The sequence below is a fragment of the Thermoanaerobacter wiegelii Rt8.B1 genome (assembly GCF_000147695.2).
GTDB classification, from domain to species: Bacteria; Bacillota; Thermoanaerobacteria; order Thermoanaerobacterales; family Thermoanaerobacteraceae; genus Thermoanaerobacter; species Thermoanaerobacter ethanolicus.
In genome coordinates this window covers 1,941,373-2,056,715 of the sequence record NC_015958.1, presented here as the reverse complement: position 1 = coordinate 2,056,715, position 115,343 = coordinate 1,941,373, and the positions used below count along the sequence as shown (strand labels likewise).

At 34.3% G+C, this 115,343-nt stretch carries 94 protein-coding genes, 1 tRNA gene, 11 pseudogenes and 1 riboswitch (1 of these 107 running past the window's edge); of the genes and pseudogenes, 83 read left to right on the top strand and 23 right to left on the bottom strand.

Going from position 1 to position 115,343, the window contains the following annotated elements; translation table 11 throughout:
* The 6 genes from hisC to hisIE form a co-directional block, all read left to right on the top strand.
* On the top strand, positions 1 to 760 hold the 3' portion of the coding sequence (gene hisC / locus THEWI_RS10100; RefSeq protein ID WP_014063342.1) for a histidinol-phosphate transaminase. The gene continues 296 nt to the left of window position 1, outside the view; the window shows 760 of its 1,056 coding nt (coding positions 297-1,056); its start codon lies off the left edge, out of view; the stop codon is at positions 758 to 760.
* Positions 757 to 1,341 (top strand): imidazoleglycerol-phosphate dehydratase HisB, encoded by a 585-nt coding sequence (hisB, locus tag THEWI_RS10095; RefSeq protein ID WP_014063341.1) that lies wholly within the window; start codon positions 757 to 759, stop codon positions 1,339 to 1,341. The genes hisC and hisB overlap by 4 nt, the downstream gene beginning before the upstream one ends.
* Before the next feature lie 61 nt (positions 1,342 to 1,402).
* Positions 1,403 to 2,014, top strand: a complete 612-nt coding sequence (gene hisH / locus THEWI_RS10090; RefSeq protein ID WP_014063340.1) for an imidazole glycerol phosphate synthase subunit HisH — start codon at positions 1,403 to 1,405, stop codon at positions 2,012 to 2,014.
* Positions 2,005 to 2,712 (top strand): 1-(5-phosphoribosyl)-5-[(5-phosphoribosylamino)methylideneamino]imidazole-4-carboxamide isomerase, encoded by a 708-nt coding sequence (hisA, locus tag THEWI_RS10085; protein WP_014063339.1) that lies wholly within the window; start codon positions 2,005 to 2,007, stop codon positions 2,710 to 2,712. The genes hisH and hisA overlap by 10 nt, the downstream gene beginning before the upstream one ends.
* Complete coding sequence (gene hisF, locus THEWI_RS10080; protein WP_014063338.1) at positions 2,713 to 3,474, top strand: imidazole glycerol phosphate synthase subunit HisF; 762 nt, start codon at positions 2,713 to 2,715, stop codon at positions 3,472 to 3,474. It abuts the gene before it with no gap.
* 22 nt (positions 3,475 to 3,496) lie between these two features.
* On the top strand, positions 3,497 to 4,156 hold the full coding sequence (gene hisIE, locus THEWI_RS10075) for a bifunctional phosphoribosyl-AMP cyclohydrolase/phosphoribosyl-ATP diphosphatase HisIE (RefSeq protein WP_014063337.1): 660 nt from the start codon (positions 3,497 to 3,499) through the stop codon (positions 4,154 to 4,156).
* Between the two features lie 23 nt (positions 4,157 to 4,179).
* On the opposite strand, the gene THEWI_RS10070 is transcribed toward hisIE, so the two are convergent.
* Together THEWI_RS10070 and THEWI_RS10065 are read right to left on the bottom strand one after the other, a co-directional pair.
* On the bottom strand, positions 4,180 to 5,430 hold the full coding sequence (locus THEWI_RS10070) for a serine hydroxymethyltransferase (RefSeq protein ID WP_014063336.1): 1,251 nt from the start codon (positions 5,428 to 5,430) through the stop codon (positions 4,180 to 4,182).
* 324 nt (positions 5,431 to 5,754) lie between these two features.
* Positions 5,755 to 6,690: a dipeptidase gene (locus tag THEWI_RS10065; protein WP_014063335.1), complete on the bottom strand. Its 936-nt coding sequence runs from the start codon at positions 6,688 to 6,690 to the stop codon at positions 5,755 to 5,757.
* Positions 6,691 to 6,848: 158 nt separating this feature from the next.
* Between THEWI_RS10065 and THEWI_RS10060 the strand changes: the two genes are divergently transcribed.
* Positions 6,849 to 8,258, top strand: a complete 1,410-nt coding sequence (locus tag THEWI_RS10060; RefSeq protein WP_014063334.1) for a PIG-L deacetylase family protein — start codon at positions 6,849 to 6,851, stop codon at positions 8,256 to 8,258.
* A gap of 12 nt (positions 8,259 to 8,270) precedes the next feature.
* Here the strand turns inward: THEWI_RS10060 and THEWI_RS10055 are convergent, their stop codons facing one another.
* Both THEWI_RS10055 and THEWI_RS10050 read right to left on the bottom strand, forming a co-directional pair.
* Entirely contained in the window at positions 8,271 to 9,356 is a 1,086-nt protein-coding gene (locus THEWI_RS10055) for a GerAB/ArcD/ProY family transporter (protein ID WP_014063333.1), read from the bottom strand.
* A 54-nt stretch (positions 9,357 to 9,410) separates the two neighbouring features.
* Positions 9,411 to 10,336: pseudogene (locus THEWI_RS10050) on the bottom strand (Na/Pi cotransporter family protein).
* Positions 10,337 to 10,463: 127 nt separating this feature from the next.
* Between THEWI_RS10050 and THEWI_RS10045 the strand changes: the two are divergent.
* The 27 genes and pseudogenes from THEWI_RS10045 (at position 10,464) to THEWI_RS09925 (ending at position 40,372) form a co-directional block, all read left to right on the top strand.
* Positions 10,464 to 12,794 (top strand): sugar phosphate nucleotidyltransferase, encoded by a 2,331-nt coding sequence (locus THEWI_RS10045; protein ID WP_014063332.1) that lies wholly within the window; start codon positions 10,464 to 10,466, stop codon positions 12,792 to 12,794.
* 449 nt (positions 12,795 to 13,243) lie between these two features.
* Positions 13,244 to 13,321, top strand: coding sequence for a potassium-transporting ATPase subunit F (locus tag THEWI_RS15650; protein WP_082413696.1), 78 nt, complete (start codon positions 13,244 to 13,246; stop codon positions 13,319 to 13,321).
* Positions 13,322 to 13,334: 13 nt separating this feature from the next.
* On the top strand, positions 13,335 to 15,020 hold the full coding sequence (gene kdpA / locus THEWI_RS10040; RefSeq protein ID WP_014063331.1) for a potassium-transporting ATPase subunit KdpA: 1,686 nt from the start codon (positions 13,335 to 13,337) through the stop codon (positions 15,018 to 15,020).
* Between the two features lie 15 nt (positions 15,021 to 15,035).
* Positions 15,036 to 17,075 carry a potassium-transporting ATPase subunit KdpB gene (gene kdpB / locus THEWI_RS10035; protein WP_014063330.1) on the top strand — a complete coding sequence of 680 codons (2,040 nt, stop codon included), beginning with the start codon at positions 15,036 to 15,038 and terminating at the stop codon, positions 17,073 to 17,075.
* A gap of 15 nt (positions 17,076 to 17,090) precedes the next feature.
* A complete protein-coding gene (gene kdpC, locus THEWI_RS10030; RefSeq protein ID WP_004400565.1) occupies positions 17,091 to 17,669 on the top strand; it encodes a potassium-transporting ATPase subunit KdpC in 579 nt (192 codons plus the stop codon).
* A 6-nt stretch (positions 17,670 to 17,675) separates the two neighbouring features.
* Positions 17,676 to 18,803 carry a KdpD-like non-kinase potassium sensor gene (gene kdpDN / locus THEWI_RS10025; RefSeq protein WP_208854395.1) on the top strand — a complete coding sequence of 376 codons (1,128 nt, stop codon included), beginning with the start codon at positions 17,676 to 17,678 and terminating at the stop codon, positions 18,801 to 18,803.
* Positions 18,804 to 18,876: 73 nt separating this feature from the next.
* On the top strand, positions 18,877 to 19,155 hold the full coding sequence (locus THEWI_RS10020) for a hypothetical protein (RefSeq protein WP_014063328.1): 279 nt from the start codon (positions 18,877 to 18,879) through the stop codon (positions 19,153 to 19,155).
* Positions 19,152 to 19,712 carry a CRISPR-associated protein Cas4 gene (gene cas4 / locus THEWI_RS10015; RefSeq protein ID WP_014063327.1) on the top strand — a complete coding sequence of 187 codons (561 nt, stop codon included), beginning with the start codon at positions 19,152 to 19,154 and terminating at the stop codon, positions 19,710 to 19,712. Before THEWI_RS10020 ends, cas4 begins: the two co-directional genes overlap by 4 nt.
* A gap of 71 nt (positions 19,713 to 19,783) precedes the next feature.
* A complete protein-coding gene (gene pdaA, locus THEWI_RS10010; protein ID WP_014063326.1) occupies positions 19,784 to 20,668 on the top strand; it encodes a delta-lactam-biosynthetic de-N-acetylase in 885 nt (294 codons plus the stop codon).
* 69 nt (positions 20,669 to 20,737) lie between these two features.
* A complete protein-coding gene (locus tag THEWI_RS10005) occupies positions 20,738 to 21,772 on the top strand; it encodes a lysylphosphatidylglycerol synthase transmembrane domain-containing protein (RefSeq protein WP_014063325.1) in 1,035 nt (344 codons plus the stop codon).
* A 133-nt stretch (positions 21,773 to 21,905) separates the two neighbouring features.
* On the top strand, positions 21,906 to 22,475 hold the full coding sequence (locus THEWI_RS10000; protein ID WP_003871376.1) for a glycerol-3-phosphate responsive antiterminator: 570 nt from the start codon (positions 21,906 to 21,908) through the stop codon (positions 22,473 to 22,475).
* A gap of 77 nt (positions 22,476 to 22,552) precedes the next feature.
* Complete coding sequence (locus THEWI_RS09995; RefSeq protein WP_014063324.1) at positions 22,553 to 23,284, top strand: MIP/aquaporin family protein; 732 nt, start codon at positions 22,553 to 22,555, stop codon at positions 23,282 to 23,284.
* Positions 23,285 to 23,366: 82 nt separating this feature from the next.
* Positions 23,367 to 24,860 (top strand): glycerol kinase GlpK, encoded by a 1,494-nt coding sequence (gene glpK, locus THEWI_RS09990; RefSeq protein ID WP_014063323.1) that lies wholly within the window; start codon positions 23,367 to 23,369, stop codon positions 24,858 to 24,860.
* 167 nt (positions 24,861 to 25,027) lie between these two features.
* Positions 25,028 to 26,530 (top strand): NAD(P)/FAD-dependent oxidoreductase, encoded by a 1,503-nt coding sequence (locus THEWI_RS09985; protein WP_014063322.1) that lies wholly within the window; start codon positions 25,028 to 25,030, stop codon positions 26,528 to 26,530.
* Positions 26,523 to 27,782, top strand: coding sequence for an NAD(P)/FAD-dependent oxidoreductase (locus THEWI_RS09980; RefSeq protein ID WP_014063321.1), 1,260 nt, complete (start codon positions 26,523 to 26,525; stop codon positions 27,780 to 27,782). Before THEWI_RS09985 ends, THEWI_RS09980 begins: the two co-directional genes overlap by 8 nt.
* Position 27,783: 1 nt before the next feature.
* Complete coding sequence (locus THEWI_RS09975; RefSeq protein WP_014063320.1) at positions 27,784 to 28,149, top strand: DUF1667 domain-containing protein; 366 nt, start codon at positions 27,784 to 27,786, stop codon at positions 28,147 to 28,149.
* A 19-nt stretch (positions 28,150 to 28,168) separates the two neighbouring features.
* Positions 28,169 to 29,804, top strand: a pseudogene (locus THEWI_RS09970) (sigma 54-interacting transcriptional regulator).
* A 140-nt stretch (positions 29,805 to 29,944) separates the two neighbouring features.
* Complete coding sequence (gene dhaK / locus THEWI_RS09965) at positions 29,945 to 30,943, top strand: dihydroxyacetone kinase subunit DhaK (RefSeq protein ID WP_014063318.1); 999 nt, start codon at positions 29,945 to 29,947, stop codon at positions 30,941 to 30,943.
* Between the two features lie 18 nt (positions 30,944 to 30,961).
* On the top strand, positions 30,962 to 31,600 hold the full coding sequence (gene dhaL / locus THEWI_RS09960; RefSeq protein ID WP_004400542.1) for a dihydroxyacetone kinase subunit DhaL: 639 nt from the start codon (positions 30,962 to 30,964) through the stop codon (positions 31,598 to 31,600).
* A 14-nt stretch (positions 31,601 to 31,614) separates the two neighbouring features.
* Positions 31,615 to 32,007: a dihydroxyacetone kinase phosphoryl donor subunit DhaM gene (gene dhaM / locus THEWI_RS09955; protein WP_014063317.1), complete on the top strand. Its 393-nt coding sequence runs from the start codon at positions 31,615 to 31,617 to the stop codon at positions 32,005 to 32,007.
* A gap of 199 nt (positions 32,008 to 32,206) precedes the next feature.
* Positions 32,207 to 34,051, top strand: coding sequence for an MBL fold metallo-hydrolase (locus tag THEWI_RS09950; protein WP_014063316.1), 1,845 nt, complete (start codon positions 32,207 to 32,209; stop codon positions 34,049 to 34,051).
* A 10-nt stretch (positions 34,052 to 34,061) separates the two neighbouring features.
* Positions 34,062 to 35,642 carry an Hsp70 family protein gene (locus THEWI_RS09945; RefSeq protein ID WP_014063315.1) on the top strand — a complete coding sequence of 527 codons (1,581 nt, stop codon included), beginning with the start codon at positions 34,062 to 34,064 and terminating at the stop codon, positions 35,640 to 35,642.
* Positions 35,632 to 37,209 carry a HEAT repeat domain-containing protein gene (locus tag THEWI_RS09940; RefSeq protein WP_014063314.1) on the top strand — a complete coding sequence of 526 codons (1,578 nt, stop codon included), beginning with the start codon at positions 35,632 to 35,634 and terminating at the stop codon, positions 37,207 to 37,209. The genes THEWI_RS09945 and THEWI_RS09940 overlap by 11 nt, the downstream gene beginning before the upstream one ends.
* A 12-nt stretch (positions 37,210 to 37,221) precedes the next feature.
* Entirely contained in the window at positions 37,222 to 37,761 is a 540-nt protein-coding gene (locus tag THEWI_RS15020) for a hypothetical protein (protein WP_244262214.1), read from the top strand.
* Positions 37,761 to 38,171, top strand: a complete 411-nt coding sequence (locus THEWI_RS15015) for a hypothetical protein (protein ID WP_244262213.1) — start codon at positions 37,761 to 37,763, stop codon at positions 38,169 to 38,171. Before THEWI_RS15020 ends, THEWI_RS15015 begins: the two co-directional genes overlap by 1 nt.
* Positions 38,172 to 38,182: 11 nt before the next feature.
* A complete protein-coding gene (locus tag THEWI_RS09930) occupies positions 38,183 to 39,652 on the top strand; it encodes a hypothetical protein (protein WP_014063312.1) in 1,470 nt (489 codons plus the stop codon).
* Between the two features lie 15 nt (positions 39,653 to 39,667).
* Positions 39,668 to 40,372, top strand: a complete 705-nt coding sequence (locus THEWI_RS09925; protein ID WP_014063311.1) for a TIGR01906 family membrane protein — start codon at positions 39,668 to 39,670, stop codon at positions 40,370 to 40,372.
* Positions 40,373 to 40,381: 9 nt separating this feature from the next.
* Here THEWI_RS09925 and THEWI_RS09920 read toward each other — a convergent pair whose 3' ends face one another.
* Positions 40,382 to 41,914, bottom strand: coding sequence for an ATP-dependent metallopeptidase FtsH/Yme1/Tma family protein (locus THEWI_RS09920; protein ID WP_014063310.1), 1,533 nt, complete (start codon positions 41,912 to 41,914; stop codon positions 40,382 to 40,384).
* A 134-nt stretch (positions 41,915 to 42,048) separates the two neighbouring features.
* On the opposite strand from THEWI_RS09920, the gene THEWI_RS09915 reads away from it, so the two are divergent.
* The gene (locus tag THEWI_RS09915) at positions 42,049 to 43,032 is read left to right on the top strand and encodes an acyl-CoA dehydratase activase (RefSeq protein WP_014063309.1); all 984 of its coding nucleotides are present in this window, start codon (positions 42,049 to 42,051) and stop codon (positions 43,030 to 43,032) included.
* A gap of 37 nt (positions 43,033 to 43,069) precedes the next feature.
* Here THEWI_RS09915 and THEWI_RS09910 read toward each other — a convergent pair whose 3' ends face one another.
* Positions 43,070 to 44,728, bottom strand: a complete 1,659-nt coding sequence (locus THEWI_RS09910) for a peptide ABC transporter substrate-binding protein (protein ID WP_156786951.1) — start codon at positions 44,726 to 44,728, stop codon at positions 43,070 to 43,072.
* Positions 44,729 to 44,896: 168 nt separating this feature from the next.
* On the opposite strand from THEWI_RS09910, the gene THEWI_RS09905 reads away from it, so the two are divergent.
* The 3 genes from THEWI_RS09905 to THEWI_RS09895 all read left to right on the top strand — a co-directional run bounded on the left by THEWI_RS09905 (position 44,897) and on the right by THEWI_RS09895 (position 48,039).
* Positions 44,897 to 46,651 carry a cell division protein FtsA gene (locus tag THEWI_RS09905; protein ID WP_014063307.1) on the top strand — a complete coding sequence of 585 codons (1,755 nt, stop codon included), beginning with the start codon at positions 44,897 to 44,899 and terminating at the stop codon, positions 46,649 to 46,651.
* A gap of 118 nt (positions 46,652 to 46,769) precedes the next feature.
* Positions 46,770 to 47,276: a hypothetical protein gene (locus THEWI_RS09900; protein ID WP_014063306.1), complete on the top strand. Its 507-nt coding sequence runs from the start codon at positions 46,770 to 46,772 to the stop codon at positions 47,274 to 47,276.
* Between the two features lie 82 nt (positions 47,277 to 47,358).
* Entirely contained in the window at positions 47,359 to 48,039 is a 681-nt protein-coding gene (locus tag THEWI_RS09895) for an HAD family hydrolase (protein WP_014063305.1), read from the top strand.
* Between the two features lie 221 nt (positions 48,040 to 48,260).
* Here the strand turns inward: THEWI_RS09895 and THEWI_RS09890 are convergent, their stop codons facing one another.
* Entirely contained in the window at positions 48,261 to 48,905 is a 645-nt protein-coding gene (locus THEWI_RS09890) for a DinB/UmuC family translesion DNA polymerase (protein ID WP_083820907.1), read from the bottom strand.
* Between the two features lie 319 nt (positions 48,906 to 49,224).
* On the opposite strand from THEWI_RS09890, the gene THEWI_RS09885 reads away from it, so the two are divergent.
* From THEWI_RS09885 to THEWI_RS09875, 4 genes are all read left to right on the top strand, one after another.
* On the top strand, positions 49,225 to 50,610 hold the full coding sequence (locus THEWI_RS09885; RefSeq protein WP_014063304.1) for an AAA family ATPase: 1,386 nt from the start codon (positions 49,225 to 49,227) through the stop codon (positions 50,608 to 50,610).
* Positions 50,611 to 50,705: 95 nt separating this feature from the next.
* Positions 50,706 to 51,200 (top strand): hypothetical protein, encoded by a 495-nt coding sequence (locus tag THEWI_RS15010; protein ID WP_244262212.1) that lies wholly within the window; start codon positions 50,706 to 50,708, stop codon positions 51,198 to 51,200.
* Between the two features lie 56 nt (positions 51,201 to 51,256).
* On the top strand, positions 51,257 to 51,868 hold the full coding sequence (locus THEWI_RS15005; RefSeq protein ID WP_244262211.1) for a hypothetical protein: 612 nt from the start codon (positions 51,257 to 51,259) through the stop codon (positions 51,866 to 51,868).
* Between the two features lie 1,115 nt (positions 51,869 to 52,983).
* The gene (locus tag THEWI_RS09875) at positions 52,984 to 54,525 is read left to right on the top strand and encodes a 4Fe-4S dicluster domain-containing protein (RefSeq protein WP_014063301.1); all 1,542 of its coding nucleotides are present in this window, start codon (positions 52,984 to 52,986) and stop codon (positions 54,523 to 54,525) included.
* A 255-nt stretch (positions 54,526 to 54,780) separates the two neighbouring features.
* Here the strand turns inward: THEWI_RS09875 and THEWI_RS09870 are convergent.
* The 7 genes and pseudogenes from THEWI_RS09870 to THEWI_RS14985 form a co-directional block, all read right to left on the bottom strand.
* A pseudogene (locus THEWI_RS09870) lies at positions 54,781 to 55,967 on the bottom strand (IS256 family transposase).
* 176 nt (positions 55,968 to 56,143) lie between these two features.
* A complete protein-coding gene (locus tag THEWI_RS15645; protein WP_425274183.1) occupies positions 56,144 to 56,428 on the bottom strand; it encodes an integrase core domain-containing protein in 285 nt (94 codons plus the stop codon).
* Between the two features lie 72 nt (positions 56,429 to 56,500).
* On the bottom strand, positions 56,501 to 56,821 hold the full coding sequence (locus tag THEWI_RS15640) for an IS3 family transposase (RefSeq protein WP_425274182.1): 321 nt from the start codon (positions 56,819 to 56,821) through the stop codon (positions 56,501 to 56,503).
* A 349-nt stretch (positions 56,822 to 57,170) separates the two neighbouring features.
* Entirely contained in the window at positions 57,171 to 57,710 is a 540-nt protein-coding gene (locus THEWI_RS15855; RefSeq protein WP_244262210.1) for an ABC transporter permease, read from the bottom strand.
* A gap of 12 nt (positions 57,711 to 57,722) precedes the next feature.
* Complete coding sequence (locus tag THEWI_RS15850) at positions 57,723 to 58,073, bottom strand: hypothetical protein (protein WP_244262209.1); 351 nt, start codon at positions 58,071 to 58,073, stop codon at positions 57,723 to 57,725.
* Between the two features lie 184 nt (positions 58,074 to 58,257).
* A pseudogene (locus THEWI_RS14990) lies at positions 58,258 to 58,732 on the bottom strand (IS3 family transposase); the annotation flags it as partial.
* Positions 58,733 to 58,820: 88 nt separating this feature from the next.
* Entirely contained in the window at positions 58,821 to 59,096 is a 276-nt protein-coding gene (locus THEWI_RS14985; protein WP_014063300.1) for a transposase, read from the bottom strand.
* A gap of 233 nt (positions 59,097 to 59,329) precedes the next feature.
* Here THEWI_RS14985 and THEWI_RS09845 point away from each other — a divergent pair, with 233 nt between their 5' ends.
* Positions 59,330 to 60,007 (top strand): hypothetical protein, encoded by a 678-nt coding sequence (locus THEWI_RS09845; RefSeq protein ID WP_014063299.1) that lies wholly within the window; start codon positions 59,330 to 59,332, stop codon positions 60,005 to 60,007.
* 130 nt (positions 60,008 to 60,137) lie between these two features.
* On the opposite strand, the gene gltA is transcribed toward THEWI_RS09845, so the two are convergent.
* From gltA to THEWI_RS09830, 3 genes are all read right to left on the bottom strand, one after another.
* Complete coding sequence (gene gltA, locus THEWI_RS09840) at positions 60,138 to 61,538, bottom strand: NADPH-dependent glutamate synthase (protein ID WP_014063298.1); 1,401 nt, start codon at positions 61,536 to 61,538, stop codon at positions 60,138 to 60,140.
* Entirely contained in the window at positions 61,525 to 62,403 is an 879-nt protein-coding gene (locus THEWI_RS09835; protein ID WP_014063297.1) for a sulfide/dihydroorotate dehydrogenase-like FAD/NAD-binding protein, read from the bottom strand. The genes gltA and THEWI_RS09835 overlap by 14 nt, the downstream gene beginning before the upstream one ends.
* A gap of 193 nt (positions 62,404 to 62,596) precedes the next feature.
* Complete coding sequence (locus THEWI_RS09830) at positions 62,597 to 63,655, bottom strand: NADP-dependent isopropanol dehydrogenase (protein WP_014063296.1); 1,059 nt, start codon at positions 63,653 to 63,655, stop codon at positions 62,597 to 62,599.
* Positions 63,656 to 64,067: 412 nt separating this feature from the next.
* Between THEWI_RS09830 and THEWI_RS09825 the strand changes: the two genes are divergently transcribed.
* The 11 genes and pseudogenes from THEWI_RS09825 (at position 64,068) to trpS (ending at position 78,174) form a co-directional block, all read left to right on the top strand.
* Positions 64,068 to 65,279, top strand: coding sequence for an iron-containing alcohol dehydrogenase (locus THEWI_RS09825; protein WP_014063295.1), 1,212 nt, complete (start codon positions 64,068 to 64,070; stop codon positions 65,277 to 65,279).
* A gap of 270 nt (positions 65,280 to 65,549) precedes the next feature.
* A complete protein-coding gene (locus THEWI_RS09820) occupies positions 65,550 to 67,277 on the top strand; it encodes a [Fe-Fe] hydrogenase large subunit C-terminal domain-containing protein (protein ID WP_014063294.1) in 1,728 nt (575 codons plus the stop codon).
* Entirely contained in the window at positions 67,274 to 68,452 is a 1,179-nt protein-coding gene (locus THEWI_RS09815) for a PP2C family protein-serine/threonine phosphatase (RefSeq protein ID WP_014063293.1), read from the top strand. The genes THEWI_RS09820 and THEWI_RS09815 overlap by 4 nt, the downstream gene beginning before the upstream one ends.
* A 464-nt stretch (positions 68,453 to 68,916) precedes the next feature.
* A complete protein-coding gene (locus THEWI_RS09805) occupies positions 68,917 to 69,837 on the top strand; it encodes an alpha/beta hydrolase family protein (protein WP_052877860.1) in 921 nt (306 codons plus the stop codon).
* Between the two features lie 36 nt (positions 69,838 to 69,873).
* Positions 69,874 to 71,025: pseudogene (locus tag THEWI_RS09800) on the top strand (IS3 family transposase).
* 264 nt (positions 71,026 to 71,289) lie between these two features.
* Complete coding sequence (locus tag THEWI_RS09795; RefSeq protein WP_041589235.1) at positions 71,290 to 71,679, top strand: alpha/beta hydrolase family protein; 390 nt, start codon at positions 71,290 to 71,292, stop codon at positions 71,677 to 71,679.
* Positions 71,669 to 72,901 (top strand): MFS transporter, encoded by a 1,233-nt coding sequence (locus THEWI_RS09790; RefSeq protein ID WP_014063292.1) that lies wholly within the window; start codon positions 71,669 to 71,671, stop codon positions 72,899 to 72,901. The genes THEWI_RS09795 and THEWI_RS09790 overlap by 11 nt, the downstream gene beginning before the upstream one ends.
* An 8-nt stretch (positions 72,902 to 72,909) precedes the next feature.
* Positions 72,910 to 73,386 (top strand): GNAT family N-acetyltransferase, encoded by a 477-nt coding sequence (locus THEWI_RS09785; protein ID WP_014063291.1) that lies wholly within the window; start codon positions 72,910 to 72,912, stop codon positions 73,384 to 73,386.
* A 374-nt stretch (positions 73,387 to 73,760) separates the two neighbouring features.
* Positions 73,761 to 75,036, top strand: a pseudogene (locus THEWI_RS14265) (transposase).
* 684 nt (positions 75,037 to 75,720) lie between these two features.
* Entirely contained in the window at positions 75,721 to 77,124 is a 1,404-nt protein-coding gene (locus THEWI_RS09770) for an ISLre2 family transposase (RefSeq protein WP_041589346.1), read from the top strand.
* A 69-nt stretch (positions 77,125 to 77,193) separates the two neighbouring features.
* The gene (trpS, locus tag THEWI_RS09765) at positions 77,194 to 78,174 is read left to right on the top strand and encodes a tryptophan--tRNA ligase (protein ID WP_341853086.1); all 981 of its coding nucleotides are present in this window, start codon (positions 77,194 to 77,196) and stop codon (positions 78,172 to 78,174) included.
* A gap of 299 nt (positions 78,175 to 78,473) precedes the next feature.
* Here the strand turns inward: trpS and THEWI_RS09760 are convergent.
* Positions 78,474 to 79,448: pseudogene (locus THEWI_RS09760) on the bottom strand (IS256 family transposase).
* Positions 79,417 to 79,700, bottom strand: a pseudogene (locus tag THEWI_RS13970) (hypothetical protein); the annotation flags it as partial. The pseudogenes THEWI_RS13970 and THEWI_RS09760, both read right to left, overlap by 32 nt.
* A 139-nt stretch (positions 79,701 to 79,839) precedes the next feature.
* On the opposite strand from THEWI_RS13970, the gene THEWI_RS09755 reads away from it, so the two are divergent.
* From THEWI_RS09755 to THEWI_RS09730, 6 genes and pseudogenes are all read left to right on the top strand, one after another.
* Entirely contained in the window at positions 79,840 to 80,427 is a 588-nt protein-coding gene (locus tag THEWI_RS09755; RefSeq protein WP_014063288.1) for a hypothetical protein, read from the top strand.
* A gap of 22 nt (positions 80,428 to 80,449) precedes the next feature.
* Complete coding sequence (locus THEWI_RS15625; protein WP_083820902.1) at positions 80,450 to 80,716, top strand: winged helix-turn-helix domain-containing protein; 267 nt, start codon at positions 80,450 to 80,452, stop codon at positions 80,714 to 80,716.
* Positions 80,717 to 81,515: 799 nt separating this feature from the next.
* Positions 81,516 to 82,535 carry a GerMN domain-containing protein gene (locus THEWI_RS09745; RefSeq protein ID WP_014063287.1) on the top strand — a complete coding sequence of 340 codons (1,020 nt, stop codon included), beginning with the start codon at positions 81,516 to 81,518 and terminating at the stop codon, positions 82,533 to 82,535.
* Between the two features lie 594 nt (positions 82,536 to 83,129).
* Positions 83,130 to 83,387: a type II toxin-antitoxin system Phd/YefM family antitoxin gene (locus tag THEWI_RS09740; protein WP_014063286.1), complete on the top strand. Its 258-nt coding sequence runs from the start codon at positions 83,130 to 83,132 to the stop codon at positions 83,385 to 83,387.
* 36 nt (positions 83,388 to 83,423) lie between these two features.
* Positions 83,424 to 83,705 carry a LiaI-LiaF-like domain-containing protein gene (locus THEWI_RS09735; RefSeq protein WP_014063285.1) on the top strand — a complete coding sequence of 94 codons (282 nt, stop codon included), beginning with the start codon at positions 83,424 to 83,426 and terminating at the stop codon, positions 83,703 to 83,705.
* Between the two features lie 19 nt (positions 83,706 to 83,724).
* A pseudogene (locus THEWI_RS09730) lies at positions 83,725 to 83,916 on the top strand (PspC domain-containing protein); the annotation flags it as partial.
* Between the two features lie 65 nt (positions 83,917 to 83,981).
* Here the strand turns inward: THEWI_RS09730 and recA are convergent.
* Both recA and THEWI_RS09720 read right to left on the bottom strand, forming a co-directional pair.
* Positions 83,982 to 85,005, bottom strand: a pseudogene (gene recA, locus THEWI_RS09725) (recombinase RecA).
* A gap of 355 nt (positions 85,006 to 85,360) precedes the next feature.
* Positions 85,361 to 85,436, bottom strand: a tRNA-Arg gene (locus THEWI_RS09720).
* A gap of 117 nt (positions 85,437 to 85,553) precedes the next feature.
* Between THEWI_RS09720 and THEWI_RS09715 the strand changes: the two genes are divergently transcribed.
* The gene (locus THEWI_RS09715) at positions 85,554 to 86,162 is read left to right on the top strand and encodes a 50S ribosomal protein L25/general stress protein Ctc (protein WP_006569488.1); all 609 of its coding nucleotides are present in this window, start codon (positions 85,554 to 85,556) and stop codon (positions 86,160 to 86,162) included.
* Positions 86,163 to 86,191: 29 nt separating this feature from the next.
* Here the strand turns inward: THEWI_RS09715 and lysA are convergent, their stop codons facing one another.
* Positions 86,192 to 87,529, bottom strand: coding sequence for a diaminopimelate decarboxylase (gene lysA / locus THEWI_RS09710; protein ID WP_014063282.1), 1,338 nt, complete (start codon positions 87,527 to 87,529; stop codon positions 86,192 to 86,194).
* Between the two features lie 123 nt (positions 87,530 to 87,652).
* Positions 87,653 to 87,842, bottom strand: a riboswitch (Lysine riboswitch).
* Positions 87,843 to 87,974: 132 nt separating this feature from the next.
* Here lysA and THEWI_RS09705 point away from each other — a divergent pair.
* The 15 genes from THEWI_RS09705 to uvrC all read left to right on the top strand — a co-directional run bounded on the left by THEWI_RS09705 (position 87,975) and on the right by uvrC (position 107,410).
* On the top strand, positions 87,975 to 88,430 hold the full coding sequence (locus THEWI_RS09705; protein WP_014063281.1) for a hypothetical protein: 456 nt from the start codon (positions 87,975 to 87,977) through the stop codon (positions 88,428 to 88,430).
* A 234-nt stretch (positions 88,431 to 88,664) separates the two neighbouring features.
* Positions 88,665 to 89,789 (top strand): ABC transporter ATP-binding protein, encoded by a 1,125-nt coding sequence (locus THEWI_RS09700; protein ID WP_014063280.1) that lies wholly within the window; start codon positions 88,665 to 88,667, stop codon positions 89,787 to 89,789.
* Positions 89,790 to 90,192: 403 nt separating this feature from the next.
* Complete coding sequence (locus tag THEWI_RS09695; protein ID WP_014063279.1) at positions 90,193 to 91,245, top strand: PucR family transcriptional regulator; 1,053 nt, start codon at positions 90,193 to 90,195, stop codon at positions 91,243 to 91,245.
* 6 nt (positions 91,246 to 91,251) lie between these two features.
* Entirely contained in the window at positions 91,252 to 91,938 is a 687-nt protein-coding gene (gene ftsE / locus THEWI_RS09690) for a cell division ATP-binding protein FtsE (protein WP_003869432.1), read from the top strand.
* A complete protein-coding gene (ftsX, locus tag THEWI_RS09685; RefSeq protein WP_014063278.1) occupies positions 91,922 to 92,815 on the top strand; it encodes a permease-like cell division protein FtsX in 894 nt (297 codons plus the stop codon). The genes ftsE and ftsX overlap by 17 nt, the downstream gene beginning before the upstream one ends.
* A 22-nt stretch (positions 92,816 to 92,837) precedes the next feature.
* Positions 92,838 to 93,977: a murein hydrolase activator EnvC family protein gene (locus THEWI_RS09680; protein WP_019907921.1), complete on the top strand. Its 1,140-nt coding sequence runs from the start codon at positions 92,838 to 92,840 to the stop codon at positions 93,975 to 93,977.
* Positions 93,978 to 94,066: 89 nt separating this feature from the next.
* Positions 94,067 to 95,263, top strand: a complete 1,197-nt coding sequence (locus THEWI_RS09675) for a S41 family peptidase (protein ID WP_003869429.1) — start codon at positions 94,067 to 94,069, stop codon at positions 95,261 to 95,263.
* A 9-nt stretch (positions 95,264 to 95,272) separates the two neighbouring features.
* Complete coding sequence (locus THEWI_RS09670; protein WP_014063277.1) at positions 95,273 to 96,517, top strand: PDZ domain-containing protein; 1,245 nt, start codon at positions 95,273 to 95,275, stop codon at positions 96,515 to 96,517.
* Between the two features lie 13 nt (positions 96,518 to 96,530).
* On the top strand, positions 96,531 to 97,256 hold the full coding sequence (locus tag THEWI_RS09665) for a 2-phosphosulfolactate phosphatase family protein (RefSeq protein ID WP_014063276.1): 726 nt from the start codon (positions 96,531 to 96,533) through the stop codon (positions 97,254 to 97,256).
* Positions 97,257 to 97,641: 385 nt separating this feature from the next.
* A complete protein-coding gene (uvrB, locus tag THEWI_RS09660) occupies positions 97,642 to 99,627 on the top strand; it encodes an excinuclease ABC subunit UvrB (protein WP_014063275.1) in 1,986 nt (661 codons plus the stop codon).
* Positions 99,628 to 99,636: 9 nt separating this feature from the next.
* On the top strand, positions 99,637 to 102,420 hold the full coding sequence (gene uvrA, locus THEWI_RS09655) for an excinuclease ABC subunit UvrA (protein ID WP_014063274.1): 2,784 nt from the start codon (positions 99,637 to 99,639) through the stop codon (positions 102,418 to 102,420).
* 9 nt (positions 102,421 to 102,429) lie between these two features.
* On the top strand, positions 102,430 to 102,834 hold the full coding sequence (locus THEWI_RS09650; RefSeq protein WP_014063273.1) for an FHA domain-containing protein: 405 nt from the start codon (positions 102,430 to 102,432) through the stop codon (positions 102,832 to 102,834).
* Between the two features lie 70 nt (positions 102,835 to 102,904).
* The gene (locus tag THEWI_RS09645) at positions 102,905 to 104,149 is read left to right on the top strand and encodes an FtsW/RodA/SpoVE family cell cycle protein (RefSeq protein ID WP_014063272.1); all 1,245 of its coding nucleotides are present in this window, start codon (positions 102,905 to 102,907) and stop codon (positions 104,147 to 104,149) included.
* Positions 104,124 to 105,545: a peptidoglycan D,D-transpeptidase FtsI family protein gene (locus THEWI_RS09640; RefSeq protein WP_014063271.1), complete on the top strand. Its 1,422-nt coding sequence runs from the start codon at positions 104,124 to 104,126 to the stop codon at positions 105,543 to 105,545. The genes THEWI_RS09645 and THEWI_RS09640 overlap by 26 nt, the downstream gene beginning before the upstream one ends.
* A 17-nt stretch (positions 105,546 to 105,562) precedes the next feature.
* Positions 105,563 to 107,410 carry an excinuclease ABC subunit UvrC gene (gene uvrC / locus THEWI_RS09635; protein WP_014063270.1) on the top strand — a complete coding sequence of 616 codons (1,848 nt, stop codon included), beginning with the start codon at positions 105,563 to 105,565 and terminating at the stop codon, positions 107,408 to 107,410.
* 330 nt (positions 107,411 to 107,740) lie between these two features.
* Here uvrC and THEWI_RS09630 read toward each other — a convergent pair whose 3' ends face one another.
* Positions 107,741 to 108,721, bottom strand: coding sequence for a biotin--[acetyl-CoA-carboxylase] ligase (locus THEWI_RS09630; protein WP_014063269.1), 981 nt, complete (start codon positions 108,719 to 108,721; stop codon positions 107,741 to 107,743).
* Between the two features lie 146 nt (positions 108,722 to 108,867).
* Here THEWI_RS09630 and hprK point away from each other — a divergent pair, with 146 nt between their 5' ends.
* From hprK to amrA, 7 genes and pseudogenes are all read left to right on the top strand, one after another.
* Positions 108,868 to 109,785: an HPr(Ser) kinase/phosphatase gene (gene hprK / locus THEWI_RS09625; RefSeq protein WP_003869416.1), complete on the top strand. Its 918-nt coding sequence runs from the start codon at positions 108,868 to 108,870 to the stop codon at positions 109,783 to 109,785.
* Positions 109,786 to 109,800: 15 nt separating this feature from the next.
* Positions 109,801 to 110,538 (top strand): phosphatase, encoded by a 738-nt coding sequence (locus THEWI_RS09620; protein WP_014063268.1) that lies wholly within the window; start codon positions 109,801 to 109,803, stop codon positions 110,536 to 110,538.
* Positions 110,535 to 111,473 (top strand): ROK family protein, encoded by a 939-nt coding sequence (locus THEWI_RS09615; protein WP_003869414.1) that lies wholly within the window; start codon positions 110,535 to 110,537, stop codon positions 111,471 to 111,473. The genes THEWI_RS09620 and THEWI_RS09615 overlap by 4 nt, the downstream gene beginning before the upstream one ends.
* Before the next feature lie 12 nt (positions 111,474 to 111,485).
* Positions 111,486 to 112,958, top strand: a complete 1,473-nt coding sequence (locus tag THEWI_RS09610) for a long-chain-fatty-acid--CoA ligase (protein WP_014063267.1) — start codon at positions 111,486 to 111,488, stop codon at positions 112,956 to 112,958.
* 18 nt (positions 112,959 to 112,976) lie between these two features.
* Positions 112,977 to 113,576: a YesL family protein gene (locus tag THEWI_RS09605; RefSeq protein WP_014063266.1), complete on the top strand. Its 600-nt coding sequence runs from the start codon at positions 112,977 to 112,979 to the stop codon at positions 113,574 to 113,576.
* Between the two features lie 179 nt (positions 113,577 to 113,755).
* A pseudogene (locus THEWI_RS14980) lies at positions 113,756 to 113,803 on the top strand (hypothetical protein); the annotation flags it as partial.
* Between the two features lie 104 nt (positions 113,804 to 113,907).
* Positions 113,908 to 115,314, top strand: coding sequence for an AmmeMemoRadiSam system protein A (amrA, locus tag THEWI_RS09600; RefSeq protein ID WP_014063265.1), 1,407 nt, complete (start codon positions 113,908 to 113,910; stop codon positions 115,312 to 115,314).
* Positions 115,315 to 115,343 lie beyond the last annotated feature (29 nt).

The window sequence follows — 115,343 nt, the reverse complement described above, 5'->3', positions numbered from 1 at the left end:
AGGCGATGTGGTAGTATATCCTCATCCTTCTTTTGCGATGTACAGTGTATACAGCAAAATCGCGGGAGCAGTCGAAATACCTGTAAGGTTGAGAGAAGATTATACTTATGATGTGGGGAGTTTCACGGAAGTTATAGAAAAATATCGGCCTAAATTAGTGTTTTTGTGTAACCCTAATAATCCAACAGGAAGTGTGATAGAAAGAGAAGATATAATTAAAATAATACAAAAGAGCAATGGAATTGTAGTTGTTGACGAAGCTTATTTTGAGTTTTATGGTAATACAATTGTAGATGTTATAAATGAATTTGAAAACTTGATTGTTTTAAGGACCTTATCTAAGGCTTTTGGACTTGCCGGTTTGAGAGTAGGATATGCTGTAGCTAACGAGAATATTTTAAAGTATTTAAACCTTGTGAAATCACCTTATAACATTAACTCTTTATCTCAGGCAATAGCTTTGAAGGTTTTAAGGACTGGTGTTTTAAAAGAAAGAGTTAACTTTATTTTAAAAGAAAGAGAGCGTCTGATAAAAGAGTTAACTAAAATTCCTGGCATTAAAGTTTATCCCTCAAAAACGAATTTTATATTGGTAAAATTTAAAGATGCAGATTATGTGTATAAAGGACTTTTAGAACGAGGAATTTTGGTGAGGGATTTTTCAAAGGTAGAAGGGCTTGAAGGAGCTTTAAGGATAACAGTGAGCAGCAAAGAGGCTAATGATTATTTTATAAATGGGTTAAAGGAGTTATTGCCATGAGGAAGGCGGAAGTTAAGAGAAAAACTAAAGAGACGGATATATACGTTGAACTTAATATTGATGGAAAGGGAAATTATGACATAGCTACGGGAATAGGTTTTTTTGACCACATGCTTTCTTTATTTGCCAAGCACGGACTTTTTGATTTAAAAGTAGTGGCAAAGGGAGATTTAGAGGTAGACACTCACCACACTGTTGAAGACGTAGGTATTGTATTGGGTAATGCTTTTTTAAAGGCTTGTGGAGATAAAAAGTCTATAAAAAGGTTTAGCACTTTTTATGTACCCATGGACGAAGCCTTAGTGAGAGTTTCTGTAGACATAAGTGGAAGGCCTTTTTTATACTGTGATTTGCCTTTAAAAGCTGAAAGAGTTGGAAATTTTGAAACGGAAAATGTGGAAGAATTTTTAAGAGCCTTTGCTTACAACTTTGGCATTACGCTACATGTAGAACTTTTGCACGGCGGTAACAGTCATCACGTTATAGAGGCAACTTTTAAAGCACTGGGGAGGGCTCTTGATGAGGCATTGAGAATAGATGAAAGGACAGAGGGTATACCTTCTACTAAAGGGATTTTATAAAGATACAGTTTAAGGGAGATTGCATATACTTTACACGTAACTTAAGTGAGGCGGTGAAAAATTGATAGGGATTATTGACTATGGAATGGGAAATTTAAGGAGTGTAGAAAAGGCATTTGAATACGTAGGCTATGAAGCAAAAATTATAAAAGATGTAGATTCGGTAAAAGAGGCTCATGCATTAGTTCTTCCTGGAGTGGGCGCTTTTCCTGATGCGATGGATACTCTCATTAAAACAGGCATGTTAGAAGAGATAAAAAGACAAATTGATAAAGGTAAGTTGTTTCTTGGGATATGTTTAGGGATGCAGCTTTTATTTGAAAAGGGTTTTGAGATAGAAGAAACTGAGGGCTTTAAGATCTTTAAAGGGCAAGTAATAGAACTTCCAAAGCATAATAAAATTCCTCACATGGGATGGAATAGTCTTGAAATAAAAAGAGAAACTCCACTTTTTAAAGGAGTGGAGAATGGAGATTATGCGTATTTTGTCCATTCTTATTATGTAGCCAACAATGAAGAGAAATATGTGTATGCAGTGACTGATTATGGTGTTCAGATTCCTGCAGTTATAATTAAAGACAATGTTTTTTCTTGTCAATTCCACCCTGAGAAGAGCGGAAAAGTGGGACTTAAAATTTTAAAAAATTTTGGAGAGATGGTAAAATGGTTTTAATACCTGCAATTGATATTATGGAAGGAAAATGTGTAAGGCTTACAAAAGGAGATTTTAATACCAAAGAGGTTTATTATGAAAATCCCGTTGACGTAGCTAAAATGTGGGAGGAATTAGGAGCAAAGAGAATTCATGTGGTAGATTTAGATGGTGCAAAACGAGGTCATTTGGTAAATAGTAATATCATCGAACAGATTATAAAAAGTTGCAAAGCCGAGATAGAAGTAGGTGGAGGAATAAGGAATAGAGAAACTATCGATTATCTTTTTTCTGTGGGTGTTAAGTATGTAATTTTAGGTTCGGCGGCAATATATGACAACGACCTTCTTCTTTATTCCCTTTCCAATTATGGAGAAAGGACGATAGTAGGTATAGATTCAAAGAATGGAGAAGTTGCCGTAAGTGGATGGCTTGAAAAGACTAAAATAAAAGATATGGAGTTAGCTAAAAAAATGAAAGAAATAGGAGTAAAAACGATAATTTTCACTGATATTTCTAAAGATGGAACTCTTAATGGACCAAATTTTAAAGCTTTAGAAAATATTTTAAAAACAGGTGTTCAAGTGATAGCATCAGGAGGAATATCCTCAATTGAGGATTTAAAAAAGCTTAAAGAGATGGGAGCATATGGTGCGATAATTGGAAAAGCCTTATATATTGGAAAAATAAACTTTAAAAGTGCTTTGGAGGTAATATAAATGCTTGCAAAAAGAATAATTCCTTGTTTAGATGTGAAAGACGGCAGGGTAGTAAAAGGAGTTAACTTTTTAAATTTAAAAGATGCGGGAGACCCTGTCCAGATAGCATCAGAGTACAATGAATTAGGAGCAGATGAGCTTGTATTCTTGGACATTACTGCTTCTTATGAAAAACGAAAAATAATGATAGAAGTTGTAAAAAGGACTTCTGAAAAAGTATTTATTCCTTTGACTGTTGGTGGCGGAATTTCAGACCTTGACGATATAAAAGATATTCTAAGAGCAGGAGCTGATAAGGTTTCAATAAATACTCAAGCTGTGAAACAACCAACTCTTATTCGTCAGGCCGCTGTGCGTTTTGGAAGCCAATGTGTGGTTGTAGCAATTGATGCCAAGAGACGAAGCGATGGCTCGGGTTTTGATGTGTATATAAACGGAGGAAGGGTAAACACAGGGCTTGATGCTGTTGAGTGGGCTAAAAAAGTAGAGTCTTTAGGAGCAGGAGAAATACTTCTTACAAGTATGGATAAAGACGGTACTAAAGATGGGTATGATATAGAGCTTACAAGAATGGTAAGTGAAGCTGTCAATATCCCTGTTATAGCTTCTGGAGGTGCTGGGAATAAAGAGCATTTTAAAAAGGTTTTTACTGAAGGCAAAGCTGATGCTGCGTTAGCGGCTTCTGTGTTTCATTACCGGGAAATTGAAATAAAAGAGCTTAAAAAATATTTGAAACAAGTGGGTATACCAGTGAGAATGTAAATTTATTGAGAGGGTGTATGGAATGATTGACATAGAGGAATTAAAGTTTGATGAAAAAGGACTTATTCCTGCGATTGTGCAAGACTACAACACAAAGCAGATATTAATGCTGGCCTATATGAATAAGGAAAGTTTAAAATTAAGCTTGGAAAAGAAAGAGACATATTTTTTTAGCCGAAGTAGAAATGAAATTTGGCACAAAGGGGAAACTTCAGGTAATATCCAAAAAATAAAAAATATATTTTACGACTGCGATGGTGATGCTTTGTTAATTGAGGTGGAGCCAAAAGGACCGGCATGCCATACAGGGAATGTAAGCTGTTTTTATAGAAGCTTTTTGGGTAAAATTGAAAATTATGACATGGAAATACTTAAAATGCTATATGAACGGGTAAAAGATAGAAAGACAAACCCGGCAGAAGGGTCTTATACTAATTATTTGTTTGAAAAAGGCATAGATAAGATTTTAAAGAAAATTGGCGAAGAAACTACGGAGGTAGTGATAGCTTCCAAAAATGACTCCAAAGAAGAGATAGTGTATGAGGTTTCAGATTTACTTTATCATTTAATAGTTTTGTTAGTTGACGAAGGCATAAGGCTTGAGGATGTATACGGTGAACTTGGCAGAAGATATTATAAACCAAAGGAATTTAAAGAAGAACATAAAGAGAGAAAGAAATAGGGAAAGTCAGTAAAAGACTTTCCCTATCTTCTTTGTATGAGGTCCTCATAAAGAGGGTATTTTTTGAGAAGATTTGCTACTCTCTCTTTTGCTTTTTCTTTATAGTTTTCATCCCTTATTACATTGACTATAATGTCCGCTATTTCTACCATATCTTCAGGTTTCATTCCTCTTGTTGTGACAGCTGGAGTTCCCAGTCTCACACCGGAAGTGACATTTGGCCCTAATGGGTCAAAGGGTATAGCATTTTTGTTGCAAGTTATGTTTACTTCATCTAATCTTGTTTCTAACTCTTTGCCTGTTATTCCTGTGTTTCTTAAATCCAACAACATCAAGTGGTTATCAGTTCCACCTGACACTAAGTTTATTCCTCTTTCCATTAAAGCATTTGCTAAGGCTTTTGCATTTTCTACAATTCTTTTTTGATATTCTTTAAATTCATCGGAAAGAGCTTCTTTAAAACAAACGGCTTTTGCCGCTATTATGTGCATTAAAGGGCCACCTTGTGTGCCCGGGAAGAGTGCTTTGTCTATTGCTTTTGCGTATTCTTTTTTGCAAAGAATAGCCCCTCCTCTTGGACCTCTTAAAGTCTTATGGGTGGTAGTTGTGACAACATCAGCATAAGGAACAGGATTGGGGTGAAGACCTGCTGCTACAAGACCTGCTATGTGAGCCATGTCTACCATTAGGTAAGCTCCAACCTTGTCTGCAATTTCTCTAAATCTCTTAAAATCGATTATCCTTGGATAAGCGCTAGCACCTGCGACAATCAATTTGGGTTTGTGCTTTTTTGCGACTCTTTCTACTTCATCGTAATCTATATATCCTGTATCTTCTCTTACTCCGTAATATATAAAATTATAGATTTGGCCTGAAAAATTGACTTTACTTCCATGAGTGAGGTGCCCTCCATGGGCTAAATCCATTCCCAGCACAGTATCTCCTGGCTTTATAAGAGCAAAATAAGCAGCCATGTTTGCCTGTGCTCCTGAATGAGGTTGTACATTTGCGTGTTCAGCACCAAAAAGTTTTTTGAGCCTTTCTCTTGCTAACTCTTCAGCTATATCCACATATTCGCAACCGCCGTAATACCTTTTATTTGGATACCCTTCTGCGTATTTATTAGTAAGAGGGGACCCCATCGCTTCCATTACAGCTCTACTTACAAAATTTTCAGAAGCTATAAGCTCTATTTTATTTCTCTGCCTTATAAGCTCTTTTTCAATTGCGTCTGCAATTTCTGGATCAGTTTTTCTTATTATTTCAATATCCATGACTTTACCTCCTATGTTTCATTTATATTTCTATTATAAATTTTTTGTATACTATATTCAATAACAAATCTCTCATCGCAGTGTCACAATTAACAAAAAGTTAATATAAATTTAACAAAATTAACGAGATTTTAATTTTAAAACTCACAAATTTGGTTATAATATAAGATGAGCTCCCTTAAAAATACCCCCTATCCCTCAAAAAATTTTTTATGAGGTCTTGATTTTTTTGAAAAAGGACTGTATAATGTATACTTGGTCAAAACAATGACTCCCCCTTTAACATATGCAAGCCCTTGGAATATTCCAGGGCTCTTTTTGTTTTTATATCAAAATTTTCTTTATGAGATTTTCAAAATTTTTGTGAGTAATTTTAGCAATTTGTTCTTCACTATATCCTCTTTTTATTAGGCCTTCTACAATTTTAGGAAAGTGTGATATATCTTCTAATCCTTCTGGTGTACTGTTAATTCCATCAAAGTCAGAACCAAAACCTACATAATCTTCTCCTACTAATTCGCATATATAATCTATATGATTTAAAACATCTTCTAATGTAGCTTGACCTTCATTTCTTAAAAATTGTGGAGCAAAATTTATTCCAATTACACCGCCTTTTTGAGCTATCGCTTTTATTTGCTCATCTGTCAAATTTCTTCTGTGGGAGCATAGGGTTTTAGCATTAGAATGAGAAGCTATAATAGGTTTCTCACTAAGTTCTACTACATCCCAAAATCCTTTTTTATTAAGATGAGATACATCTACAATCATTCCTAGGCGATTCATCTCTTTTACAACTTCTTTGCCAAAGGAGGTAAGCCCCGATTCTTTAACACCGTCTACTCCGTCCCCTAAATCGTTTCTCAAACTCCATGTTAAAGTGAGAGCTCTTACTCCTAATTTGTAAAACATTCTAAGAAGAGAAATTTCACCTTCTAAAGCTTCGCCACCTTCTATAGAAAGCAATGCTCCAATTTTTCCTTTTTCTTTTGCTTTATCTATATCTTCTCCTTTTAATATTAATCTAAATTCTTTTGTTTCTTCGATTACTTCATGCATTTTGTCAATCATCTTTAAAGCCATTGTAGCAGCATTTTTTCTCATCTGTGTTGGGTCTACAAATACAGCAAAAACCTGTAAGTGAACTTTACCTTCTTTCATCCTTTGTAAATCCACATGACTTTCTCTTGACCTTTCAGTGAAATCTATTTTTTTGTCCACTAAACGATAAAGAGTATCACAGTGAAAATCTACAAACATATTCATCCTTCCCCCTTTTTATTTTTTCTTCGTAGTATGATTGTATCACAACAAAATATTTTTCAAAATTTGAGATTATTAATTAAAAATTAATTATCATGTAATAATTTGTTCATAAATGTATAGTACAATAATAGCATGAATGGAGGCAGAGTAGCATGATAAATAAACGGACTATTTACTTTTCTTTGTTTATTGCTTTATTAATAGGAATATCCTATATAATGAATTGGGAAATGGCTATTGCAAACTTCGCAGAAAAAGGTACACTGCCAACTTTTGATGACCCTGGGCAAAGAATCCTCATTATAGTTCCTCATCCTGATGATGAGACTTTAGGAATGGCAGGAATTATTCAAAGAGCTGTAGAACTTAAAAGGCCTATTAAAGTAGTAATAGTCACAAGTGGAGAGAGTTACAAGAAAGCTGCAATGTCATTTTGTGGTAAAACAAATCCTACTCCTCAAGATTTTTATCGTTTTGGACTTGCAAGACAGCAAGAAAGTATTGTTGCCATGAGAGTTTTGGGATTACCGCGACAAGATTTAATTTTTTCAGGGTTTGCTGATGGAAGCACCAGATTTTTGTGGAGCCAATATTGGGATAATGGCCGTCCAAGAGTGAGTGGCGGAATTCATGTGGCATATGCTCCTTATGATACAGTTTATAAGCCGGGTATTCCATATACAGGACAAAATTTAGTTAATGAACTTACGGAAATAATTAAAGATTTTAAACCTACTGATATATATTATCCTTTAGCAGATGATATACATCCTGACCATTGGGCAGTAAGCAATTTTGTTAGATATACCATAACAGCCATGAATATAAATGTGCGAGAGCATATGTTTTTAGTTCACCATCCTCAGTGGCCAGTGCCATGGATGGCGGAGAAAAATAGGCCCATGTTACCTCCTGTAGATATGAAAGATAGTAACACAGAATGGCAATCTTTTGATTTAACTCCAAAGGAAGTTGATTTAAAGAGGACTGCTATAAAACAATATAGAACTCAAACAGAAGTTATGGAACCGTTTTTGATGGCTTTTGTAAGAAAAACCGAATTATTTGCTACAAAACCTGTCATCACTATTCCTGTAGTTGATTCAAAACCAGATTTACAAAGTAGAGCTTTGCCTCATACTCTTTTAAAAGTGTATACTGGTGGCATGTTAAATGAGGAAATATACAGAAGTGCAGCTTTAACGCGATTAGGAGCTTTTTACTACGATAATAAATTGTACATCGGATTAGAATCGGCAAGACCAATATCTAAAAAAGTTATTTACCATATTGAAATGAGGCTATTTTATAAAGATCAAAATGATATAAAACGTATTGATTTAGGAGTTGTAGATGAAAAATTGTATCAGTATAAAAGGGTAGAAAATTCTTTGACAGATGTTATAGCGGCAAAACCTATAATCAATGGAAATAAAATGTGGGTTGAAGTAAAAATACCACAGGTGAATAATTTAAGATATATATTTATGGGAGCGGATTCTATTTATAGGAATCGTCTTATAGATAAAATACCTTGGAATATGTATAAAATAGGTGAGTAAAAGAGAAGGCTTTTAAGGTTTTCTCTTTTCTTTTATGTTTAGAAATAGAAAAGTAATCATAGGTAAAATTATTTGTAGAGGTACATGTATGTAAAAAGGAGTAAATTTAAGACCTATAAGTATGTGGGTTTGATAACTGTCGGCAATTATAAAAGAAGCAGCAAAAATCATCGACAAAACAGGGAAAAGCAGGTATTTATAACTTTTTAATTCCAACGCATTTTTTATCATGGTAAGTCCCGCATAAGTAAATACGCTAATCTTAAAAAATACCCCTATAATCATTATAAATACATACAAAGTGTCTAGGTTTTTTAAATTTCCTAAATTTATTAATCTTATAACTTGATATAATGGGAAATTTTCTCTTGAAGCTTCATCTGCTCCTAAAGAAGAAATTATAATGATATTGTTAAAGGACAATAGTAGACCAGTAAAAACAGTGGTTATCAGCATTATCTTTTTTATTTTTTCCTTTTGTTTTACTTTATCAAAAACTGTAGTAAAAGCAATAAGTTCACCAAAGGGAAAAGTCACAATTAGAGGAATTGCTGCTTTGATTACGGGAACAATTCCATTTTCTAAAATTGGTAAAAGTCTTGAAAAACTAAAATTATCTTCCATCATTATCATAGCTGTTTGAAAAGCCATAATAGCTAAAATAAGAGGGAGCAAAATTTTAGCAACGCGGGCAAGTACACATATATCAAATAGGAGGTAATACATTACTAATATAAGCATAAAAGAAGAAAAAATATATGTAGGTGTTCGAGAATATATTGTATTTACACTGAGTTCTACATAGTCTCTTACGTTTCTTGAAGCAATGTATAAAAAGTACAGAGCATAAATTAGAGATAAAGTTTTACCTATATATTTCCCATAAACAAACTCAAGTAACTGTGGAAGATTTTTTTGCGATTTTTCAAAAGAGGAGACGTACATAAGTGTAATTGGCAGAGAAATAAGCATTGCAATTAAAATAGAAAGCCAACAATCTTGTTTTGCTTCAATTCCCAAACAAAAGAGTACTGATGTTCCAATCTCAAAAGTTATCATTAAAAACAATAAATCGCTAACTTCTAATCTTTTGTTCATTGTTACCACCTTGAAAATAAACTTTAATATTAGGATTCCTATTAATTGAATTTTTTATTTATTTACTAATTTATCTATTAAAACAAAAAGTTGCTTAAGAAAAGGAATTATCAAAAGTGCAGAAAAAAGATTAAAAAATGTGTGCGCGTTTGCCACCTGTCTTAAAGGATTGTGGGGGGAGATGAGTTTCAAAAACTCTGCAAAAAAATTTGTAAAAGGCAAAAAGAGTATAGTGCCCCCTATATTAAGAAAAATGTTAAAAAGAGCTATTTTTTTCCCTCTTTGTTAGTGGCAAAGCTCAGTATGATAGCCTCTGAGCAAGTTCCAATATTTAAACCATATATTATTGGCAGTGCTTGAGATAAGGTTATTAGTTGAGAGGACACCAAAACTTGTAGAGTTGCTATACCTACATTACTTGACTGGAGGATTAACGCTGTGATTATTCCAGCAAGAATTCCCCAGAAAGGATTTGAAAGATTAGCACTAATAAGCTCAAAGTTAGAATTTTTTTTAAGAGGCATTGTAGCGAGTTCCATTATCTTAAGACCATAAAATACTAATCCAAATCCTAAGAGTACATTTCCTATAAATTTTAATTTAGTATTGCAATTTTGGAAATATAGTACAGAACCTATAAAAACTAAATAAGGGGCTATTTTAAACAGATTAAATGCGTAAAGCTGCACGGCAATAGTAGTTCCAATATTGGAACCTATAATTATACCTGCTGCGCTTTTAAGAGTTAAAAGCTCTGCTCCTGCCATTGTTACTGCGATTACAGTTACCATGCTACTGCTTTGAATAATTAAGGTTATAAAAAAACCTATTATTATTGATTTTAATAAATTGCTTGCAAAATTGTTAATAATTTGAGAAATTTTTTGGTGTGAGAAGACCTTTAATCCCCTTGTTAAAGTAAAAATTCCCCAAATAAATACTCCTATTCCTGCCGCGAAATATATTAAAGAGATTATCATTTTTACTCCCCCGCAAAGTCCTTTCCTATTTCAATTTTATGTTGCTAATGTCTTAAAATGAATAATTTTTCATTAAATAAAAAACACTAAGAATTAGGGGTTAATAATATTTTTTAGAGGTGGTTGGATGAAAGGGATAATCATGGCGGGTGGAGAAGGAAGTAGGCTAAGACCTTTAACAGCCGATATACCTAAACCTATGGTACCTGTTGTAAATAAACCTGCGATAAAGCACATAGTGGAACACTTACACAAATATGGAATCAAAGATTTAGCTGTTACGCTTTTTTACTTACCTCAAAAGATTAAAAAATATTTAGAAGAAGAATATGGGAATGAGATAAAATTTTATATAGAGGATAAACCGTTAGGTACTGCTGGAAGTGTCAAAAATGCTAGAGACTTTCTAAATGATACTTTTATTGTTATGAGCGGAGATGTAATTACTGATGTTAATATAAAAGAAGCTTATGAGTTTCACAGAAAGAAAGGGGCAAAAGTTACTCTCATTTTGACACGAGTAGATGTGCCGTTGGAATATGGTGTTGTGATTGTGGATGAGGAAGGCAAAATAAAAAAATTTTTAGAAAAGCCTTCTTGGGGAGAAGTATTTAGCGATACAGTAAATACGGGTATATACATAATAGAACCAGAAATATTGGAGTTTATACCTCAAGATAAGCCTTTTGATTTTAGTAAAGATTTATTTCCTATGTTGTTGAGAAATGATATTCCAATGTACGGTTATATTACAGGAGGATATTGGTGTGATATAGGAAATACCAATCAATACATCACTAGTCATTTTGATATTTTAGAAGGAAGAGTAGATTTAGGATATAAAGATAAGTTACTTAAAAAGGGAAAGGTAATAGGTAAAAATGTTACAATTTCTCCTGAAGCTAAAATCATCCCTCCTGTGATTATAGGAGACAATGCAATAATTGAAGCTAACGCTGTTGTAGGACCTAACGTAATAATTGGTAAAAATAACTATATAAAGAAAGGGAGCAGTTTAAAAAATGCTGTATTGTGGGATGAAATAATTGTAGATAAAAATTGTGAATTAAGGGGTTGTGTAGTTTGCAATAGAGTGAGAATCGGCAATAATGTCCGAATTTTTGAAAACAGTGTTATAGGGGAGAGCTGTAAAATAAAATCCTTTGCTGAAATAAAGCCAGAGGTAAAAATATGGCCCTATAAAATAATAGATGAGGGCTCTGTGATCACAAAAGATGTAGTGTGGGGGAATGGAAGGAAGCCTTTGACTTTTGGGTATAGGGGGATTAAAGGAGTTTTTAATGAGGATATTACTCCTCAAATTGCAGTTGAAATTGGAGAAGTTTTTGGAAATATAGTGAATAGCAGTGTGTTGGTAGGACACGATGGGGATATTGTATCTCAATTTATAAGCGATTTAATAAGTTTTGGGCTTGTATCTGGTGGTTGTGAGGTCTTAAAAGCCAATAATACTCTTTTACCCACTTTAAGATATGGAATTAAGAAAAATAAGTGTGGAGGAGGAATCTATGTAGAGGAAGAAGAAGGAAATTTAAGGATTTTGTTTCTCGATAAAGAAGGGTGTGATATCGATAGAAACTTAGAAAAGAAAATAGAGAACAAATTGAGGGTATATGATATTGAACGAGTTGATGGGAAAAATTTAAAATCTATAAGAGAAATTGATATAAACAACGATTATCTTAACTTTCTTTTTGAAAAAAGGACTGCATATAAAAGTTTTAAAATTAAACCTTACAATGAAAAAACAAAACTGCTATTAGAAGCCATAGGTAAAAATGAGTTTTTTATAGCAGAGGAGTCTTATGATGTAGGGGTACTTTTTTATAAAAATGGAGAAAAAGTTAAACTCTACGACGAAAAGGGAAGAGAATTTGATGAAGATGAACTTGAGTTTATAAGAATGTTAATTGCTAAAGAGCAAGGGGTTAAAAAATTTGTACTTCCTTTTGATAGTTCCAAATATTTGACAGAATTTGCGAAGGAATTTGCAATTGAGACTGTAAGCAGCAAAATTTCTCATAAAGATAGAATGAAAACAATAGTGTCGAAGGAAGGTATAGAAAAAGACCTACAGATTAATTTAGATTTTGACGGCTTTAGTTTTTTACTAGACCTTTTAGAATACTTACAACATACCTCTCAAAAACTTTCCTCTATAAAAGATAGTTTCCCTTTAAGATATAGAATATCCAAAAGTATAAAATGCGATTGGAGAGATAAAGGGAAAATAATAAGAATGCTTTTTGAAAAGGCTGATGAAGGGGCAGAATTTTTAGATGGTTTAAAGTTTAATAAAGAAGATTCATGGGTGTTAGTAGTACCGGATTATGAATTACCTGCTTGTAATATTTATATAGAAGCTCCTACAAAAGAGAGAGCTGAAGAGTTATTTTCAATGTATGAAAAAGAAATTAAAAGTATTATACAAAAATAAAATTTCTTTTTACGCTTTTATAAAAACAATTGGAAAGTGATGTAAAGTGATAGATTACATAGTATACAATAGTTGTAACGCTTTACATCCTATTTTTTTGCGCAAAAAAGGATTTAAAGGCATAAAAGCCTTTTTGATGTTTATTGAGTTGAATAATATAATATATATGGTACAATGAATAGTAAATAAATTAACAAAAATGATGGAAGACATGGCAATATGTAAAAGTGTTGTCATGTAGTCCGCCTCATAAAGAAAGAGTGCGGGCTTTTTATGTTTAAATTTAATATTTTTATAAAAAATCGATAATAATAATTAGAGGTGAAGGAGAATATGGATTTTATAATTCTATTAGGATTTGTAACATTGTACTATGTTGTAAAAGGAATAGTTAAATGGTGTTGTGATTTGGTAGAAGCTAATTCTTATGAAGTAGGGGTGTATTAAAGGTGGCCTTATTGTATGTGGTTTTTTTTCTTTTACTCCTTTATTTGTTTTATGCTTTAATACATCCGGAAGAATTTTAAGGGAGGAAAGTGCATGTATTCGAATATAGAACTTTTTACTATGATATTGGTTATAGTTCTTTTAACTAAACCAGTTGGGACTTATATGTACAAAATATTTGAGTATAAGCCTATGAAATTAGACAAAGTTTTTTTACCTGTTGAGAATTTTATATATAAACTTTCAGGGATCAATGCAGAAGAAGAAATGAGCTGGAAAAAATATGCATTGTCCTTTTTGCTTGTTAATACGGTAATGATGATAATTGGGTATATTATATTGCGAATACAAGGATTTTTGCCTTTAAATCCTACTGGAGTTAAAAACATGGAGTCTTCTCTTGCTTTTAACACGGCAATAAGCTTTACGACAAATACAAACCTTCAACACTATGCTGGGGAAAATGGCGTAACTTTTTTAAGCCAAATGATCGTAATAGTATTTTTGATGTTTACTTCTGCGGCTTCAGGGTTAGTAACTGCAGCAGCTATAATGAGAGGACTTAGCAGAAAAACAGATGGATTGGGAAATTTTTATGCAGATTTTGTAAGAGTAGTAGTAAGGCTTCTGCTTCCTATCTCTGCAATTGTCACTCTTATATTAGTATGGCAAGGAGTTCCTCAAACTTTTGCTGGGAAAGTAGTTGTGGATACATTAGAAGGTGGTAAGCAAACTATTATAACAGGTCCCGTAGCTGTATTAGAGTCAATTAAACACTTAGGAACAAATGGCGGTGGATTTTTTGAGGCGAATTCTTCTCACCCCTTTGAAAATCCTACTTGGCTTACCAATATGATTGAGATGCTTCTTATGATGCTTTTACCTGCATCTTTAATTTACACTTATGGGTTAATGATAAACAATAAAAAACACGCTTTGGTATTATACATTTCCTTGTTTGTGATTTTTATTCTTTTGGCTGTTGGAACAGTTTATGCGGAAAGTCATCCAAGAGTGGCTTATTCGAAATTACATATTGATGGTACGCCTTATGGAAATTATGAAGGAAAAGAAGTTCGCTTTGGAGTCTCACAATCTCCACTATTTGCGACTGTGACTACTGCTTTTACAACAGGTTCTGTTGACAGCATGCACGATTCTTATACACCTTTAGGAGGAGCAGTGCCGCTTATCCTCATGATGTTAAATACCATTTTTGGAGGAGATGGAGCAGGACTTCAGAATATAATAATGTATACAATATTGACGGTATTTTTGACAGGGCTTATGGTAGGAAGAACTCCAGAATATTTAGGAAGAAAAATTGAAACTAAAGAGATAAAACTTATAGCCCTTGCAATATTGGTTCACCCTTTTTTGATACTTTTTTCATCTGCTTTGACAGTGATGCTAAAAGTGGGAGCTTCTTCTGTAACGAATCCACTGTACCATGGACTTACACAAGTTTTGTATGAGTTTTCTTCTGCGGCGGCAAATAATGGTTCTGAGTTTGCAGGATTTATAGGAAATACCGTGTTTATGAATATAATGACAGGTTTGGTTATGTTCTTTGGGAGATATATAACCATTATTCTTATGTTAGCTGTTGCAGGTTCTATGGCGGAGAAAATTCCTGTACCGCCATCACCAGGTACTTTTAGAACAGACAATGCTTTATTTGGGGCAATTTTTATAGCGATTGTTGTAATTGTAGGAGCTCTTACTTTCTTTCCAGCGATAATATTAGGACCTATTTCTGAGTTTTTGAGCATGACGTAATGGAGGTAACGCTTTATGAAAAGAAAAAAAGAAATAAAAACGATGAGTAGAGAAATTGTATTAGGTGCTATCAAAAACTCTTTTTTGAAACTTAATCCTCTTAAAATGTATAAAAACCCTGTGATGTTTGTGGTAGAGGTAGGTATGTTTATTACACTGTTGGCCACAATATTTCCTACTTATTTTGGAAGTACTTACGACGAGGTGGGATATAACGCTTTAATCACTTTTATATTGTTTGTAACAGTGCTTTTTGCTAATTTTGCAGAAGCACTGGCAGAAGGAAGAGGGAAAGCTCAAGCAGATACCCTTAAAAAGACAAAAAAAGAGACTATGGCAAAACTCATTAAAAGTGATGGAAGTATAAAAATGGTTAAATCCTCTGAGCTTAAAAAAGGGGATATAGTGCTTTGTGAGGCAGGAGATATAATTCCGGCTGATGGAGAAATAATAGAAGGACTTGCTGCAATTGATGAGTCTGCAATAACAGGTGAATCTGCACCAGTTATAAAAGAAGCGGGTGGTGATTTTAGCTCAGTTACTGGTGGGACAAAAGTAATAAGCGATAGCATTAAAGTCCAAGTTACTGTTGACGAAGGGGAATCTTTTTTAGACAAAATGATAAAAATGGTAGAAGGAGCCAAAAGGCAGAAATCTCCTAATGAAATTGCTTTGACTACTGTTTTAGTGAGTTTGACAATAATTTTTATAATTGTTGTTATGACCCTATACCCAATGGCTAAATTTGTCCATGTAAGAATAAGTGCTACTACATTGATTGCTTTGTTAGTTTGCTTAATACCAACTACAATTGGAGGCCTTCTTTCTGCGATAGGTATTGCAGGTATGGATAGAGTTACACGCTTTAATGTAATTGCTATGTCTGGAAAAGCAGTAGAAGCTGCAGGGGATATCGACACAATGCTTTTGGATAAAACAGGCACAATCACTTTTGGAAATAGATTAGCAGCTGATTTTATACCAGTTGGCGGCCATAAAAAAGAAGAAGTTACATATTATGCCCTTGTATCCTCTTTAAAAGATTTAACTCCCGAAGGAAGGTCAATAGTAGACTTAGCTAAGAAAATGGGCGTAAAGGTACCGGAAGATATTTTAGATGGAGCGGAAGTTATAGAATTTACTGCAGAAACAAGGATGAGCGGATTAAATTTAAAAGATGGGACCATTGTGAGAAAAGGGTCTTATGATAAAGTTAAAGAATATGTAAAATCACAAGGAGGAAGCATACCCGAAGATTTAGAAAAGGAAGTTGAAAAAATTGCTTTGTTAGGTGGCACTCCTCTTATCGTAGTAAAAGACAAGGAAGTATTAGGGATAATATACCTTAAAGATACTATAAAACCTGGGATGAAAGAGCGTTTTAAACAGCTTAGAGCGATGGGAATTAAGACTATCATGGTGACGGGGGATAATCCTTTAACTGCGAAAACAATAGCAGAAGAGGCTGGTGTTGACGAATTTATTGCAGAAAGTAAACCAGAGGATAAGATAAATGTGATTAAAAGAGAACAGGCGGCAGGAAGGCTTGTTGCCATGACAGGAGATGGAACAAATGATGCACCAGCACTTGCCCAAGCAGATGTAGGACTTGCAATGAATAGCGGTACAATGGCTGCTAAAGAAGCTGCAAACATGGTGGACCTTGATTCTGACCCTACAAAGATTATTGAAGTAGTAGCAATTGGTAAGCAGCTTCTCATGACGAGAGGAGCGTTGACTACTTTTAGTATTGCCAATGACGTTGCTAAATACTTTGCGATACTTCCCGCCATTATGTCTGATACTTTGCCATCAATAAAGGTATTGGATATAATGAAACTTTCCTCACCGACTAATGCAATATTATCAGCTTTAATATTTAACGCCATTATAATACCTATTTTGATTCCTATTGCTATGAGAGGAGTAAAATATAGGCCAATGAGTGCTAATGCGTTATTGGTGAGGAATTTACTGATTTACGGACTGGGAGGATTGATTGCTCCTTTTGTGGGGATAAAACTTATTGACTTAATAATATCTTCTATCTTTTAATTTGGAGGATTTGCTATGAGCGAAGTTAAGAAAGCAATTAAATTTACACTTGTCTTGATGATATTGCTAGGGCTTATATATCCTTTTATTATGACAGCAATTGCAAATTTAATATTTCCTTATCAGGCAAAAGGTAGTATAATTAAAGTAGATGGCAAGGCAGTAGGATCCGAGCTCATTGGACAAAAATTCACTGATTCTAAGTGGTTTATGGGAAGACCTTCCGCAGTGGATTACAATGCAGAGTCTTCAGGTGGTACTAATTACGCTTTATCTAATCCTAAATTTAAAGAAGAAGTGGAAAGAAATATTGAGGAGTTTTTAAAGAAAAACCCTGGAGTAAAAAGAAGTGACATACCTGCAGATATAGTTACTTCTTCTGCATCAGGATTAGATCCTCATATTTCTCCGCAAGCCGCATATTTACAAGTTGAAAGAGTAGCTAAAGCAAACAATTTGCCAGAAAAAGTTGTAAAAAAACTTGTGGATGAAAATATTGAAGGCAGATTTTTAGGCCTTTTTGGAGAACCACGGGTAAATGTGCTTAAATTAAATTTAAGCTTATTAGAAGAAATTAAGAAAAATAAAAAGTGAGGCTTTATGATGGCGAAGAAGTCCCCTGATTATTTTTTGAGAGAAATAGAAAGAGCTAATAAGGGAAGGTTGAAGATTTATCTTGGTGCTGCTCCTGGTGTCGGCAAGACCTATCACATGTTGCAAGATGCCAATGAAATGAAGGCAAGAGGTATAGATGTGGTAATAGGCTTTGTAGAAACCTATGGGAGAAAAGACACTGAGGAGCAGATAGGGGACCTTGAAATTATTCCACCAAAGGAAATAAATTACAAAGGTGCAATTCTTAAGGAAATGGATTTGGAGGCTATTTTAAAGAGAAAACCCCAGGTTGTGGTGGTAGACGAATTAGCCCATACAAATGCTCCTGGTTCAAAAAATGAAAAGAGATATCAAGATGTTTTGGAGCTTATAGATAACGGCATAAGTGTGATGACTGCTGTCAACATACAACATTTTGAAAGTCTTAATGATTATATAAACCGCATGACTAATGTAAAGGTGAGGGAAACTATTCCTGATAAACTTTTAGAAATATGTGATGAAGTAGAAGTAGTTGATGTTTCGCCGGAGACTTTGATAGAGAGGCTTAAAAATGGAAAGATTTATAGTCCCGATAAGATTGAAACTGCTCTTAACAATTTTTTTAGAATTGGCAATCTTTCCGCGTTAAGGGAACTTACATTGAGGGAAGTAGCAAATGAGGTTGACGATAGGCTTTTGGAATATAAAAATAGAAAAAACGTTATAGGATTAAAAGGAGCACAAGAAAAGATATTGGTTTGTGTAAATTTGAGATTTAATGCAGAGTATCTGATACGAAGAGGTTATAGGTTAGCTAAAATGCTTAAAGCAGACCTCTTTGTTTTGCATGTTTACAATGATGATGACTTAAGAGACCATAAAAAACTCAAAAAATTAGATGAAATCACAATGCTGTGCAACAAATTAGAAGCAAAGTTTTACATGGTCAAATCAAATGACCCTGCTAAGGCTATAATAAAATTTGCTGAAGAAAATGCAATTACTCAAATTGTAGTAGGACAGTCTGTGAGAAGAAGAATTGATGAAATAATAAGGGGTTCTATTGTTAGAAGAATAATGAAAGGTACTAAATTTATAGATGTTCTTGTTGTAGCCGATCCACGGGGGTAAAAATGGGTTTTACCCCGTTTTTTTATATGGTATAATAAGTCTGTAAAAATATTGTTTTTAAAGGTGTTATATTATGAAAAAAGAGGATAAGTATATATCTGCCACAGAGATAAATCAATTTCTTTATTGCCCCTATCAGTGGTATTATATAAAAAAATATGGAATAGAGTATATCAATAGTTTGAGAGATCCAAAAGAGCAAGATTTGCAATTTAGTAACTTTAAGAAAGGGATAGAATATCATGAAAAATATTACAAGGATATTGTAAAATTGCGATATAAAAAATATGCGATTATTTTTGGAATTATAGCTATTTTATTAATAATTGCGATTATGAGGGTTTTAAAATGATTCTCAATATAATTTTTTTATTTTTTACTATATATTTGCTTATTCAATCAGTTATCGAACAGAGGTCTTTTTATAAAAAAATGAGAAGAAGCATAGGATTTCGAGGAGGTAAAATAATATACATAGATAAGCCACAAGAGGTAAAGGAAAAAGGAGTAGTATATGGAAAATTATTAAAATCACATAAATATGGCTTATCTGGAAAACCGGATTATATTTACCGATTAGGAGAAGAATTGATACCAATAGAACTAAAGAGCAGTGAAGCAGAGGATTCACCTTATTATAAAGATGTTATGCAGTTAGTTGCATATTTTTTGATAATAGAAGATGTATACCAAAAAAGAGTAAAAAGAGGGCGAATAGTTTATAGGAATACTATGTTTGAGGTTTATAATAGGCGACACTTAAGAAAAGAACTTTTTAATATATTAAAGCAAATGGAAAAAATGCAAGAAGGAGATTATTCTCCTGAAGTAAATTCTTCTTTTGCCTTGTGTAGATTCTGCCTTTGTAGAGATACTGTATGTGAAATATACAAAAATACTTCCAAATAAAAACAGAATATTATGTTTATATAGAGAAAAAATAAAAACGGAATATAGAAAAATTGAAATGAGGTATGACCATGGTAAGAAAAGTATTCTATATCTTAATGGGAATTTTGTTGTGTTTTTCGATTACCTCTTGTGGAATAGCAAAAAAATACATTACAAGGGCAGAAGAACAAAAAATGCAAAATGAAGCTTTACAAAAGCCTTTGGAAAAACCTAAAGAAAAAATATCTAATACGGCCAACGATGCTGTTTATACCAATACAGAAAATCTGGATAACACTTTGTATAGCTGGGGACTAAGGGTGTTGCCAAATCATCAAACTCCAGAAATTACCCCTTTGGCAATGGAGCTTATAAAAAAATACGATGCGATTTTTGTAGGAGATACGACAAAAAAGGTAGTTTATTTGACTTTTGACGAAGGATATGAAAATGGTTATACACCTAAAATATTAGATATACTCAAAGAAAACAATGTAAAAGCTGCTTTTTTTGTAACTGGGCCCTATGTAAAAGAACAGGCTGATTTAGTTAAAAGGATGGTGGAGGAAGGGCATATAGTTGGGAATCACACAGTGAATCATCCAAGCTTACCTACCTTATCTGATGAAAAAGTAAAAGAGGAAATAACTAAGTTAGGAGATATGTTTGAAGAGCTGACAGGGAAAAAGATGAAGTATTTTAGACCGCCAAAAGGTGAGTATAGTGAGAGAACCTTGTATCTTACAAAATCGTTAGGTTATAGAACAGTTTTTTGGAGTTTAGCGATGGCTGATTGGCAGCCACTTCCTGGAGGACCAGAGGAAAGCTATAATACTGTTATGAAAAGGCTTCACCCGGGAGCTGTCATACTTTTACATGCTGTTTCAAAAGACAATGCTTTAGCTCTTGATCGAATAATTAAAAGTATTAAAGCCGAGGGATATGAATTTAAAACCCTAGATGATATACCATGAAAAATGTAAAATAAAGCCTTTGTGATGTAGGTTTTTCTACATCGTAAAGGCAAAATTGGGGGAATTATTTTGGGGACAATTCTTGAGAAGAAAAATTTATATATGATGGCTTTTGCATTACTTTTAAGCATTGGTTCAATTTTAGTCTTGTTAAAAATTACAGGCGTTAAAGAAATTGAAATGGCTTTTCACATACCCCTTTTTTATCTTGGGGCGATTTTTGGCTTGATAATATTGAGCTTGATAGTGGATACTTTGCGAATAAGGGATTTATTGAGAGAATTAGGAGAAAACTTGCCTTTTGATTATCTTTTTAAATTTAACCTTGCGACTTTTTTTATAAGCTACATAACACCTTTTGGCTCAGGAGCTTTACCTCTCATTGTATATTTACTTAGTAAAAAAGGAGTTTCACCAAATAAAAGCTTAATGATTTTTACTGCCAAGCTTCTGTTCTCAGGGATTTTTTTTGGGACTGTGCCTCCTATATTACTTATTTTTTTTAGAAATCAATTAGAATTAGGAACTGTTCTTTCTTATTTTGCAGTGTTAGTAAGTATATTTTTGATGTTTTTGTTATTTATATTAATTTATATCATATTAAAACCCCGCTTTGTCATTGAGATTGTTAATAAAATAAGCAATATCTCGTTTTTTAAAAAGCCTAAACTGGAAAAGTATTTTGAAAAAATAAAAGAAGAAATCATACTTTATCATAAAAATTTTAATGACCTTTTTATAGGGCCTTCCAGTTATAAGCTGTTTTTTTCTCAATTATTTTATGCAGTAGCTTATTGGTTGCTTTTTTACAGCATTGCTCCAGTTTTATTATTAGCTATGAATGTACCTTTTAATTTGTTAGCAGTAATTGGAAGACAACTCATATTTTATGACATTTTGGCGTATAGTTTTATTCCAAGTGGTTCTGGTGTAGTAGAAATAGGTTTTGCAACAATTTTTTCAAATATACTTCCTCCCAGTAAATTAGGAATTTTTGTGGGCATGTGGAGGTTTTTTACTTATTATGTTTACTTGGGAATTTCGGCTATAGGATTTTTTATGGCAATAAAAAATCAAGATGCAAAGAGAATGTTAATTAAATAACAGTTTGGTACTAATTATCATACAGGAATAATAACCTTTGATATTTTGTATCAAAGGGGTATTTTTTTATATGTATTTTTCAGGTTTATTTTTTGGCATATTACTTGCATAAAGAAAAGATGGGGGTATAAAAATGAGAGAAAAGATTCTGGATGCAATGAGAGACTTCCCGATAATAGCTGCAGTGCGAGAGGCAAAAGATTTAAATACGGCTCTTTCTTCAAATGCACAGGTGATATTTTTACTTACTGGTGACATAATGAACATTTCTGAAATAGTTCAAGAGGTCAAAAGACATGATAAAATTGTTTTTGTGCATTTTGATTTGCTTGAAGGTTTAGGAAAGGACAACAAAGCAGTAGAGTATTTGGCTGAAAAAATAAAGCCCCATGGTATAATCTCTACCCGCAATAATATTTTGATACACGCTAAACAATTTGATCTTTTCTGCATCCAGAGACTTTTCATTTTAGATTCCCAGGCATTAAAAACAGGGTTTGCTTCAGCAAAACAAATAGTTCCAGATGCAATAGAAGTAATGCCTGGGATAATTCCCTCAGTGATAAGTGAAATATCGGTAGATGTGCATCAACCAGTCATCGCAGGAGGTTTAGTCAAGACAAAAGAAGAAGTTATAAATGCACTTAAATCTGGAGCTATTGCCGTATCAACGAGTGAAAAAAATCTGTGGTTTATTGAGTGAAAGGAGGGCGAGAGACATAAAAATTGAGTTTTAAAAAATAAAACTTAATAAATTTTGGAATCATGGAGGGATATTTTATGAGTGACCTTGCAAAATATGTTGCTGAATTTTTTGGTACGATGATACTTATATGGTTAGGTGATGGCGTTGTTGCAAACGTTGTCTTAAATAAATCTAAGGGTCAAAACAGTGGCTGGATTGTAATCACTGCAGGATGGGGATTTGCAGTAATGGTGGCTGTTTATGTAGTTGGATGGATAAGTGGTGCTCATTTAAATCCGGCTGTGACTATTGGTTTAGCAACGATAGGCAAGTTTTCATGGAGTTTAGTGCCAGGCTATATTATAGCACAAGTTTTAGGAGCTTTTGTGGGAGCCATAATTGTTTATTTGATGTACATGGATCATTTTGCTGCAACAGATGATCCTGATAGCAAATTGGGAGTTTTCTCAACAATTCCAGCTATAAGAAATTTAAGCAAGAATTTTATAACTGAGGCATTTGGTACTGCCATGCTTTTAATAGGAATACTAGGTATAACAAATGGCAACAATCAATTAGTTGGAGGACTAGGACCGCTTCTAATTGGTTTACTTATTTGGGCAATAGGGTTAAGCTTAGGTGGACCTACAGGTTATGCAATTAATCCAGCAAGAGACTTTGGACCAAGGCTTGCTCATGCTATTCTTCCTATCCCAGGGAAAGGAGATTCTGATTGGGGATATGGTTTGATAGTTCCAATATTTGGGCCAATAGTTGGAGGAATACTTGGAGCTGTAGTTTACCAGCTTATTATGAGTATACACTAATACAAAAGTTTAAAGAGTTTAAATCGGCGAGAATTTATCTCTCGCCGATATGATATTATAAAAATTGTAAGGAGGAAAAAAGATGGCAAAGTACATTATGGCTTTCGACCAAGGGACAACAAGTTCCCGTGCAATAATTTTTGACCATAGCGGCAAAATTGTTGCCGCATTGAATAAGGAATTTAAACAAATTTACCCTAAGCCTGGGTGGGTAGAACATGACCCAATGGAAATATGGGAATCCCAAATAGAAGTTGCAAAAGGTGTTATAGAAAAAGCGGGTATTAATCCGGAGGATATTGCAGCTATTGGCATTACAAATCAGAGAGAGACAACTGTTGTATGGGATAAAAATACAGGAAAACCTATTTACAATGCAATAGTGTGGCAATGCAGAAGAACAGCTCCTATATGCGATGAACTAAAAAACAAGGGTTTTGACAAGAAAATTAGAGAAAAGACAGGACTTGTAGTAGATGCATATTTTTCAGGAACTAAAGTAAAATGGATTTTGGATAATGTAGAAGGGGCCCGTGAAAAAGCAGAAAAAGGAGAATTGCTTTTTGGAAATATTGATACCTGGCTTATTTGGAATTTGACAAGGGGTAATGTACACGTAACTGACTATTCCAATGCTTCAAGGACGATGCTTTTTAATATACATGAGCTTAAATGGGATAAAGAGATATTGGCTGAACTTAACATACCAGAGCAAATGCTTCCGGAAGTTAAGCCTTCCAGTTATGTATATGGCTATACTGATAAAAGTATATTTGGAGTAGAGATACCTATTGCCGGAGATGCGGGAGACCAGCAGGCAGCTTTGTTTGGTCAAGCCTGTTTCAAACCTGGGATGGCAAAAAACACCTATGGAACAGGCTGCTTTATGCTCATGAATACTGGTGAAAAGGCTGTACCTTCCAATACTGGACTTCTCACTACAATCGCTTGGGGAATTGATGGCAAAGTAGAATATGCCTTAGAGGGTAGTATATTTATAGCAGGTGCTGCGATACAGTGGCTGAGAGACGAGCTTAGAATAATTGACAATTCACCTCAAAGTGAGGAATATGCGTTGAAAGTTGAAGACACAAATGGTGTATATGTTGTTCCTGCTTTTGTAGGATTAGGAGCCCCTTATTGGGATATGTATGCGAGAGGCACTATTGTAGGACTTACAAGAGGCGCAAAGAGAGAACATATAATAAGGGCAACACTTGAGTCTATTGCTTATCAGACAAGAGATGTATTAGAGGCTATGCAAGAGGATTCAGGAATCAAATTACAAGCTTTAAAAGTTGACGGTGGAGCAAGTGCTAATAACTTCTTGATGCAATTCCAATCTGACATTTTAGGTGTTCCAGTTGACAGGCCTCAAGTAATTGAAACTACTGCTCTTGGCGCTTCTTATCTTGCGGGATTGGCAGTAGGATTCTGGAACAGCAAAGAAGAAATAGAGAAGAATTGGAATGTTGATAAACATTTTGAACCAGCTATGGATAATGAAAAGAGAGAAAAATTGTATAAAGGTTGGAAAAAGGCTGTAGAAAGGGCTATGAAATGGGCTGAAGAATAAAATAAAAAATTGATAAAAAGTAGCAGGAATTTTAAGATGTTTGTAGAATATATTTATTAAAGAGAAGAAAAAATAAATATGAGTATGGTGGAGATTTGGAGAACCATATATAGCCGACAGGGTCGGTTATATATGGTTTTTTTATCTTTTAAGGAGGTTTTATGACTATGAAAGAAATGTACGATGTTTTGATAATAGGTGCTGGAGTGGTTGGATGTTCAATTGCGAGAGAACTTTCAAAATACAAATTAAAAATATTAGTTGTAGAAAAAGGTGAAGATGTGGCTTCGGAAGGAGCTTCTAAAGCTAATAGTGCAATACTACATGCGGGTTATGACCCTGTACCTGGTACTTTAAAAGCTATGCTGAATGTCAGAGGAAATGAAATGTACGATGAGTTGTGTAAAGATTTGGATGTTCCAATAAAGAGAACAGGTTCTTTAGTTGTGGCTTTTTCTGAAGAAGAGGTAAAAGAGCTCTATGAATTGTTTGATAGAGGAATAAAAAATGGTGTCAAAGGGTTGTCTCTCATTACAAAAGATATGGTCAAAGAGATAGAACCACACATAAATGACGCTGTAGTTGCTGCTTTGTATGCCAAAACAGCAGGAATAATATGTCCTTATGGATATACTATTGCAGTGGCAGAAAATGCTGCACAAAATGGAGCAGAATTTGTTTTTAATTCAGAAGTAATTGATGTCAAAAAAAATGGTGACTTCTTTATAGTAAAAACTCACAAAGAAGAATTTTACAGTAAATATGTTGTCAATGCTGCAGGACTTTATTCAGATGTCATAAATAACATGGTAGGGGCGAAGCCATTTTCTGTGCATCCTAGAAAAGGAGAATATTTGATATTAGATAAAGACCAAGGATATCTTGCAAGGACAGTAATATTCCAGGTTCCAACTAAAATGGGTAAAGGAATACTAGTTTCTCCTACAGTTGATGGAAATCTACTTATTGGACCTACTTCAGAAGACATACAAGATAAAGAATTTAAAGCAACTACCAGAGAAGGGCTCAATAAAGCAATTACAGTTGCAAAAAGAAGTGTGGATAAATTTGATGTCAGAAAGACTATTACTCAGTTTACAGGACTTAGAGCGACTCCTGATACAGAAGACAAAGACTTTATAATTGGAGAATCTGATGTGAAAGGATTTATAAATGCTGCTGGAATAGAATCTCCTGGTTTTACTGCAGCACCTGCTATTGCTGAAATGATACGGGATATACTTAAAGATGCCGGACTTAAGTTGATTGAAAAAGTAGATTTTAATCCAAAAAGAAAACCAGTTATAAGATTTACTGAACTTTCAGACGAAGAGAGAAACAAACTTATAAAAGAAAACCCTGCATATGGAAGAATAATATGCAGATGTGAGACAGTGACAGAAGGAGAGATAATAGATGCGATAAGAAGACCTGTAGGTGCAAAATCTTTAGATGGTGTTAAAAGGCGTGTAAGAGCTGGAATGGGGAGATGTCAGGGAAGTTTTTGCGGGCCAAGAGTTGTTGAAATATTAGCAAGAGAACTTAATATTTCTCCTCTTGAGGTTACAAAGCATGGAAGAAATTCAAATATTTTAGCTGCAGAGACAAAAAAATTTTTATTAGAAAAAGCGGCAGAGGTTTTAAAGAAAGAGGTGTATAAAAATGCTTAATTACGATATAGTCATAATAGGCGGTGGCCCTGCAGGGTTAGGTGCTGCTGTAGAAGCCTATGAAAAGGGTGTAAAAAATATAGTCATAATTGAAAGAGATAAATACCTCGGGGGTATTTTACAACAGTGCATACACAATGGATTTGGACTTCAAGAATTTAAAGAAGAATTGACAGGTCCAGAATATGCACAAAGATTTATTGACAAAGTAGAAGAATATGGCATAAATGTGATGCTGGAAACTATGGTTTTGGAAATAACTCCTGAGAGAATAGTAAAAGCAGTTAACTCTAGAGATGGTGTGTTTCAAATAAAAGCTGGAGCTATAATTTTGGCTATGGGATGCAGAGAAAGGCCAAGGGGCGCTATTATGATACCTGGTACTCGCCCAGCAGGTATTTTAACTGCGGGTACTGCTCAAAGGTATGTAAATATGGAAGGCTATCTCCCTGGAAAAGAAATAGTCATATTAGGTTCTGGTGATGTTGGGCTTATTATGGCGAGGAGGCTTACATTAGAAGGAGCAAAAGTCAAAGCAGTTGTAGAACTCATGCCTTACTCTAGTGGACTTACAAGAAATATTGTTCAGTGCTTAGAAGATTTTAATATTCCACTTTTATTAAGTCATACTGTCATCGAAATTCACGGCAAGGACAGAGTAGAAGGGGTTACAATTGCCAAAGTTGATGAAAATAGAGAGCCAATTATGGATACTGCACAGTATATAAGTTGCGATACATTAATATTATCTGTGGGGTTAATACCGGAGAATGAACTTTCAAAACAAGCTGGTGTAGAGCTAGACCCTGTCACAGGAGGACCTATTGTAAATGAAATGTTAGAGACCAATATACCTGGAATTTTCGCCTGCGGAAATGTCCTTCAAGTTCACGACTTAGTTGACAATGTTACTGCAGAAGCGAGATTGGCAGCTAATTCAGCAATACGATTTATTCGAGAAGGTGAATTTGGAAAAAGCAATATTGCCGTAAAAGCTGGTAATGGCATACGTTATGTTGTTCCGCAAAAGATAAATGTAGATAACTTAGAAAAAAGGATAAAATTCAGAATGAGACCTGTTAACGTTTATAACAATGCTACATTAGCAGTAAAATCAGGAGATAAATATTTACTAAGACAAAAAAGGCAGCGCTTAACTCCTGGTGAAATGATTGATGTAAATTTAAGTAAAGACATACTAAAAAATGCAAATCCTAAAGAAGGCATTGTCTTTTTAGTTGAGGAGGGATAAAATGGAATTAAAAGAAATTACATGTATAGTTTGCCCGTTGGGCTGTAGGATACAAGTTGAAATGGAAGGAGGGGAGATAAAAAGCGTAAAAGGATATTCTTGTTCTAGAGGATTAGAATATGCTAAAAATGAAGTTATTATGCCTAAAAGGACTATTACGACAAGTGTGAGAGCGGTAGGGGGACATCTTCCACTCTTATCAGTTAGGACAAAAGAGCCTGTTCCAAAAGAAAAGATACAAGAAATAATGCTTGAATTGGCCAAGGTAGAGGTTAAAGCTCCTGTAAAAATAGGAGATGTAGTTGTGAAGAGCATTTTAGGTACGGGAGTTGACATAATTGCTACAAGAAACCTTTATGTAAAATAAGTTTTTGTGTGGTGATAAAATGGAGGGAAGAAGGGAAATATTAAGAACTCCTGTGAGTATCCATTCTCAGATTGCTGCCCATATTGTTCAAAAGGTTAGTCACATAAGCAGACAAAACAATGTAAGCATATTTTTAAGGAAGATAAATGACAATAGGTTGATTCCTGCTAACAGTATGCTGTCAATGGCGACTTTTTTTTGCTTCTCGCGGTGAAGAAATAGAAGTCGTAGTAGAAGGAGCCAATGTGGACAATGCTATAAAAGAGTTTAAAGGCTTTTTTTACAACGAGTTAGGGAAAGAAAAGGAAGAAAAAACTACTTATGAACTTTTAAAAAATACCTCAATAGCCTATGAGAAAATATTTAATTCCATTGGCTCAGGACTTATAGTTACTGATGACAATGGAGCAATAATGATTTTTAACAAAGCAGCTGAAAGTATTACAGGGATTAATATGGACCAGGCTATAGGGAAAAAAATACAAGAAGTGATACCGGATATAAAAATTGCTGATGTTTTGAAAATAGGCAAAGAAGAGATGAATAAAAAACTAAAAATAAATACAAATGTGGTGTTAACAAATATAACACCTATTTATACAGGTACAAAGATAGAAGGAGCTGTTATAGTATTTTATGACTTCCCTCAAATAGAATATTTGGAAAATGAGCTGAAAAGAAATAGAAAACTTGACAAAGCTTTTGACATAATAATAGGCAATAGCGGAAAATTAAAAGACGCTCTTACTATTGCTTCCAAAGCGGCGGAAACTGATTCAACAGTCCTCATAAGAGGAGAAAGCGGAACGGGAAAAGAGCTGGTGGCTAATGCGATACATTACGCCAGTAAGAGAAAGGATAAGCCATTTATAAGGGTAAATTGTGCGGCTATTCCTGTGACTCTATTGGAGAGTGAACTTTTTGGACATGAAAGGGGAGCTTTTACTGGAGCGGTAACTCAAAAGATAGGAAAATTTGAATTAGCCGATGGAGGAACGATTTTTCTTGATGAAATAGGAGATATTCCACCTGAGATTCAGGTAAAGCTTTTAAGGGTGATTCAAGAAAAGGAATTTGAAAGAGTAGGAGGAATAAAAACTATAAAAGTAGATGTGAGGATAATCGCTGCGACAAATAAAGATTTAGAAAAAGCAATAAAAGATGGTACTTTTAGAGAAGATTTATACTATAGATTAAACGTTATACCTGTGATTTTACCTCCTTTAAGGGAAAGAAGAGGAGATATTCCTCTACTTGTGGAACATTTTATTGATAAACTTAACAAAAAATTAAACAAAAATGTAAAAAAGGTTACCAAAAAAGCTATGCAAGCATTGATATATTATGATTGGCCTGGGAATATACGAGAATTAGAAAATATAATTGAAAGGTGTATAACATTGAGTGATACTGATTACATCGATTATGAAGATTTGCCCCAATATATTCGAAATGAAACTACCACTATATCAGATGATGACATTATTTATCTTGGAGAAAATAGCGAGTTACTTACAATGGAAGAATATGAGTACAAAATAATAAAAGCCGCACTACAAAGATATAAAAGCTTTAATAAAGCAGGAAAAGTTTTAGGACTTACCCACAAGACTATCGCTGCAAAGGCGAGGAAATACGGACTTGTTGATAGATAATACCAATAGAAATGAATGGTTGATACTTTTTACCAAAATAGCCTTTTGAGGCTATTTTTTTATTGCCTATTTGCTACAATTTATTTGGCATATAAATTGCATTTAAAAACTAACAAAAGTAAATTAGGAGGAGGTAAACAATGAAAAAGTTGATTAATAATCCTAATGATGTCGTGAAAGAAATGATAGGGGGATTATTGGCTGCTCACCCATCTTACCTGAGAAAACTTGACAACATAGATGTAATTGTCAGAAAAGACGCACCTGTAGAAGGAAAAGTTGGACTTGTAAGTGGTGGTGGCAGTGGCCATGAGCCTGCTCATGCAGGATATGTGGGCTATGGAATGTTAGATGCGGCTTGCCCTGGTGCTGTCTTTACTTCACCTACACCTGACCAAATTTATGAAGCGATTAAGGCAGTGGATGGAGGAAAAGGAGTATTATTGATTATTAAAAATTACACAGGTGACGTAATGAATTTTGAAATGGCTAGAGAAATGGCACAGATGGAGGGAATAGAAGTAGATGAAGTGATAGTGAACGATGATGTTGCAGTAGAAAATAGCACTTGGACGCAGGGAAGGCGTGGCATTGCTGGAACTGTTTTTGTTCACAAAATTGCTGGTGCAAAGGCACAAGAAGGGGCTAGCTTACAAGAAGTAAAAAGAGTAGCTGAGAAAGTAATTGCAAATGTAAGGTCAATGGGAATGGCACTAACACCCTGTACTGTTCCAGCAGCAGGGAAACCCAGCTTTACTCTTGCAGAAGATGAGATGGAGATTGGTATAGGAATACATGGAGAGCCTGGAACTCACAGAGAAAAAATAAAACCTGCAGATGAAATAGTAGAACATTTAATGGAGAAAATAATAAATGACCTGCCTTATAAAGAAAATGACGAAGTAGCTGTTATGATAAACGGGCTTGGTGCAACTCCTTTAATGGAACTTTATGTTGCGAACAGGAAAGTAGCAGAAATCTTAGAGAGTAAGAAGATCAAAGTTTACAAAACATACGTAGGAGAATTTATGACCTCTCTTGAAATGAGTGGATTTTCTATAACATTATTAAAATTAGATGAAGAACTTAAAACATTGTTAGATGCAAAGGCTGATACACCTGCTTTCAAACAATTATAAATTTTTAGGAGGTAGAAGATGGTTATCACAAAAAATGATGTCCTAAAAATTGTGGACAAAATTGTAGAGGTTATAAAAGAAAATAAAGAATACCTTACAGAGTTGGATGCTGCTATTGGTGATGCGGACCACGGAATAAATTTAGATAGAGGATTTGATGCCGTAAAGCAAAAATTGACCACATTGCCTGAAACTACTGATATAGGGACAATATTAAAAACTATAGGCATGACTCTTGTATCTACGGTGGGAGGAGCTTCTGGTCCTTTATATGGTACAGCTTTTATGAGGGCTGGACAAGTAGTTCAGGGTAAAAATGAACTTTCTGAAGAGGATATAGTTAAAATCTTTGAAGCTGCTTTAGATGGCATCAAACAAAGAGGAAAAGCCGAAGCAGGAGACAAGACTATGATAGATTCTATTGAACCTGCATATAAAGCTTTAAAAGATAGTTTAGAGAACAACATTGCATTACCTGAAGCATTAAATAGAGCAGCTAATGCTGCAAAAGAGGGAATGGAATACACTAAGAATATTTCTGCAAGAAAAGGAAGAGCAAGTTACTTAGGAGAAAGAAGTATTGGACACTTAGATCCAGGGGCAACATCAGCATATTTGATGATAAAGTCTTTTTCTGATGTTGTCAATTTATCATGATGGTGGAGGAAAAAATGGTTGGAATAGTGTTAGTCTCTCACTCAAGAAAAATAGTAGAGGGGATTTATGAACTTGCAAGCCAAATGACAGGTGGAAAAGTTCCCATAGGGATAGCTGGCGGGACACAAGATGGCAGATTGGGAACAGATGCTACAGAGATAATGGAGGAAATTAAAAAAGTAGACGAGGGAGAAGGAGTAGTAGTTTTAGTTGATATTGGAAGTGCTGTAATGAGTGCGCAAATGGCGATAGAACTCCTGGGAGAGGAATATGAAGGTAAAGTAAAAATTGCTGATGCACCTTTAGTGGAGGGAGCAATTGCAGCTAGTGTAGAGGCTTCTATAGGTAGTGATTTTGATAAAGTTCTTTCAGTGGCAGAAGAAGCAAAAAAACTTAATAAATTGTAAGAGTTTTTCAGTCTGGACAAAATCCAGACTTATTTTTTGTGTAGAATTTTTACTCAAAAGGTATTAAAATAAAAACATAGGGAGGTGGTGAGTTACGTCATTTTTAAATATTTATGATGTATACGATAACAGTATAAAAAAATTTGTAGAAAAGGAGGATTATATAAATGCTTATTGGTATGTTTTTCAGCAAAAAAGTTTGGTAAAGAAATTGGACAAAAAATTATATGAATATTTGCTGTTGTGGCAGATAATACTTGAAATTTATATAGGTATTCCTGAAGAAGCAAAAGAGCATTTTTTTGAGCTAAAGAGCGAATTAGAAATTGATAAGCATAATTTAGCTTTGTTTATAAAAAGTGTTATTCTTTTAGATTTGGTAGAAGAATCTTTAAAAACAAAAAATCTTTTTGAAGCATTAATGAATTATAGCGGGGAAGACCAATGGATAAAATTTTATTTATTGTTACTTTCTTTTAAAAATAAAAGAAGGATTTTAGAAATTTTGGAAGAATTACTTTATATGGAGAAAAAAGTAGAAGATAAATTGTTACTGCCGAAAATATATGGACTTATAGCTGAAATATATGAGGAGATTGGTGAGAGGCACCAATTCTTAGATAAAGCTTATAAATTAAATCCTCAGGACTTATATATATTGCGGCTAAAATTAAAATATGGCCTTATTAGTGAAGAAGAAAAACAAAATCTTAAACTTTATCGTTTGTTTCCAGAAGATTCGAAATTAATAAATGAGTATTACCATAAAACCAGAAAAAATTTTAACTCCATCCATAACTTTAAATTTTTTTGTTGGGGAGGGGATAATATTGGCGCTAGCTCTTATTTGGTATCCTATGAGGGAATAAATATTTTACTAGATGCGGGAGCTTTGATTAAGGATAAAACCTTATATTACAATTCTATAAAAAATTTACCTATAGATATTAAAGATATTGATTTGGTAATTATTACTCATGCTCATTTAGACCATTTTGGGGGAATTGTAGAATTATTAAGAAAAGGTTTAAACTCTCCGATTATAATGTCAAGGGCAACTCACGAAATTTTGAGGCAAATATTTTTGAGGGGACATACAAAATTAGAGATAAAAATAGAAGAGGAGATTATAAATTTTGACAGCCAGATTATAAGTTTTGATACAGAAGAAGAAAGAAGCTTTAGAATAAAAAATAAAGAAGTAAAACTTAAGTTATTTCCTGCAGGGCATATCTTAGGCGCTGTAGCTGTGTATCTTGAGATTGAGGGGATAAAAATTTTTTATACAGGTGATTTTACATTAAAAGATGTGGAAAGTAATAAAGGACTTAGATTTCTTCCCGATTTAAAAGTAGATATTTTAATATCTGAAGCTACTTATGGTTACGGCAATAACTTTGGTGTCCAAAATAAGTATTTACAGGATAAATTGATACTTAAGTCGATAGAAAAGCTATTAAAAGATGAAGAGAGAATACTTTTACCTGTATATGCTATTGGTAAAGGGCAAGACCTATTATTATTTTTTAGAAAAACTTTTTCATATATTCCTTTTAATGTGTATGTAGATGGAGATATAGCATATTTTAGTAAATTATATGAAAATTTTGCTGGGCCCATATATGGAAATGGAATACTAAATGTGGCTGAAAATACTTTATACACTGATAGAAAAGATTTTATAAAAAAGGAAATAGCCCTAGGCAATTGCGTGATTCTCGCCAGTTCAAATGACTTAAAAGAGGGAAGTGCATCTTTTATATATGCTTCTGAAATAAAAAATTTTTCAAAGGGCTGTATTATGAATCTCGATTCTAATAATAGAGAAATTGAAGGTTTAAAAAATTATCAAATTGGAATGTTAAATCATGCAAATATGGTAGACCTATTAGAAACAGTTATAAAGATGGCTCCATCTGCTGTTTTTGTAATTCACAGGGGATACGAAAGTAAGAGTGAAATAAATATAGAAACAATTTTAAAAAGAATTGAAGGAATAAAAGTTTTTGCACCAGAAGAAGGAGAAATAGTAGAACTTCAATAGGGAGGAGTTTATGAAAAGATATGTAGGAATAGATTTAGGTACTACGAATACGGTTGCATCAGTTTTGGAAATATCGCAAGAGGGAGAATTACTGCCTCGAGTGATAGATATTGGGCAGTTTAATGAAGACTATGAATACATTTATGATAAAATATTGCCTTCTTGTTTATATGTAGATAAAAGTGGAAATCAGTATGTGGGTAGAATAGCACAGTCTATGAAAGTTAAGGAACCGGAGAGAGTTATTTATAACAGTAAAAATTATATAGGAACGTCAGGTTATTTTTGGGAAATTGATAGAAAACTTTTTTCACCAGAAGAAGTGGCAGCTTTAATATTAAAGGAAGCTAAACAGAGCTTGGAGAGAGAAATTGGTGAAGAAGTAGTAAATGTAGTTATAACTGTGCCAGCATCTTTTAATCACGACCAAATTCGAGCGACAAAAAAAGCTGCAAAAATGGCAGGATTTGATGAACAAAATACTTATTTTATTTCTGAGCCTACAGCAGCACTTCTTGATTTTATAAATACTGAGAAGAAATTGCCACAAAACAAAAGACATTTAGATTTTTCGCGGCCGAGAAAAATGTTGGTGTTCGATTTAGGAGGAGGAACTTGTGATGTCTCGATATTAGAAGTACAAATAACGGATAAGGACTTCATTGTAGAAGAAATAGCCATTTCTTCTCATACTCTAGTAGGAGGAATAAATTTTGATTTAATGGGCAGTATTTATCTTTTAGAAAAATGTTCGAAGGAAATGGGGGATTTATTTGATAGTGAAAATGAAAAAAGGCATGTATATAATAGATTGGTTTGCGAGATGGAAAAGGCAAGAAAATTTTTTAGTATTTCAGTGGGAGAAGAAGTAATATATGAAAATATTGTAGAAAATTTTATAAAAGGGAAACCTTATAAGTTTAAAATATCTAATAAGGAATATGAGGAGTGTATAAGACCTCTATTGGTTAAAGAAGGAAACATGGGATATAATGTCGTAGACCCTATTTTAGATACTTTGGAAAAAGCGGGGCTTATGATTCAAGATATAGATGATGTACTTTTGACAGGAGGCATGAGCAATTATAGGCCTGTGCGAAATGTCATAGAGAAATTATTTATGAAAAAAGCTTTAATAAGTTTACATCCTATGTTTTCGGTTGCGCGGGGAGCAGCAATTTACCACTATTTAAGCGAAAAACTGAATAAAGGAAATAACAATATCAAAATTGAGCCTGTTCTGGCTTCCAACATATACATTGATATAAAGAATGGGTTACCTTTTTTGATTGTTTCACAAGGTACAAAAGCACCTTATGAAAGAGAGTATGACAAGATTTTAAGAGTAACTAATGCTACGGGTATGCGTTTGGATGTATTTTCAGGGAAAAATTTATGGGATCCAAAGATGAAGCGTTTAAAAAGCGTCCAATTAAATTTTTCAAAGTTAATAAAACCCGGCACGCCTATTTCTCTAAAAATAAGTTTTGATAGAAATAGAATTTTGACTTTGAGCGCATGGGTAGTAGCTTCTACAGAGCAAAGAGTTCAAGTGGCTATTGGCGAGGAGAGTGAAAACTATGAGCATTGACTGGAAGGAGTTGCTTTTGGAGAATAAAGATTTTTTTATAAATGTTTCTAAAGAGGTGATGGATGATGGAATGGAATATTTGGGAGCAAAAAGGATGAAGGATAAAGATAAAAACTTTAAAAGAGAACTATTTAAATATTATATTAGCGAAACTAATGCAAAACTTATTGGAGAAAAAATTCAATTGCTATCTACTCTTCACCAATCTGCACTAGCTTCTTTAGAAAAAGACATTGTTGAATTAGGGAGAAATATTTTATCAGAGGGGCAAAATCCAATTGAGATGATAGTATATAGTGCAAAAGCTTTGGATTTAAGACAAGAGGAAATTTTTAAAAGAATGGTGAGAATTCTCAAAAATATATCAAATAACAGCTTAGAGGCCCGCAATGCTCTTATCACTATTTTGCAAGAATGGGAATGGGAAGAACAAATTAAACTTGTCATTCAAACGCTTAGAGAAATAAAAGAAATAAGGGCTTATGAGCAATTAATTACACTTTTAGAAAATGATAATTTAAAGGAAATAGCAGCAGAAACTCTTATAGAATTGGGAGAGAAAAAATGCATTCCTCATATATTGAATATGGTTAATTCTCTTAATGGATTTAATAGCAGAGAAAGAAATTTTGCTTTTAGAATTTTAACAAAGCTTACTGTGCTAGGAGATGAGGCAGTAAAGCAGATAATAGAAAAATATTTGGACAATGAAAATAGCAGCTTGAATATTGTATATTCTAATGTTATAGCGAATCTAAAGGAAAAGGCAGTTGAAAATATTGCAGAGTTGCTATATGAGGAGAGATATAGTCAAAAAGCTGCGATAACATTAGGGAAAATGAGGACGAGCATTGCTACAGAGTATTTACTTAAGGCTTATTATGATCCTAGCGTAGAAAACAAAATGAATATAGTAATTGGGTTAGGGTATACGAAAGATGAAAGATGTGCAAATATAATGTTGGAAATTTTGAAAGAAGAAAATCAATCGTTAGAGTTAAAGGCTTGTGCTATTACTTCTTTAGCAAATTTGCGAATATTAGAAGCAAAACCTATGATAAAACAGTTTTTAGAAAATAATTATTTGGCTATTAATGCTTATTCGGCTTTGGTTCAGTTGGGAGAGATAAAATATCTAAGTAATTTATTCTATTATATTGTAAAACCAGGTTTTTCTGTAGAGGAATTATTAAATGCAATAAAAGAAATTAAAAGATTGAAGGGGCTTAGGAACAGTGACATAAATAGGCAAATTGCGGAAGGGATAAAGTATATTATTAAAAATGATGATGGTTATGCTTGTATAAACGCTTTAAAAATAATAGAAACAAATCTCGACGAGGAAATAGCACAAGAATTAATACAAAAATTAAAAAACACTGCAAAGGAAGAAATACAGTATTTGATTTATAAAATTTTAGGCAAAAATGCGAAAGGATTAAAAAATATAATTGATGAAAAAATATTTAGTGATGCAATGGAAAGCAATAGTGCTAGGATTAGGTATTTAGCACAAAAAATCGTTGAAGAGAACTATAAAAAAACAGACAAGCTCATTAAAATGTGAGAAGGTGAAAATATGTTGGAATTTAAAAATGTGACAGAAAAGAAGTATATAGATATTTTTTTATCTACTCTTCCCTATGATGTGCTTATAAAACCTTTCAAAAAAAATACTAATTTACAAAAAAAGTTGGCTGGTTTTCGATTAATAGAGAGTGCTTCTCCACCTAAAAAGATAATTCCAATTCTCAGAGAAGAGATTTTGAAAGGGAATATAGATGGAGAAGTCTTTATAAAAGAATGGGAAAAAAATTATGCAGATTTGGTGAGGCGGATACAGCCTTTGGCTTTTGAAAAAATAGAGGAGAAGGTACCAGAACTTTTGAATTTTTATAAGCCAGAAGTTATTTTCTCTGTACTTTTATTTTCAAAAGGTGAAAGTTATAAAAAAATATTGGAGGACTTAATAGATTTAATTGAGGGGGAAAAAGAAAAAATAGAAAAAAATATTGATGAGCAAGAGACTATCGATAAAACAGTAAAAATCAACAAAAAACTATTGAAAGAGATTGAAAAATTACAGGAAAAATTGATTCTGCAGGAAAAAAGAATATAATGGAGATAGAAAGGCTTACTGAAAAAATAAAAGAGCAAGAAGGAGAAATTTTAAGCTATAAAAATAAAATTTCACAGTTAGAAAAGGAAAAAGAAATATTAGAGGAGAGAATAGAAAAAATTGGATTAGAGTTTGAAAAAAGAATGAACAAGATTATTGAAAATACTTCATCAAAAGAAAAACAAGCCGAAAATTTAAAAATATTAGTAAATAGATTGCTAGTAGAAATCCAACAGCAAAAGGTAGATTTTAACAATGCTTTGCTTGAAATAAAAGAAATTTTGACTAATATAGAAGAGAAAACAAATTTTTTGTTTGACACCACTGTAACTCAAGTGGCTGTAACTAAGGAAGAACAAAAGTATTCTTTAGTAGAAGACCTGTCGCGAATGTTAAAGATAAATGACTGAGAGGTGTAACAATGCAACAAGATGAAGTAAGAGAATTGAGGGAACAACTCAATAAAACTTCGAAGACACCAAATGAAATTTCTCTGTTGTTAAAAAGAATAATAAAAAAACAAAAAGAAATAGTACAAATAATTAGTATTTTGGAGCTTTTTAATGAGACGGTGTATTTATACCATGTACTATTTAGGAAAAAGAATGTGGCAAATGCTTTGGTATATTTGGATAAAGAAACACAAAGCATTTTGGAAGTTGTTAAGAATATAGCAAATAATACAACATATTTCAGCCTTATGGAAGAAAAAATGAAAAGGAACACGGAAAAGACGATTAGAAAATATAAAGAGTACTTTGAAAATGCTATAGATGTTTTATATGGATATTACGTAGAGTCGAGATATGTTAACGAAGTGGTAAATGATAGAATAAGAGATTTCTTTTCTGAAGAATTGATAGATGAGGAAGAATTTTACGAAAGTGTTATTAATTTTATAAATGAGGTTGAAGAGGAAAAAGAAGAAAGGATAAAAGAAATAATATCCAGCATTCCTTTTGCTATGTCTAAAAAACGCTTTTATGAATATTTAACAAAGGGATTGGAGAAGGATTATCCAAATTATGAAGCTTTTTTGGAAAATGTAATAGATATAGAGGAAAATTTTTATGGAAAATTAATAGAAGGCTACGGCGAATTTTTCCCTATTATTGCTAAGAAAATTGAGTACTTACAGTCACTGGATTTTAAAGAAATGACTCGGGAAGAAGTAGACGCGTACTTTAAAAAAAGTGTAGAGTTAATAAAAAGTATTCAAAGTCTAAGAGAGGTTTCTTTTTCTGTTTTAAAAATTATAAATAGACTATTGATAGTATTTTTGTCAGAAAATAAATTTGAAACTTTATTTAAAAAAGAGCCTTTTATTGGTGAGTATATAGATTTTTATGTTAAATTAAATAAAAGTTCTTTAGATTACAAAGAAATAGAAAAAAATATCAAAACCTGTGATAATGTAATTTCTAATTGGTATTTTGAATTGTATAGGTATAATTTACTATTAGGAGAAATTGATTATTCTGATCTGGACATTATGGAAATTATAGATGAGGGTATATTAGAAGACATTGAAACGCTTTCAGAGTATGAAAACTTGTTAAATGATACTAGTGAGATAGTACTTGAGGATGCTCAAATAGAGGAAGAATCTATAGATATGGCTCTGATAAAAGGCGAAATAAAAAATGTCATTTCTTTAATTGAAGATATTTCAAGAAACATGAAAAATGAGTATAGAAAAGCGAGAATGAAAAGACTTATGGGAATTATTCCTGTACCTCAGAATTTTGAAAAAGAAGTCTTGCATTATATAAAAAACTCCATTGAGCTTGATAATTCGCGGAGCAGAAAGTTATCTTTTATGCATACAGTAAAGAAAAAGATAGAGCTTTACAAGGATTTAAAAAACAAAAAAATTTTTATGAGGCTATAATAAAAGGTGCAAAGGATGTTATTTAAAATGGTGAGGAAAATTATTGATACCTTTCTTATTAGTGGCATGGTGGTTTCACTGTTTTTGGCTGTTTTTCTTACTAGTTTGCAATATGTGGCTTTTAACGGTAATTTTTATAAAGAGGAATATGAAAAAAATAATGTAATGTCAGTAACTGGCATGAATATTGATGAACTTATGAAAATAACCAAGATAATGCAGAGATATTTAATGGATAAAGAAGAGACTTTAGATGTAAGTGCAAAAATTAATGGCAGTATGCAGAGAATGTTTAATGATAGAGAATTAGCTCATATGAAAGATGTAAAAGATTTGTTTCAAAAGGGTTTTTTAACAAGAAATATATCAATAATAGTTTTTATACTCATTTTTACATACTTTCTTTTTGCAAAATCCTTTTATAAAGCCTTCGATTATCTTTTAAAAGGTACAATATTTATAATAATTCTACTGTTGGTTTTTGCATTTGCGGTGACTTTGAATTTTGATAATTGGTTTACTGGTTTTCACCTTGTATTTTTTGACAATGATTTATGGCAGTTAAACGTTGAAACAGATAGACTTATACAAATGTTTCCTTTAGAATTTTTTCAAGATGCAGTGTTTTTTATTTTCAGAAATACTTTTTTTACTTTTATAATTATACTTGCTATAGTATATGGAATACTAAAAATGACAAAAAAGCCTGTTTTTAAATAGGCTTTTTTGTCATACGCATAAAGTATTTTCTTCTTCCCATAATGTTTGTAATTCTTCTTTTGTAATTGACTCCTTTTCTAAAAGCTTTTCGGCTATTGCAATAACTTTATTTTTATTTTCCAGCAATATTTTTTTTGCAAGCGTATAACAGCTATTTATAATTTTGTCAATTTCTTTATCGACAATTTCTGTAGATTTTAACATATGAAGGTCAATAACCCTGTTTCCCAATTCACTCATTCCATAATTGCAAACCATCTGATAAGCAATTTTTGTAGCTTCTTTTAAGTCATTTTCGGCTCCTGTTGAAATTTCATTGAATATTATTTCCTCAGAAGCTCTACCCCCTAAAAGCATGGTTATTTTATTTTTCAACTCTGTTTTTGTCAATAAAAAGGCATCTTCTTTTGGAAAGTTTAATACATATCCTAATGCTTCACCTCGAGGAACGATTGAAATTTTTTCTATAGTATTTACGTTTAAAATTTTTCCAATAAGAGCGTGACCTGCTTCGTGGTACGCAGCAATAGTTCGTTCTTTTTCTACTACAGAAGGATTTTTCTTTTTAAGGCCTGCGATTACGCGTTCTAATGCTTCTTCAAACTCTTCCTTTCCAATTTTACTTTTGTTTTTCATTACAGCCAGTATTGCTGCTTCGTTGCACATAGTAGCCAGATGTGCTCCTGTCATACCGTGAGTTTTTCGCGCTAATTCACTTAAAGATACAGTTTCGTCAAGGGGTTTATTGCGAGTATGTACCTTTAATATTTCCAACCTTGCTTTCATATTAGGTGCTCCAATGTGTATAGTTCTATCAAATCTTCCAGGTCTTAGTAAGGCTTCGTCTAGCATGTCAATTCTATTAGTTGCTCCTATGACTATAATCCCTTCGTTGCTATTAAAACCATCCATTTCTACCAATAGTTGGTTTAAAGTTTGATCTTTTTCTGAGTTGTTATCGGTGTTTCTCTTTGTTCCCACAGCATCTATCTCATCTATAAAAATAATACTGGGAGCGCTTTTTTTTGCTTTTGCGAAAAGAGCTCTTATGCGACTTGCACCTACACCTACATATTTCTCTACAAATTCTGAACCGGAAGCACTTATAAAAGTAGAATTGGTTTCACCAGCTAATGCCGTAGCCAAAAGAGTTTTTCCTGTACCTGGTGGCCCGTAAAATAATATACCCTTGGGGACTTTTGCTCCCATTTTGTTGTACTTTTCTGTATTTGTCATAAAGTCGATTATAACTTTTAATTCATCGATTACTTCATCTAATCCTGCCACATCCTTAAAAGTGATATTGGTTTTTCGATGACTGGTATCTTCCTTTGCTTCAGTGATATTGTTGTAGTTTACAGGCATAAGCTCCGAAAATTTATTTTTAAATAGTAGGTAGGTCACAACAATTACTGCTGCTGTCAAGACAAAAGAAAGGTTGAGATTTAGATTTGGTTTTACTTCTGAGATAAAAATGTAAGTAAAAAGCATATTTATAAAGATAGAAAGCGCCAAAATAATAATGTGCAGATTCTTTTTCATAATTTCTCGCCCCCACTTTTATTCTGAATGTAGTTTTTGCTTATTAATGCAATTTATTCGTTAATTGAAAGAGTATAAAAAATGATTTTGAAGGCAAAAATGTAAAATAAATGAACGATTTTAGGAGGTTAGATATGAAAGGTTACATGGGGATAGACGTAGGTTCTGTTAGTACTAATATTGCAGTAATTGATGAGAATAATAGAGTAATAGCTTCTGTTTACATAAGGACACAGGGCCAACCTATTAAAGCAGTTCAAAATGCTCTTCGTGAGATAAAAAATAAAATAGGAGATATGGTTATTAAAGGAGTAGGTACCACAGGGAGTGCGAGGCAATTGACTGGCTTAATGGTAGGGGCAGACATTGTCAAAAATGAAATTACTGCTCATGCTGTGGCAGCTTCCAATGTAATAAAGGATGTCAGAACGGTAATTGAAATAGGAGGACAGGACTCAAAGATCATAATTTTAAGAGATGGGGTAGTAGTAGATTTTGCAATGAATACAGTCTGTGCAGCAGGTACCGGTTCTTTTCTTGACCAGCAAGCATACCGGCTAAATATTCCCATCGAACAGTTTGGAGACATAGCTTTGCAATCTAAAAGTCCCGTCAGAATTGCGGGTAGATGTAGTGTTTTTGCGGAATCTGACATGATTCATAAGCAGCAGATGGGATATGCTCTTGCTGACATAATAAGTGGCTTGTGTGATGCCCTTGTTAGAAATTATCTAAATAATGTAGGGAAGGGTAAAGAAATAAAAGAGCCAATAGTGTTTCAAGGCGGTGTTGCTGCTAATAAGGGAATAAAAGCAGCATTTGAAAAGGCATTAGGGATGAAAGTATATGTGCCTGAACATTACGGAGTAATGGGAGCCATCGGGGCAGCAATATTGGCAAAAGAAGCAGTAAAAGAAAAAGGATATACTTCCTTTAAAGGCTTTGAAGTAAGTGACTTTAAATATAGAGCGGTAGGTTTTGAGTGTACTGCTTGCCCAAATCGATGCGAAGTCGTAGAGTTCATACAAGGAGATGAGGTAATTTCAAGATGGGGAGATAAGTGCGGCAGATGGTCTAACAGCACTAGCAAGAAAGTCCATGCAAATACAGCTAGTTAATTAATGGGAGGCAATATAAGCCTCCCAATTTTAAACCTTATTTTTCTATATATGTCCATTTCCAATCATTATCCACGCCAACTGCATGCCTTACAATTCCTTTTACGTAATCCTGCTGTACATAAGCAGTAGCTGAGAAAAACAGTGGAGAAATTGGCATATCTTCCATCAGAATTTCTTCAGCTTTTTTCATGTTTTCCATTCTTATTTCATTATTATTAGTACTTTTTGCTTCTGCAATTAACCTATCATATTCAGGATTTGAGTAAAAAACCCGATTTGGCTCGCCACTCGTTTCAGTGACCCACAGGTCCATAAAAGTCATTGGATCGTTGTAATCGGCTCCCCATCTTGTCAATATTACATCGAATTGTCCTTGTGAGTACATTTGCAATCTTATCTTAAATGGAACATTTTGCAGTTCTACATTTACACCTAGATTTTTTCTCCAAAACTCTTGAATTGCTTGAGATTCTCTTTTAGCTACATCTGTATCATCAGCTAACAGGACTATTTTAGGCAAAGTAGTTATGCCTAATTCTTTCATTCCTTTAGCCAGTAATTCTTTTGCCTGTGCTACATCTTCTTTGAATAAATCTCCAACTTCTTTGCGGAACTCACCATTTTTCCCGGGAATGCCATAAGGTACAAATCCATAAGCAGGTATAGAGCCATCTTTTAAAATATTTTCTGTTAATTGCTTTCTATCGAGGGATAATCCGAAGGCTTTTCTTATATTTGCATTTTTAAACACCGGATTTTTTGTATTAAATGCTAAAAAGTAAGTAAAACCATTAGGATATATTTGAAGTTTGTCCTTATATTTTTCTACATAATCACCTGTAACAGTTATTACATCGTATTGACCTGTATCAAAATTTTGGGCTATAGTATTCATGTCTTTAACCATATCCATATAAATTTCATCTAATTTAACATTGTTTTTGTCCCAGTATTTATCATTTTTTACCAGGACAATATTTTGCTCATGATTCCATTCTTTTAATATAAAAGGACCACTGTATACAAGCGTATCAGGAGTTGTGGCTAATTTATCTCCTACTTTTTCTACAAAGGATTTTTCTAAAGGCAGATATGTTATAAAAGCCGTTAAGCTTAAGAAATAAGGAGTAGGAGCTTCTAAATCTACTTGCAATGTCTTGTCGTCTAATGCTTTTACTCCTACTTCATCAGCACTGACCTCACCAGCATTATATTTTTCTGCATTTTTTATTGGAAACATTATATAGGCATAATCCGATGCTGTTTTAGGATCTAATGCCCTTTTCCAAGAATATTCAAAATCATAGGCTGTTATGGGATTGCCATCGCTCCAATATATATTGTCTTTTAAATAGAAAGTGTAATGTAAACCATCTTCAGATATTTTCCAATCTTTAGCTAAACCTGAACCCTTCTGTGGTATTTCATCGGGGCCAAGCCTTACTAAACCTTCCAATACTGCATTAAGCACTTGAAAAGAAACTCCATCTGTTGAGGTTTGAGGATCTAAGCGAGGTGGCTCTTCACCGAGATTTAACCTTAGAACTTGTTTTTCTTTTGTTGAATTTGCTGTACTTTGCGCTGATTTACCACTGCATCCTGATAAAATAACAGATATAATAAAAATAAAAGTTAAAAAAAGATTACAACTTTTCGCATAAACCGTATTCCCCCATTCGTTTTTTGAAGATATTTTACTGTGAATAAACTTTTTGTGCAAGGGAATTATTTTTAAATTTTATTACAAAATTTTTATAACACTAAAAATGTTAATCTACATTAAACTTATTAAAAGCCCTTCCGAAATAATATGTAAAATTGTATAATAAAATTATAAAGTAATAATTTCGGGGGTTAAATGATGGATAACCGTGATATTATTTTTGCTCTTGACATTGGGACAAGGGTAGTTGTAGGGATAGTTGGAATTGAAAATAATGGGAAATTCCAAGTGCTTGCTGTTGAACAGATGGAACATGAAAGTAGGGCAATGTTTGATGGGCAAGTTCATGATATAGATAAAGTTGCTAATGTTGTTGAAAAAATAAAGAGAAGGCTTGAAGACTCTTTAAATATAAAATTGACAGAAGTATGTATTGCGGCGGCGGGAAGGTCTTTAAAAACTCAATCTGCGAGAGCGGAAAAAAATATTGATGAAGAGCACGAAATAACGGTAGAAGATATAGACAATCTCGAGTTGGAAGCTCTTGAGATTGCACAAAATTCCATTGTTTCTCAATCAGGGGTTACAAAATATCATACCGTCGGTTATACAGTATCCAATTATTACTTAAATAGTTTTCCTATTACCAATTTAAAAGGACATAAAGGCCGTGAAATAGCAGTAGAAATTTTAGCTACTTTTCTTCCTTACGATGTAGTAGAAGGGCTCTATGCTGCAGTAAAAAAAGCTGGGTTGGAAGTTTCATATATCACGTTAGAGCCTATAGCAGCAATAAATGTGGCAATTCCACCTGAAATTCGGATGTTGAATATAGCTCTTGTAGATATAGGAGCAGGTACTTCTGATATTGCTATATCAAAAGAAGGAAACATAATAGCGTATTCTATGGTGCCTTATGCCGGTGATGAAATTACGGAATCAATTGCTACCCATTTCCTCACCGATTTTAATACTGCTGAGAAAATAAAAAAAAGCACAAAAAAAGAAATCAAATTTAAAGACGTGTTAAATATAGAGCACAAAATAACAAAAGAAGAAGTAATGGAAATTATAGCGCCACAAGTTAAAGTTTTGGCGCAAAAGATATGCAACGAAATTATAAAATATAATGGTAAAAGCCCTTCTGCGGTATTTTTAGTCGGTGGCAGTAGTAATCTTCCTAATTTGCCTGAAGAAATAGCATCTATATTGAATTTACCTATAAATAGAGTATCTGTACGAGGTATAAAATCAGTAGAAATTTTAGATTACAAAGGGAAGACGTTAAAAGGCCCTGAAAGCATAACTCCAATAGGAATAGCTTACTCTGCAATGATAAATAAGAGAAAGGACTTTATAAAAGTTTCTATTGACAATGAAACAATAAAGATTTTTAACATAAAAAATCCCACGGTAATTGATGCTTTAGTTGCTATAAACTATGACTCTAAAAATTTAATTGTACAAAATGGCAAAGACTTAGTTTTCAATCTTAACGGCCAAAAAATCGTTGTTAAAGGTGAAGAAGGAACACCTCCCAAAATATATGTAAATGATTCATTAGCAAATTTAAAAACTCCTATAAAGGATGGAGACGAAATAACAATTATAAAAGGTCAAAAAGGGCAAGATGCTACAATAACTGCTGGTGAACTACTAAAGCAGCAAAAAGGGAAAATAATTTTTGTAAATGATTCAAAAGTGGACCAAAATTATGTTATAAAAAATGGGGATGAGATAGTTATAAAAGAAGATTTAACAAGTTTTGTTGTAACAGTAAATGGGAAAGAAGTAGTGTTAAAGGGGAAAGAAGAGTATCTGTTTGTAGACGTATTTAATTTTATAGATTTGAAACTGGATAATAACAAAGTGCCAGAAATGAAACTTAATGGAAGGCGTGCCTCCTATACAGATATATTGAAGCCAGGAGATAATATTGAAATTGAAATATAAAAGTAGGTGAAGTCTCCGCTTTTAAAAGGGTGGAGACTTTAATTTTATTCGCTTTTAAATATATAAAGTTGTGGAATTTTGACATTGCTGATATAATTAAGGGAGAGGTGAAAAGAGAATGGATGTATTTATCGAAAAATTAGTCAAAAAACAAAAAACTTCGAAGGATACTCTATTTAGTATTGGTGTTGTAGTAGCTGCATTAATTATTGTGTTTGGCGTGATACCTTTAATACCAATAGTTAGAAATTTCTTGATTTTCTTTTTGTTTTTGTTTGGCTATTTAGCGCATTACTTAATAAGGTCGAGAAACATTGAGTTTGAGTATTCGCTTACAAACAGTGAATTGGATGTAGATAAAATAATTGACCAAAAAAGAAGGAAACATGTTATAAGCGTTGATTGTAGAGATTTTGAAATCATGGCAAGGGTTAATACTGACAAGTTCACAGAAGACATAAAAGCTATTAAAAATCGAATTGAAGCGGTAAGTTCTATGTCTTCTCCTGATGTATATTTTGCAGTTTTTGAAGATAAAGGGATAAAAACTGTTTTGTTTTTTGAGCCAAATGAAAAGATGATAGAGACTATAGGAAGATATATACCAAGAAAACTTTTCAAATAAGTGAAGAGGTAGTTTAAGAATGAAACAAGAGTTAGAACTTTTGGAGATAAATAACTAACAACTTTGCAAGGGGTTGATATAAGTGATTAAAGCAATTATCTTTGACATGGACGGTGTAATTATTGACAGTGAGCCAATACACATTAAATTAGAAGAGGAATTATTCAAAAGTTTAGGAGTAGAGATAAGTGAAGACGAACATTTGACATTTGTAGGGACTTCTTCTTATTACATGTGGAGGAAAATTAAAGAAAGATTTAATCTTTCTCAAAGCGTAGAAGAGCTTGTAGAAGTAGATAGAAAAAGGTATTTAGAGCATGTCTTGAAAACAGGCGAAATAATTCCTATAGAAGGTATAACAGAGACGGTAAAAAAGCTTTTTGAGAAAGAGTATAAATTAGCTGTTGCTTCTTCCTCTCCTATAGATGTGATAGAATTAGTTGTGAAAAAGTTGGGAATTGATAAATGCTTTGAGGTGCTTGTATCTGGAGACTATGTAAAAAATAGCAAACCAGCACCAGATATATTTTTATATACAGCAGACAAATTAAAAGTAAAACCCCATGAGTGTGTTGTAATTGAGGATTCATATAATGGAGTTTATGGTGCTAAAAAAGCAGGGATGAAAGTGATAGGTTTTAAAAATCCTAATTCCGGAAATCAGGACTTATCAGAAGCTGATTTTATTATAAGTTCTTTAGGAGAAGAATTATTAGAAATTATAGATGAATTAAACAATGGCGGAAGATGTTGTAAAAACTAATAAAATAAATGGTGCGCCTGACAGGAATCGAACCTGCGACCTATAAGATGTGGACACATTATGATTGACCAGTATATGTTTTATGCCGGTAGTTTGTTTTTTAAAAACAAAAATACTATAAAAGATGAACACCTGCCGGCAAAGCTATAACTTCGGTTATTTCTTCAGGCATTTTAATATTTCCCATGAGAGAAGCAAAGGTAATACTCTTTTTGCCATATTTATTTTTTATTTTTTATTTTTTGAATTGCTGTATCTAGTCTTTCTTTTTTGTCGTGAGAAATATAATCACAAAACAATTTCATTTGAAAGCCTGTCCCTGCTTTGGTTAAATCTATTGCTCTGATTGCAAGTGAACGTACATTTGTTTTCCAGTCATATCTTTTTATAAATAATTCAGTGGCAATTTGGGCTAATTCAATAGAATTTTGTATGGGATAAGGAGTTTTGGTTTGATACTGTTTTGTAAAAAATTTTTCATCACGGACACTTATTTGTACTCCGTTGGCTTCAAGCCCATTTTCTTTAAGTCTTTTAGATACATTAAAAGAAAGTTCCATAAACACATTTTTAACTTCTTCATTATTTACAAGATCGGCTGTACATGTAACTCCGTGACCAATACTTTTCACAGGTGCCTTATAGTCCGCATCATATACTATTGAATCATCCATTCCATTGGCATACTTCCAGAGAGTAATCCCATTAATGCCTAAAAGGTGTTTTAAAAAAGATGGGGGTGACTTGGCAAGCTCTCCTAAAGTGTCTATTCCATAACTTCGCAATTTTGCTGTGGTAGCCCTGCCAATGCCTATCATGGCTGAAATCTCTAGAGGCCAAACAATTTCTTTAAAATTTTCACGCATTATAACTGTCGTAGCGTCAGGTTAATAATTATACAAAATTTTACAATTCATTTGGGATGCTAGATACTTCTTTACTCTGGTCAATGTTGCTGCCGGCAGGGCAATTTATGAATTTGTTCGTTTAGACTTTTTCAAGAGTTGAGGCAGGTGTTTTTTTGATACCTGCCTTTAATTTTGCTGATTTTCTTGCTCATTAAACTGTATTAACCCATTTTTTAGCAAGGCTCTGGAAGAAAATACAGCACTGTGGTATAATATTACTAACTCTAAAGTTAGTAACTTTAGAGTTAGTACCTTATAAATCAATGAGGTGAATTTAATGTTTATTGGTAGAGAATATGAACTTGAAACATTAAACAGGCTGTATAATGAAGATAAATTTCATTTTATAGTAATGTATGGGAGAAGACGTGTGGGAAAGACTACATTATTGACCGAATTTTGCAAAGATAAACCGTCAATATTTTTTGTTGCCGAAGAATACAATGATAAAATTGCTCTTGAGTCTTTTTCAGATAAGATACTATCATATTTTGGACTGGGTGGATTAGTAAGTAGGTTTGAATCATGGGAAAAAGCGTTTCTCTTTTTAGCACAGCAGGCGAAAGACAAACGATTAGTTGTTGTAATTGATGAATTCCCATATATAGTCAATTCAAACAAAAGTATTCCATCACTTTTACAAAATTTAATAGATCATCATTTAAAAGACACTAAACTTTTTTTGATTATCTGTGGTTCTTCTGTAAGTTTTATTGAAAAAGAGATTTTAAGTTATAAAAGCCCTTTATATGGGAGAAGAACTGCTCAGTTAATAGTGGAACCTTTCAATTTTTTTGAAAGCAGAAAGTTTTTCCCTAACTATGATTTTGAAAACCAAGTCATAGCCTATGGAGTTTTAGGAGGGATTCCTCAATATTTAAATAACTTTGACAGTACAAAGGACGTATACGAAAATATTAAAACAAAGATACTGGATAAAGCATCTTATCTTTACGAAGAGCCTAAATTACTATTAAGACAGGAGGTAAGAGAACCTTCATTATATAACTCAATAATAGAGGCAATAGCAAGTGGAAGCAGTAAATTAAACGAAATATCTACAAAAGTAGGAGTTGATACTGATAAATGCTCGAAGTATATTTCTACGCTAATAGACTTAAAAATTCTTGAAAAAATTACTCCTGTTGAATTGAAAGATAAAAGCAGAAAAAGTATTTATAAAATTAAAGATAATTTTTTCAGGTTCTGGTATAGATTTGTCTTCACTAACAAAGCTTTAATTGAGCAGGGGTTGATTGATGAAGTTCTGGAAAACAAGATTAAACCCTTCATGAATGAATTTATTGGTGAAGTTTATGAGGAAATATGCATAGACTATCTTAAGATTTTAAACAAAAACAAGAAATTACCTTTCATTTTTGAAAAGATAGGGAAGTGGTGGGGAAACAATCCTTATAAAAAACGTGAAGAAGAAATTGACATAGTGGCACTTGATAAAAATAACATAATGTTTGGCGAATGTAAATGGCAGAACAGGAAGGTAGACATGGGTGTTCTAAAGGGTTTAATAGAAAAAAGTGCTTTGTTTAATTATCAAAATAAGTATTATATATTATTTTCGAAAAGCGGTTTTACAGATGATGTGATAAATTTTGCAAAGAACAACAGCAATGTTTTTTTGATTGAAAAATTTGATAAATGAAAGTTATCGCTTAATGTACCTTAAAACGGTTGATACTGTACACAAAAAAATTTAAAATGGAATTAAAAAGAGTCAAAAGAGGCAGGGAGCTAATAATGAGAAAAATTGTGAACAGAAAAGACAAGATTATAATCAACTATTCTCAATCCAAGGGCGGGAAGCAGCGCAGTTTTGACCTGGTTTTTCCTTACATAAATGATACCGAAATTGATGTTGTATTAGTTGCTGAACAGAGCGATTCAGGAGAATGGAATCCCCTGAAGGCAATCACTGATAAAGAAGAGACAACAGCCGATGAAGAAGAAGCAGCAAAAGATCTTGCGGATTTAACATGGCACATATATTCGAGAAAAGAACAAAAAAAACTGCTGCCTTCCGTTGTAAACTTATGGGAAGAAGGGAATTTAAGAATAGCAGCCTGCTTAAGTGAAAAATACGGAGAAAAGTTCTTTACAGCGAAGCAGCAGGAAAATTTAGAAAAAGAGGTGCTAAATTCGGATAGGTTAATATGCTGGTGGCCAGATCCAGTAATATGGGAAAGTGCAAAAAAGCTTAAAGAGTCCTTTAATTCATTACTTTTAATGAAATAGCTGTACCTTTCTACACATTTAAAGAGTATTTTAAGCGCCCAGACATACAAGCAGAAATGCAGAAATACTGGGATGAACTAGAAGAAATATTAGAGAGTCCACAGGAATTTGCTGTAATTGGAAAAAATATAAAAGTAGATGAATACGCAAAGTATTTGCGCGGTTTAAAAACAACACTGTTTTTCTTAAAGAAGAATAACATTCCCTTTAAATTAACACTTGGCAATGTTGAGCGGGCAGAAGAATTTTTTAAGAAAGAAAATCTTGATCATTTCCAACTAGATTCATGGATAATTGCTGCTCCAATATTTGAGCCTATGTCTGATTTCTTAATAGAAGAACAAATATTAACCGGTCCAAGCAGTATAATTACCGGGAAAGAAGAAATAAAAGCGTGCTTATCTTTTTTAAGTCACTTCCCATACACAGCACCTGTTCCAGATGCAGTTGGAGCAGTTGTCTATGCAGGAGATAAGCATATTTCAAGCACAGTTTTTTGGTTTAATCCAGCAACAACCATAGAAATTGTGAAGAAAACAATGGAAGCAGCTTTGGAAGAGTTAAATAAACGTGGTGTAGAAAAAATCATAATGATAGAAGAAATGGTTCCTTTTGAGGCTTCATGGGAAGGCGAGGTACTTCTACTACGGATACCTGAGGATTGGTGAATAAAAACTACTGAACAGATTTCAAAAAAGTAAAGATATTAAAAAGACATCCTTTAAAGGAAGGAGATAAAAAAATTATACTGAAAAAGAAGGGAAAATGCCTAGTGGGGTATGTGGAGGGTCAAGTCCAAATTTTTGTGTAAAATCCTTGTGGTTAAAATATGATCCAGTGTACTACTCCGCCACCGGGTTGTCAAGAGTACTCATTGCTGAGTTTTCGTCCGTCCTTGATACTAGGGTTCTTCGTCAGTTACTAAAAACTAATGGTAGGAATAAAGGATATTTTATTGATTAAACGAAGAGAGCTGAAACGTATACAAAAGCTACAAATAAACAATATTACAGTATTAAATATGGGCAAAATAACACCAATATATAGAATTTTAAAAGCAATAAAATATGAAAGAGTGATATAAAAAAACATAATGCATGGAACCTTGATTTAAGCAATTTCAGGGTTTGCCTTTAAAAAAAATATCTTACAGTATATTGACATTATCGATATCAACTTTACTCTAAACAAAAAAGGATTGTTATGGTATAATAAATATGGATAACAGTTCCATTCTTATGTGTATTTTTAGGATACTTCAATTTTTATTATACACTAATATGGATGTACAAAATTAATTAAAATTATCAGAAACAAAAACCACAATATATATGATATACAATATGTAGTTATTAACACTCTTAACCAAACATGAAGGAAGTGAAAAAGGATAAAAAGAGACAAAAAGAGGTGCAGATAGTGGTCAAATAATCATGAGCGATGTGATTTTTCTAGTTTTGCTTTATCCACAGGTAGTAAACGTGCATTTTACCATATGATATTAGGAGAAAGTTGTTTTTTTTGGTTCTTAATTCTTTCTTATACTTGGTCTTTTAAATATCCTTTTAAACATCGCAATTAGCTTAATACGGTTTTTCTAAAATGATATATCTTCAATTACGCTTTTGTGATGTCGTATAAATGAGAACATATTACCTACAACTGATTATATTGCCTTAATATGCTTTCTGTTGCTAGAATAGATGGATTGATTTACTATAGAAGTTAAATTAAAATTTGAAAAATAATTATTTTTAGTATTTTTAGAAAGGGAGGAATAAGCTTGTTTAAATTTAATTCTGATATTCAGATGTTAAAGTATGAGGTATTATACAAAGTAGCAAAATTAACATTAGAAGACAAACTGGAAGAAGAATATAATAAAATTCCACACGAAATAATTCCTGGCTCAAAACCTAGATTTAGATGTTGTGTGTATAAAGAAAGAGCCATCCTCGAGCAGAGAACAAAACTAGCAATGGGTAAAAACTTAGAAAGAACTCTGAAATATGCTATCGAAAGTGAGGAACCCATTATACAAGTAATAGATATAGCTTGTGAAGGATGTCCTATTAAAAGATACAGGGTTACAGAGGCATGTCGTGGTTGCTTAGCACATAAATGTATAGAAGTTTGCCCTAGAGGTGCTATTTCTATAAGAGATAAGAGAGCTCATATAGATTATGATAAATGTATTGAATGCGGTAGATGTAAAGATGTATGCCCATATAATGCGATATCGGATACTTTAAGACCATGTATACGCTCTTGTGCAGCGAAAGCAATAATTATGGATGAAGAATTAAAAGCTGTTATCAATTATGAGAAATGTACTTCCTGTGGAATGTGCACATTGGCATGCCCATTTGGTGCTATAACAGATAAATCATATATTGTAGACATAATAAGAGCTATAAAGAGTGGAAAAAAGGTTTATGCATTAGTGGCACCTGCTATAGCATCTCAATTTAAAGATGAGACAGTAGGACAGGTTAAATCTGCTTTAAAGAAATTGGGATTCACAGATGTTGTAGAGGTTGCACTTGGAGCTGATCTTGTTGCAATAGAAGAAGCAAAAGAATTTAGTGAAAAAATAGGTGACATAAAAGTCATGACAAGCTCATGTTGTCCTGCGTTTGTGACTCATATTAGAAAAAGCTATCCTGAGCTTATTCGAAATGTATCAACAACAGTATCACCCATGACGGCTATCTCAAAATATATTAAAAAGTTTGATCCTGATGCATTAACTGTTTTTATAGGTCCATGTACCGCAAAAAAATCAGAAATCATGAGAGATGAAATTAAGGGAATAACAGACTATGCCATGACATTTGAAGAAATGGTGGCTGTACTTGATGCAGCGGGAATAGATATCAAAGAGCAAGAAGACATGAAAGTTGAGGATGCGACACTATTTGGAAGAAAATTCGCACGATCTGGCGGTGTAGTAGAAGCTATAAAAGAAGCAATAAAAGAAATGGATATTGATATAGAACTTAATCCGGTTATTTGCAATGGACTTGAGGAATGTGACAAAACTTTAAAAATAATGAAAGCAGGGAAACTTCCCAATAATTTTGTAGAAGGAATGGCATGCATTGGTGGATGCATTGGAGGTGCGGGTGTTATCAATAGCAATGTAAATCAATCAAGGTTGACAGTAAATAAATTTGGTGATACATCGACATACAAAAATATTAAAGAAAGACTTGATAAACTCGATATAGATGAAGTTGATTTTCATGTGCCACACGAAAAAATACAAATAAATCATGAAAAAAGCTTAAAAAGAGAGAGTAAAAAAAGATGGGCATATATTTAAAAGCGTTGAATTAAAATATGGGAGTGAAAAATATTTTGTGTATTTAGATTAATTATATCCTCTTTCTCAGTAAGAATCAGTTAACATTTTTATCTGTTCTATCTTTAGTATGACCTTTTTTCTACATCTTATGCATGAAAGTGAATAATTTTGGTTAAAATATTTAATTAGGGATACTGTAAGCTTTTCTCTAGAACCTTTGAAGACCTAGGGATTCAAAGGTTCTAGAGAAAAAATTTTTTCGGGCTTCGCCCCCTATAAGTATTTTTCAAGTCTTCCAGGATACATTATGATTAATTGGTTTAATACTATATCCCAGTTTTTATACCTCACTGTCCATTTCTTTAATACATTCATTGTTACTAAGTATAGCATTTTTTCTAATGCTTCATCAGATGGAAATATTATTTTTGATTTTGTAACTTTCCTTTTGTATACACTATTTTCCTTACTTCTTCAGGGAATTTGTAAAATGGACTTAATACATCCCAGTTATTCTCCCAACTCTTTATGGCATAAGGATATAGATTCTGCCATTTGTTTTTTAATTTCTCAAATTCATCCCTTGCTATTTCTTCATTAGCTGCTTGATATACTGTTTTAAAGTCTTTACTGAATTCTTTAAGGTGTTTATATGACACATATTTGAAACAGTTCCTTAATTGATGTATTATACATCTTTGTATCTCTGATTTTGGAAATGCTGCTTGTATTGCTTCTTTTATCCCTGTTAATCCATCTACAGAAAATACTAAAACATCTTCTACTCCTCTGTTCTTTAGCTCATTTAATACTCCAAGCCAGAATCTTGAACTCTCATTTTCTCCAATCCAAATCCCTAATATATCTTTTATGCCCTCTATCGTTACCCCTAATACTACATAAGCTGCTCTATTGATAATATGACCGTCTGTTCTTACTTTGTAATGGATGGCATCCATAAATATGAAAGTGTATATCTTTTCTAATGGCCTTGATTGCCATTCTTTTATTTCTGCTACTATTCTTTCGGTTATTTTACTTACCATTTCTGCAGATAGTTCTATTCCATACAGGTCTTTTATCTGGTCATGAATATCTCTTCTTGACATTCCTCTTGCATATAGAGCTATTACTTTTTCTTCAATTCCTGATATGTCTCTTTTGTATTTTGGAACTATTTTAGGTTCAAATTCTCCTTGTCTGTCTCTTGGAATATCAATTTCCATCTCACCAAATTGAGTTTTTACCGTCTTTTGAGTATAGCCATTCCTTGAGTTTTGAGTATCTTTATCTTTTTTGTCATATCTTTCGTAGCCAAGTTCTGTTGAAAGTTCTGCTTCAAGCATTTCGTGAATAGTGTCTTTAAAAAGATTTTTTAATGATGTATAAAGGTCTGGAATAGATTGAATATTGTTTTCGTTAATGAAATTTCTTAACTGTTCTTTTGTCAATAGTGACATTTTTAAAGCCTCCTTCTTGGTTTTGTATATATTTTAATTCTTACCAAGAAAGAGGTTTTTAATCAGTTTACACAAAAATTTTTACAGTCTCTTTTTATTTTTTCACATTTATTTTACCAATATTCGGAATAAATTAAAATAGCCTATATAAAGATAAAATTTTTCTAGTAAAACAGTTAAAAAAGTTGAAACTTTAGATAACTGTACTGGTCCCTATTTATTTGGACTTCAACGACTAAAAGTCCTCGGCTCGCATTGTTTCGTAAAATTTCTTTGTAAAACTTGCTTGTTGGAATGTAACCTAGTGATTGATGGGACCTTATCCAGTTGTACTCTTTCATAAACTCATCAAGCTTTTTAAAAAATAGGCCATATGCAATAAATTCATGTAATTTTACAAATTCTTCTTTTAATGTTCTAAAAAATCTCTTTATATTAGGATTTCGTTCTGGTGATGTTATAGGTATTCGTTCTGTAATATACCATAGGATTCACAAAATTCTTCGAATTCTTTTGACTTAAATTGTGGACCATTATCGGTCCGTATTATACCCTACTATCTCAAGAGTATATGTATCTATAATACCTAACACAAAAATTATTTTTGGAAGCAATGTTACATATGTGATATCCATTTGCCAATGATTATTCGGCTCATTCACTGCAACTTCTTTGAAAGCTATCAAGGATTGCTCTGACCTATAATGCCTCTCTGCAGGCAATAGAAGGTCCATCTCTTTACATAATCTATAAACTTTCTTTTTGTTAATTTTTATGCCAAATAAACTTTTTAAAAGAACAGTCAATTTTTTGTAGCCATAGCGAGGATATTCTTCAGCTAAATCAAAAAGTATGGTCTTTATAGCTTAGTCAGATACTATTTTACCATCTATGGTTTGTAAAAAACCAGATACCCATCGCTTTTAGTGGAAGAACTTTCTGTTTCTGCTAAAATAGCAAGGTTTTCTTCAATGGTAAAGTTTTTATGTGATGCCATTGCTTTAACTCAATTTGTGAGAGGAAATAATAATGATAAAACAAATACTACTATTTAAAACGGCTTTTATGAAAAATTATTAATTAAGTAAAAGTAAAAAAGTTAGGCAGCGAAGCTTTTAATCCTTTGCTGCCTTTTTAAAATTTTGGCTTTATGGTAAATGGAGGGGTGGTGGCTATTTTAAAAAGGAAAGCAGCTTTTATTTTTTAATCTACTTGTTCTCTTAAAACGTCAACCGGCATGACCTTTGCCACTTTTCTTCTGACCAAAAATCTTGAAAATACGAACACCAAAAACAGTACAGCAAATGTTGAAATGACGCTCTTTGGGCTTACCTCAAGCACCATGGCAAAATCTATATCCTTTGTCGCCGCACTCATGAGACTGTCCATAGTAACTTTTGAAAGTGGAATGCCCGCTAAAAATCCTATCAAGAACGAAATATTGTTAAAGCCAAGTATCATTTTAAAGATGCTATTTTCTCTGTATCCCAACATTTTCAGTACCCCTATGTTTTTCTTATTCTCATTTATAGTCAGATTGGATAAAACATACACAATCAAAAGGGCAAGGATTGCTGCAACAAGTGACATAACTCCAATTGTCTTTGAAAGGTCCGATGCAGAAGCTTTTATTGTATTTACAAGCTCAGATTTTGAGTAGCTCTCAAACACCAGATTGCTGTCAAGGTTTAGCTTTTCTTTCGAAAATATGCCCACATAGTCTTTATCACTAAAACCAAACATCCTGTTGAAACTCTAAAGAGCCATATATCCGTTGTTACCAACCGGAAGGTCGGCAATTTTGTAAACTTCCAAGGTGTACTTTTTATCGGTGAACTTGCTCTTTATATGAATCTTGTCTCCCTCTTTAAGTCCAAGCTTGTTTGCCAGAGGTCTTGATACGATGAGCTTATTTGATACTTGTATTTGCTTGCCCTTTGTATCATACAGCTTTATCATCTGTGAATCCTTTTTAATACCGTATATCATAATACTAAGTTTCTTTCCCTCGATGCCAAAAGACATCATGTTGAAGCCTTCTGCAAAGCTTGGTAGCTTTATCTCAGGATGACTTGATACTGAGTTTAAAAAGATAGGCGTATTCATATTTGAAGTTCTTTTCCTCCGCCCTCTCAATCGAAACAACTATTGAATCTTTTGCCGTCATACCGTACATCATGAGTATGGTGGAAAAGATTATACCAACTGCCAAGACAAGCTCTCTTGTGATATGCCGCCATCCGTATTTTTGGATTTATGTCAATATAGTAGACACAAAAACTCGAAATTTTTATGCTGACTTTTTAATTAAATCCTCAAATTGTCGCGGAGTCATATACCCTATACTACTATGTACTCTCTTTCTATTATACCAAGATTCAATATATTCAAATATAGCAAGTCTGGCAGTAGCAAAATCATGGTAAGTAGCTAAATTTACTTCTTCCTTTTTTAAAGAAGCATGAAAAGATTCTATACATGCATTTATCATAGAGGCATCCTTTGTGACTAAATGAGTGTTTTATGTTACCTTTGGATAATATATATTCTTGAAATTTGGTGCTTGTATACCGTGAACCTAAATCACTATGAAGTATAAGCTCTCCCTGTGGCTTTTGAGCATTATAGGTATTTCCCACAGCACAAATAGCAAGCTATGTATCCATTGTCTTGGAAAATACATAACCAATAACTTCCTTGGTATGTAAATCTATTACTGTGGCAAGGTACCACCATTTGTCCTTGACAGTGTAAATATGCGTTATATAGGAGCTCCTTGAAACCTTTAAAACTTCACACATTAATTTAACATTATGATATTTTTATTTTCCTCAATAAACTCAAATATAGAGCTTACTCCTTTGCGAATATGGCCATCGCTTTTTTTAATATTTCATTCTTCTCTTCAAGTCTTGCCATCTTCTTTAACATAGCCTGATATTCTTCTACTGTAATTGTTGTGCCTTTGTTGTCTATATTTATTGGTTTTGCTTTTTTCAACCAACCTGATATTGTGGATTTTGAGATGTCATATTCGCTTGAAAGCTCTACTAGACTTTTACCATAGTTATACAACTCTACTATAGTATTCTTGAATTCATCATTATATTTTCTTTGTCCTCTTGGCATTTTGTAGATACTTCCTCTCTTTATATCTTTATTTTATCCTGTTCGAGTTAAAGTGTCTACAATAATATACTAACACCAATGTAAAGGTTGTAAATTTAATGAAAGGAACCAAATTACCAGTCGAGGATGCGACGGTACAATACATGATTTTAAATTTATATTCAATGTTACCAAATGAACAATAATGTGAATAGGGAGGATAAAGATGGTGCCAAAACGATTAAATTGGTTGTTTGTCTGCTTTTAAAACTTATGATGTGAAAGTAAATATGCCTGTTTCAAATACTATAGCAGTAAAAGTCGACAAAGGTTATCGGATTTATTTTGAAAGTTTAGGGAAAGTATATAAAAAGCTTAATCAGGAAGAGCCTAAGTTCATCGCAAATGGGTATTTGTTGTCTGTGGATGGAAACGGAAATATATATTTGTACAGAAACATAAATATAAAGACGACTAAAATATATAGAATTGATAAAAATGGCAATGAGAAAGAGATGATTACTTTTAATGAGAAGACTTTATTGGTGAGAAGATGTGGAGATGTAGTTATTTTTATTACTGCTAAGGATAAAGATTTTAAAGAATATGACATGGATTTAATCAATTTAAAAACGGCAAAAAAGACTGTGATACAAAATGCTTCCCCAAATTTAGTGTATGGCCTGCCGCTATTTTCTGACAGAGGTAATATTGCTTTAGTTTTCTATAAAGATAAAAAATCTCAAATGGTTGAAAATGGGAAAATAGCAGAGCTAAAAAATTTTGAAAGCCATGAGCTTCCTGGTACAAGGATGGAGCTGGGATTAAATGTTTATGAAAATTTGCCTATTGGATTTAACAAAATTGTACAGCTTAGAAAGGGGGGAAACAGTATAAAGCTTTTATTAGTAGATGTGACAACAAAATTTTAAAAACGATTGCAGAACAGGAAATAAGTGAGCAGGTAAAACGATAAATTCACAAATAAAAGAGACGATAGCTGGATGTATATCCTTCCATAGTGCCGTCTTGCTATCGTCTCTTTAGTTTACCGAAAGATGTTTACCGCCATTTTTTGTTTTGTAGGTATTCATGGATGGAACGAGCTGCTTTTTTTCCGGCACCCATGGCCAAAATTACAGTAGCTGAACCCGTTACAATATCGCCTCCAGCCCATACCCCTTCTCTGGAAGTTCTTCCATCTTCATCGACAGCGATATAACCGTGTTTTGTAAGTTCTAAGCCTTCAGTGGTCTTTGTGAGAAGGGGATTAGGGCCAGTACCTATGGCGATTACTACCGTATCAACATCCATAATAAATTCAGAACCCGTTATAGGAACTGGACGGCGACGACCCGAAGCGTCAGGCTCTCCAAGTTCCATGCGGATACACTCAATACCTTTGACCCAACCATTTTCGTTACCTGTTATTCTCACTGGATTTGTGAGGAAATCAAATATAATACCTTCCTCTTTAGCGTTCTCGAATTCTTCTTTTCTTGCGGGCATTTCTTCTTCAGAACGGCGATACACAATATGAACTTCGTCAGCTCCCATTCTTAGGGCAGACCTGGCTGCATCCATAGCTACATTGCCACCCCCTATTACTGCTACTTTTTTGCCTACCTTTATGGGGGTGTCAGTGTTGGGAAAAGAATAGGCTTTCATCAGGTTTATTCTGGTTAGAAACTCGTTGGCTGAATACACGCCAAGGTAGTTTTCACCAGGTATGCCCATAAATTTCGGGAGGCCAGCTCCTGTGCTGATAAAGACAGCCTCATACCCCATTTCAAAAAGGTCGTCTATCGTCAGAACTTTGCCCATAACCATGTTGGTTTTAATTTCTACGCCCAGCTGTTGTATAAACTTTACTTCTTGTTCCACTATAATTTTCGGTAGCCTGAATTCAGGAATACCGTATACTAGTACGCCGCCGGGTTTGTGAAGAGCTTCAAAGATCGTTACATCATAGCCGAGTTTAGCCAAATCTCCTGCACAGGTGAGACCGGCGGGCCCGGAACCGATGATGGCCACTTTTTTACCAAGCTTTTTAGGAATTACCGGGGGACGGATACCTTTTGTTCTCTCCCAGTCTGCTGCAAACCGTTCTAGGCGACCTATGGCCACAGGTTCACCTACTTTGCCCAAAACACAGTTTTTCTCGCATTGTGCTTCTTGTGGACAGACTCTGCCACATATGGCGGGCAAGCTGTTGGTTTCTTTTATAATCTTTATAGCTCCTTCAAAATCTCTTTCTGCAATACGTTTTATAAACTGGGGAATTTGTACCTGAACGGGGCACCCTTCAACACATCCTGGTTTTTTACACTGAAGGCACCTCTGGGCTTCACTAACTGCCTCTTCTTTCGAATAGCCCAAAGCTACTTCGTTAAAATTACACCTGCGGACTTCAGGCTTTTGGGTAGGCATGGGTGTTTTCTTTTTGCTTCTATTTAACGGCATCTTTATCAGCTCCTTCTATTTTGTTGATTAATTTGCATTCATGAGCTTCATTAAATCTTTCGAGGGAAATTTTTTCTTCCTCCTTATACGTGGCCAATCTTTTTATTAGTTCATCGAAATCTACTTTATGGCCGTCGAAAGCCGGACCATCAACGCGAGCAAATTTGATTTCTCCGTCTACGGTGACACGACACCCACCGCACATGCCTGTGCCGTCTACCATTATGGGATTAAGGCTCACCATAGTGGGTATGCCATAAGGCTTGGTAATTTCGCTTCCTATTTTCATCAAAATCGGGGGACCTATGATAATAATCTCATCAAATTTTTCGCCTTGTTCTAAAAGCTCTTTAAGTACTACTGTGACAAACCCATGGCGGCCTTTTGAGCCATCGTCGGTACAGATATACATCCTGTCGCTAACAGCTTTTATCTCTTCTTCTAAGATTAGCAATTCAGCTGTCCTAGCACCTATAATAGAAACTACTTCTACCCCCTGCTGATGAAGCATTTTGAGTTTAGGATAAAGTGGAGCAATACCAAGACCTCCGCCTATTCCTAAAACTTTCTTGTGATTAGGAAACTCCACCGGTACACCTAAAGGCCCAACAAAGTCCTGAATATAGTCTCCAGCTTCTAGAGTTCCTAACTCCCGGGTGGTTTTACCTACTTCTTGGAATACTATTGTGACAGTGCCATTTTCTGAATTGTAATCTGCAATAGTAAGAGGAATTCTTTCTCCTCCTTCTTTTATCCTTAGTATAACGAATTGGCCTGGCCTTGCTTTTTTAGCCACTAGTGGTGCCTCTATTACAAACAACTTAATGGAAGGTGCCAGTTCTCTTTTTTCTAATATTTTGAACATAATAGTCCTCCTTTTCTATTAAGATTTTAGCAATATTTTATCACTTTCGAAGATATTATTAGTATTAATGACAATAAAAATGTTACGAAAATAACTATTTATTGTTATTTTTTAACAAAAGGCCGATGTGTCACAAAAAAAACCGTTGTATTTAGCTTTATCAACATAAAAATGGGGGTTTAAGTCCCCATTTTTATGTTAATATTACAACAGGTTTGATTAGGTCCTTTGGTTTATCTTTCATCAGCATTAGAGCTTTTTCAATATTATCAAATCCTTGAAAAACATGAGTGACGAGTTTGGAAGGATCGACACGCTTATAAAAAACAAGGTCAATCAGTCTTTCCATTCTTAGACGTCCACCAGGGCATAAACCGCCTTTTATAGCTTTATGAGCCATGCCGCAACCCCATTCAAGACGAGGAACAGGCAAAACATCTCCTTCGCCAAAGTAATTTACATTAGCAATGGTGCCACCAGGTTTAACAATCTTAACTGCTGTAGCCATGATGTCAACATTTCCTCCAGCGATGATGGCAGCATCAACACCTTTGCCTTCCGTTAAATCCATAATCTGACTGTCGATAGGACCATTTTTATAGTTTACAATATCAGTAGCTCCATAGTATTTTGCAGCATCTACACAAACAGGTCTACTGCCTACTGCAATAATTCTTCCAGCACCCCGCAATTTGGCACCAGCGACTGCCATAAGACCTACTGGACCAATACCCAAAACCGCTACTGTTGCACCTAATTCTATTTCTGCCAGTTCGGCTCCGTGAAAGCCGGTAGTCATCATATCTGTGATCATGACGGCCGCTTCTAAAGAGATGCCGTCAGGTAAATGAGCAAGATTCATGTCTGCATCGTTAACGTGGATGTACTCGGCGAACACACCAGGTTTCTGGGCTGTGAACTTGTAACCAGCAAGCATACCTCCGGACTGCTGATGATAACCACGTTGAACATCTAACGTTCTCCAATCAGGAGTGATAGCAGGAATGACCACCTTATCACCAGGTTTAAAGTCTTTTACTTCACTACCGACTTCGACTACTTCACCTACAGCTTCGTGACCTAGCACTGCGTTGTGAAGTTCACCAAGGCCTCCTTCAAAAACAGTGTGAATGTCCGAAGAGCAAGGGGCCACAGCTAGGGGTCTTACGATAGCATCAAAGGGTCCTGGATTAGGCTTTTCTACCTCAATCCAGCCAACCTTACCGATACTGAGCATTGCAAAACCTTTCATTATTAAAACACCTCCTAAAATACTGGGTAAAACATTAATGTGAATAGCTTACCCGTTGATTGTTAAATTTTTTGCAATTATATAATAACACATGGTTAAAAATTTGTCAATCATTTATTCGAACATAGAATTATCGTAGGATTTTTTAAGTAAACAAAGGACTAAAGAAAACTCTTGTGATAAAATAGAATTTTCAAAAAACAAAATCACAGAAAGGGGTTGTCTATTGTTCAAAATCTAGAAAACATCATACTACAATTTGCAGTATGTATTTGGCAATTGAAAAATACTCCAAATTTCAGTTGAAATTTTCCCTTAACTCTAAAAAAATAAATCAAAAATTCAATATTGATTGTTTTTTAACAAAATGCTATAATTAAATTGATATAAATTTTACAAGGAGGTAATTAAAGTGTGGGAAACAAAAATAAATCCAAATAAGGTTTTTGAACTTCGCTGCAAAAACACGACTTATTTTGGAATAGGTAGTATAAAAAAGATAAAAGATATTCTAGAAGTTCTTAAAAACAAAGGTATCAACAATGTCATTCTTGTAACCGGTAAAGGTTCCTATAAAGCCAGTGGGGCCTGGGATGTGGTAAAACCGGCTCTTGAGACACTCGGATTCAAATATTCACTTTATGACAAGGTTGGGCCCAATCCTACTGTTGACATGATCGATGAGGCGGCAAAAATCGGCCGGGAAACTGGGGCAAAAGCTGTTATCGGCATTGGCGGTGGCAGCCCTATAGATACCGCGAAAAGTGTGGCTGTACTGCTGGAATACACTGATAAAAATGCAAGAGAACTTTATGAACAGAAATTCATACCTGAAAAAGCTGCTCCTATTATAGCTATAAACCTTACTCATGGTACTGGTACCGAAGTAGACAGATTTGCGGTGGCTACAATCCCAGAAAAAAATTATAAGCCTGCAATAGCTTATGAGTGCATTTATCCTATGTATGCTATAGATGATCCTGCTCTCATGATAAAGCTTGATAAAAAACAGACAATAGCTGTTACTATAGATGCTTTAAATCACGTTACCGAAGCTGCCACCACTCTTGTGACATTACCTTACAGCATTCTATTGGCGAAAGAGACAGTGAGGTTGATAGTTCGTTACCTCCCTGTTGCTGTAAATGACCCTGAAAACCTTGTGGCTAGATACTATTTGCTTTATGCTTCTGCTATAGCTGGTATTTCTTTTGACAATGGTCTCTTGCACCTTACTCATGCACTGGAGCACCCACTAAGTGCAGTAAAACCTGAGATTGCTCACGGTCTTGGGCTTGGTGCTATACTGCCTGCAGTGGTAAAAACTATTTATCCCGCTGTTGCAGAGGTGTTAGCTGACATATACAGTCCTATCGTGCCTGGACTAAAAGGACTGCCTGCTGAAGCAGAATATGTAGCTAAAAAGGTTGAAGAATGGCTCTTTAATATAGGATGCACCCAAAAACTTTCGGACTTTGGATTCACAAAAGAGGATGTCCCGACTCTGGTGAAGCTTGCTAAAACGACACCTTCTCTCGATGGATTGCTTTCTATTGCACCAGTGGAAGCAACTGAAGCTGTTATTGCCAAGATTTATGAAGAATCTCTTAACCCAATTTCTTAACCCATAGCCAAAGGCTACTCTGACACAAAGAGCCAAAAAGTTCAACAATTTAAAAAACCCCACTTTTAGCCAATACAAATAGTGGGGTTTTCATCTTTATGTATCTAATTATTGCAAAAGACACAAAAGTAAAGATTTTATAATTGGATATGAGGGTGTGTCAAAGGAGTAATGATTAAGGTTGCCGATAAATATTTCACTTCTGTGACGCGCAGGAGGTGGCGAGGATTTAGAAGCTATAAAAAATAGTAAATGGGAGGAGGATTGATTTTGGATGTAATCAGTGTATCTAAGGCAAACTGCAAAAATTGCTACCGGTGTGTTAGGCATTGTCCTGTCAAAGCTATAAAAGTAGTCGGCGGTCAGGCGGAAGTTGTGGATAGCTTATGTATATACTGTGGAAGGTGTATCATCGAATGCCCCCAGAATGCCAAGAAAGTACGGAATGACCTACATGCAGTAAAAGAATTCATAAATGCCGGCGAAAAAGTTATAGCCTCCATAGCTCCTTCTTACCCTGCTGTCTTTGACGTAACTTCTCCTCAGGAGATGTTTTCCATACTGAAGGCCCTAGGGTTTTATGGAGCTGAGGAAACAGCGGTGGGAGCTGAAATAGTATCTATAGAGTACCAGCATTTGTTCAAAAAGGGGCATAAGGGCCCCATCATAACCACGGCTTGCCCGGTTGTAAAGAATCTGGTAGAGAAATACTATCCAGGACTTATAAGGAATCTAGCTCCGGTTGTTTCCCCGATGGTTGCTCATGCAAGGTCATTGAAGCAAAGATATGGGTTGGACATTAAAGTTGTTTTTATAGGTCCCTGCATTGCCAAAAAAGCTGAAGCCCTAGATAGAAGCGTTTTAGGGGATGTAGATGCAGTACTAACTTTCCAAGAATTGGCCGATTGGATAGATGAGAAAGCTTCCACGATAGCTGGAGTAGACTTTGGAGAGCGAGAAAATGTATTAGAACCTTTTATTGCCAGGAGTTATCCCTTGCCAGGGGGGCTTTTAAAGACTTCTTCAATGGAGGATGACCTTTTGTCTCGAGAGGTCATAGTCGTGGACGGTATAGAGAACTGCATGGAGCTTTTAGATGCCCTGGATATGGGAAACGTAAGTGGTCGCATATTTGAGATGATGGCCTGTAGGGGTGGCTGTATCAATGGGCCCTCGATGCCGTCTGACAGTTCCCTTTATGAAAGAAGGGAAAGGTTGCTTTCATTTATTGAAAATAATCAACAGCAGCAAGGGTATGAGAATATAAAGGCTTATGCGGCTGGTATTGACCTCAGGAGGTCTTTCGAGCCGAAGGCCTTTAAAGCACCTACGCCAACTGAATCAGAGATAAGAGAAATACTGGCTTTAATAGGTAAAACAACTCCCGAAAAAGAATTGAATTGTGGGGCGTGTGGATATCCTACCTGTCGTAAAAAAGCCGAAGCTGTTTACCAAGGAATGGCGGAGCCGGACATGTGCATCCCCTACATGAGGTCCAGGGCCGAATCCCTAGCCAACCTGATCATAGACCACACCCCGAACGGCATCATTCTGGTAGACAGTAATTTGAATATAAAGGAAATAAACAGAGCGGCAGAAAAAATGTTTGGTGTTGAAAAGGAACAGGTCCAGGGGAAGCCCCTTTCGACCGTCATCGACGACAGGGATTTTGCCTGGGTAATGGCCAATAAAACCAACCTGCAGGATAAAAAGGTGAACTATTCCCGGAATTCTTTAACCACCCTCCAGACTATATGCTATATCGGGGAAGAGGACCTGGTACTGGCGATTATTCAGGATATTACCGAACAGGAAAAGCAGAGGATGGAATTGGAAAAGGTTAGGGAGGAGACCCTGGAGAAGGCTCAGGAAGTAATAAACAGGCAGATGCGCGTCGCCCAAGAAATAGCGGGACTGCTGGGAGAGACGACGGCGGAGAGCAAGATGCTGCTCCTTAAGCTTATAGAACTGGTTAAAGGCAGGGAAGAAGAAAAATGAAGGTCTACGCCGAAGTATTCACCAAAAGCCTTACCAAAAAAGGAGAAGAGCTGTGCGGGGACAGCGTTGAGGTTGTGCAATCCGAAGACGGCATAATTGCCGTAATGGCCGATGGCCTGGGGAGCGGGGTAAAGGCCAGTATACTTTCCACCCTTACCGTAAGGATTGCTTCTACCATGATAAAAAACAGGGCTTCCATAGAAGAAGTGGTCAGGACCCTGATTAATACTCTCCCAGTGTGCCGGATCCGGCAGCTTGCTTACTCCACTTTTTCCATTCTCGAGATTAACGATGACGGAGAGGGAAGGCTTTTTGAATTTGATAATCCAGCTGTGATCTACATCCGGGACGGAAAGGTTCTTAAGCTACCTTACAGGGAACTGAGAGTGGAAGAGAGGAGGATTCTGGAGTACCAGTTCGAAGCCTTTCCGGGGGATAAAATATTCCTGGTAAGCGACGGAGTCATTCACGCAGGGGTGGGAGGTATCCTGAACCTGGGATGGCAGTGGCCCAATGTGGCCGAATACCTGCAGAGGCTTGACAGAAGGGGATATTTCGTGTCGGAGATGGTGGACCAACTAATCAAAACGTGTAGCCACCTTTATTCCGGTAATCCGGGGGACGATACCACGGTCGTGGGAGTAGGTTTAAGAAAGTCGGAGCTGCTCACGGTACTAGTTGGGCCCCCTGAAGATAGGTCAAAGGATACAGAAGTCGTGAAAAAACTTATTGGCAGCGAAGGCAGAAAGGTGGTCTGCGGAGGTACTACTGCGAATATTGTTTCTAGGGAAACTGGAAGGAAAGTAGTCACAAATATGGACTATGCCGACCCGGCGATACCTCCCGTCGGTAGTATAGAGGGAATAGACCTCGTAACCGAAGGTTTGATAACTTTAAGCAGGTGTGTCGAGATACTGAGAAATTTTATAAACACGTATTCCTTTTCTCCCCACTTCTTGGACGATATAAGGAAAAAGAAGGACGGAGCTTCAATACTCGCAGACCTGCTCGTCAATCGTTCCACCCACATCCGCTTTCTGGTAGGGCGGGCGATCAATCCCGCCCACCGGAATGCATACCTGCCGGAAGGCGCAAGCGACAAGCTCAAGATAGTAGAGGAACTGGCCCAAATCCTGAAAAAATGCGGCAAGAGGGTGCATATAGAGCTTTATTAGCTGAAAAAGAGGCATTGGCCCTGCTCAAGTCGCTTTTTTATATTTCTGCTGTTTGTGAGACATTTAAAAAGAATTTCACACATTTTAATTATACCAAACAGAAGGGAGGTAGCCTCTATTCTTTTTATGGTGTTTTCTTCTTCAATGTTTTTGCAATTATTCTCCAAGTGGTAAATATGTCTATACCTATTCAAGAAATTTTTTTGAAAAACTCTGTCAATATTCAGCGAAAATGTCATTGTTATCGTAAATAATTAACCCCAAAATAGAATTTATTACCACAAGGTATTTTAACAATGGAAAAACAGTTTACATTAGTAGTATATAAATACAATCATTACCTGTAAAATGACAAAAAAGACAATACCACTTTATGGCTTACAGTTTGGTAAAGTTTAACATATATATTTGATATACCACGTATACTTATTAGAAATGCTCCAAATTCTAAATGAACTAATTTTTTGGATTGGGATTTAGAAGATACGATTAATAGTAGACCTATAAATTTCTCGAAAGATGGTAAATATATACGTGTACTAGATTCTCGAAATAGTGATACAGCAAAACTTGTAGAAATTAACTTAGATACTTATCAAACAAGGATAATTTCCGAAGATAAAAATTATGATGTGCGAGAAGTTCTTATTAACCCTATTTCTTATAATATAGAAGCTGCCTTATATCAGAGGGAGAAAGATGAATGGGAATTCATAGAAAGCTCTGTTAGAGATGATTTTAATTATATTATGAAAATATTAAAAAAACGTGAGGGAGAAATGATAATCAATATAATAAGTAGAGATGAGAGCGATAATAAGTGGATAGTTTCAACCAATTCTGATATTGATTCAATTTCTTACTATCTTTATGATCGTCCAACAAAGAAATTGGTTTTCCTTGCACATAGTAACCCAGATTTAAAAAAATATAAATTAAATAGAATGCATCACTATTCAATTAACTCTCGTGATGGATTAAAACTTAATTTATATGTTACATTTCCTAATGATGAAAAAAAGAATCTCCCGTTAGTAGTTCATGTTCATGGAGGTCCTTGGGGAAGACATTCATGGGGGTATGATCCAATAGCACAGTGGATATCTAGTCTTGGATTTATTTGCTTACAGGTGAACTTTAGAGGTTCAACAGGTTATGGGAAAGAATTTGTGAATAAAGGTAATCGAGCATGGGGAACAACAATGCATAATGATTTAATAGATGCTATAAATTGGACAATAGATAATGGATGGGTTGATAAAAATAGGATAGCAATATATGGTTCTTCATACGGAGGATATGCGGCATTAGTTGGTGCCACATTTACACCAGACTATTTTAGATGTGCTATTAGTGTATGTGGTATAATGATACCAGAAAACTAGACAGACAAAAAGGCAAAAATAAGTTAGAATATAGTTATGAATAAGAGAAGAAATTTTACACCAGAACAAAAAGCCAAAATTGTATTAGAGGCATTACGAGAAGAAAAAACGCTTAATGAAATCGCTGCTGAATATGAAATACATCCGAATATGATTAGTCGCTGGAAAGCAGAATTTATCAATAATGCAGCAAAGGTATTTAGCAAAGAAACCGACGAGTTAGAAAAGGTCAAAAGATCATATGAAAAGGAGAAGGAGGAATTATTAAAACAAATAGGGCAGCTCTCTTATGAGAATGCCTGGCTTAAAAAAAATCTGGCCAATTCTAAATCTCGTGAGGAACGCATGAAAATGATTGATAGGGGTGATAAAAAGCTTAGTATCAGCAGACAGGCTGAGCTCTTAGGCATTAATCGTACAAGCCTTTATTACAAGTCTGTTCCAACAAGCGATGAAGAATACATGATTAAGCGCATAATTGATGAGGTTTATACAGCCCATCCCGAATATGGCTATCGCAGAATGACAACTATACTAAGGAGGGATTATGGAATTCTTATCAACCGTAAAAGAACTCGCCGCTATATGCGGGAAATGGGCATACACGGATTCTACCCTGGGCCAAATCTTAGTAAGAGACTGCATAGCAAATATTTCTATCCATACTTATTAAAAGGGTTAAACATTGATCATCCTAATCAAGTATGGTCAATAGATATAACATATTGTCGGATGAAACGAGGCTTTATGTACATGGTAGCCATAATAGACTGGTAATCTAGGTATATTGTAGGATATGGGCTGTCTAATACACTTGAACATACATTTGTTATTGATACAATAAAGAAAGCCATAAAGCAGCATGGAGCTCCAGAAATCATGAACAGTGATCAAGGCTCACAGTTTACCTGTGATGATTATATAAATTTGCTGAAAGAAAATAATATCAAAATATCTATGGATAGTAAAGGCAGAGCATTAGACAATCAACGTATAGAACGATTTTTTAGGAGCTACAAATGGGAGAAGCTGTACTTGGAAGATTGTGAAACTGGGCATCAGCTAAGAAAAATAACACAAGAGTATATTGAATATTACAACAATAAGAGACCACACCAGTCATTAGGGAATAGAACACCTGCTGAATATTACTACGGAAAACCTAATACTCTTGTGCAAGCTGGCTAAATCTGTGGCATTTATCACATGTTCCCTGTGGTGAACTTTTCATTCCATGCCTTGATGCATCAGTAATATACAACTTGTAGATCACTAAGATGTTGATGTTTGACATAGCTGTCCAAATATCTAAAATGGTATGCACTAATTGTGATAAATCTAAACACACAAATAACTTCACTTTGTGTATCTAACTTACATTTTATATAAAATTATCAAAATAAAGGAGGTGCAAAAATCTAACTTAGATTTTTAAAAAAATTGTCTTGACAAATGGGGGCATTATATGGACCCAGTAATCTTGTAACTTTAGTTAAGTCATTGTCTGATTATTACTCTCCAATAATTAGTGAGTTCTATTATAGAGTAGGTCATCATGAGAAAGATAAAGACTTTTTAATTGAACGCTCACCTTTATTTAGAGCTGATAAAATTAAAATACCTATATTAATTGCTCATGGAGAAAATGATCCTAGAGTAAAAAAAGAAGAGTCCGAACAACTTGTAAAAGAATTAGAAAAAAATAATGTAAACTATGAATATATTTTATATCCAGATGAAGGTCATGGTATTACCAAATACAGAAATAGAATATCTTTTTATAAAAGAGCTACAATATTTTTAAATACGCATTTGCAGGGTAGTATTGGCAATGAAAAATAAGAGATCATTATTTTATTTCTTTTGTTCACAAATAGCAATAGATATTGGAAATTGGATTATACGAATTTCTGTAATAGCTTACTTATATCAGATAACTCAATCTGGTTTTTTAACAACATTAGTATTGATAATTGATACAGCTCCACGCATAATTTTATCAATTCCCTTTACAAGATTTTGTAAAAAAGTAGGAGAGAGAAAATGTTGTATAACTACTTCAATCATTCAAACTATAATTTTATCTGTCATATTTTTTTCACTAAAACAGACTTATTTAATATTAATTCTTTTATTTTTAAAATCTTTGGTAGAAACTTTATATGTAGTTAGTTCAAACATACTATTCCCAGCTTTAGTTAATGACAATGCAAAGTTGCTAAATTATAATTTCAAGCTATCTGCTATTAGTGCAGCTATTGTTGCGATTGGCCAAATGTTGGGAGGTATAATATACGCCTTCTTAGGTATAAAGTTTTCTATTTTTATTAATACTTTGGCATTTGGAATTAGCGCTATTTTTTTAAATCTAATTTCGAAGGGAATTCATTTATCAAATCATACAAACATCCAAAAAAATTATAATTTTAATACCACTAATAAATATGAATCTATAACAAATCATAAAATGATGAATTTACTAATTTTATCTAACTTTATTGCTGTAATAGGAGGAGGTATGTTTAATTCAATTTTGCCTGTTTTTGTTCAAAGTAATTTAAATACTAGTCCACAAGTTTTTGGTGTTATAATGGGGTGCTTTGGAATAGGAGCACTTATAGCAACATTAACTTTTTCATTTATAAGTAAGAGCATTAACTCTTACAATATTTTCTTGTTGTCATTGGTTGGCTTAGGATTTGTATTTGTTTTGTTGGGATTTATTAGGACACAAATTATTACAGGAGTATTGACTTTGTTTTTTGGTTCGTTTTCTGCAATGCGTGGTACTTCATCTAAAACATTAGTACAACTATACGATAGTTCATATAAAAACAATTCTATGCTCGGCCTGTATCAATCAACTCAAAACTTAGGATTATTGCTGGGCATGATGATAGGTTCTTATATTATTTATATTAATAATATTAAAATAGGTGTTTTCTCTGCTGGATTATTATATTTATTTGCTGTGACTATAGCCTATTTTGGATTTATAAGATATATAAAGAAAGCCAGGAGTCTATATATAAAAATTAAAATATTTATTAAGAAAAGGGGTTAGATATTATTATGGGTGAAATCATTTATCGTCAAGCTGTTAAAGAAGATTATGAAAAAATTCATTTAGTAGTAAAAGAAGGACAAGACTTACATGCTTTTAATCGTCCTGATATTTTTCAATCTGTCGAGATACTTTTTCCACAGGATTATTTTAATAAAATTGTATCTGGAGAAGATACAGCTTTTTTTGTAGCAGAGGATCAAGGAGAAATATGTGGATTTGCTGTTGTTGAGATAAAACATTCATCTAATCATCCCTCAAGCACTAAAAGAACTTATGGATACGTATCATTCATGGGTGTACTTAAAAGCCATCAAAGAAAAGGAATTGGAGGAAATTTGTATAATTTAATAGTAAATTGGTGCAAACAAAAAGGGGTTTCAAGATTAGAACTTAGAGTATGGAGTTTTAATGAGGCAGCCGTGAAATTTTTCTTAAAAAAGGGATTTGTTGAAGATTTCAAGCAATTGAGCATACCTTTATAATAGATTATGTAGATGTAAATCCAATTATATTATTGTGTTTTTAACAGCTTTAATTAAGGTATATTGAATAAGAACGAAAATCTGGAAATTATAAAAAATAGATAATAGATTTTGCGCAGATGATAAGAAAACTACTAGGTTTCATAGTTAGTGTAAAATAATTATAGGTTAATTAAAACAAAATAGTATAACTCCATATGATATATTAGATAGACTTGTGCAAAATTCAAAAGCCTTCATTTAAGCCACTTTGCAGACATATTTTTTCCCTATCACTCTTGAATTTTTTATCTTTTATGTAGGATTTCCCCTCCCATTTGTCGAATTATTATATATACACTATAAAAAATTTTTTAAGGAGGAGGAAATCCCACATGTACCAGCTTCAATTACTTTTAAATATACCTGAACTCTTTACTTCCCAGTCTAAAATTGATTTCTATTCTTCTATGTTTAAAAATCTTGACCTATCTTCAATACCTGAATTCCCTTCCTCTAATCATGGACGTAAGGGTTATTCTCATCATGCAATGTTTAGAGCTTTTATTGTTATTAAGCTTTAAGATTTGGTACAATTTCTGACCTTTTAGATTATCTCCGCAATAATCTTATCATTGCTCATCTTTGTGGCTTCGATATTTCTAAACCTCTTCCTTCCTATTGGACTTTCCGCCGTTTTATTAATGACTTCTCTCATGATTATTTGACCTCTATCTTTCAAAATCAAGTCAATATCCTAAAAAATATGGGCATTATCTCTGGTGAGTTTATTTCCATGGACTCTACCCCTATTAAAGCTAACACTAAGTTAAATAACCCTAAGTCTTTTTCTAAAAATAAATTCTCTAAAGATAATCAGCCTAAGTCTGATAAGGATTGTAAATTAGGCGTTTATTCTGCTTCTAATGATTCTTCTAATAAACGCTATAAGTTTTATTGGGGCTATAAAAATCACATTATTGTTGATGCTATCTCTTTATACCTATCGCTGAAACTACTACTCCTGCTGATGTCCCTGATTTTGATGTCGCTTTGTCTTTACTTGCTGATACTAATAATTGGTTTAAACTGACTGGTACTAATTTTATCGCTGATAAAGGTTATGACGTTAAGAAACTCTATAATTATGTTAGAGATACTCTTCATGGTCATTGTTTTATCCCTCTTAACAAGCGTAATTCTAAAAATCCTCCACTGACTGATGATGGTTATATGGTTTGTGAAGCAGGTATTAAAATGCTCAAAGACGGCAAACAGTATTTTGATGGTTTTATTAAGCAAAAATTTGTTTGCAAGTTCTGTAATTCTAAAGATGACTCTGCCTGCCCTATAAAGCATCCTAAATATTTTAATGGCAAAAAGCATAGAGGCTGTACTAAGTATGCTATTATATCTTCTGAGTATAGGTCCTCTATTAATAGAGACTCCCTATATTTTAACGCTGTCTATAGACTAAGAGTAGAATCAGAAAGATATAATTCTCGATTTAAAGCTCTAGATTTTGAAAAGGCTTATGTTAGAAATATTAATTCTGTGAGCAACCTTAATACTTTTGGCCATATTACTTTACTCACTGTCGCTATTGTAGCTATTAAATTGGGCAAATATGATGAGTTTAGATCTCTCGTTGCTTTGATGCAATCGGCCTAACTTTTGCTGAATTTAGTTCATGTCATTTTTTAACATTTGACTTCTACAGGATATTTATACCCTTTTTTAGCCCTCTTTTTGTCTTTTCTTTTCCCTTACCACTTCCTTTATGTTTAATTGTCAGTGTTGATTACTATATATTGTATGTCATACATATTTTGGTTTTTTGTCGTGACTATTTTTATTAATTTTGCACATCCCTAGAAAAAATTAAAATATATAGACATTGACTGAATATCCAGCACAAAAACACTAAGGAATTGCTTATACAATGATTAGTGTACGTGATCAAAGTCACACTTATTTGTGCTTGAGAGGATATTCTACACATGTTAAAATGCGGACTTGAGTCCAATGAGTGGGAGAAATAATTCCACTCCCTCCTCCGTGCTTTGTAGTATATCTATATATTTTAAAGAAATTATATCAAAAATATCGCTCAATAGCACACTTTCATTACAATTTGTGCTTGAGCAAAGCGAAAGGATGTGGGTTAGAATGAGAAAAATAATATTGACAGGCGATAGACCTACTGGGAGACTACATATTGGCCATTATGTAGGTTCTCTTAGACAAAGGATAGTGTAAAATTATCGTAGGATTTTTTGAGTGAAAAAAACAAGAGACAACCCCTGTGATAAAATAGAAATAGGAAACAAAACATCACAGAAAGGGGTGTCTCTTGTGAAAAAATATATTTTTGAAGATATTATACTACAAAATGCTCTAAATTTCACTAGAGAAGTGATAGAAATTTTTGGTGATTTATTAAACGAAGGAATGGATATTACAAGACTTGTAGCAAGAATAAAGGAAATCACGGACAAACTAGGTAGTGAAGTAATAGAAGCAATTATTGAAGAGTTAGATAGGATAATAAAAGAAGACAAGAGAAGGAAAGAAAAATGGATAGTAGAAAGAAAAGATAAAAAGAGGTTAACGACAATTCTTGGAGATATTGAATATGAGAGGACATATTACAAATCTAGGCAGGATGGGAGATATACATATTTGGTGGATGATGCATTAGAGATAGGGCGGCACGATAGGATAGAAAAGGGAGTAAAGATAAAGTTAGTAGAAAACGCGATAGAAGAATCATATGAAAGAAGTAGTAAAAAAGCATGTCCAGAGGAGCTAAGTAAACAGACGGTATTAAACGCAATAAGGGAAATAGGGGAAGTAGAAGTAAAGAGAGAAATAAAAGAGAAGAAAGAAGTAAAGGTATTATACATAGAGGCAGATGAAGACCATGTACCTTTACAAGAGGGTGGAGATGAAACACCTCGATTGGTGTACATACATGAAGGGAGGGAAGAGAGAAACGGAAGAAACGTACTGAAAAATGTGTATTACAAGGCATACGTAGGAGAGAAAGCTGAAGACATATGGATAGATGTAGCAAATTACATAGAAGAAAATTACAAGGAAGAGAAGATAGAGAAGATATACATAGCAGGAGATGGAGCGCCGTGGATAAAAGAGGGATTAGAATGGATAGTAAAATCAAGGTTTGTGTTAGACAGATATCATTTAAACAAATACGTATTAAAAGCTACATCGAAAGAGCCAAAGTATAGGGATAAGATATGGAGAGCAATAAATGAAGGGGATAAAGAAGAACTAAAGAAGGTATTTAATGAACTAATAAAGGTAACAAAGGAAGAGAGAGAAAAAGAGAAGGTAAAAGAGGCGAAGAGGTACATACTAAATAATTGGGAAGGAGTAGAGATATACAGTAAAGACAAAGATGTAATAGGGTGCAGTGCAGAAGGGCATATAAGTCATGTATTTTCTTCTAGATTAAGTAGAAATCCATTAGGATGGAGTAGAGAAGGATTAAAGTTAATGGCGAAATTAAGAGTATTCAGCAAGAATGGAGGAGATTTGAGAGAAATAGAATGGGGTAAGAAAGAGAATATAAATGAAGGGAGCTACAAATTAACGAAGAAGCAAATAAAAGAGGCGGTAAGAAGAATTAAAACGTCTACAAATGAAAAAATAAATAATATTACAGTTTTGAATATGGGAAAAGTGACGCCAATATACAGAGTTTTAAGAGCAATAAAATATGCACAAGTTATATAAAAAGCATGATAAGCTGAAGGCTGAAATTAACTAAGTTTCAGGGGTTGTCTTAAAAAATCCTACAGTATCTTGACACTATCTAGACAAAGAGTTGAATTGCAAAATTCAGGGTTATACGATATGATATTTATCATGATTGCTGATGCTCAGGCACTCACTGATAATATAGATAATCCAGAAAAAGTCCGTCAGAATATTATTGAAGTAGCTTTGGACTATCTAGCATGTGGCCTTGATCCTACTAAGTCCACGCTTTTTGTTCAATCTCAGATTTCAGAGCTTTTTGAGTTATCCTTTTATTACATGAATTTAGTGACTGTATCACGATTGCAAAGAAATCCTACAATAAAGATGGAAATAAAAATGAGAAATTTTGAAAAAAACGTTCCTGTAGGATTTTTTACCTATCCCATTAGTCAAGCTGCGGATATAACTGCATTTAAAGCAACAACGGTGCCTGTCGGTGAAGACCAGCTTCCAATGATAGAACTAACAAAGGAGATTGTTAGAAAATTCAATTCACTATATGGCAAAGTTCTTGTAGAACCTGAAGCATTACTGCCAGATAATAAAGCTTGCCACAGACTGCCTGGAATTGATGGAAAGGCAAAAATGAGCAAATCCTTAAATAATTGTATCTATCTATCAGATACAGCAGATGAAGTAAAGAAAAAGGTTATGAACATGTACACAGACCCAAATCATTTACGGGTTGAGGACCCCGGTAATATAGAAGGAAATCCGGTATTCACTTATTTAGATGCTTTTTGCAAGAATGAGCATTTTTCACGTTATCTTCCAGAATACAATAATCTAGATGAACTAAAAGAACATTATACTAAAGGTGGGCTTGGTGATGTAAAAGTAAAGAAGTTTTTAAATGCAATTTTACAGGAAGAACTTGAACCAATCCGCAAGAGAAGAGCTGAATTTGCGAAAGATATTCCCGAGATTTACAATATTCTGAAAAAGGGAAACTATATGGCAAGAGAAGTTGCAGCAAACACATTAGCAGAAGTAAAAAGTGCAATGAAAATAAATTATTTCTAAAATAAGAAATTAATTAATACTCAAATAAAAGGTTTAGTTGATAGGATCTATAAAGCCACCTAACCATGGTCAAGTCCAAATTTTTGTGTAAAATCCCTCTGGTTAGTATATGAAGCTTCTTTGTCACCACCGTTCAATTCATTGTACTGCCTCCGCCCCCTGGTGTCAAGGATACGCTACGCCGAGCTTTCACCCGTCCTTGACACCAGGAGGCTCCAGCAGTTATTAAAAACTAACGGTGGTGATAAAGGTCATTTTATTGAAATAACCTTATCCTTCGCTTTTTTTGAAATTCCTTTTTACCACTCAAAATACTCAGCTATATCTAAATACTTCCTCCCTGAAGCCCATTTTTCATCTTGTTCCATTAACAATGCTCCTATTAGACGAATGCCAGATTCTCGACTTGGGAATATTCTTATAACTCTTCCACGACGACGAGTTTCTCATTTAGACGCTCTAACATATTAGTAATGCGAAGTCTCCTCCTTCAATAAGGCTAATGTGTTTGGCACCTTTGCCAGGTAGCTCCCTGGAAATGCCGATGAATTGCTTGTACAAGTCCTCTATGATGATCGGAAACTACCAAATCAACTCCATGGAGCCCTCTCTGCTTCAGCCATGAAAAGAATTCGCTCCAGCTATCTTCTGATTCACTATCTCCTATCATAAGGCCTAATACTTCCCTATAGCCATCTTCATTTATGCCTACAGCAATTAGTACGCTGCATCCACAAAACACGTCCCTCTTCTCTTACTCTTATCACCATCGCATCAACTATGACAAAGGGAAAACCTTTTTCTCTTAAAGGTCTTGAATTCCACGTTGTAATAATGGGATCGAGATTTTTACAAAGCTCAGAAATTGTGGATCTTGAAAATTCAGTTTCACAAAGTTCATAAGTGATTTCTTCGATTTTTCGGGTAGATACTCCATTAACCACCATCTCCATTAGTGCCAATAAAAGTGCTTGTTCACTTCTCTGGTAACGGTTAAAAAGGTCTGTGGTAAATTTGCCATTACGAAGTCTTGGAACTCTTAAGGTGAGAGTTCTAACTCTGGTAATTAAACTTCTTGAATAATAACTATTACGATAATCCTGTCTTTCTTCTGTCCTTTCATAAGGTTCAGCTTTAACTTGTTCAGTAGCTTGAGCTGCTAAAATTTGATTAAGTACAGATTCCAACAACTTAGCTAGCTTTTCATCCTTAGTCCCTTGTACAAAAAGGTAATGCAAAATTTCAGAATCTATGGTAATATTGTCTTGAGCCATTTCTTAGGCGCGTGGTGAAGACATATTTACCACCTAATTTATTACTAAATAGGAAACAAAAAGCCCCTACTTTTCTGAAAACATCCTCAAGTAATATAGTTGGGAAAAGGAATACATGGGAGGAGACCAGAAGTTTTTTGAATCTCTAAACTTTTCAAACGGTGTCCTCCCATTCATTCCCTTACCGTTGTGAGGTCTATAAAAATTCCAGGTATCCTGCCACCTTTGAGCTCTTTCCATGAATTCATCTTTAAACCTATAAATTTTTGGTTGTATACTCCGTGACATTCTTTAGACAGAGCATCTACAAAGGAATAAATTCTTTTTCGATTATATGAATCAGCGGTTAATGGTTCTGGGAAATGTTGAGCGACCAAGGAGGGAGATTTGTTTGGTTAGCTTTGTAGAGTTATTCCAAACCGGCTGCCCTGGAAGAGATAAATTCCTTTCTCGCTTTTTTGGGCTTTTTAATGAAGAAGTGGTCAGATATTGGTGTAAATATCCCCAGGCTCCTTACGAAGATCTGGGACGTCCCACTTTGTATGAGCCGGGTGAGAAACGAGGTCATACTCTAGATTTTACTTTGAGGCATAAGGAGACAAGGCGGATTTTTATAGCAGAGATGAAATGCGAACTGGAGTTTGAAAATTATCGGTACTTAGCACTTAGAGAACCTTGGCAATTAGAGCATCACCGTAGCCAGAAGGCCTTTTGTAAATTTTTGGAGTTAGCTAAAAATCCGGAAGCTTATGAGGTTAGGGTGGGTGGTAGCCAGATCAGAGTTGACGGAGCTGTTTTAATTTGGGGAGTTGTGCTTCCTGAAGGGCGAAGGACAGTTATAGAAAAATATGGATTTGCCGAAGTGCTGGCAGTAGAAGATATGATAAAGGATCTTCGCCAATGGAAGCCAGGGGAGTGGATCCAAAGAATAGAACAAATTCAGGGGTGGGTCAATCAACTCCTTGAAGCTTTAAAATAGGTGCTTTGGGAAGTATACTAAGATAACTGTCCCAAGCTTTCAAGAATTTTTTCTGCTCCTTCTAAAGGTGGCAGGGGATGGGCGAATACATATGTTACGAAAAGCATATGACGTTTTGGCAAAAAAATTCAGTTTTTCTTACAATGATCTGGCAGAAAAACTACCCAGCGGAGGAACACGTTTCAGAAATAGGATAGAGTGGACTCTTGCCCATCTGCGAAAAGCAGGGCTTAGGAAACTACTAGCCGAGGTCAGTTTAGGATCACCCAGTGGGGCCTATAAATATTAGTGATAAATCCCAGTTCTATAGGTTTAAAATATCTTGCCCAGATTTCTTCCGAATATCGGGCTTGGCGGCAGGGGGACATGGAACCGGAGCACAACGACGAAAGAGAGAAAAGAGGAAGAAAACCTGTTTCTTTCGAATAACGACTGGAAAATACTTATCAGGGAATCATTGAAACATTAGCAAAAGAATTCCTAGAAAAAATTAAAAATTGTTCTCCTGAGTTTTTCAAGTGTTTGGTGCTGGTTTTCCTGGTTAAGATAGGTTATGAAGGTTCTACCAGACAAAAGTGAAAGTAAATAAAATTAGGAGAAGGACATAAATATTTTACCATATATTGTATTTTATCTTTCCAGAAAAAGTAGCAACTTATGAGGTATAAGACCAAATTTTTTTAAAATTTTTTACAACAAAAGACCATAGTGTAAAATTATCGTAGGATTTTGGTGATGAAAAATAGATAACCCTTGTGATAAAATAGAAATATAATACTGTAGGATTTTTACTTAAATAGGATAATGATTATCGAAATGGCAGAGTTTACCAAACTATTTTAACTATGTTTTAATGAGTATTAAGGTAAGATAGAAATATAAACTATCTTTTGCTTCTGCAGATTTAATTCAAATTGGAGGGATTATTTCAATTTATAAACTTTTGTTTACGTCTGTTTTTTTTATTATTAGGTTTTTTAATTATAAAAAGATCTCTGCCTATTGAACATGAATTTGTGGGATACGGATCTTGTAGGGTTTGAGTGGGTTTTGGTTTTGGGAAATAATAAAGAGAGGAGGTTTTGGAATTGAAAAAGATTTTTCTTGTTATCACAACAATATTGGTTTTATCGCTGTTTTTTGCAGGTTGCACTACTATGAAAAATCAAAGTACTGTAGATGAGATGACAAAAGAAGAAATGAAAGTGACTGATTACTTTCCGGTTTCGGAAAATCTTTATTGGGAATACGAAGGTATCGGCAATGAATTTGCAGGCGGAAGAGTGGATGTAGAATTTATTGAAGGAAACAGAGTTCAGTTCTCTTATGACAATGGAGGTACTGTTGTAGCAAAAGTTTTTGAAGTAAGTAATGAAGGCGTGAAGGTGATTAATTCTATCGAAGAAAGTTATTACAGGATAAACTATCTTGCAGAAGAACCTACCTATGAGGAGTATTATTTAAAATCACCTTTAAAAGAAAAAGTCAGCTGGCAAGACGGCAGCATTGTCTGGACTATTGAAAGCTTAAATGAGAAGGTAGAAGTACCTGCAGGAAAATTTATATGTATTAAAGTTGTGGGCAAGTCTAAAGATTTTGTATTAGAAAGATATTTTGCAAAAGGTGTAGGGCTTGTCAAACAAAGATTTGTATCTGATAACATGACTGTCGAAGACAACCTTTCTAAATTTGGCGATGCTGAAAAAGACAACTGCCTGCCTGCAAAAGAGCTGACAATTTATTATCCTTCAGAAAATGCGGATAAAATGCTGGAAGATAGGGTAGTAGAGAAGTTTAAAACCGGCGAAACTCTTGCGGAGAGGATAACCGAAATTTTAAAGGACGAAAAGTACAGAGTACTGAGTAAAAACACCCAGCTTTTGGATATAAAAAGGGAAGAAAGTGTTTTAAGGTTGAATTTTTCTAAAGAACTTATCACTGAGATGAATGCCGGCTCGGGATATGAGGCGCTACTTATAGAGAGCATAGTAAACACCTACGGTTACAACTTTGGAGTAGAAGGTGTCATCTTAAATGTGGAAGGTAAGGGATACGAATCCGGGCATTTTGTCTTTGGCAAGGACGAGGTTTTGAAGGTGAACAGGTAATTGTGCTGAGGATCTCAATATAAGGCCCCAAAAATTTTCTAAGATAGTGATAAATCCCTGTAGGTAACACGGATAAGAAGTTGCAAAAATAATTGATTTTGCTATTAGGTATGGTATAATAGAATTAACAAGTTTGGCAAAAAGAACAAAAACGCAGTTTTTTAATGCTACTTATATTTTCAAGCCTATATGGGTTGATAAACTAGCGAGTTATTTCGTATGCTTTATTTGTACCTATGTTTTTATAATGCTACGTGGGTTAATAACGGTTTGTAAAATTCTCCATCATCTATTTCTTCGTAGCTGATGTTTTGCGATTACTATATGGGTTAGTAGTTTGGAACAGGTATTTATATTGCAATATCCCGCCAACCGGGTTTAAAGCACAGCAGTTTAAACTGCTATATGGGTTAACAAAATTCATAATCTAATGTGGAAAGGTTTAAAGTGTTTTTGCCTGCTACATGGGTTAATAGCATTAACCAATCGGTTGCCAGTCTTGTCAATAAAGAAGTTTTAAATTACTATATGGGTAAAGTAAAATAAAAGCCTACGTTCTAATCGTGGGTAGTTTTTTTATTTGAGGTGATTTGAATGAAAACAATATCTATAACAAAGGTAAGACAGAATATATACAAAACAATTGAAGAAGTAAGAAAAAACAGTGAACCAATCCAGATAACTTCCAAAAAAGGTAATGCAGTTTTGATTTCCGAAGAAGACTGGAATGCAATTCAAGAAACATTGTATTTACTATCGATACCTAATTTAAAAGAAAGCATCATAAAAGCAGATAAAATTCCATTAGATAAATGGAAGGATGAGGAAGACTTAGGATGGGATATAAACTGAAGTTTTCAAAATATGCTTTAAAAGGAGTGAAAAGATATGAGAAGAAGAACAGGAATCTTAACAAGTGGGATTTCCCTCATTTTTGTCGGAATAATACTCATTTTAGAGAAATTTTATATTAGCATTCCTTATTTTGTACATGAGATTATATGGCCTTGTTTTTTTATTTTTCTGGGGCTAGAACTTTTGTTTAGCAAAAAATTGTATGGGGAAGAAAACAGCGGAATAAACGTTGAAGCTATTTTGCTGGCAATTTTAATGTTACTTTTTACTAACGGAATTTTTCATTTGCCGTCTTTTAACTTAAGAATATGGTAGCAGATTGGAGGAAGTGTGAATGAATAAAAGGCTTTACAGGTCAAGGGAGCAGAGAATTTTGGGAGGAGTTTGTGGAGGCATTGCAGAATATTTTAATGTGGACGTAACTTGGGTAAGACTTATATGCCTTGTTACTGCGATTTTTGGCGGAGGAGGACTTCTCTTTTACTTGATAGCGTGGATTATAATTCCTGAAAATCCCTATCAGATTGGTCGGCTACAAAAAATTTTTGTCTAACAAAATCTTGACATGGACTTTGTTTTTTCTGTATTTTTCTAATCAACAACATCTACGGTATAATTTAATTTTTCATAAACTGAGTTAAAATTTTCTTTGATTTTGCTCTCTATTTCGTAAGCAATGTCAGGATTATCTTTTAAAAACTGTTTTGCATTTTCTCTGCCTTGTCCCAGCTTTACTTCTCCATACGAATACCATGATCTGCTTTTTTCGATTAAACCAAATTTTCGCACCAAGATCTAAAAGACTTCCTTCTTTTGAAATACCTTCTCCAAACATCATGTTAACTTCAGCTTGCTTAAAAGGTGGAGCAAGCTTATTTTTTACAACTTTAATTTTAATTTTGCTGCCAACCACTTTGTCTCCCTGTTTTATGTTGTCCCCTTTTCTCACATCAATTCTTACCATTGCATAGAATCTAAGAGCTCTGCCTCCCGGCGTTGTTTCTGGATTACCAAAAGTTACTCCTATTTTTTCTCTTAGCTGGTTTATAAAGATTACAGCAGTTTTAGATTTACTGGCGGTTCCTGTTAGCTTTCTCAAGGCTTGCGACATAAGTCTGGCCTGCAAACCAACCTGGCTTTCACCCATTTCGCCCTCAATTTCAGCTCTAGGTACCAAAGCTGCAACGGAATCAATCACTATAATATCCACAGCACCGCTCCTTATTAAAGCTTCTACAATTTCCAGGGCTTGTTCTCCAGTATCGGGTTGAGCAACAAGCAGCTCATCAATATCTACTCCAAGATTTTTAGCATAAATTGGGTCCAGAGCATGTTCTGCATCTACAAAAGCGGCTGTCCCTCCTAATTTTTGTGCCTCAGCAATCATGTGCAGTGCCAGAGTTGTTTTTCCTGAGGATTCTGGCCCAAAAATTTCTATTATTCTGCCTCTTGATATTCCACCAATTCCCAGAGTAATGTCCAATTCAAGGCAGCCCGTAGGAATAACTTCAATATCGAGATTTGGCCTATCTCCCAATTTTATAATAGCTCCTTTGCCAAACTTTTTCTCTATCGCTGCAATTGCCATTTTTAGGGCTTTTTCTTTCTCTTCCATTTTTGTTCCTTCCAGTGGAGTGCATGAAACTTGATTAATTTGATTATACAAAAATCCGAATTGTTCTTGATGTTGTTCGCTGCTTGGTTGTTTGATATTATGGGACACCGACCTTTTTATACAGTTATACAGATTTATGGGATTATATCAACATAAAAAAACCCCACAACAAAATGTTATTGAAAATAAAAATGTGGGAAAAAGTAATGTCAAAGCAAAAAAATAAAGAATACAGCAACTTTTGTTAAGATACAAAAATTACTGCTTTATCTAATTTTTTACTGCGGGAAAAGTGTGGGAAAAAGAAAAAAGTAAAAAATATATATCGCTAAAAACTCAGTATTTTCAAGCATTCTGGTGCGCCTGACAGGAATCGAACCTGCGACCTCTCGGTCCGGAGCCGAACGCTCTATCCGCTGAGCTACAGGCGCACACTTTACACATAAAAGTTTACTATGAAAAAATTAACCTGTCAAATGGATTTGATATTTATTAAACGTAGTGGTAAAATAATATTTGGAAACAATAAGCAAAAGGAGGAGTGACAGATGCAAGCAATCAGTATCGAAGCTATAAAAAGAGATACTGGTAAAAATGCAGCTCGCTGTTTGAAAAATCAAGGCTATATTCCTGCTATTTTATATGGCAAGGGTATGGCGGAGAGCATTCCTTTGGCAGTGGAATATAACGCGCTTCAAAGGTTGCTACAAAAACATGGAAGGAATGTCCTCCTCAATGTGATTGTGGATGGTTCTACTCATAATGCGGTTATTAAAGAAATTCAAGAAGATACTTTGAAAGGGAAAATAATTCATGTGGATTTCCAAAGAGTGTCAATGTATGAAGAAATTGAAGCTACTGTTCCGTTGAAATTTGAGGGAATAGGCCTTATTGAAAGTAGAGGTGGAATTGTACAGCATCAACTTTGGGAGTTGACAGTGGAAAGCTTACCCGACAAAATTCCTCAAGAAATTGTTGTGGATTTAAGCAATTTGGAGATTGGAGATACACTTTTTGTAAAAGATATACAAGTTCCTGAGGGAGTAAAAGTTGTAGATGACCCTGATGAGATTGTAGTTTCTGTATTGGCACCGAGAGAAAGTGAAGAAGAAGAGGCAGAAGAAGAGGCTACTGAAACAGCAAAAGAAAGTGAATAATAAAAAAGAGAGGTTATCCCTCTCTTTTTTTAATAATTAGCGATTTTTCTCTTTTCATTGGTTAGCCTTTCTGGGATTATATCATTTCGGATTAAGTCTTCATAAGTTTCCCGCGCAACGATTATGTCAGCCTGACCATTAGATACGAGTACTGCAGCAGGACGGGGTAACCTATTATAATTGCTGGCCATCGAATAATTGTAAGCACCTGTACATGTTACAGCTAATATATCTCCTTCTTCAATTTTAGGTAGAGTAATATCCCAAATTAGCATATCACCTGATTCACAAAGCTTTCCTGCTATTGATACTTTTTCTGATTTTATATTCTTAGCTTTATTAGCTACAATAGCATCATATTTTGCTCCATATAAAGCGGTACGTATATTATCAGACATTCCTCCATCTACTGCTACGTATTTTCTAACACCTGGTATGTCTTTAATTGCTCCTACTGTGTAAAGAGTAGTTCCAGCATTTCCTATTATAGAACGACCTGGCTCTACAATTATGTTTGGCATTTTTATATTTAAAGCAACGGAATATTCCTTTACTGCTTGCATTATTTCTTGAGCTATTTGTTCGATTGGCTGGGGATCGTCCTCTTCTACATATGCTATTCCAAAACCTCCACCTAAATCTAGTTCCCCTACTTCCCAACCTAAAAATTCTTTTACTAATTTTAAGAAATTCATCATAATTTCTATTTCAGCTTTATAAGATTCTGCATCAAAAATCTGAGAACCGATATGAGAATGTAGACCTACTATATTTACATTTTCCAAAGTTAAAGCATATTCTATGGCTCTCATTGCGTCTCCATTAAAAAGAGGGAAGCCAAATTTTGAATCTATTTGTCCTGTTTTTACATATTGGTGAGTATGAGCTTCTACACCAGGAGATACTCTTATATAAATATTAGGAACTTTATTCATCTTTTTTGCCAAGTCATTTAACATATTTAGTTCAAACCAATTATCTACAATGATTCTCCCAATGTTATTTTCTAATGCCATTATAAGTTCTTCTTTCGATTTATTGTTGCCGTGAAAGTATATTTTTTCAGCAGGGAATCCTGCTTTTAACGCAGTATATAATTCTCCACCAGAAACGACATCAAGACCCAAGTTTTCTTCTTCAATTATTTTGCATATTGCCATTGTCATGAAAGCTTTGCTGGCATAAATCACTTCATTTCCTGGATAATCTTTTTTAAAGCCATTGTAAAATGCTCTACAATTTTGTCTTAAGAGCTCTTCATCTATTACATAAAGCGGTGTACCAAACTTTTTTGCAAGAGTTACAGTATCGCAACCACCTATTTCCAAATGACCCTTTGAATTTATTTTCATTGTCCCATGCAACATTCTATCAACCTCATTTACTTTAATAATTTAAATTATGAAACTAAAAAACAAAATAAAATACAGCTAAGTATTACCTCAGCTGCCTATTTTGCACATAGACATGGTAATACCTCCTTCCCCCTATAGCGAGATAGCTCTTCACTGAAGGCTCGGGAAACCTCCAGTGACAGTCCTATACCTATTCGGCATAGGCCCAGCTGCGTAAACTTTAAGGAATTTACGCGCTTCGGCGAGCATCCCTTTCATATACCTTCATCGGCCCTTAAATACCTCTGGTATACTACTCTTGATGACCCGCGCCTCTACCTCACCTTCCAAGAAGATGAGGTATTGTTATTCAATTTTTTTATTATAATATCATTTATGAAAACAGCTGTCAATAGATTTTCAAAAAATTTTTTATTAGAGATTAAAAAATGGGTAAACTAAATAAGAGGTGGTATAAATGCCATGGATAATAACTTTCGTAGTTTCATGGATTATTTTATTTTTATTAGCTGATTGGAGGTATATAAAATATACTGTATGGGGAGGCCTATTAGCTTTAAGCTTTCAACTTGTTGTAGATGAAATTGCAATTGGTCTTAATCTTTACGATTTTTCTAATGTTGTTATTAGGATCTTTGATTCAAGTTTATTTTTTACTTTAGGTGCGCCTTTTTGCATAGGGGTATTGTATGCACAAACATATCCTAAAAATAATATTTTGCGCCTTATAGATGTGATTATTTCAGCCGCATTATTTTTTATAATGGAATATTCATTAGTGCATATAGGGGCACTAAAGTATCTTCACTGGCACTATTTATATAGTCTAATTATAGACGTGGCAGCACTTTTGGCCTTAGGGAATCTCATCACTATTTTTAAATTGTCCCCCTGGATGAGGAGGGGGAAATAGTGAAACTATATGTTTTTTGGAGTTTGATTGCTATTGATGGAGTATTAGTGTTCTTGTGGTTTAATTTTTTAAATAAAATTCAAAAAAAAGAGGGTTAAAGAAAAAAATACCTAATATTGTAGATATATTGTACAAAAATTTGTGCTAAATATCATATTTATTGACGATAGTAAAGAAGAAGAAATAGTATTATAATAAAAACATCAAACGTTTTCTAATAGGGGGAATCTAAAAATGGCTGATGTTGTACTCAAACATGTTTACAAAGTCTATCCAGGCGGTGTTACCGCAGTTAAAGATTTTAATCTAGAAATTCAGGACAAAGAGTTTATAGTATTGGTTGGACCTTCTGGCTGTGGTAAAACTACAACATTGAGAATGATAGCAGGACTTGAGGAAATATCTCAAGGCGAACTTTATATTGATGGCAAACTTGTGAATGACGTGCCACCAAAAGATAGGGATATCGCAATGGTATTCCAAAACTATGCTCTTTATCCTCATATGACAGTGTATGACAATATGGCTTTTGGTCTTAAACTTAGAAAGGTTCCAAGAGCGGAAATTGATAGAAAAGTAAAAGAAGCAGCTCGAATTTTAGGATTGGAAGAATATTTAAACAGGAAACCAAAAGCTTTGTCAGGTGGACAAAGACAGAGGGTTGCATTGGGGCGTGCTATTGTCCGCAATCCAAAAGTATTCTTGATGGATGAACCTTTGTCCAATTTAGATGCAAAATTGAGAGTACAAATGAGAACCGAGCTGGCTAAACTACACGATAGATTGCAGACGACTTTCATATATGTTACCCACGACCAGACAGAAGCTATGACAATGGGTACAAGAATAGTAGTTATGAAGGATGGAGTTATTCAGCAAGTAGATAAACCTCAGACTATTTATGATTATCCAAATAATTTATTTGTTGCTGGATTTATTGGAAGTCCTCAAATGAACTTTATTGATGCAAGATTAGAGAATAAGAATGGCAAAGTATATGCTACTTTTAAGGGATTCAGCGTTTTGGTGCCAGAAGGGATTTTAAAGAGATTAAAAGATCCAAGCTACGTTGGAAAAGAAATTGTGCTAGGAATAAGGCCAGAAGATTTGCATGACGAAGAAGTGTTCTTGGAAACATATCCAGAGGCTGTAGTCGAAGCAAAAGTAGAAGTTACAGAGCTAATGGGTCCAGAGACATTTCTATATTTGGATGTGAATGGTGTTTCATTGACAGCAAGAGTAGATCCAAGAACAAGAGCAAAAGCAGGAGACGTAATTAAAATAGGATTTGATATAAATAAATTGCACATGTTTGATAAAGAAACAGAAATGACAATTTTGAATAGAGTAATAAGCTAAAAGGCGGTTATTCCGCCTTAGACTGTAGACAAACTTTTTATATAATATATGAGCATTTTGCATAAGTGTAGCGACTTGATAGAGCAGTAACTAAACTTAGCGAGGCTGAGAGGCGAAAGCAGGGCCGAAGCCAAGGAAGGCGGAGGAGGGCAATAAGTCAAGGATGACGAATGTGCCCGGAACCCCGCTTGAGCCCGAGGGCGAGCGATAGTTTAGTCTGCGATATCACCGGAGCGAACGATGCAAAATGCTAACAGCGATAATTAGTTTGCCAGCAAATTGAGGCGGTTATTCCGCCTTTTATTTTTTGTGTCAAAATACCACATAAATTTACATTTGCCTATTATTTCTTCTAGGAAATAGTGTATAATTATTGTATACTATAAAGTAAGGTGGTATGAAAATGATCGGCTATGACCTTATAAAAAAGGTAGCCTACGATATTCAAAAAAATATTCAAATGCCAATATATATAATAGATAAGTCCGGTAATTTAATTTACGGCGACAAAGATTTTTTTGAAAAAAAAGCAGGATTTTTAAAGATAAATGTAGAATATATTGATGAAAAAGAGATATATGAAGTAGGGGAATTTATATGCTATAACATATTTTACAATGATGTTCTCTTTTTTACTATCGCTTTAGAAGGAAAAGATGAACAATCAAAAAAAGTGCTTTATCTAATTTCTCTAATTTTTGAACAATTGCTGCAGAAATATAATAGAGAAGAGTTTTTGATAGAGGCTTTAACAGGTAAATTAAGCGTAAATTTAGTGTCGTATTATGCTGAAAAATATAAAATAAATAAGAATGTGAAATACACAGTAGCAATTGTCGAATCGAATAATGAAATTGACGATGCGATAAAAATAATTACCAACATTTTTGATAAAGGTAATTTATATACTGTAAAATTTGATGATAAAAGATTTGCAGCGATATTTTCTTACAAAGGAAATAACTCTTTAATAGAACTTTATAAAACTATGAAAGATATGATAGAATCTGAAGGCTATATGAAAGTAAAAATAGCCAGTTCTTCTTCCTTTGTGCCAATTGAGGATATACATATCGCCTATAGGGAAGCAGAGACAGCCTTACTTATTGGTAAAAAATTGGAAGATGAAAAAGGAATATATATTTACGAAGATTACAGCTTTGCAGAAATTTTATGGGGAATTGACATAGAAAAAGTAAATAATTTTATTAAGAAAAGAAATATTGATTTTGGTATTTTCAAAGATGAGGAATTGATACAAACCTTAAATGCTTTTTTTAGAAATAGTCTAAATTTGAGTGAGACTGCCAGAGAGTTATACATCCATAGGAATACATTAGTTTATAGACTTGATAAAGTTTTTAAAATGACAGGCCTGGATGCTAAGAATTTTGATGATGCTGTCCTGTTAAAGATGATCATGACTTTGACAAAATTATACGATATTCCGAGGTGAGAAAATTTGATAAAGTTTATAAATGTATCTAAAAGATACAATAAAGATATAATTGCTCTTTCAAATATTAGTTTTGAAATTGAAAGTGGAGAATTTGTATTTATTGTTGGGCCTAGTGGTGCAGGTAAATCAACTTTAATTAAATTATTGCTAAAAGAGGAAGAACCTACTTCTGGCAGTATTGTGATTAATAAAAAAGATATAACAAAACTTAAAAAGCGGGAGATACCTTATTTGAGAAGGAGTATGGGAGTAGTTTTTCAAGATTTTAGATTGCTTCCTAATAAAACAGTGTTTGAGAATGTTGCCTTTGCTATGGAAATAGTTGGAGCACATCCAAAGGAGATAAGAAGAAAAGTCCCGATGGTATTGTCATTAGTAGGATTAAGTGATAAAGCGGACAAGTATCCTAGGCAGCTGTCTGGTGGAGAACAGCAAAGGGTTTCTTTAGCAAGAGCTATTGTAAATGAACCTTCTATTCTTATAGCAGACGAACCTACGGGGAATCTGGATCCTGATACTTCCTGGGAAATTGTAAAACTTATTTCTGAAATAAATAAAAGAGGTACTACAGTTGTTATGGCCACCCATGCAAAAGACATAGTAGATGCTATGAAAAAAAGGGTAATAGCGCTGGAAAAAGGAAACATAGTACGAGATGAAGCAAGGGGTGTTTATGGATATGCTCTTTAGAAATTTAAAATATTTTTTAAAAGAAGGTTTTAGCAATTTAGCAAGAAATAGGCTTATGACAATAGCTTCTATAACTTCTGTAATGGCAGCAATGCTTATTTTAGGTTTGTTTCTTGTTATTATTTTAAATGTTAATAGTTTGACTAATCAGGTGGAATCTCAATTAGAACTTAAAGCGTTTTTAAAAGATAATATTTCTGAGCAAGAAGTTAGCCAAATAGGTAATGAGATAAAAACAATACCTGGTGTTACTTCAGTAGTTTTTGAATCTAAAGAAGAGGCTTTACAAAAATTTAAACAACAATTAGGAGATAAAAGCTATTTAGCAGAAGGTTTAGAAAAGGACAATCCTCTTCCCCAATCTTATATAGTAAAAGTGAAAGATGCTGGTTTAATGAAAGATATTTCAAACGAGATAAAGCAAATAAATGGAGTTGACAAGGTAAGTTATGGGCAAGATGTTGTAGATAAGCTTCTTGGAATTATAAAGATAATAAGGATAGTGGGGCTTTCCATTATACTTATTCTCTTTATAATTTCAATTGTCATAATTTCCAACACAATAAAATTGGGGGTTTTTGCAAGGAGAAGAGAAATCAACATAATGAAGTATATTGGAGCGACTGATTGGTTTATACGATGGCCCTTTTTGATTGAAGGTGTAGTATTAGGACTGGTAGGTGCCTTGTTATCAGTTGCACTATTAGTTTTAATTTATGGATATGTGCTTGATATTATTAATAATAAATTAATAGTGTTTCAACTATTGCCATTAGAAAAAATAGTAGGGGACATTTTTGTGTATTTTTCTTTAATTGGTGCAATAATTGGAGCCTTAGGAAGTGGACTTTCAATTAAAAGGTTCTTGAATGTGTAAAATTTACAAGGGGGAAATAGCATTGCGAAGATACAGGTGGAAATGGCTACTCTTTGTTGTTATATTTCTCTTTACAGTGCTCTTTACGTCCTATCCAAAAGCGGACCAGCTTCAAGATGCTAAAAACAAATTAAATCAAATTCAAAAATCCATTACTGAGACTAAGAAGAAAAAGGAAGAAGTAATTAATCAAAAAAATGATATTGCCGCTCAAATAGCAGATTTAGATAAAAAACTTAATGCTACACAGCAAGAATTAGCAAATGCACAAAAACAATTGTCTGATATTACTGCAAAACTTAACAAAACGCGCAAAGAATTAGAAGCGGCCAAACAAAAGGAAAATACCCAGTTCCAAACAATGAAGGAGCGCATAAGGGCTATATACATAAGTGGAGAATGGGGATATTTAGATGTGCTTCTTGGTGCCAAAAATTTTGGAGATTTTATAACACGATTGGATATTGTAAAACGCATAGTAGATTTTGATTCGAATTTATTTGAATCCTATAAGCAACAAAGAGAACTTATTGAACAAAAAGAGGAAGAATTAGCACAAATGCAAAAAGAAGCGCAAAATTATAAAAATCAAATAGTTTCTCGGCAAAGGGAATTACAAGTAGCTATGGCCTCGCGGGAAGGTTTAATGAGAGATTTAGAGAGACAGCAAAAACTATATGAACAACAGGAAGACGAGTTACTGCAACAATCAAAACAACTAGAAACAGTTATTCAACAATTACAAGCGAAGTCAAAAATTAAATATGGTGGTGGAAAACTCTTATGGCCTGTTCCTTCTAGTAGTGTTATAACCTCACCTTTTGGAATGAGATATCATCCTATACTTAAACAGAGTAGAATGCATACGGGTATTGATATTGCTGCCGAGACGGGCGCTTCAATAGTAGCTGCGGCAGATGGACAAGTCATTTTTGCAGGTTATTACGGTGGATATGGATATGCAGTAATTATAGACCATGGAGACGGAATATCCACTTTGTATGGTCATAATTCTGCTTTATTAGTTAAAGAAGGAGATATGGTTAAAAGAGGTCAAGTTATAGCGAAGGCAGGAAGCACAGGTTTAAGTACAGGGCCTCATTTGCACTTTGAAGTGCGCAAAAACGGTGTTCCTGTAGATCCGATGGACTGGTTAAAATAACCAGTCTGTTTTTTTTATTTCATGAATGTTGTATAATAAAAAAGAACATACATATATAATTTTAAGAGACTAAAAAAGGTGGGGAAATTATGGCAAAAAAAAGATTTTATATTTTATTAGCAGTGCTTTTAATAGTTACAAATGTTATAACTTTTATGTTAGCAAATGCAGTATCAGTGGCTCTTCCTAATGGTAAAGTCCTTGTTTCTCGTGAGGAGTACCAGTTGATAGAAGAATATAATAAGCTTTTTGATATTGAGAAAATTCTTGAAAATAGGTATGTTGATAAAGTTAACTCCTCAGTCCTTTTAGAAGGCGCTATGAAAGGGATGGCCAACTCTTTAGGAGACCCTTATACTGTATACATGAATAAAAAAGAGTTTTCTGATTTTATGACTCAGACTACAGGCACTTATGGGGGAATAGGTATAGTTGTAGCAGTTGATAAAGAAGACCATATTGTAGTGGTTTCTCCAATAAAAAATACACCAGGAGAAAGAGCAGGGATAAAATCCGGGGATATAATAGTAGAAGTGAACAATACAAAAGTAAGTGGCAAAAATTTAGACGAGGCAGTGGCAATGATGAGAGGACCTCAAGGAACACAGGTAACGCTTACTATAATGAGAGAAGGAAAAACTTTTACTAAGACAATCACAAGAGAGATAATAAAATTAGAAACGGTATATGAGGAAATGCTTCCTGATAAGATTGGATATATTAAGATTACAATGTTTGATCAAAGTACTTCTGATGACTTTAAAGCATCCCTTAATAGATTAAAATCTCAAGGAATGAAAGGACTTATAATAGATTTAAGAGATAATCCTGGTGGACTTTTAGAGGAAACTATAGATATTTCTAATTTAATTTTGCCCAAAGGAGTTGTTGTGACGACTAAAGGAAGAGTTGACAATAAAGAATATTATTCTAAAGGACCAGGATTGGGATTGCCTATTGCAGTGCTTGTAAATAAAGGCAGTGCCAGTGCTTCAGAAATTTTAGCAGGTGCAATAAAAGATAGAAAAGTAGGAATTTTAGTTGGAACCACTACCTTTGGGAAAGGGCTGGTACAAACTGTTGTTGACTTTGGTGATGGTACAGGATTAAAATATACTATTGCGAGATATTACACGCCAAATGGCACAAATATTCAAGGCAAAGGAATTGAGCCAAATTACGTAGTAGAGCTTCCTGCAAATTACACTCTTCAAGATACTCCTGACTTAAAAAGAGATACTCAGCTTATAAAAGCTTTTGAGATTGTAAAAAGTGAGATAAAGTAGGGTGTTAAAATGATAGCTTTTATTCAAGTTTTTTGGATGGCAATAAAGACAATAGCTTTGTCAATTTTTAATCCTTTTTTCTGGATAGTGATAATTCTAATGATAATGCAGTATAGAAATAAAATAGCTATAGAAAGAGAGATTATGGGACATGAGCAAGAACCAATGAAAGAATTGGTTCTTGACTCTATCTTTTATGGTGTAATTGCTGCAATAATTGGGAGCTTTTTTATGATATTTTTAGGAATAACAATAGAAAATGTAGGGCTTCAGTATGTATGGCCTTTGGCTATAGTGTTAATGTTTGTCAATCCTAGATATATTTGTTTTTCTTATGCAGGAGGAATAGTTTCCCTATCCAGCTTGATTTTTGGATTTCCTAGTATAAGTGTTCCTGCACTTATGTCTATTGTAGGTATTCTTCATTTGATGGAAAGCCTTTTAATATATATAGATGGTCCAAGGAATACTACTCCTATCTTTGTAAGGCTTAAGGATGGGCGAGTGGCAGGAGGCTTTACTATGCAAAAATTTTGGCCTATTCCTTTTGCTGCATTAACTATTGCTACTGGGATAACAATAACGGGACAGGGAGTAAATATGCCAGATTGGTGGCCCATTATCAAACCGGCTGGAATTGATTTAAATAATGCAATTTTTTTAATTATGCCAGGTATTGCAGCTTTAGGATACGGAGATTTAGCTTTAACACAACTTCCAGAAAAGAAAACGCGAATTTCTTCTATACGTTTATTTTTCTTTAGTATAGTTTTGATTATATTGGCGATATTAGGAATCTATATTAAATTATTTCAATATTTAGCAGCTATTTTTGCTCCAGTGGCTCATGAGCTTTTAATTTTAATAGGCCAAAGAGAAGAAAGGGAAAATCTACCTCTTTTTGTAGCGCCAGATACAGGAGTGATGATTTTAGCGACAGCAAAAGGTTCTCCCGCTAGAGAAATGGGAATTAAACCGGGGGATGTAATATTAAAAATTAATGATATTCCTATTAATGAGCCAGATGATATAATACGAATACTCAATGAACGGCCTTCTGTGATGTGGATCACTGTAAAAGATTTAAATGGTAATTACACTAACTATGAATATAAGGATCCACAGGGAATTTTGGGATTAGGAGTTTTAATAGTGCCAAAGGCAACTTCTATGATTTATGAAATCAATGAGGGGGGAATATTTATAAAAAAACTAAAAGAAATATTTAAAAACATCTTTAAGAAAAACAAATAAGGAGGCAAAGTGTGTGTTTTTACAAACTTTTGAAACATATAATTCTATTAATGAAAGAGAATTAAAAGACAAAAATGTCGTTGTAATAGATACTCTACGGGCGACAAGTGTTATTACTACTGCTTTGTACAACGGAGCTAAAGAGATTATTCCAGTTTCAGAAGTAGAAGAAGCGATCGAACTTGCAAAAAGTTTAGATAAAAAAACTTATCTTTTAGCTGGGGAAAGAAACTCTACAAAGATTGAAGGTTTTGACCTATCTAATTCTCCTTTAGAGTATACTCGTGAAAAAGTAGAGAATAAAACGATAATTTTTACTACTACTAATGGAACAAAAGCTTTAAAAAAAGTCTCTTTAGCAGATAATGTAATTTTAGGATGCCTTTTAAATGCTTCTGCTGTTGCTAAGTATATATACACAAGCAATAAAGATACAGTAATTGTATGTGCTGGTACAGAAGGGAAATTTTCTTTTGACGACATAATAACTGCTGGAGTGATATATAAAAAATTGCAAGATTTAATGAAATTTGAAAGTGATGATTTATCAAAAGCCAGCTATTTTTTGTATAAACCCTATGAAGATAACTTGTATGAAATAATGAAACATGGGTATCACTTAAAGAGATTAGAAGAATTAGGATATAAAGAAGACATAGAATTTTGTTTAACAGTTGATAAGTTTGATATTGTACCAAAACTCAAGGATGGAGTCATAAGAAATTCAGCCGACCTGTAAAGGCCGGCTGTTTGGTATGTGTAAAATTTCAGTAGGTAAAAAATAATATAGCTGACATTTTGCACAACTTGCTCCAGTGTCTTCGCAGGCTAAACTAACGCTCGACCTTGGATTCCGGCGAGGTTCCTGACCTATTCGGCTTCCTTGCCTCAGGGGTCAGCCTCCGGCATCCTTGCCTTCGGCCCCGCCTCCATCCTTCGGTCTTGCTAAGTTTAGCAACTGCTCAGACAAGTCGCGCGCTTTGTGCAAAATGTCAGCCATTTATAAAGTGTAGCTACATCTTTACCTACAAGATCTTGACACGGACGGCTGTTTGGTTATGTTTGTGTTGAGAAGTAGGGTATGCTATAATAAATAAATGATAAATTGCAAAGAGGGTAGGAAAATGAGTGGATTTAAGTTGGTATCTAATTTTAAACCAACAGGAGACCAACCTCAAGCTATAGAGAAATTAGTTGAAGGAGTAAAAAAAGGATATAGATTTCAAACTTTGTTAGGTGTCACAGGTTCTGGAAAGACTTTTACTATGGCTAATATAATACAAAAGTTAAATCGCCCTACTCTTGTCATTGCCCATAATAAGACTTTGGCTGCGCAATTGTATAGTGAATTTAAAGAATTTTTTCCTGAGAATGCTGTAGAATATTTTGTGAGTTATTATGACTACTACCAACCGGAGGCTTATATACCCCAAACTGATACTTATATTGAAAAAGATGCTTCTATAAATGAAGAAATAGACAAATTGAGGCACTCTGCTACGGCAGCTCTTTTTGAGCGAAGAGACGTTATAATTGTCGCAAGTGTTTCTTGTATATATGGCTTAGGTGACCCTGTAGATTACGAAAATCTTATGCTTTCTCTAAGGCCGGGAATGATAAAGGATAGAGACGAAATAATTAAAAAGCTTGTGGATATACAATATGAAAGAAATGATGTGAATTTTACAAGAGGCAAATTCAGGGTAAGAGGAGATGTAATAGAAATTTTCCCTGCTTCTTTTTCTAATAAGGCGATAAGGGTTGAGCTTTTTGGAGATGAAATTGACAGAATAGCAGAAATTGATGTGTTAACAGGTGAAGTACTGGGATTAAGAAAACACGTGGCTATATTTCCGGCTTCTCACTATGCTACTTCAAAAGACAAATTGGAAAGAGCAATAAAAAGCATTCGAGAAGAATTGGAGCAAAGGTATAAAGAACTTAAAGATGCTGGCAAAATAGTAGAGGCTGAAAGATTAAGACAGAGGACAAATTACGATTTAGAAATGCTACAAGAGATGGGCTACTGCCAAGGAATAGAAAATTATTCAAGGCATATTTCAGGAAGACCTCCAGGAAGCCCTCCTTATACCCTTTTAGATTATTTTCCTAAAGATTTTCTCATTTTTATAGATGAGTCTCATGTGACAATTCCTCAGATCAGAGGAATGTACAATGGAGATAGGTCAAGGAAAGAAGCATTAGTAGAATACGGATTTAGACTTCCTTCTGCTTTTGACAATCGTCCCCTTACTTTTGAAGAGTTTGAAGAGAGGATAAATCAAGTTATCTTTGTTTCTGCAACACCAGGGCCTTATGAGATTGAACATTCAGAGCAGGTTGTTGAGCAGTTAATACGACCGACAGGTCTTGTGGATCCAGAAGTGATAGTAAAGCCTGTTAAGGGACAAGTAGATGATTTGATAGGGGAAATTAGAAAAACAGTTGATAAAGGCTTTAGAGTGCTTGTTACGACCCTTACAAAAAAGATGGCAGAAGATTTAACGGATTATCTCAAGGATATGGGAATAAAAGTAAAATATTTACATTCTGATATTGAGACGATTGAAAGGGTTGAAATAATAAGAGATTTAAGGCTGGGTAAATTCGATGTTTTAATAGGCATAAACCTTTTGAGAGAGGGATTAGACATACCTGAGGTTGCTTTGGTGGCAATATTAGACGCAGACAAAGAGGGATTTTTGCGTTCAGAGACTTCTTTAATACAGACTATAGGACGTGCTGCAAGAAATGCGGAAGGAAGAGTGATAATGTATGCAGATACTGTGACAAATTCTATGAAAAGGGCGATTGATGAGACAAATAGAAGAAGAAAGATACAAATGGAATATAACAAAAAACATGGTATAACTCCAAAGACAGTAATTAAGGGAGTAAGAGATGTAATTGAAGCTACTCACGTTGCTGAAGAAGAACAGAAGTACACAAGAAAGAAAGTTAAGACTTATGACCCTGAAATTATTAAGTCAACTATAGAGCAACTTGAAAAAGAAATGAAAGAAGCTGCAATTGAGCTGCAGTTTGAAAAGGCTGCAAAATTGAGAGATGTGATTTTTGAATTGAAGAAACAGTTGGAGGAAGTAGTTTGAGGTGAAATCATGGTGAAGGACAAAATTGTAATTAAAGGGGCAAGAGTTCACAATTTAAAAAATATAGATTTGGAGATTCCACGAGATAAATTAACTGTGATAACGGGTTTATCAGGCTCTGGCAAGTCTTCTCTTGCCTTTGATACCATTTATGCCGAAGGTCAGAGGAGATATGTGGAGTCTTTGTCTGCTTATGCAAGGCAATTTTTAGGACAAATGGATAAACCAGACGTTGATTATATAGAAGGACTTTCACCGGCAATATCTATAGACCAAAAGACCACAAATAAAAACCCTCGTTCTACTGTAGGTACGATAACTGAGATTTACGACTATCTAAGACTTTTATATGCAAGGGCTGGGATCCCCCATTGTCCTGTTTGCGGAAAAGAGATTAGCATGCAAACTATAGATCAGATGGTTGACAGAGTCAAAGAATTGCCAGAAGGTACAAGGATACAGGTACTGGCTCCTGTTATTAGAGGAAGAAAAGGGGAATATGCTAAACTTTTAAATGACATAAAAAAGAGTGGATATGTCAGGGTAAAAATTGATGGGGTCATGTACGATGTAAATGAGGAAATTAAGCTTGACAAAAATAAAAAGCATACTATTGAAGTCGTAGTAGATAGGATTATTATAAAACCGGGAATTGACATGAGGCTGACGGATTCTATAGAAACAGCTTTAAAATTAGCAGATGGGATAGTTACTATTGATGTAATAGACGGAGAAAGCTTTACACTCTCTGAAAAATACGCTTGTACAGAGTGCAACATAAGTATTGAGGAGCTTTCTCCGAGAATGTTTTCCTTCAATAGCCCTTATGGGGCTTGTCCTGTTTGCACTGGATTGGGAGAATTTATGAAGGTAGATCCAGAGCTTTTAATACAAGACCCTAAAAAATCATTAGCAAATGGGTTGTTGCCGGGGATTGTTGCTTCACAGGATAGTTATGCTTATTACAACATTTTAAGATTGATTGAACATTTTGGATATACAGAGAATACTCCTTATGAAAAGTTTAGTGAAGATTTAAAAAATGTACTGCTTTATGGCAAAGATACAAAAGGAAAGTCCTATGGATTTGAAGGGATAGTAAACAATCTTGAAAGAAGGTACAACAATACTTCTTCAGATTTTATAAAAGAAGAGATAGAAAAGTATATGAGACCGGTTACTTGTCCTGCATGCCATGGAGCAAGATTAAAGCCAGAAGCGTTAGCTGTGACTGTTGGTGGACTTTCCATAAAAGAAATGACAGACCTTTCTGTTGGCGAGCTTATAAAATTTATTGACCAACTCAAATTAACAGAAAGACATGAGATTATTGCAAAGCCAATTTTAAAAGAAATAAAAGCAAGGCTTAATTTTCTTGTAGATGTAGGACTTGATTATTTGACTCTGTCAAGGCCTGCAGCTACTTTATCAGGTGGAGAAGCACAAAGGATAAGATTGGCAAGCCAGATAGGCTCTGGGCTTGTAGGAGTTACATACATCTTGGACGAGCCCAGCATTGGACTTCATCAAAGAGATAATGAAAGGCTTATAAATTCCTTAAAAAAATTAAGAGACCAAGGCAATACTCTTATAGTAGTAGAGCACGACGAAGATACAATATATGCGGCAGACTACATTGTGGATGTAGGACCAGGTGCAGGTGAGCATGGAGGAGAAATTGTAGTTGCGGGTACGATAGAAGATGTGTTAAAATGTGAAAAGTCAATTACAGGACAGTATTTAAGTGGCAAAATAAAGATAGAAGTGCCAAAACAGAGGAGAAAACCTAATGGAAAAGCTTTAATAGTGAAAGGAGCTAAGGAAAACAATTTAAAAAATATAGATGTGGTTTTCCCTCTTGGAGTATTTATATGCGTTACAGGGGTTTCTGGCTCAGGCAAAAGCACCCTTATAAATGAGATACTGTACAAAGCATTGGCACAGAAGATTTATAAGTCCAAAGATAAACCAGGTATGCACGATGCAATAGAGGGTATCGATAATATAGATAAAGTAATAAATATTGACCAGTCTCCTATAGGCAGGACTCCTCGTTCAAATCCTGCTACCTATACAGGAGTTTTCGACTATATAAGAGAGGTTTTTGCAAATACCCCAGAAGCTAAAATGAGAGGTTATAAACCAGGGAGATTTAGTTTTAATGTTAAAGGTGGAAGGTGTGAAGCCTGCGGAGGAGATGGCATAATTAAAATTGAGATGAACTTTTTGCCGGATGTGTATGTCCCTTGTGAGGTCTGCAAAGGGCAAAGGTATAATAGGGAGACATTGGAAGTAAAATATAAAGGAAAAAACATTTCGGATGTACTTAATATGACAGTAGAAGAAGCATTAGAGTTTTTTGAAAATATACCTAGAATAAAAAATAAATTGATGACTTTGTATGATGTAGGACTAGGATATATTAGGCTAGGGCAACCTTCTACTCAGCTTTCAGGAGGAGAAGCCCAAAGAGTAAAATTAGCTACTGAACTTTCTAAAAGACCTACAGGTAAGACATTATATATTTTGGATGAGCCTACGACTGGATTACATTTTGCAGATGTTCATAGGCTTCTTGACGTTTTAAATAGATTAACTGATGCAGGTAATACTGTTATTGTAATTGAACACAACTTAGATGTCATAAAAAGTGCAGACTATATTATTGACTTAGGACCAGAAGGTGGAGACAAGGGTGGAATGGTAATAGCTACAGGGACACCTGAAGAAGTTGCTGCTAATGAGAATTCTTATACAGGCCATTTTTTGAAAAAAGTCCTTTCTCAAAAATGAGGTGAATTTATGTATTATGCCATAGCTTCTCAGATATTAAAATATGTCCTTATTTTTCTCATCTACCTGTTTTTATACAGGGTTTTTAAAATAGTGTATATGGACATAAAAGGGGCAAGATATGAGAGGCAAATAACAGCGGCTAAACTTTCTTTTTTAAATGGAGAAAGGACTTTTAATCTTTTTGAAGTTACTACCATAGGAAGGTCGGAGGAATGCGATATAGTAATTGAAAGCCCTTATGTGTCTGCACGACATGCTATCATACGAAAGAGAGGCAAAAGATTTTATATACAAGACTTAAACAGCACTAATGGCACCTTTGTGAATGGCAAGCGAATAAAGGGAATTGCTAAAATTAAAAATGGAGACGTAATTACTTTAGGGGATGTTGAACTTAAATTTATTTTGTAAGTGGTCTGTACAAATTGTTAGCTGGAGAAATTACACACTAAATTTTAATACATATTTGCAGGTGAATGATATGGAGGAATATGTAAAAACCGGTTCTAAAGCCATGAAAAATGTTTTTTGGATATTTGTAATAGCCTTTTTGCTGCTTTTTATATACAATAAACCGGAAGGATTTGACACTATATATTTTACATTGGCATTTCCAATATTAATTTATATTGTTTATTACTTACATGTAAGATTGTTTCCATTGGGTGAAATCCAATTTATCATTTTAACTTCTTTTTTAACAGAAATGGGACTTATAATGATATACAGGGTTGCTCCGGATTTGCTCATAAAGCAGATTGTTTGGATTGCAATAGGATTTTTACTTTACTTCATTTCCTCATATATTTCAAAATACTACGATTTACTTTATAAACTTAAATATGGGGAAGCTATTTACATTGTACTTACAATAGCACTACTAGGCTCCACATTAATTTTTGGAAGAGAGATAGGTGGTGCTAAAAACTGGCTTACTTTTGACGGCATATATGTTCAGCCAGCTGAACTTGCTAAGATAATATATATAATTTTTTTGGCAAAATATTTGTGCACCAGGAGAGAAACAAAAGACATATTTATTTTAGGATTAATAACTCTTGTAATTGTAGGAATATTTGTATTAGAAAAAGACTTAGGGATGGCGTTTTTATTTTATGCTACTACAGTATTATTAATTTTTGTATCTACTTCTAATCTATTGTACACAGCAGTAGGGATTGGGCTATTTGTTTTAGGAGGCATAATATCCTACTTTTTGTTTTGGCACGTAAGAGTAAGAATTGAGGCATGGTTGAATCCTTGGATGGATGTACCAGGAAAAACATATCAAATTGTACAATCCCTTTTCGCCATTGCTGCGGGAGGCTTTTTTGGCACAGGGCTTGGCATGGGGCATCCAGAGTATATACCGGTTGTGGCAAGTGACTTCATATTTTCTGCTATTAGTGAAGAATTTGGACTTTTAGGTGCTATAGCCATAATTCTTGTGTATTTTGTTATAATGTATAGAGGGATTAAAGTAGCACTAAATGCTAAAGACGAGTTTGGTGTATTAGTAGCTACAGGCCTTATTTCAATGTTTAGTTTACAAGTTTTTACTATAATTGGTGGTGTCATAAAATTCATACCTCTGACAGGGGTAACCCTTCCCTTTGTAAGTTATGGTGGTAGTTCTATGGTGACGAGCTTTGTGACATTGGGTATGCTCAATGGCATAGCTCTTAAGGAGGAGCGACAGGATGTCCAACTTAAATCGCAATATTAAAATTTTGTTTTGGCTTTTTTCTATACTTTTTTTCGGGCTAATTGCCTATTTAACTTATTTCCAAATATATGAAAGAGATAAATTAATTACTAGTTCTTATAGTGTTTACAATCGAAGACTTATAGAACAAGAAAAAAAGATATTGCGAGGTAGTATTTTGGACAGAAATGGGACTGTACTTGCAAAAAGCGTGTTTGTAGATGGCTCACAAAAGAGGAAATACCTAGATGGGCCTGCTTTTGCGCAAGTAATAGGGTATAGTCGCAGAATATATCAACAAGGAAATACAGGAATAGAAAAAGCTTATGACAAAGAATTACTTGGTATGGTAGGAAATGATCCAATGACTATTCTAAGAAAATTGGTTTTAGCAAAAGGACAGGTAGGAGATAATGTATATTTGACAATAGATAAAACTCTTCAAGACCTTGCTTATAAAGAGATGGAGGGTAAAAAAGGAGCGGTTGTAGCTTTAAATCCAAAGACGGGAGAAATTTTAGCAATGGTTTCTTCTCCTTCTTATGACCCCAATACTTTAGGAGAAAATTGGGAAGAAATAATGACAAGTTCTGAGCACGTAGTTTTAAATAGAGCTACGCAAGGTTTATATCCTCCAGGGTCTGTCTTTAAAATTATAACTACCGCAGCAGTTTTGACATATAAACCTGAGTTATATGACAAGGCTTTTGATTGTAAAGGATATATAATTGTAGAGGGTAATAGAATAAATGATTTTGGAGGTATTGCTCATGGAATAGAGGATTTTAAACAAGCTTTTTATAGGTCTTGCAATTCCTTTTTTATACAGGTTGGTTTAGATTTAGGAAGCGAAAACTTGCAAACAATGGCTTATGCTTTTGGACTGGATAAACGAGTTCCTTTAGAGATAGATACAGCAAAAAACCAATTTCCTCCTATTGATGGGAAGGTTGATTTAGCGGAAACTTCTATAGGACAAGGGAAAATGCTGGTAACACCTCTTACAATGGCTTTAGTCGCTTCTGCCGTTGCAAATGATGGAGTTATGATGAAGCCCTATTTAATGAAATATGTAGCAGATCCTATTTCAGGGGCAATCATTGAGAAAAGCACTCCTTCACAGTATTTAAATCCTATATCAAAAAAGGTGGCAGATACTATTAAACAATTGATGATAGGCGTAGTTAACGATAAAGAGGGAACAGGTAAAGCTGCACAGATTTCTGATATTACAGTTGCAGGCAAAACTGGTACTGCAGAAAATCCTCATGGGGATCCCCATGCTTGGTTTGTAGGTTTTGCACCTGCCGAAAATCCACAGATAGTTGTAAGTGTAATAGTTGAAAATGGCGGTGAAGGTGGGAAAGTAGCAGCACCTATAGCGAGAGATATAATAAGAGCTTATTTGACTAAATGACCTGAAGGTGATGGATAATGACCATAGAAGAAAAATTAAAGCTTTTGCCTGAAAAACCTGGCGTTTATATAATGAAAGACAAAAGTGGCAAAATAATTTATGTAGGTAAAGCTGTAGTTCTCAAAAACAGAGTAAGGCAGTATTTTCAAAACAAAGAAAATCAATTGCCAAAAGTAAAAGTAATGCTTTCTCATGTGGAAGACTTTGAGTACATTGTTACTGACACTGAACTTGAAGCTTTAATGTTGGAATGCAATTTAATTAAAAAGTATAAGCCTAAGTATAATGTATTATTAAAAGATGACAAAAATTACCCCTATATTAAAGCTACAGTAAATGAAGAGTATCCCCGCATAATGTTTACAAGAAGGATTGAGCCAGATGGGGCTAAATACTTTGGGCCTTATAGCAGTGCCTTTGCAGTGAGGGAGACTATAAAACTTGTTAGAAAAATGTTTCCAATAAGGACATGTAACAGAAATATTGAAAAGGACATGGGTAAGGTTAGAGAATGTCTTTATTACCACATAGGATTGTGTTCTGCTCCTTGCACTAACAAAATAAATAAAGAAGATTATAGAAAATTAGTTGATCAGGCAGTTCTCTTTCTTGATGGAAAGAGAGATTGGCTCATACAAAAACTTAAAGAAGACATGCAAAAAGCGGCGGAAGAATTGAGGTTCGAGGAAGCAGCGAGGATTAGAGACCAGATTTTTGCTATTGAAAGGACATCAGAAAAACAAAAGGTAGTATCAGTAGGAGAAGATGAGCAGGATATAATTTCAATGGCTAGAGGCGCGGATATTTCCTGCATACAGGTGTTCTTTGTACGAGATGGAAAATTAAGCGGAAGAGAGCATTATTATATGAAAAATACAGAGGGTATGGAAAGAGGGGAAATAATCTCTTCCTTTATAAAGCAATTTTATGAAGGTGCCCCTTACATTCCCAAAGAAATAATAATTGATGTGGAATTAGATGAAAGAGAGCTTCTCAGTGAATGGTTATCACAAAAGAGAGGCAACAAAGTTTTTATAACAATTCCTATGAGAGGTAAGAAAAAAGAACTGGTGGATATGGTTTATCAAAATGCTTTAGAAGCTCTTAAGAGTGACATATCAATAAGAGAGAAAATTTCAAAAGACCAGGCTGTATTAGAACTTTCTAATTTAGTTGGACTTGATTATGCCAAAAGGATTGAAGCCTATGATATATCAAACACAAGAGGTCAAGACAATGTAGGGTCTATGGTAGTGTTTGCAGATGGAAAACCTAAGAAAAGTCAGTACAGGAAGTTTAACATAAAATATGTTGAAGGGCAAGACGATTATGAGAGTATGAGAGAGGTAATAGAAAGGCGTTTTTTACATGCCATTGAAGAAAAAGAGCTTATTGAAAAAGGTGAACTTGAAGAGAATAAAGCCAAATTTGCTGAAATGCCTGATTTAATATTAATAGACGGTGGTATAGGGCATGTAAATGCTGTACTGCAGGTATTGGATGGTTTGGGGATTGCTATTCCTGTTTATGGGATGGTAAAAGATTCAAAACACAGGACTCGAGGCCTTGTATCACCTCAAGGTGAAATTGACATACCTATGACTACAAAAGCCTTTCGCCTGATTGCGCAAATACAAGAAGAGGCTCATAGATTTGCTATAACTTTCCACAAAAAAAAGCAAAGCAAAAGATTTAAAAGCGAACTTTTCAATATCCCTGGCATAGGTGAAAAAAGGGCAAAAGCTTTATATGATGCCTTCAAATCTATAGAAGAAATAAGAAGTGCAAGTTTGGAGGACCTTAAAAAAGTGAAAGGAATGAATGAAAAAGCTGCTCAAGCTGTATATGAATATTTTAGAAAATAAAAAGCGTCAAGATTTTGTCTTGGATGCTTCAGCTTGTTGACAAACTCTTGTTGACAAACTTTCGAAAAGAAGATATTTTGCATAAGGAGCGACTTGTGACAAAGCGCTAACAAAATTTAGCAAGACCGAGGGTGGAGGCAGGGCCGAAGCCACGGATGGCGGAGGCGGGCACCTGAGACAGGACGTCGAATGTGCCCGGGACCTTGCCGAAACCCGAAGGTCGAGCTTAGTTTTGTCGCTTTGGAACTCCGGAGCGACGATGCAAAATATCTTCTTTAAAAAATTTTGACTTTTTCTACAAACTGAAGCGTCAAGATTTTGTCTTGACGCTTAAATGTAATCCAGCAAACCTCTCACAGATACATCTCCTGACATAATGCTAAGCCTTTTGCCTTCTTTTGTCTCTACTACCAAACTTCCATTATTGTCAATAGTGACAGCTTTTCCTTCAATTTCACCCTCATTGGCAATGACTTTTATCTGCCTTCCTATTGTTATGGATTTTTCAATGCATATAGGCCTTATGTATTCAAAGCCTTTTTGTAGATATGCATTATAATAAAATTCCAGGTTATTCAAAATGCTGGCGGTAAGTTTTTTCCTATCAACTTTAGAGTTGGTTTCTAAGTACAAGGAAGTGGCTTTGCCTTTTAATTCTTCAGGGAAATTGTCACAATTTACATTGACTCCAATTCCTATTATCACATAGTTTATTTTGTCAATTTCTGAACTCATCTCTGTCAATATTCCACACACTTTTTTATTGTTTAGTATTATATCATTTGGCCATTTTATTTTGCTTTCTACGTGAAATACTTCTTCAATAGCTTTAACTACAGAAATTGCCGCTAATTGTGTGAGATTAATTGCCTCTTTCGGCTGTATATTTGGTTTTAAAATGATAGACATCCAGATGCCACAGCCTTTTTGAGATATCCAACTTCTTCCTAATCGTCCTCTTCCTGCTGTCTGCTCTTCGGCAATAATTACTGTACCATCAGGAACGTTTGATGCGATTTCTTTGGCAAAGTTGTTTGTGGAATCAATAACTAATTTATGCATGTAATATTTTCCCAAGAAATTTGTAGAGAGATAAGGTGATACTTCTTCATAAGTTAACAAATCAGGCTCAGAAAGCAATATATACCCCATTTTGCGATGGGCTTCTATTTGGTATCCTTCATTTTTTAATTCATTTATATGTTTCCATATAGCAGTTCTTGAAACGTTGAGTTGTTCAGAAAGTTTTTGCCCAGAGATATATTCCCCTTTGTTTTCTTTTAAAAGTCTAAGAAGTCTTTGCCTTAACATTTTTTCACCTCAAAAGTTTATATGGCTATAAACATATTATAATTTACATCTTCCAAGAAGAAAAGGTTTTGTCTATTTACTTATTTTACATTAAATAATATAATTGAATTAAATGCAGCGTTTTGTCGCTGGCTGGAGGTGAAAAAGTGGATAAGATTCCTGTTGAAACTTTGATAAAGGATTTAAATTTAGAAGTCATTGTTGAGGCCAAAAATAATAAAATAGATATAACTACAAGTGATGTAAATAGGCCGGGCTTACAATTTTCCGGCTTTTATGAGCATTTTGCTTATGAAAGAGTGCAAATAATAGGAAAAGTCGAGACAACTTTTATAGAACAGCTGCCAGATGGCGTATTAGCTGAAAGAGCAGACAGATTTTTTAATTACCCTATTCCCTGTCTTATTGTAACGAGAGATTTAAATATTCGTCAAGAGCTTATAGATGCTGCGCAAAAGTACGATAGATATCTTTTGAGGACAAAAGAAGCTTCTACCAAGTTTATAAATAGATTAATTAATTACCTTGATGAAAAGTTAGCACCACAAATTACTATTCACGGAGACCTTGTAGATGTGTATGGTATAGGTGTTCTTTTATTAGGAGAAAGTGGCATAGGTAAAAGTGAAACAGCATTAGAGCTAATCAAAAGGGGACACAGGTTAGTTGCTGATGATGCAGTGGAGATTAGCAAGATAAGTGAGGACAAGCTTCAAGGGAGTTCACCGGAGATAATAAGGCATTTTATTGAGATAAGGGGTATTGGCATACTTGACATAAAGACATTGTATGGTGTGGGTTCTGTTAGAAATACAATGAGCATAGATTTAGTCATTCAATTGGAGGAATGGGATGAAGATAAATATTATGACAGATTAGGATTAGAAGATGAATATATTAAATTTTTAGATGTCAAAGTTCCAAAGCTTACTATACCTGTAAGGCCAGGAAGAAATCTCGCGATAATAGTAGAAGTAGCAGCGATGAACCACAGGCAAAAACAGATGGGGTACAACGCTGCCCATGAGCTTAACAAAAAATTATTAAAACAAATAGGGAATTAAAAGGAGAGGATAAAGTTGAAGTTAGTTTTGGACACTCATACTCACACAATTTCCAGCGGTCACGCTTACAGCACTATTACAGAAAACGCAAGAGAGGCTTATAAAAAAGGGCTTCAACTTATATGTATGACAGACCACGGGCCTAAAATGCCAGGAGCTGCTCACCTTTGGTATTTTGGAAATTTAAAAGTGTTACCTGAAAAAATAGAGGGGGTGGAGATATTAAAAGGGGTGGAAACTAATATAATGGATGAAGAAGGAAATTTGGACTTACCAGAAGGAATACTTAAAAAACTAGATATAGTGATTGCCAGTTTGCATGACGTGTGTTTTGAACCAAGTGACGATATAGAAAGAAACACAAAAGCTATTATAAATGCTATAAAAAACCCTTATGTAGATATAATAGGACATCCTGGGAATCCCATCTATCCAATAGATATTGAAAAAGTTTTAATGGCTGCTAAAGAATATGGCAAATTTATTGAAATAAACAACAGCTCCTTTGTAAGTTCAAGAAAGGGCAGTGAAGAAAATTGTTTTCTCATTGCTAAAAAAGCGAAAGAAATGGGAGTAAAAATTGCTGTAGGAAGCGATGCCCATGTAAGCTTTGATGTAGGAAGGTTTGAGGAAGCTCTCAAAGTTATTAAAAATGCCGGTATAACTGAGGATTTAGTGCTTAATACTGATGTTGGAAAAATAAAAGAATATCTTAAAGAGAAAAAACGGAAAATTGGAGGAGAGGAAGAATGAGAATTGGTGTTGACCTTGGAGGCACTAATATTGCTGTTGGATTGGTGGATGAAGAGGGACGTATAGTAGCTACAGGTAGCAGGCCGACAAAACCGGAAAGGGGTTATGAAGCAGTTGCCAAAGACATAGCGGATATAGCTATAGAACTTATTAAGAGGAGTAATCTAAGTGGAAGTGATATTAAGTCAATGGGAATAGGAGTCCCGGGTGTAGCAGATAGCGAAAGAGGCATAGTAATACGAGCGGTGAATCTCTTTTGGACAAAAGTTCCTCTTGCAAAAGAAATAAGAAAATACATTGATTTGCCAATATATATGGACAATGATGCTAATGTAGCAGCTTTGGCAGAAGCAGCATATGGGGCTGGCAAAGGTTCTAAGTCCTCAGTGACAATTACCTTAGGAACAGGAGTAGGTTCTGGTTTTATCCTTGATGGTAAAATATACAATGGTGCACATCATTTTGCACCTGAGCTTGGACACATAGTGATAGGAGACAATGGTATAAGATGTAACTGTGGTAAAATTGGATGTTTAGAGACATATGCTTCAGCAACTGCTTTAATAAGAGAAGGGAAAAAGGCAGTAGAGAAGAATCCCAATTCTCTTATTTTAAAATTTGCAAATGGAGATATAAACAGCATAACGGCTAAAAACGTAATTGATGCTGCGAAGCAGTACGATGAGCAAGCAATGCGAATTTTCAATGACTACGTCAAATACTTAGCTATTGGGATTGTAAATGTGATAAACATGTTTGACCCTGAAGTGATAATATTGGGTGGAGGAGTTGCAAATGCAGGGGATTTTCTCATAAAACCTCTTAAAAAAGAAGTGGCAGAGAATATTTTATTCAAAGACTTACCGTATGCTGACATAAGAAAAGCAGAGCTTGGAAATGATGCAGGGATCATCGGTGCTGCCATATTAAGTTAAAGGAGGATAATTATGAAAATTCATGAACTTCACAAAAACGCAAAAGTGCCTGACGATCATGTTGCAATAAAGTTTAAAGATAGAATCTATAGTTACGGAGAAGTTGACTCTCTCATAGATAAGTACGCTTCTTTCTTTCAATCAATAGGTGTAAAAAAAGGTGATAGAATAGCATTGAGTTTTCCCAATTGCCCTGAATATATTTTTTCTTTTATGGGAGCATCTAAAGCAGGAGCAATTGTTGTACCGCTAAACATGATGCTTACACTGGAAGAAATTGCATATATAATTATGGAATCAGGTGCTAATACTATAGTCATTCATCCTTTAATAGCTCAAAAAATTGATAAGTCTCAATTAGGAAGATTGAATCTCAAAAATGTGGTCGTTTTAGATGAAAATACCATTAATGCAATTTTAAAAATGGGTCCTTCTCAACATGTTGAAATAGAACCAGACGAGGTATGTACGTATATATATACCTCTGGAACGACAGGGAAACCTAAAGGTGCGATGCTTACTCACAATAACTTCATTGCTGATGTAAAAGCATTAGACGATGTATCTGACTTAGGACCAGAGGATAACTTTTTGTGCGTATTGCCTTTGTTTCATAGTTTTTCTTGGACAGTCAACATACTTCTTGGATTTTATTTGGGTTCTGCTATTACAATAAAAGAAAGTTTTATGCCAAAAGACACATTGGAGACACTGACAAAAGAAGATGTAACTGTATTTTGCGGAGTGCCTTCGATGTTTGCAGTCCTTATGAGAATGGCAGAAAAGGGACAATTTAAAGCTTTAAGGTTAGCTATATCAGGTGGAGCTCCATTAGCCCCTGAGATACAAAGAGGATTTGAGGAAAAATTCAATTTTCCTCTTGTAGAAGGCTATGGTTTAAGTGAGGCAGCTCCTGTTGCACTTTTAAATCCTTTAGAGCCTAATGCAATAAGAAAGCCAGGGTCTGTGGGATTGCCACTTCCTTGTGTTGAAGCAAAGATAGTGGACGAAAATGACAATGAACTTCCTGTGGGAGAAGTAGGGGAGCTTGTTTTAAGAGGACCTAATATAATGGTTGGCTATCACAACATGCCAGAAGAAACTGCCCAGACTTTAAGAGGTGGTTGGCTCCACACGGGCGACCTTGCCAAAAAAGATGAAGACGGATATTTTTACATTGTAGACAGACTAAAAGACATGATAATATTAGGTGGGTTTAACGTATATCCGAGGGAAGTAGAAGATGCCTTGTTAGAACATCCAGATGTTTTAGAAGCTGCTGTGATAGGAGTGGGTGATCCATTGAAAGGAGAAGAAGTCAAAGCTTTTGTGGTGCTAAAGGAAGGAGCGAAAGCTGACAAAAAAGAGCTTCAAAACTTTTTAAAGTATAAATTGGCATCTTATAAAATTCCAAAGATTTTTGAGTTTGTACCCGAACTTCCCAAGAATGCAGCTGGTAAAATACAAAAGAAATTGTTAAAATAAATGTAAAGGTGAAATGCAATGAGAGATTCAAAGCTTTACGACATAGCCTATTTCATAAGCGATTTAATGATATTAAATCTTCTGTGGATTGTATTTTCACTTCCTGTTGTGACATTTTTCCAATCCACAGAAGCTCTTTTTCGTTCTGTACATCTTTTAAGAAAAGACGAAGGAGAAGGAGTCTGGAAAGAATTTTGGAAAGCCTTTAAAAAACACTTTTGGTGGATGCTTATAAACTTTGTGATTACTGTTGCTGTTATTTTAATACTTTATGTAGACGTGAGATTTTTTATACAACAAAACACAGCTTTTGCATACATTCTTGCTGGTTTGTTATTGTCAATGGGACTCATGTTTTTAATCACATTGATATACACTTTTTTAACAATCCAATATTATAAGGGAAAACTTTTTGGCTTATGGAAAACCTCTTTTTTATTAGGTCTTGGACATTTACCCCAAACAATACTTATAATTTTGACGTTGTTAACTGCTTTGATTCTCGCAAACATTATGCCAATATTGTTCTTTATAATATTAGCAAGTGTTTCAGCCTATGTAATAGATATTATTTTTGAGGGAGTAATTAGGAAGTATATAAAGAAAGATAAGGAATGAGGTATGGTAGTTTAAAATATGAATTTACCACTTTAAGCATTGAGAAGGTAAAGGTGATGAGATAATAGTTACTTTCATTGATAGAAAAACCGTAGAAAAGATTGCTAGAGAATACGCCGGATTAGTCAAAAAAGAAATGAACATTTGAGAAAGCTTATTTATATGGTTCTTATGCGAAAGGCAATGATACTAGTGAAAGTGATATTGATATTGCTGTTATTATGTAATTTTTAAAAAGCTTCACTCTAATGTTAATTTAATTGGGATGAAGCTTTTATTATTGTGGTATAATCAATATATGAAGACAAATTACATTTCGAGGTGTTAAAAAATGGGAACCTTGTTGTCTTGTTATCTCATGCCTCACCCACCGATAATTGTCCCTGAAGTAGGGCGAGGAGAGGAAAAAAAGATTCAAAAGACGATAGATTCACTTAATACTGTTTCAATCAACATAAAAGAAAAAAGGCCTGATACAATAATAGTTGTCACTCCTCATGGATACGTTTTTAGAGATGCTGTGGCAGTGACTGTTTTTTCTAGTTTAGAAGGAGACCTTGGACAGTTTGGTGCAAGAGGTGTAAGGTTTGAATTTGAGAATGATTTAGAACTTGTTGAAAAAATTGTAGAAGAATCGAGAAAAAAAGATATACCTATTGCAGAGATAAATGATGAATTAATCAAAAGATACGCCCTTTCAAAAAAACTTGACCATGGAACAATGGTACCTTTGTATTTTGTGACAAAACATTATGCTACTTTCAAATTAGTTCATATTTCCTATGGCTTTTTGCCTTTTGAACAGCTTTACGAATTTGGAATTGCAATAAACAAAGCAATAATGGAATCAAACAAAAAAGTCGTTTTTATCGCCAGTGGGGATTTATCTCACAAATTGACTCCCAATAGTCCGAATGGTTATACGCCAAAGGGAGAAATTTTTGACAACAAGCTTTTAAATTTGCTTTCCGAAATGAGAGTGGAAGAAATAATAGGCATGGACAAAGGACTAATAGAAGAAGCCGCAGAGTGTGGATTTAGATCGGTTTGCGTTATGTTGGGAGCTCTTGATGGTTATGAGGTTAAAGCGGAAGTATTATCTCATGAAGGACCTTTTGGTGTAGGATATGGTGTTGCACAATTTGAAGTAGATCAGTATAAAGGAACAAGCTTTTTAGAAAAGTTGTACAGGTTAAAAAGACAAAGGATTGAAGAGATAAGGCAAAAAGAAGACCCATATGTCAAACTTGCCAGAGAAAGCCTTGAATATTATGTGAAAAACAAAAAGCTAATGCCAGTACCACAGGGCTTACCGGAGGAGATGTATAGTAGAAGAGCGGGAGTTTTTGTTTCTCTTCACAAAGATGGGGAACTTAGAGGATGTATAGGTACAGTAGTTCCACAGAGAAAGAATATAGCAGAAGAAATAATAAAAAATGCCATAAGTGCAGGTTTTGAAGATCCTCGCTTTGAACCTGTAGAGGAGTATGAACTGAAGGATATTGAGTATTCAGTGGATGTTTTGACACCTCCTCAACCTGTTAAATCAAAACAAGAGCTTAACCCCAAAAAATATGGAGTAATAGTGAGAAAAGGCTATCGTTCAGGATTGCTTTTACCTGACTTAGAAGGAGTAGACACTGTTGAAGAACAAATTTCTATTGCTTTGAGAAAAGCTGGAATTAGTCCAGATGAGGATTACACAATAGAAAAATTTGAAGTTGAAAGACATAAATAGTAAGGTAAAAAGGAGGGAGGAGCCATTTC

Excerpts from the sequence above, each read along its gene's own strand:
- hisB (WP_014063341.1), top strand. The coding sequence starts at position 757 with ATGAGGAAGGCGGAAGTTAAGAGAAAAACTAAAGAGACGGATATATAC.
- hisA (WP_014063339.1), top strand. The coding sequence starts at position 2,005 with ATGGTTTTAATACCTGCAATTGATATTATGGAAGGAAAATGTGTAAGG.
- hisF (WP_014063338.1), top strand. The coding sequence starts at position 2,713 with ATGCTTGCAAAAAGAATAATTCCTTGTTTAGATGTGAAAGACGGCAGG.
- hisIE (WP_014063337.1), top strand. The coding sequence starts at position 3,497 with ATGATTGACATAGAGGAATTAAAGTTTGATGAAAAAGGACTTATTCCT.
- THEWI_RS10070 (WP_014063336.1), bottom strand. The coding sequence starts at position 5,430 with ATGGATATTGAAATAATAAGAAAAACTGATCCAGAAATTGCAGACGCA.
- THEWI_RS10065 (WP_014063335.1), bottom strand. The coding sequence starts at position 6,690 with ATGTTTGTAGATTTTCACTGTGATACTCTTTATCGTTTAGTGGACAAA.
- THEWI_RS10060 (WP_014063334.1), top strand. The coding sequence starts at position 6,849 with ATGATAAATAAACGGACTATTTACTTTTCTTTGTTTATTGCTTTATTA.
- THEWI_RS10055 (WP_014063333.1), bottom strand. The coding sequence starts at position 9,356 with ATGAACAAAAGATTAGAAGTTAGCGATTTATTGTTTTTAATGATAACT.
- THEWI_RS10045 (WP_014063332.1), top strand. The coding sequence starts at position 10,464 with ATGAAAGGGATAATCATGGCGGGTGGAGAAGGAAGTAGGCTAAGACCT.
- kdpA (WP_014063331.1), top strand. The coding sequence starts at position 13,335 with ATGTATTCGAATATAGAACTTTTTACTATGATATTGGTTATAGTTCTT.
- kdpB (WP_014063330.1), top strand. The coding sequence starts at position 15,036 with ATGAAAAGAAAAAAAGAAATAAAAACGATGAGTAGAGAAATTGTATTA.
- kdpC (WP_004400565.1), top strand. The coding sequence starts at position 17,091 with ATGAGCGAAGTTAAGAAAGCAATTAAATTTACACTTGTCTTGATGATA.
- kdpDN (WP_208854395.1), top strand. The coding sequence starts at position 17,676 with ATGATGGCGAAGAAGTCCCCTGATTATTTTTTGAGAGAAATAGAAAGA.
- THEWI_RS10020 (WP_014063328.1), top strand. The coding sequence starts at position 18,877 with ATGAAAAAAGAGGATAAGTATATATCTGCCACAGAGATAAATCAATTT.
- cas4 (WP_014063327.1), top strand. The coding sequence starts at position 19,152 with ATGATTCTCAATATAATTTTTTTATTTTTTACTATATATTTGCTTATT.
- pdaA (WP_014063326.1), top strand. The coding sequence starts at position 19,784 with ATGGTAAGAAAAGTATTCTATATCTTAATGGGAATTTTGTTGTGTTTT.
- THEWI_RS10000 (WP_003871376.1), top strand. The coding sequence starts at position 21,906 with ATGAGAGAAAAGATTCTGGATGCAATGAGAGACTTCCCGATAATAGCT.
- THEWI_RS09995 (WP_014063324.1), top strand. The coding sequence starts at position 22,553 with ATGAGTGACCTTGCAAAATATGTTGCTGAATTTTTTGGTACGATGATA.
- glpK (WP_014063323.1), top strand. The coding sequence starts at position 23,367 with ATGGCAAAGTACATTATGGCTTTCGACCAAGGGACAACAAGTTCCCGT.
- THEWI_RS09985 (WP_014063322.1), top strand. The coding sequence starts at position 25,028 with ATGAAAGAAATGTACGATGTTTTGATAATAGGTGCTGGAGTGGTTGGA.
- THEWI_RS09980 (WP_014063321.1), top strand. The coding sequence starts at position 26,523 with ATGCTTAATTACGATATAGTCATAATAGGCGGTGGCCCTGCAGGGTTA.
- THEWI_RS09975 (WP_014063320.1), top strand. The coding sequence starts at position 27,784 with ATGGAATTAAAAGAAATTACATGTATAGTTTGCCCGTTGGGCTGTAGG.
- dhaK (WP_014063318.1), top strand. The coding sequence starts at position 29,945 with ATGAAAAAGTTGATTAATAATCCTAATGATGTCGTGAAAGAAATGATA.
- dhaL (WP_004400542.1), top strand. The coding sequence starts at position 30,962 with ATGGTTATCACAAAAAATGATGTCCTAAAAATTGTGGACAAAATTGTA.
- dhaM (WP_014063317.1), top strand. The coding sequence starts at position 31,615 with ATGGTTGGAATAGTGTTAGTCTCTCACTCAAGAAAAATAGTAGAGGGG.
- THEWI_RS09945 (WP_014063315.1), top strand. The coding sequence starts at position 34,062 with ATGAAAAGATATGTAGGAATAGATTTAGGTACTACGAATACGGTTGCA.
- THEWI_RS09940 (WP_014063314.1), top strand. The coding sequence starts at position 35,632 with ATGAGCATTGACTGGAAGGAGTTGCTTTTGGAGAATAAAGATTTTTTT.
- THEWI_RS15020 (WP_244262214.1), top strand. The coding sequence starts at position 37,222 with ATGTTGGAATTTAAAAATGTGACAGAAAAGAAGTATATAGATATTTTT.
- THEWI_RS15015 (WP_244262213.1), top strand. The coding sequence starts at position 37,761 with ATGGAGATAGAAAGGCTTACTGAAAAAATAAAAGAGCAAGAAGGAGAA.
- THEWI_RS09930 (WP_014063312.1), top strand. The coding sequence starts at position 38,183 with ATGCAACAAGATGAAGTAAGAGAATTGAGGGAACAACTCAATAAAACT.
- THEWI_RS09925 (WP_014063311.1), top strand. The coding sequence starts at position 39,668 with ATGTTATTTAAAATGGTGAGGAAAATTATTGATACCTTTCTTATTAGT.
- THEWI_RS09920 (WP_014063310.1), bottom strand. The coding sequence starts at position 41,914 with ATGAAAAAGAATCTGCACATTATTATTTTGGCGCTTTCTATCTTTATA.
- THEWI_RS09915 (WP_014063309.1), top strand. The coding sequence starts at position 42,049 with ATGAAAGGTTACATGGGGATAGACGTAGGTTCTGTTAGTACTAATATT.
- THEWI_RS09905 (WP_014063307.1), top strand. The coding sequence starts at position 44,897 with ATGGATAACCGTGATATTATTTTTGCTCTTGACATTGGGACAAGGGTA.
- THEWI_RS09900 (WP_014063306.1), top strand. The coding sequence starts at position 46,770 with ATGGATGTATTTATCGAAAAATTAGTCAAAAAACAAAAAACTTCGAAG.
- THEWI_RS09890 (WP_083820907.1), bottom strand. The coding sequence starts at position 48,905 with ATGCGTGAAAATTTTAAAGAAATTGTTTGGCCTCTAGAGATTTCAGCC.
- THEWI_RS09885 (WP_014063304.1), top strand. The coding sequence starts at position 49,225 with ATGTTTATTGGTAGAGAATATGAACTTGAAACATTAAACAGGCTGTAT.
- THEWI_RS15010 (WP_244262212.1), top strand. The coding sequence starts at position 50,706 with ATGAGAAAAATTGTGAACAGAAAAGACAAGATTATAATCAACTATTCT.
- THEWI_RS15005 (WP_244262211.1), top strand. The coding sequence starts at position 51,257 with ATGCAGAAATACTGGGATGAACTAGAAGAAATATTAGAGAGTCCACAG.
- THEWI_RS15855 (WP_244262210.1), bottom strand. The coding sequence starts at position 57,710 with ATGTTTGGTTTTAGTGATAAAGACTATGTGGGCATATTTTCGAAAGAA.
- THEWI_RS15850 (WP_244262209.1), bottom strand. The coding sequence starts at position 58,073 with ATGAATACGCCTATCTTTTTAAACTCAGTATCAAGTCATCCTGAGATA.
- THEWI_RS14985 (WP_014063300.1), bottom strand. The coding sequence starts at position 59,096 with ATGCCAAGAGGACAAAGAAAATATAATGATGAATTCAAGAATACTATA.
- gltA (WP_014063298.1), bottom strand. The coding sequence starts at position 61,538 with ATGCCGTTAAATAGAAGCAAAAAGAAAACACCCATGCCTACCCAAAAG.
- THEWI_RS09835 (WP_014063297.1), bottom strand. The coding sequence starts at position 62,403 with ATGTTCAAAATATTAGAAAAAAGAGAACTGGCACCTTCCATTAAGTTG.
- THEWI_RS09830 (WP_014063296.1), bottom strand. The coding sequence starts at position 63,655 with ATGAAAGGTTTTGCAATGCTCAGTATCGGTAAGGTTGGCTGGATTGAG.
- THEWI_RS09815 (WP_014063293.1), top strand. The coding sequence starts at position 67,274 with ATGAAGGTCTACGCCGAAGTATTCACCAAAAGCCTTACCAAAAAAGGA.
- THEWI_RS09795 (WP_041589235.1), top strand. The coding sequence starts at position 71,290 with ATGGGGGCATTATATGGACCCAGTAATCTTGTAACTTTAGTTAAGTCA.
- THEWI_RS09790 (WP_014063292.1), top strand. The coding sequence starts at position 71,669 with ATGAAAAATAAGAGATCATTATTTTATTTCTTTTGTTCACAAATAGCA.
- THEWI_RS09785 (WP_014063291.1), top strand. The coding sequence starts at position 72,910 with ATGGGTGAAATCATTTATCGTCAAGCTGTTAAAGAAGATTATGAAAAA.
- THEWI_RS09740 (WP_014063286.1), top strand. The coding sequence starts at position 83,130 with ATGAAAACAATATCTATAACAAAGGTAAGACAGAATATATACAAAACA.
- THEWI_RS09735 (WP_014063285.1), top strand. The coding sequence starts at position 83,424 with ATGAGAAGAAGAACAGGAATCTTAACAAGTGGGATTTCCCTCATTTTT.
- THEWI_RS09715 (WP_006569488.1), top strand. The coding sequence starts at position 85,554 with ATGCAAGCAATCAGTATCGAAGCTATAAAAAGAGATACTGGTAAAAAT.
- lysA (WP_014063282.1), bottom strand. The coding sequence starts at position 87,529 with ATGTTGCATGGGACAATGAAAATAAATTCAAAGGGTCATTTGGAAATA.
- THEWI_RS09705 (WP_014063281.1), top strand. The coding sequence starts at position 87,975 with ATGCCATGGATAATAACTTTCGTAGTTTCATGGATTATTTTATTTTTA.
- THEWI_RS09700 (WP_014063280.1), top strand. The coding sequence starts at position 88,665 with ATGGCTGATGTTGTACTCAAACATGTTTACAAAGTCTATCCAGGCGGT.
- THEWI_RS09695 (WP_014063279.1), top strand. The coding sequence starts at position 90,193 with ATGATCGGCTATGACCTTATAAAAAAGGTAGCCTACGATATTCAAAAA.
- ftsX (WP_014063278.1), top strand. The coding sequence starts at position 91,922 with ATGGATATGCTCTTTAGAAATTTAAAATATTTTTTAAAAGAAGGTTTT.
- THEWI_RS09675 (WP_003869429.1), top strand. The coding sequence starts at position 94,067 with ATGGCAAAAAAAAGATTTTATATTTTATTAGCAGTGCTTTTAATAGTT.
- THEWI_RS09670 (WP_014063277.1), top strand. The coding sequence starts at position 95,273 with ATGATAGCTTTTATTCAAGTTTTTTGGATGGCAATAAAGACAATAGCT.
- uvrB (WP_014063275.1), top strand. The coding sequence starts at position 97,642 with ATGAGTGGATTTAAGTTGGTATCTAATTTTAAACCAACAGGAGACCAA.
- uvrA (WP_014063274.1), top strand. The coding sequence starts at position 99,637 with ATGGTGAAGGACAAAATTGTAATTAAAGGGGCAAGAGTTCACAATTTA.
- THEWI_RS09650 (WP_014063273.1), top strand. The coding sequence starts at position 102,430 with ATGTATTATGCCATAGCTTCTCAGATATTAAAATATGTCCTTATTTTT.
- THEWI_RS09645 (WP_014063272.1), top strand. The coding sequence starts at position 102,905 with ATGGAGGAATATGTAAAAACCGGTTCTAAAGCCATGAAAAATGTTTTT.
- THEWI_RS09640 (WP_014063271.1), top strand. The coding sequence starts at position 104,124 with ATGTCCAACTTAAATCGCAATATTAAAATTTTGTTTTGGCTTTTTTCT.
- uvrC (WP_014063270.1), top strand. The coding sequence starts at position 105,563 with ATGACCATAGAAGAAAAATTAAAGCTTTTGCCTGAAAAACCTGGCGTT.
- THEWI_RS09630 (WP_014063269.1), bottom strand. The coding sequence starts at position 108,721 with ATGTTAAGGCAAAGACTTCTTAGACTTTTAAAAGAAAACAAAGGGGAA.
- THEWI_RS09615 (WP_003869414.1), top strand. The coding sequence starts at position 110,535 with ATGAGAATTGGTGTTGACCTTGGAGGCACTAATATTGCTGTTGGATTG.
- THEWI_RS09610 (WP_014063267.1), top strand. The coding sequence starts at position 111,486 with ATGAAAATTCATGAACTTCACAAAAACGCAAAAGTGCCTGACGATCAT.
- THEWI_RS09605 (WP_014063266.1), top strand. The coding sequence starts at position 112,977 with ATGAGAGATTCAAAGCTTTACGACATAGCCTATTTCATAAGCGATTTA.
- amrA (WP_014063265.1), top strand. The coding sequence starts at position 113,908 with ATGGGAACCTTGTTGTCTTGTTATCTCATGCCTCACCCACCGATAATT.